General features: G+C 33.8%; 112 protein-coding genes, 2 tRNA genes and 2 pseudogenes. 48 read left to right on the forward strand and 68 right to left on the reverse strand.

Annotated features, from left to right (window positions below; genetic code table 11):
- Nucleotides 1–808, forward strand: an 808-nt coding sequence (locus ACIQ2J_RS05800; protein WP_396167460.1) for a T9SS type A sorting domain-containing protein, incomplete at its 5' end; no start/stop codon positions are given.
- 172 nt (nucleotides 809–980) lie between these two features.
- Here the strand turns inward: ACIQ2J_RS05800 and tyrS are convergent.
- Nucleotides 981–2,273 carry a tyrosine--tRNA ligase gene (gene tyrS / locus ACIQ2J_RS05805; protein WP_396167461.1) on the reverse strand — a complete coding sequence of 431 codons (1,293 nt, stop codon included), beginning with the start codon at nucleotides 2,271–2,273 and terminating at the stop codon, nucleotides 981–983.
- Between the two features lie 247 nt (nucleotides 2,274–2,520).
- On the opposite strand from tyrS, the gene ACIQ2J_RS05810 reads away from it, so the two are divergent.
- Nucleotides 2,521–3,543 carry an NAD-dependent epimerase/dehydratase family protein gene (locus tag ACIQ2J_RS05810; protein WP_396167463.1) on the forward strand — a complete coding sequence of 341 codons (1,023 nt, stop codon included), beginning with the start codon at nucleotides 2,521–2,523 and terminating at the stop codon, nucleotides 3,541–3,543.
- A 3-nt stretch (nucleotides 3,544–3,546) separates the two neighbouring features.
- Here the strand turns inward: ACIQ2J_RS05810 and truB are convergent, their stop codons facing one another.
- From truB to ACIQ2J_RS05835, 5 genes are all read right to left on the reverse strand, one after another.
- The gene (gene truB / locus ACIQ2J_RS05815; protein ID WP_396167464.1) at nucleotides 3,547–4,236 is read right to left on the reverse strand and encodes a tRNA pseudouridine(55) synthase TruB; all 690 of its coding nucleotides are present in this window, start codon (nucleotides 4,234–4,236) and stop codon (nucleotides 3,547–3,549) included.
- Nucleotides 4,236–5,033: an undecaprenyl-diphosphate phosphatase gene (locus ACIQ2J_RS05820; protein ID WP_396167466.1), complete on the reverse strand. Its 798-nt coding sequence runs from the start codon at nucleotides 5,031–5,033 to the stop codon at nucleotides 4,236–4,238. The genes truB and ACIQ2J_RS05820 overlap by 1 nt, the downstream gene beginning before the upstream one ends.
- A gap of 109 nt (nucleotides 5,034–5,142) precedes the next feature.
- A complete protein-coding gene (locus ACIQ2J_RS05825) occupies nucleotides 5,143–5,379 on the reverse strand; it encodes a DUF3098 domain-containing protein (protein WP_396167649.1) in 237 nt (78 codons plus the stop codon).
- 124 nt (nucleotides 5,380–5,503) lie between these two features.
- Entirely contained in the window at nucleotides 5,504–6,592 is a 1,089-nt protein-coding gene (locus ACIQ2J_RS05830; protein ID WP_396167467.1) for an acyltransferase family protein, read from the reverse strand.
- A gap of 48 nt (nucleotides 6,593–6,640) precedes the next feature.
- Nucleotides 6,641–7,516 (reverse strand): cell division protein FtsX, encoded by an 876-nt coding sequence (locus tag ACIQ2J_RS05835; protein ID WP_396167468.1) that lies wholly within the window; start codon nucleotides 7,514–7,516, stop codon nucleotides 6,641–6,643.
- Nucleotides 7,517–7,714: 198 nt separating this feature from the next.
- On the opposite strand from ACIQ2J_RS05835, the gene leuS reads away from it, so the two are divergent.
- Nucleotides 7,715–11,014, forward strand: a complete 3,300-nt coding sequence (leuS, locus tag ACIQ2J_RS05840; RefSeq protein ID WP_396167469.1) for a leucine--tRNA ligase — start codon at nucleotides 7,715–7,717, stop codon at nucleotides 11,012–11,014.
- 119 nt (nucleotides 11,015–11,133) lie between these two features.
- Here leuS and pth read toward each other — a convergent pair whose 3' ends face one another.
- The 7 genes from pth to pdxA all read right to left on the reverse strand — a co-directional run bounded on the left by pth (nucleotide 11,134) and on the right by pdxA (nucleotide 17,014).
- Nucleotides 11,134–11,754, reverse strand: coding sequence for an aminoacyl-tRNA hydrolase (pth, locus tag ACIQ2J_RS05845; protein ID WP_396167470.1), 621 nt, complete (start codon nucleotides 11,752–11,754; stop codon nucleotides 11,134–11,136).
- Nucleotides 11,755–12,009: 255 nt separating this feature from the next.
- Entirely contained in the window at nucleotides 12,010–13,359 is a 1,350-nt protein-coding gene (accC, locus tag ACIQ2J_RS05850; RefSeq protein ID WP_396167471.1) for an acetyl-CoA carboxylase biotin carboxylase subunit, read from the reverse strand.
- A gap of 120 nt (nucleotides 13,360–13,479) precedes the next feature.
- On the reverse strand, nucleotides 13,480–13,965 hold the full coding sequence (accB, locus tag ACIQ2J_RS05855) for an acetyl-CoA carboxylase biotin carboxyl carrier protein (RefSeq protein WP_396167473.1): 486 nt from the start codon (nucleotides 13,963–13,965) through the stop codon (nucleotides 13,480–13,482).
- A gap of 23 nt (nucleotides 13,966–13,988) precedes the next feature.
- Nucleotides 13,989–14,987, reverse strand: coding sequence for a beta-ketoacyl-ACP synthase III (locus ACIQ2J_RS05860; RefSeq protein WP_396167474.1), 999 nt, complete (start codon nucleotides 14,985–14,987; stop codon nucleotides 13,989–13,991).
- Nucleotides 14,988–15,125: 138 nt separating this feature from the next.
- Nucleotides 15,126–15,320 (reverse strand): 50S ribosomal protein L32, encoded by a 195-nt coding sequence (gene rpmF / locus ACIQ2J_RS05865; protein ID WP_395061135.1) that lies wholly within the window; start codon nucleotides 15,318–15,320, stop codon nucleotides 15,126–15,128.
- A gap of 9 nt (nucleotides 15,321–15,329) precedes the next feature.
- Nucleotides 15,330–15,872: a YceD family protein gene (locus ACIQ2J_RS05870; protein ID WP_396167652.1), complete on the reverse strand. Its 543-nt coding sequence runs from the start codon at nucleotides 15,870–15,872 to the stop codon at nucleotides 15,330–15,332.
- Nucleotides 15,873–15,967: 95 nt separating this feature from the next.
- Nucleotides 15,968–17,014: a 4-hydroxythreonine-4-phosphate dehydrogenase PdxA gene (pdxA, locus tag ACIQ2J_RS05875; protein ID WP_396167475.1), complete on the reverse strand. Its 1,047-nt coding sequence runs from the start codon at nucleotides 17,012–17,014 to the stop codon at nucleotides 15,968–15,970.
- 60 nt (nucleotides 17,015–17,074) lie between these two features.
- On the opposite strand from pdxA, the gene ACIQ2J_RS05880 reads away from it, so the two are divergent.
- On the forward strand, nucleotides 17,075–17,662 hold the full coding sequence (locus tag ACIQ2J_RS05880) for a riboflavin synthase (protein ID WP_396167477.1): 588 nt from the start codon (nucleotides 17,075–17,077) through the stop codon (nucleotides 17,660–17,662).
- Nucleotides 17,663–17,675: 13 nt separating this feature from the next.
- Here ACIQ2J_RS05880 and ACIQ2J_RS05885 read toward each other — a convergent pair whose 3' ends face one another.
- Nucleotides 17,676–19,067 (reverse strand): DUF4403 family protein, encoded by a 1,392-nt coding sequence (locus ACIQ2J_RS05885; protein WP_396167478.1) that lies wholly within the window; start codon nucleotides 19,065–19,067, stop codon nucleotides 17,676–17,678.
- Between the two features lie 137 nt (nucleotides 19,068–19,204).
- Here ACIQ2J_RS05885 and ACIQ2J_RS05890 point away from each other — a divergent pair, with 137 nt between their 5' ends.
- From ACIQ2J_RS05890 to tsaB, 3 genes are read left to right on the forward strand one after another with little or no spacing between them, the layout of a single operon-like run.
- Complete coding sequence (locus ACIQ2J_RS05890) at nucleotides 19,205–20,581, forward strand: TolC family protein (RefSeq protein ID WP_396167479.1); 1,377 nt, start codon at nucleotides 19,205–19,207, stop codon at nucleotides 20,579–20,581.
- A 4-nt stretch (nucleotides 20,582–20,585) separates the two neighbouring features.
- Nucleotides 20,586–21,887, forward strand: a complete 1,302-nt coding sequence (locus ACIQ2J_RS05895) for an efflux RND transporter periplasmic adaptor subunit (protein WP_396167480.1) — start codon at nucleotides 20,586–20,588, stop codon at nucleotides 21,885–21,887.
- 21 nt (nucleotides 21,888–21,908) lie between these two features.
- The gene (tsaB, locus tag ACIQ2J_RS05900) at nucleotides 21,909–22,568 is read left to right on the forward strand and encodes a tRNA (adenosine(37)-N6)-threonylcarbamoyltransferase complex dimerization subunit type 1 TsaB (protein ID WP_396167481.1); all 660 of its coding nucleotides are present in this window, start codon (nucleotides 21,909–21,911) and stop codon (nucleotides 22,566–22,568) included.
- A 2-nt stretch (nucleotides 22,569–22,570) separates the two neighbouring features.
- On the opposite strand, the gene ACIQ2J_RS05905 is transcribed toward tsaB, so the two are convergent.
- From ACIQ2J_RS05905 to ACIQ2J_RS05965, 13 genes are all read right to left on the reverse strand, one after another.
- Complete coding sequence (locus ACIQ2J_RS05905) at nucleotides 22,571–23,395, reverse strand: mechanosensitive ion channel family protein (RefSeq protein ID WP_396167482.1); 825 nt, start codon at nucleotides 23,393–23,395, stop codon at nucleotides 22,571–22,573.
- A 59-nt stretch (nucleotides 23,396–23,454) separates the two neighbouring features.
- Entirely contained in the window at nucleotides 23,455–23,847 is a 393-nt protein-coding gene (locus ACIQ2J_RS05910; protein WP_396167483.1) for a YtxH domain-containing protein, read from the reverse strand.
- Between the two features lie 24 nt (nucleotides 23,848–23,871).
- Nucleotides 23,872–24,072, reverse strand: coding sequence for a dodecin family protein (locus tag ACIQ2J_RS05915; RefSeq protein WP_396167484.1), 201 nt, complete (start codon nucleotides 24,070–24,072; stop codon nucleotides 23,872–23,874).
- A 73-nt stretch (nucleotides 24,073–24,145) separates the two neighbouring features.
- Nucleotides 24,146–24,508 (reverse strand): nuclear transport factor 2 family protein, encoded by a 363-nt coding sequence (locus ACIQ2J_RS05920; protein ID WP_396167485.1) that lies wholly within the window; start codon nucleotides 24,506–24,508, stop codon nucleotides 24,146–24,148.
- 29 nt (nucleotides 24,509–24,537) lie between these two features.
- On the reverse strand, nucleotides 24,538–25,401 hold the full coding sequence (locus tag ACIQ2J_RS05925; protein WP_396167486.1) for a pseudouridine synthase: 864 nt from the start codon (nucleotides 25,399–25,401) through the stop codon (nucleotides 24,538–24,540).
- Between the two features lie 68 nt (nucleotides 25,402–25,469).
- A complete protein-coding gene (gene murI / locus ACIQ2J_RS05930; protein ID WP_396167487.1) occupies nucleotides 25,470–26,249 on the reverse strand; it encodes a glutamate racemase in 780 nt (259 codons plus the stop codon).
- 68 nt (nucleotides 26,250–26,317) lie between these two features.
- Nucleotides 26,318–26,821, reverse strand: coding sequence for an OmpH family outer membrane protein (locus ACIQ2J_RS05935; RefSeq protein ID WP_396167488.1), 504 nt, complete (start codon nucleotides 26,819–26,821; stop codon nucleotides 26,318–26,320).
- 35 nt (nucleotides 26,822–26,856) lie between these two features.
- Nucleotides 26,857–27,873, reverse strand: coding sequence for an OmpH family outer membrane protein (locus ACIQ2J_RS05940; RefSeq protein WP_396167489.1), 1,017 nt, complete (start codon nucleotides 27,871–27,873; stop codon nucleotides 26,857–26,859).
- Between the two features lie 33 nt (nucleotides 27,874–27,906).
- The gene (bamA, locus tag ACIQ2J_RS05945; RefSeq protein WP_396167490.1) at nucleotides 27,907–30,669 is read right to left on the reverse strand and encodes an outer membrane protein assembly factor BamA; all 2,763 of its coding nucleotides are present in this window, start codon (nucleotides 30,667–30,669) and stop codon (nucleotides 27,907–27,909) included.
- Nucleotides 30,596–31,342, reverse strand: coding sequence for an isoprenyl transferase (locus tag ACIQ2J_RS05950; RefSeq protein WP_396167491.1), 747 nt, complete (start codon nucleotides 31,340–31,342; stop codon nucleotides 30,596–30,598). The genes bamA and ACIQ2J_RS05950 overlap by 74 nt, the downstream gene beginning before the upstream one ends.
- A gap of 3 nt (nucleotides 31,343–31,345) precedes the next feature.
- Nucleotides 31,346–32,026, reverse strand: coding sequence for a DUF6089 family protein (locus ACIQ2J_RS05955; RefSeq protein ID WP_396167492.1), 681 nt, complete (start codon nucleotides 32,024–32,026; stop codon nucleotides 31,346–31,348).
- Nucleotides 32,027–32,192: 166 nt separating this feature from the next.
- The gene (locus ACIQ2J_RS05960; RefSeq protein WP_396167493.1) at nucleotides 32,193–33,077 is read right to left on the reverse strand and encodes an NAD kinase; all 885 of its coding nucleotides are present in this window, start codon (nucleotides 33,075–33,077) and stop codon (nucleotides 32,193–32,195) included.
- Between the two features lie 20 nt (nucleotides 33,078–33,097).
- Nucleotides 33,098–33,757 (reverse strand): acetoin utilization protein acuB, encoded by a 660-nt coding sequence (locus ACIQ2J_RS05965; protein WP_396167495.1) that lies wholly within the window; start codon nucleotides 33,755–33,757, stop codon nucleotides 33,098–33,100.
- A 162-nt stretch (nucleotides 33,758–33,919) separates the two neighbouring features.
- Between ACIQ2J_RS05965 and ACIQ2J_RS05970 the strand changes: the two genes are divergently transcribed.
- The 9 genes and pseudogenes from ACIQ2J_RS05970 to ACIQ2J_RS06010 form a co-directional block, all read left to right on the forward strand.
- Nucleotides 33,920–34,636 carry a pyridoxine 5'-phosphate synthase gene (locus tag ACIQ2J_RS05970; RefSeq protein ID WP_396167496.1) on the forward strand — a complete coding sequence of 239 codons (717 nt, stop codon included), beginning with the start codon at nucleotides 33,920–33,922 and terminating at the stop codon, nucleotides 34,634–34,636.
- 126 nt (nucleotides 34,637–34,762) lie between these two features.
- On the forward strand, nucleotides 34,763–35,524 hold the full coding sequence (locus ACIQ2J_RS05975) for an alpha/beta fold hydrolase (protein ID WP_396167497.1): 762 nt from the start codon (nucleotides 34,763–34,765) through the stop codon (nucleotides 35,522–35,524).
- 27 nt (nucleotides 35,525–35,551) lie between these two features.
- Complete coding sequence (locus ACIQ2J_RS05980) at nucleotides 35,552–35,899, forward strand: phage holin family protein (RefSeq protein WP_396167498.1); 348 nt, start codon at nucleotides 35,552–35,554, stop codon at nucleotides 35,897–35,899.
- 83 nt (nucleotides 35,900–35,982) lie between these two features.
- A complete protein-coding gene (locus ACIQ2J_RS05985) occupies nucleotides 35,983–37,308 on the forward strand; it encodes a trigger factor (protein WP_396167500.1) in 1,326 nt (441 codons plus the stop codon).
- A 253-nt stretch (nucleotides 37,309–37,561) separates the two neighbouring features.
- The gene (locus ACIQ2J_RS05990; protein ID WP_396167501.1) at nucleotides 37,562–38,284 is read left to right on the forward strand and encodes a Fic family protein; all 723 of its coding nucleotides are present in this window, start codon (nucleotides 37,562–37,564) and stop codon (nucleotides 38,282–38,284) included.
- Nucleotides 38,285–38,600: 316 nt separating this feature from the next.
- Nucleotides 38,601–39,302, forward strand: a complete 702-nt coding sequence (gene clpP, locus ACIQ2J_RS05995; RefSeq protein WP_396167502.1) for an ATP-dependent Clp endopeptidase proteolytic subunit ClpP — start codon at nucleotides 38,601–38,603, stop codon at nucleotides 39,300–39,302.
- A 78-nt stretch (nucleotides 39,303–39,380) separates the two neighbouring features.
- The gene (clpX, locus tag ACIQ2J_RS06000) at nucleotides 39,381–40,613 is read left to right on the forward strand and encodes an ATP-dependent Clp protease ATP-binding subunit ClpX (protein WP_396167503.1); all 1,233 of its coding nucleotides are present in this window, start codon (nucleotides 39,381–39,383) and stop codon (nucleotides 40,611–40,613) included.
- 52 nt (nucleotides 40,614–40,665) lie between these two features.
- The gene (locus ACIQ2J_RS06005; protein WP_396167504.1) at nucleotides 40,666–40,902 is read left to right on the forward strand and encodes a DUF2683 family protein; all 237 of its coding nucleotides are present in this window, start codon (nucleotides 40,666–40,668) and stop codon (nucleotides 40,900–40,902) included.
- A gap of 116 nt (nucleotides 40,903–41,018) precedes the next feature.
- Nucleotides 41,019–41,096 (forward strand): annotated as a pseudogene (locus tag ACIQ2J_RS06010) (type II toxin-antitoxin system YoeB family toxin); the annotation flags it as partial.
- Between the two features lie 160 nt (nucleotides 41,097–41,256).
- On the opposite strand, the gene ACIQ2J_RS06015 reads toward ACIQ2J_RS06010, so the two are convergent.
- The 9 genes from ACIQ2J_RS06015 to ACIQ2J_RS06055 form a co-directional block, all read right to left on the reverse strand.
- Nucleotides 41,257–42,081, reverse strand: coding sequence for a KilA-N domain-containing protein (locus ACIQ2J_RS06015; RefSeq protein ID WP_396167505.1), 825 nt, complete (start codon nucleotides 42,079–42,081; stop codon nucleotides 41,257–41,259).
- A gap of 331 nt (nucleotides 42,082–42,412) precedes the next feature.
- Nucleotides 42,413–42,973 carry an RNA polymerase sigma factor gene (locus ACIQ2J_RS06020; RefSeq protein WP_396167506.1) on the reverse strand — a complete coding sequence of 187 codons (561 nt, stop codon included), beginning with the start codon at nucleotides 42,971–42,973 and terminating at the stop codon, nucleotides 42,413–42,415.
- 176 nt (nucleotides 42,974–43,149) lie between these two features.
- Entirely contained in the window at nucleotides 43,150–44,775 is a 1,626-nt protein-coding gene (locus tag ACIQ2J_RS06025) for a T9SS type A sorting domain-containing protein (RefSeq protein WP_396167507.1), read from the reverse strand.
- Entirely contained in the window at nucleotides 44,775–45,377 is a 603-nt protein-coding gene (locus tag ACIQ2J_RS06030; RefSeq protein WP_396167508.1) for a hypothetical protein, read from the reverse strand. The genes ACIQ2J_RS06025 and ACIQ2J_RS06030 overlap by 1 nt, the downstream gene beginning before the upstream one ends.
- Complete coding sequence (locus tag ACIQ2J_RS06035; RefSeq protein WP_396167509.1) at nucleotides 45,370–45,846, reverse strand: hypothetical protein; 477 nt, start codon at nucleotides 45,844–45,846, stop codon at nucleotides 45,370–45,372. The genes ACIQ2J_RS06030 and ACIQ2J_RS06035 overlap by 8 nt, the downstream gene beginning before the upstream one ends.
- A gap of 23 nt (nucleotides 45,847–45,869) precedes the next feature.
- Complete coding sequence (locus tag ACIQ2J_RS06040) at nucleotides 45,870–46,835, reverse strand: FISUMP domain-containing protein (protein WP_396167510.1); 966 nt, start codon at nucleotides 46,833–46,835, stop codon at nucleotides 45,870–45,872.
- A 183-nt stretch (nucleotides 46,836–47,018) separates the two neighbouring features.
- Nucleotides 47,019–48,377, reverse strand: coding sequence for a hypothetical protein (locus tag ACIQ2J_RS06045; RefSeq protein WP_396167511.1), 1,359 nt, complete (start codon nucleotides 48,375–48,377; stop codon nucleotides 47,019–47,021).
- A gap of 197 nt (nucleotides 48,378–48,574) precedes the next feature.
- Nucleotides 48,575–48,766 (reverse strand): hypothetical protein, encoded by a 192-nt coding sequence (locus ACIQ2J_RS06050; RefSeq protein ID WP_396167512.1) that lies wholly within the window; start codon nucleotides 48,764–48,766, stop codon nucleotides 48,575–48,577.
- A 245-nt stretch (nucleotides 48,767–49,011) separates the two neighbouring features.
- Nucleotides 49,012–50,520, reverse strand: coding sequence for a GH3 auxin-responsive promoter family protein (locus ACIQ2J_RS06055; protein ID WP_396167513.1), 1,509 nt, complete (start codon nucleotides 50,518–50,520; stop codon nucleotides 49,012–49,014).
- Between the two features lie 221 nt (nucleotides 50,521–50,741).
- Between ACIQ2J_RS06055 and ACIQ2J_RS06060 the strand changes: the two genes are divergently transcribed.
- Both ACIQ2J_RS06060 and ACIQ2J_RS06065 read left to right on the forward strand, forming a co-directional pair.
- Entirely contained in the window at nucleotides 50,742–51,557 is an 816-nt protein-coding gene (locus ACIQ2J_RS06060; protein ID WP_396167514.1) for a DUF2797 domain-containing protein, read from the forward strand.
- 3 nt (nucleotides 51,558–51,560) lie between these two features.
- Nucleotides 51,561–51,866 carry a GIY-YIG nuclease family protein gene (locus ACIQ2J_RS06065; RefSeq protein WP_396167516.1) on the forward strand — a complete coding sequence of 102 codons (306 nt, stop codon included), beginning with the start codon at nucleotides 51,561–51,563 and terminating at the stop codon, nucleotides 51,864–51,866.
- A 37-nt stretch (nucleotides 51,867–51,903) separates the two neighbouring features.
- Here the strand turns inward: ACIQ2J_RS06065 and ACIQ2J_RS06070 are convergent, their stop codons facing one another.
- Both ACIQ2J_RS06070 and sppA read right to left on the reverse strand, forming a co-directional pair.
- Nucleotides 51,904–54,471, reverse strand: a complete 2,568-nt coding sequence (locus ACIQ2J_RS06070; RefSeq protein WP_396167517.1) for an AsmA-like C-terminal region-containing protein — start codon at nucleotides 54,469–54,471, stop codon at nucleotides 51,904–51,906.
- A gap of 179 nt (nucleotides 54,472–54,650) precedes the next feature.
- Nucleotides 54,651–56,408 carry a signal peptide peptidase SppA gene (gene sppA / locus ACIQ2J_RS06075; protein ID WP_396167519.1) on the reverse strand — a complete coding sequence of 586 codons (1,758 nt, stop codon included), beginning with the start codon at nucleotides 56,406–56,408 and terminating at the stop codon, nucleotides 54,651–54,653.
- 137 nt (nucleotides 56,409–56,545) lie between these two features.
- Between sppA and folK the strand changes: the two genes are divergently transcribed.
- Nucleotides 56,546–57,679, forward strand: a complete 1,134-nt coding sequence (folK, locus tag ACIQ2J_RS06080; protein ID WP_396167520.1) for a 2-amino-4-hydroxy-6-hydroxymethyldihydropteridine diphosphokinase — start codon at nucleotides 56,546–56,548, stop codon at nucleotides 57,677–57,679.
- Here the strand turns inward: folK and ACIQ2J_RS06085 are convergent.
- The 3 genes from ACIQ2J_RS06085 to ACIQ2J_RS06095 form a co-directional block, all read right to left on the reverse strand.
- Nucleotides 57,676–59,697: a T9SS type B sorting domain-containing protein gene (locus tag ACIQ2J_RS06085; RefSeq protein ID WP_396167521.1), complete on the reverse strand. Its 2,022-nt coding sequence runs from the start codon at nucleotides 59,695–59,697 to the stop codon at nucleotides 57,676–57,678. The genes folK and ACIQ2J_RS06085 overlap by 4 nt on opposite strands.
- Nucleotides 59,698–59,824: 127 nt before the next feature.
- Entirely contained in the window at nucleotides 59,825–60,361 is a 537-nt protein-coding gene (locus ACIQ2J_RS06090) for an RNA methyltransferase (RefSeq protein WP_396167522.1), read from the reverse strand.
- 64 nt (nucleotides 60,362–60,425) lie between these two features.
- A complete protein-coding gene (locus ACIQ2J_RS06095) occupies nucleotides 60,426–60,902 on the reverse strand; it encodes a DUF1573 domain-containing protein (protein WP_396167524.1) in 477 nt (158 codons plus the stop codon).
- A 152-nt stretch (nucleotides 60,903–61,054) separates the two neighbouring features.
- On the opposite strand from ACIQ2J_RS06095, the gene mutS reads away from it, so the two are divergent.
- The 4 genes from mutS (at nucleotide 61,055) to ACIQ2J_RS06115 (ending at nucleotide 64,420) form a co-directional block, all read left to right on the forward strand.
- Entirely contained in the window at nucleotides 61,055–63,661 is a 2,607-nt protein-coding gene (gene mutS / locus ACIQ2J_RS06100) for a DNA mismatch repair protein MutS (protein WP_396167525.1), read from the forward strand.
- 134 nt (nucleotides 63,662–63,795) lie between these two features.
- Nucleotides 63,796–63,868: transfer RNA gene (locus ACIQ2J_RS06105), tRNA-Gly, on the forward strand.
- Between the two features lie 37 nt (nucleotides 63,869–63,905).
- Nucleotides 63,906–63,990, forward strand: a tRNA-Leu gene (locus ACIQ2J_RS06110).
- A gap of 64 nt (nucleotides 63,991–64,054) precedes the next feature.
- On the forward strand, nucleotides 64,055–64,420 hold the full coding sequence (locus ACIQ2J_RS06115; protein WP_396167526.1) for a DUF1508 domain-containing protein: 366 nt from the start codon (nucleotides 64,055–64,057) through the stop codon (nucleotides 64,418–64,420).
- Nucleotides 64,421–64,602: 182 nt separating this feature from the next.
- On the opposite strand, the gene ACIQ2J_RS06120 is transcribed toward ACIQ2J_RS06115, so the two are convergent.
- The 8 genes from ACIQ2J_RS06120 to ACIQ2J_RS06155 form a co-directional block, all read right to left on the reverse strand.
- Nucleotides 64,603–64,824: a hypothetical protein gene (locus tag ACIQ2J_RS06120; RefSeq protein ID WP_396167527.1), complete on the reverse strand. Its 222-nt coding sequence runs from the start codon at nucleotides 64,822–64,824 to the stop codon at nucleotides 64,603–64,605.
- Nucleotides 64,825–64,980: 156 nt separating this feature from the next.
- Complete coding sequence (locus tag ACIQ2J_RS06125) at nucleotides 64,981–67,128, reverse strand: S46 family peptidase (protein WP_396167528.1); 2,148 nt, start codon at nucleotides 67,126–67,128, stop codon at nucleotides 64,981–64,983.
- Between the two features lie 36 nt (nucleotides 67,129–67,164).
- Nucleotides 67,165–67,512, reverse strand: coding sequence for a DUF5615 family PIN-like protein (locus tag ACIQ2J_RS06130; RefSeq protein ID WP_396167530.1), 348 nt, complete (start codon nucleotides 67,510–67,512; stop codon nucleotides 67,165–67,167).
- A complete protein-coding gene (locus ACIQ2J_RS06135; RefSeq protein WP_396167532.1) occupies nucleotides 67,512–67,742 on the reverse strand; it encodes a DUF433 domain-containing protein in 231 nt (76 codons plus the stop codon). Before ACIQ2J_RS06135 ends, ACIQ2J_RS06130 begins: the two co-directional genes overlap by 1 nt.
- A gap of 36 nt (nucleotides 67,743–67,778) precedes the next feature.
- Complete coding sequence (locus ACIQ2J_RS06140) at nucleotides 67,779–68,237, reverse strand: GNAT family N-acetyltransferase (protein WP_396167534.1); 459 nt, start codon at nucleotides 68,235–68,237, stop codon at nucleotides 67,779–67,781.
- A 21-nt stretch (nucleotides 68,238–68,258) separates the two neighbouring features.
- Nucleotides 68,259–69,566: a 3-deoxy-D-manno-octulosonic acid transferase gene (locus tag ACIQ2J_RS06145; RefSeq protein ID WP_396167535.1), complete on the reverse strand. Its 1,308-nt coding sequence runs from the start codon at nucleotides 69,564–69,566 to the stop codon at nucleotides 68,259–68,261.
- Nucleotides 69,567–69,833, reverse strand: coding sequence for a type II toxin-antitoxin system RelE/ParE family toxin (locus ACIQ2J_RS06150; RefSeq protein ID WP_396167537.1), 267 nt, complete (start codon nucleotides 69,831–69,833; stop codon nucleotides 69,567–69,569).
- On the reverse strand, nucleotides 69,824–70,063 hold the full coding sequence (locus ACIQ2J_RS06155) for a hypothetical protein (protein ID WP_396167538.1): 240 nt from the start codon (nucleotides 70,061–70,063) through the stop codon (nucleotides 69,824–69,826). Before ACIQ2J_RS06155 ends, ACIQ2J_RS06150 begins: the two co-directional genes overlap by 10 nt.
- 334 nt (nucleotides 70,064–70,397) lie before the next feature.
- Here ACIQ2J_RS06155 and ACIQ2J_RS06160 point away from each other — a divergent pair, with 334 nt between their 5' ends.
- The 4 genes from ACIQ2J_RS06160 to ACIQ2J_RS06175 all read left to right on the forward strand — a co-directional run bounded on the left by ACIQ2J_RS06160 (nucleotide 70,398) and on the right by ACIQ2J_RS06175 (nucleotide 73,220).
- Nucleotides 70,398–71,528 (forward strand): DegT/DnrJ/EryC1/StrS family aminotransferase, encoded by a 1,131-nt coding sequence (locus ACIQ2J_RS06160; protein ID WP_396167539.1) that lies wholly within the window; start codon nucleotides 70,398–70,400, stop codon nucleotides 71,526–71,528.
- A gap of 65 nt (nucleotides 71,529–71,593) precedes the next feature.
- Entirely contained in the window at nucleotides 71,594–72,607 is a 1,014-nt protein-coding gene (galE, locus tag ACIQ2J_RS06165) for a UDP-glucose 4-epimerase GalE (RefSeq protein WP_396167540.1), read from the forward strand.
- Between the two features lie 110 nt (nucleotides 72,608–72,717).
- A complete protein-coding gene (locus ACIQ2J_RS06170) occupies nucleotides 72,718–72,915 on the forward strand; it encodes a hypothetical protein (protein ID WP_396167541.1) in 198 nt (65 codons plus the stop codon).
- Nucleotides 72,903–73,220: a hypothetical protein gene (locus tag ACIQ2J_RS06175; RefSeq protein WP_396167543.1), complete on the forward strand. Its 318-nt coding sequence runs from the start codon at nucleotides 72,903–72,905 to the stop codon at nucleotides 73,218–73,220. The genes ACIQ2J_RS06170 and ACIQ2J_RS06175 overlap by 13 nt, the downstream gene beginning before the upstream one ends.
- Before the next feature lie 355 nt (nucleotides 73,221–73,575).
- On the opposite strand, the gene ACIQ2J_RS06180 is transcribed toward ACIQ2J_RS06175, so the two are convergent.
- The 6 genes from ACIQ2J_RS06180 to ACIQ2J_RS06205 form a co-directional block, all read right to left on the reverse strand.
- Nucleotides 73,576–73,827, reverse strand: a complete 252-nt coding sequence (locus ACIQ2J_RS06180; protein WP_396167544.1) for a hypothetical protein — start codon at nucleotides 73,825–73,827, stop codon at nucleotides 73,576–73,578.
- Nucleotides 73,828–73,902: 75 nt separating this feature from the next.
- Nucleotides 73,903–74,151: a hypothetical protein gene (locus ACIQ2J_RS06185; protein WP_396167545.1), complete on the reverse strand. Its 249-nt coding sequence runs from the start codon at nucleotides 74,149–74,151 to the stop codon at nucleotides 73,903–73,905.
- A gap of 54 nt (nucleotides 74,152–74,205) precedes the next feature.
- Nucleotides 74,206–75,078 (reverse strand): ACP S-malonyltransferase, encoded by an 873-nt coding sequence (gene fabD, locus ACIQ2J_RS06190; RefSeq protein ID WP_396167546.1) that lies wholly within the window; start codon nucleotides 75,076–75,078, stop codon nucleotides 74,206–74,208.
- A 243-nt stretch (nucleotides 75,079–75,321) separates the two neighbouring features.
- On the reverse strand, nucleotides 75,322–75,849 hold the full coding sequence (locus ACIQ2J_RS06195) for an NADPH-dependent FMN reductase (protein WP_396167547.1): 528 nt from the start codon (nucleotides 75,847–75,849) through the stop codon (nucleotides 75,322–75,324).
- The gene (locus tag ACIQ2J_RS06200; protein ID WP_396167548.1) at nucleotides 75,849–76,256 is read right to left on the reverse strand and encodes an AtaL-like protein; all 408 of its coding nucleotides are present in this window, start codon (nucleotides 76,254–76,256) and stop codon (nucleotides 75,849–75,851) included. The genes ACIQ2J_RS06195 and ACIQ2J_RS06200 overlap by 1 nt, the downstream gene beginning before the upstream one ends.
- Nucleotides 76,257–76,368: 112 nt before the next feature.
- Nucleotides 76,369–77,085 (reverse strand): pirin family protein, encoded by a 717-nt coding sequence (locus ACIQ2J_RS06205; RefSeq protein ID WP_396167549.1) that lies wholly within the window; start codon nucleotides 77,083–77,085, stop codon nucleotides 76,369–76,371.
- A gap of 129 nt (nucleotides 77,086–77,214) precedes the next feature.
- On the opposite strand from ACIQ2J_RS06205, the gene ACIQ2J_RS06210 reads away from it, so the two are divergent.
- A complete protein-coding gene (locus ACIQ2J_RS06210; protein ID WP_396167550.1) occupies nucleotides 77,215–77,772 on the forward strand; it encodes a sugar O-acetyltransferase in 558 nt (185 codons plus the stop codon).
- Nucleotides 77,773–77,875: 103 nt separating this feature from the next.
- A complete protein-coding gene (locus tag ACIQ2J_RS06215) occupies nucleotides 77,876–79,012 on the forward strand; it encodes an ATP-binding protein (protein ID WP_396167551.1) in 1,137 nt (378 codons plus the stop codon).
- Between the two features lie 69 nt (nucleotides 79,013–79,081).
- Here ACIQ2J_RS06215 and ACIQ2J_RS06220 read toward each other — a convergent pair whose 3' ends face one another.
- Together ACIQ2J_RS06220 and ACIQ2J_RS06225 are read right to left on the reverse strand one after the other, a co-directional pair.
- Nucleotides 79,082–80,269 (reverse strand): pyridoxal phosphate-dependent aminotransferase, encoded by a 1,188-nt coding sequence (locus tag ACIQ2J_RS06220; protein WP_396167552.1) that lies wholly within the window; start codon nucleotides 80,267–80,269, stop codon nucleotides 79,082–79,084.
- Between the two features lie 78 nt (nucleotides 80,270–80,347).
- On the reverse strand, nucleotides 80,348–81,442 hold the full coding sequence (locus ACIQ2J_RS06225; RefSeq protein ID WP_396167554.1) for a fatty acid desaturase family protein: 1,095 nt from the start codon (nucleotides 81,440–81,442) through the stop codon (nucleotides 80,348–80,350).
- A 109-nt stretch (nucleotides 81,443–81,551) separates the two neighbouring features.
- Here ACIQ2J_RS06225 and rsmG point away from each other — a divergent pair, with 109 nt between their 5' ends.
- Entirely contained in the window at nucleotides 81,552–82,172 is a 621-nt protein-coding gene (gene rsmG / locus ACIQ2J_RS06230) for a 16S rRNA (guanine(527)-N(7))-methyltransferase RsmG (protein WP_396167556.1), read from the forward strand.
- 50 nt (nucleotides 82,173–82,222) lie between these two features.
- On the opposite strand, the gene ACIQ2J_RS06235 is transcribed toward rsmG, so the two are convergent.
- From ACIQ2J_RS06235 to ACIQ2J_RS06250, 4 genes are all read right to left on the reverse strand, one after another.
- On the reverse strand, nucleotides 82,223–84,538 hold the full coding sequence (locus ACIQ2J_RS06235; protein ID WP_396167558.1) for a T9SS type A sorting domain-containing protein: 2,316 nt from the start codon (nucleotides 84,536–84,538) through the stop codon (nucleotides 82,223–82,225).
- 161 nt (nucleotides 84,539–84,699) lie between these two features.
- A complete protein-coding gene (pruA, locus tag ACIQ2J_RS06240) occupies nucleotides 84,700–86,328 on the reverse strand; it encodes an L-glutamate gamma-semialdehyde dehydrogenase (RefSeq protein ID WP_396167561.1) in 1,629 nt (542 codons plus the stop codon).
- Between the two features lie 325 nt (nucleotides 86,329–86,653).
- The gene (gene apaG / locus ACIQ2J_RS06245; protein ID WP_396167563.1) at nucleotides 86,654–87,040 is read right to left on the reverse strand and encodes a Co2+/Mg2+ efflux protein ApaG; all 387 of its coding nucleotides are present in this window, start codon (nucleotides 87,038–87,040) and stop codon (nucleotides 86,654–86,656) included.
- Between the two features lie 65 nt (nucleotides 87,041–87,105).
- Entirely contained in the window at nucleotides 87,106–88,356 is a 1,251-nt protein-coding gene (locus tag ACIQ2J_RS06250) for a DUF5103 domain-containing protein (RefSeq protein WP_396167565.1), read from the reverse strand.
- A gap of 173 nt (nucleotides 88,357–88,529) precedes the next feature.
- Here ACIQ2J_RS06250 and ACIQ2J_RS06255 point away from each other — a divergent pair, with 173 nt between their 5' ends.
- Complete coding sequence (locus tag ACIQ2J_RS06255; RefSeq protein WP_396167567.1) at nucleotides 88,530–91,340, forward strand: M16 family metallopeptidase; 2,811 nt, start codon at nucleotides 88,530–88,532, stop codon at nucleotides 91,338–91,340.
- A 73-nt stretch (nucleotides 91,341–91,413) separates the two neighbouring features.
- Here the strand turns inward: ACIQ2J_RS06255 and ACIQ2J_RS06260 are convergent, their stop codons facing one another.
- The 3 genes from ACIQ2J_RS06260 to map form a co-directional block, all read right to left on the reverse strand.
- Nucleotides 91,414–92,184, reverse strand: coding sequence for a class I SAM-dependent methyltransferase (locus ACIQ2J_RS06260; protein ID WP_396167569.1), 771 nt, complete (start codon nucleotides 92,182–92,184; stop codon nucleotides 91,414–91,416).
- 85 nt (nucleotides 92,185–92,269) lie between these two features.
- Entirely contained in the window at nucleotides 92,270–92,518 is a 249-nt protein-coding gene (locus ACIQ2J_RS06265; protein ID WP_396167656.1) for a GxxExxY protein, read from the reverse strand.
- A gap of 246 nt (nucleotides 92,519–92,764) precedes the next feature.
- Entirely contained in the window at nucleotides 92,765–93,580 is an 816-nt protein-coding gene (gene map / locus ACIQ2J_RS06270) for a type I methionyl aminopeptidase (RefSeq protein ID WP_396167572.1), read from the reverse strand.
- A gap of 201 nt (nucleotides 93,581–93,781) precedes the next feature.
- Here map and ACIQ2J_RS06275 point away from each other — a divergent pair, with 201 nt between their 5' ends.
- The 6 genes from ACIQ2J_RS06275 (at nucleotide 93,782) to dnaG (ending at nucleotide 100,562) form a co-directional block, all read left to right on the forward strand.
- A complete protein-coding gene (locus ACIQ2J_RS06275) occupies nucleotides 93,782–95,056 on the forward strand; it encodes an acetyl-CoA hydrolase/transferase family protein (RefSeq protein ID WP_396167574.1) in 1,275 nt (424 codons plus the stop codon).
- A 335-nt stretch (nucleotides 95,057–95,391) separates the two neighbouring features.
- Nucleotides 95,392–95,952: an RNA polymerase sigma factor gene (locus ACIQ2J_RS06280; protein ID WP_396167576.1), complete on the forward strand. Its 561-nt coding sequence runs from the start codon at nucleotides 95,392–95,394 to the stop codon at nucleotides 95,950–95,952.
- Entirely contained in the window at nucleotides 95,939–96,664 is a 726-nt protein-coding gene (locus ACIQ2J_RS06285) for a hypothetical protein (protein ID WP_396167578.1), read from the forward strand. The genes ACIQ2J_RS06280 and ACIQ2J_RS06285 overlap by 14 nt, the downstream gene beginning before the upstream one ends.
- A 54-nt stretch (nucleotides 96,665–96,718) precedes the next feature.
- The gene (locus ACIQ2J_RS06290) at nucleotides 96,719–97,831 is read left to right on the forward strand and encodes a hypothetical protein (RefSeq protein ID WP_396167582.1); all 1,113 of its coding nucleotides are present in this window, start codon (nucleotides 96,719–96,721) and stop codon (nucleotides 97,829–97,831) included.
- A 104-nt stretch (nucleotides 97,832–97,935) separates the two neighbouring features.
- Nucleotides 97,936–98,523, forward strand: coding sequence for a Uma2 family endonuclease (locus ACIQ2J_RS06295; RefSeq protein ID WP_396167659.1), 588 nt, complete (start codon nucleotides 97,936–97,938; stop codon nucleotides 98,521–98,523).
- Nucleotides 98,524–98,585: 62 nt separating this feature from the next.
- Nucleotides 98,586–100,562, forward strand: a complete 1,977-nt coding sequence (gene dnaG, locus ACIQ2J_RS06300) for a DNA primase (RefSeq protein ID WP_396167584.1) — start codon at nucleotides 98,586–98,588, stop codon at nucleotides 100,560–100,562.
- A 49-nt stretch (nucleotides 100,563–100,611) separates the two neighbouring features.
- Here the strand turns inward: dnaG and ACIQ2J_RS06305 are convergent, their stop codons facing one another.
- Entirely contained in the window at nucleotides 100,612–101,241 is a 630-nt protein-coding gene (locus tag ACIQ2J_RS06305; RefSeq protein WP_396167586.1) for a LuxR C-terminal-related transcriptional regulator, read from the reverse strand.
- 86 nt (nucleotides 101,242–101,327) lie between these two features.
- Nucleotides 101,328–102,140, reverse strand: coding sequence for an NAD(+) synthase (nadE, locus tag ACIQ2J_RS06310; RefSeq protein ID WP_396167589.1), 813 nt, complete (start codon nucleotides 102,138–102,140; stop codon nucleotides 101,328–101,330).
- 58 nt (nucleotides 102,141–102,198) lie between these two features.
- Here nadE and gldB point away from each other — a divergent pair, with 58 nt between their 5' ends.
- Nucleotides 102,199–103,158 carry a gliding motility lipoprotein GldB gene (gene gldB / locus ACIQ2J_RS06315; protein ID WP_396167591.1) on the forward strand — a complete coding sequence of 320 codons (960 nt, stop codon included), beginning with the start codon at nucleotides 102,199–102,201 and terminating at the stop codon, nucleotides 103,156–103,158.
- Nucleotides 103,158–103,493 carry a gliding motility protein GldC gene (gldC, locus tag ACIQ2J_RS06320; protein WP_396167593.1) on the forward strand — a complete coding sequence of 112 codons (336 nt, stop codon included), beginning with the start codon at nucleotides 103,158–103,160 and terminating at the stop codon, nucleotides 103,491–103,493. The genes gldB and gldC overlap by 1 nt, the downstream gene beginning before the upstream one ends.
- A gap of 69 nt (nucleotides 103,494–103,562) precedes the next feature.
- On the opposite strand, the gene yihA is transcribed toward gldC, so the two are convergent.
- Nucleotides 103,563–104,183 carry a ribosome biogenesis GTP-binding protein YihA/YsxC gene (gene yihA, locus ACIQ2J_RS06325; protein ID WP_396167595.1) on the reverse strand — a complete coding sequence of 207 codons (621 nt, stop codon included), beginning with the start codon at nucleotides 104,181–104,183 and terminating at the stop codon, nucleotides 103,563–103,565.
- 119 nt (nucleotides 104,184–104,302) lie between these two features.
- Nucleotides 104,303–105,085, reverse strand: coding sequence for an alpha/beta fold hydrolase (locus tag ACIQ2J_RS06330; RefSeq protein WP_396167598.1), 783 nt, complete (start codon nucleotides 105,083–105,085; stop codon nucleotides 104,303–104,305).
- A gap of 401 nt (nucleotides 105,086–105,486) precedes the next feature.
- Here ACIQ2J_RS06330 and mraZ point away from each other — a divergent pair, with 401 nt between their 5' ends.
- The 9 genes and pseudogenes from mraZ to ACIQ2J_RS06375 all read left to right on the forward strand — a co-directional run bounded on the left by mraZ (nucleotide 105,487) and on the right by ACIQ2J_RS06375 (nucleotide 115,252).
- Nucleotides 105,487–105,960 (forward strand): division/cell wall cluster transcriptional repressor MraZ, encoded by a 474-nt coding sequence (gene mraZ / locus ACIQ2J_RS06335; protein ID WP_396167601.1) that lies wholly within the window; start codon nucleotides 105,487–105,489, stop codon nucleotides 105,958–105,960.
- Complete coding sequence (rsmH, locus tag ACIQ2J_RS06340) at nucleotides 105,935–106,846, forward strand: 16S rRNA (cytosine(1402)-N(4))-methyltransferase RsmH (RefSeq protein WP_396167603.1); 912 nt, start codon at nucleotides 105,935–105,937, stop codon at nucleotides 106,844–106,846. Before mraZ ends, rsmH begins: the two co-directional genes overlap by 26 nt.
- A gap of 92 nt (nucleotides 106,847–106,938) precedes the next feature.
- Entirely contained in the window at nucleotides 106,939–107,286 is a 348-nt protein-coding gene (locus ACIQ2J_RS06345) for an FtsL-like putative cell division protein (protein ID WP_396167607.1), read from the forward strand.
- The gene (locus tag ACIQ2J_RS06350; RefSeq protein ID WP_396167609.1) at nucleotides 107,277–109,283 is read left to right on the forward strand and encodes a penicillin-binding protein; all 2,007 of its coding nucleotides are present in this window, start codon (nucleotides 107,277–107,279) and stop codon (nucleotides 109,281–109,283) included. The genes ACIQ2J_RS06345 and ACIQ2J_RS06350 overlap by 10 nt, the downstream gene beginning before the upstream one ends.
- A 37-nt stretch (nucleotides 109,284–109,320) precedes the next feature.
- Nucleotides 109,321–110,787, forward strand: a complete 1,467-nt coding sequence (locus ACIQ2J_RS06355; RefSeq protein ID WP_396167611.1) for a UDP-N-acetylmuramoyl-L-alanyl-D-glutamate--2,6-diaminopimelate ligase — start codon at nucleotides 109,321–109,323, stop codon at nucleotides 110,785–110,787.
- 102 nt (nucleotides 110,788–110,889) lie between these two features.
- Nucleotides 110,890–112,116 carry a phospho-N-acetylmuramoyl-pentapeptide-transferase gene (gene mraY, locus ACIQ2J_RS06360; RefSeq protein WP_396167613.1) on the forward strand — a complete coding sequence of 409 codons (1,227 nt, stop codon included), beginning with the start codon at nucleotides 110,890–110,892 and terminating at the stop codon, nucleotides 112,114–112,116.
- Entirely contained in the window at nucleotides 112,116–113,450 is a 1,335-nt protein-coding gene (gene murD, locus ACIQ2J_RS06365) for a UDP-N-acetylmuramoyl-L-alanine--D-glutamate ligase (RefSeq protein WP_396167616.1), read from the forward strand. The genes mraY and murD overlap by 1 nt, the downstream gene beginning before the upstream one ends.
- 29 nt (nucleotides 113,451–113,479) lie before the next feature.
- Nucleotides 113,480–113,845 (forward strand): annotated as a pseudogene (locus ACIQ2J_RS06370) (four helix bundle protein).
- A gap of 54 nt (nucleotides 113,846–113,899) precedes the next feature.
- Nucleotides 113,900–115,252: an FtsW/RodA/SpoVE family cell cycle protein gene (locus ACIQ2J_RS06375; RefSeq protein WP_396167619.1), complete on the forward strand. Its 1,353-nt coding sequence runs from the start codon at nucleotides 113,900–113,902 to the stop codon at nucleotides 115,250–115,252.
- The last annotated feature ends 91 nt before the right edge of the window (nucleotides 115,253–115,343 follow it).

A 115,343-nucleotide genomic window follows, 5' to 3' on the forward strand; every position in this document is an offset into this window, starting at 1 on the left:
GACACTTAGTTTAACTAGTGCTACCGGAACTATTGCTTGGCAAAAAGCTACAGTTACTAGTGGAGTAACAGGAACATTTGCTGCAGTTGCAGGAAATGTAACTACAACATTAGCTACCGGAAATCTAGCGGCTACTACTGCTTATAGAGTGGTTGTGTCAAGTGGACTTTGTTCTACTTCTATTTCCAATCCAATAACAATAACCGTTAGTCCTGCAGCAAAATCTGCAGCAGTTACTGGTCATACAGGAGCTACTACTTTAGCTACAGCAGTTTGTAGTGGAGCAAGAACATTAACGTTAGCTTCAACTTCTATAGGTTCTATCCAATGGCAATACTATAATGCTGGAACTAGTACTACAGCTGTTACTAATACAACTGTAGCAACTTGGACAAATATTGTTGGAGCTACTTCCGCTACCTATAGCGCAGCTAGTTTATCTACTGGTAATGTTTGGTTCCGAGTTAAGTTAACAAGCGGTCCATGTGCTACATTAGCCTATAGTACTCCAGTAAACGTTTGGATTAAAGCTTGTACTTCAGTTAGAGAAGAAGCTTCTATAGAGTTTAAAGCTTCAGCGTATCCAAACCCATTTGCAGAGAACTTCAAGCTAGATGTTAAAACTAGTAGTGAAGAAGCTATACAAATTAATGTTTACGATATGTTAGGTAAATTAGTTGAAAGCAGAATCCTAGAAGCTACAGAAGTAGAAGGATTTGAAGTAGGTGCTAACTTTACATCTGGAGTTTACAACGTAATTGTAAGCCAAGGGAATACTGTTAAATCACTACGTGTGATTAAACGATAGTCTTTAAGACAAAAATTAAAATAGAAGAAGCCGTCTCGTAAATGAGACGGCTTTTTTTTATGTCTTTTAAAAACCAATAGTATGTTTCTTTTGCAAAATAACTAGAACTATGTTGTAACAATAGAACGTAAACTTATCTCGTTTAGTGATGTAAAGAAACTAAGGAATCAATTTATACTACCTGAATCAAATAATAATTTTTCTTACCTTTTTGTAACACCAAGAACTTATCTTTTATCAAATCCTTCTCGGTAATTATATAGTCTTCGGCAACTTTAGCTTTATTCAACGAAACCGCATTTTGTTTCAATTCCCTTCTAGCATCACTATTAGAGGGTAAAAAATTAGTTTTTGCCGAAAGCGCTGCAATCATATCCATCCCATTTGCAAGATCCTCTTTAGAAATTTGTGCATTCGGAACCCCATCAAAAACTTCTACAAAAGTAGCATCATCTAGTTTTGCTAAATCCTCCATAGTCGGACTAAAAAAAGCATTCGACGCAAAAATAGCGCGTTCCAATTCCTCTTGTCCATGAACAAAAGTGGTTACTTCTTCTGCCAAACGCTTCTGTAAAACTCTTAAATGCGGTGCTTCCTGATGTTCTGCAATTAATGCATCCACCGTATTTTTATCTAAAAAAGTAAAAATCTTAATGTATTTTTCCGCATCTACATCGGTAGTATTCACCCAAAATTGGTAAAATTTATAAACCGAAGTTTTATCGGCAGTAAGCCAAACATTGCCACCTTCACTTTTCCCAAATTTAGAACCATCGGCTTTCGTGATTAACGGACAAGTCATAGCATAAGCTTTAGCGCCTTCCCCATTCATTCTGCGCACTAATTCCGTTCCGGTAGTAATATTTCCCCATTGGTCCGAACCACCCATTTGCAACAAGCAATGGTGCGTTTTATACAAATGATGAAAATCGTATCCTTGGATCAATTGGTAAGTAAATTCGGTAAAACTCATTCCGTCACCTTCAGCGCTCAATCGTTTCTTAACCGAATCCTTCGCCATCATATAATTCACCGTGATACGTTTACCCACATCACGAGCAAAATTAATGAACGAAAAATCTTTCATCCAATCGTAGTTATTTACCAACAAAGGAGCATTAGCAGCAGTAGAATTAAAATCTAAAAACCGAGATAAAACCGCTTTAATTCCTGCAACATTTTTATCCAATGTAGCCTCGTCCAGCAAATTTCTCTCGTCCGATTTTCCAGAAGGATCCCCAATCATACCCGTTGCGCCACCCACCAAAGCGATAGGTTTATGGCCAAATTGTTCCAAATGAACCAACAAAATAATCGGCACCAAACTACCAATATGCAGCGAATCGCTCGTTGGGTCAAACCCAATATACGTCGTCGTCATTTCTTTAGTAAGTTGTTCCTCAGTCCCGGGCATAATGTCGTGAACCAGTCCGCGCCATTGCAATTCTTCCACTAAATTCTTCATCGTAATAACTATAATTTGCGCAAAGATAACAATTGTCAAGGTCAATGGCAACAATCCTATTTTGGATTATTAGAAGCGAATGGCTCGGGCTTTATCGGTAAAGCCAATTCCTGCTTTCGCCTTTAGTCTCGTTTCGTGCCTCAACGAGAGCTATCGGCTCAATCAGGGCTATAAAACAAACATTTGGCCTACTTTTTTCCGAAGTTAAAAAAGCTATAAATCCACTAAACTAATTATCTTTGTCCCCATGATATTAGTTACAGGAGGAACAGGTTTAGTAGGAGCGCATTTACTACTTCATTTATTAGAAAATGGAGCAGAAACAGTTCGTGCTATACATCGAAATCCAAAAAATACAATTAAAACAAAATTGCTTTTCGAACTTTACGAAAAAAGAGAACTGTTTACCAAAATCGAATGGATTTCTGCCGATATTCTAGACGTACCCTCTCTAGAAATTGCGTTCCATAATGTAGATTACGTGTACCATTGTGCCGCTTTCATCTCCTTCAATCCCGACGATGAAGACGAATTACGAAAAGTAAATATCGAAGGAACCGCCAATATTGTAAACTTCTGTATTGATAAAAAGGTTAAAAAATTATGTCATGTAAGTTCTATTTCAGCACTTGGAGATTTAGTTCCTAATGAAGCCAATCGGGTAAACAATACCATCACCGAAGAAACCGAATGGAACCCAGAATTTTCCCATAGCGATTATGCCATTTCTAAATATGGCGCCGAGATGGAAGTATGGCGCGGTTTTCAAGAAGGATTATCTGTAGTTATAGTGAATCCCGGGGTGATTTTTGGTCCCGGTTTTTGGAATCAAGGAAGCGGAGTAATTTTTAGTTCCGTAAAAAAAGGGTTTCCATTTTACACCAATGGCACCTCTGCATATGTTTCTGTATTGGATGTTGTATCTATAATGCACCAATTACTGCATTCCGATTGTAGTGGAGAACGTTTTATTGTGATTTCCGAAAACTACATTTACAAAAATATTCTTTCTGCCATTGCTAAAAAAATAGGAGCAAAAACGCCAACAATAAAAGCCAAACCTTGGCTCTTAAACCTTGCTTGGCGTTTCGATTGGTTTTCCTCCAAATTGTTTAGAACCAAAAGAAAATTATCCAAACACAGCATTCTTTCTTTGCAAAGTACAGAACTTTTTTCTAACGAAAAAATTAAAAATCAATTGGATTATTCTTTTAGAGATATAGACAATTATTTAAACGAGTTGGTTGTTTATTACAATAAAATCGAATAGTTTTTATTCTAAAGATTTTTCAAATGCCTCCGGACTAACCCCATCATTAACCGAATACTCCCCAATTTTAGTTCGTCGTAACGCCGATAAGTAGCCGCCAGATTGTAAGGCTTTCCCAAAATCAAACGCTAACGACCGAATATAAGTTCCTTTACTACAAGTAACTCTAAAGTCTATTTCAGGCAAAGTAATTCTAGTAATTTCAAATTCGTAAATGGTAGTTTTTCTAAAAGCAATTTCTACTTCTTCACCAGCACGAGCGTGTTCGTAAAGTCGTTTTCCATCTTTTTTTATTGCTGAAAAAACGGGTGGTTTTTGGTCAATCTCTCCAAGGAATTGTTTGGTGGTTTCTAAAATTAACGCCTCGGTAACATGTTCTGTAGGAAAAGTAGCATCTACTTCCGTCTCTAAATCATACGATGGGGTAGTGGCACCAACAGTTATTGTGCCGGTATATTCTTTGGCTTGCGCCTGAATTTCAGTAATTTTTTTGGTGAATTTTCCGGTGCAAATAATTAAAAGACCAGTTGCCAAAGGATCTAAAGTTCCGGCATGACCAATTTTAAACTTCTTCGGAAGATCGTATTTTCGTTTTAAAATATATTTCAATTTATTCACTGCCTGAAACGAACTCCAAGTAAGTGGCTTGTCAATTAAAATAACTTTACCTTCTAAATAGTCTTCGGCAGTCATTATATTACGTCCAGTTTTTGAATACAGAAATGAATTACTAAAAGTGCAATTCCAACTACAATTCGGTAATATCCAAAAAGTTTAAAGCCGTTTTTACTTAAAAATCCGATGAAACTTTTAATAGCTATAAGCGCTACAATAAAGCCAACTACATTTCCAATAATTAAATAATTAATTTGGTCGTGGGTTAAAACGAATCCATCTTTATAATAATCGTAACATTTTTTTGCAGTTGCACCAAGCATCGTTGGCACAGCAAGAAAAAAGGAGAATTCAGCAGCAGTAGTTCTAGATAATTTTTGGGTCATTCCACCCACAATGCTAGCACCACTTCTGGAAACCCCAGGAACCATTGCCAAACATTGAAACATTCCTATTTTAAAAGCCGTCAAATAACTTATGTCTTGACTTGTTGCAACTTCCGTTTCTTTAGAAAACCAATCGTCTACTTTTAGTAAAACAATTCCGCCAACTAATAAAGAAACCGCAACCGTAACCGGATTTTCCAATAAAGCGTCAATTTTTTTACTGAAAAGCAATCCAAAAACTACTGCAGGAATAAACGCCACTAATAATTTAAAGTAAAAATCAAAGCTCTGAAAAAATCGTTTAAAATACAAAACAACAACTGAAAGTATGGTTCCGAGTTGGATTACAATAGTAAAAAGTTTGGTAAATTCATCGTGGCTGATGCCAAAAAAAGAACTGGCAATAATCATGTGGCCAGTGGAAGAAACAGGAAGAAATTCAGTAATTCCTTCTATAATTGCAAGGACAATTGCTTGTAAATAATCCATTATTTAGATTTGTTAGAAAGTTAGATTAGTAGACTTATTAGAAAATTAAATTTGTTAGCAAATAGGATTGTAAATCTAATTTGCTAAAAATCTATGAAGTCTAAATTATCTATTTAGATTTTTTAAAAATAGAATAAATAGTAATTCCAAAACCAATTAAAACGGTAGTTGGTGCTAATTTAATTCTTCTAAAACTAAACACATCCTCATTAAAAACCTTCGGGTCATCGCTACCTCCACCGGCCATCAAAATAAAGCCAACAGCAATAACTGCAATTCCAAATAGTAAAAATTTGTAATTCACTTTGTCAAAAAGGAAATCCGTGGTTTGTTCGTTATTTTTCATCATGTCTATTTATATTTAATTATTATTGGTTTTCGGCTTGGCGACTTAACGGGTTTTCTAGATTTTTTTTTAATAGGAAACCTAATGTTTCAAACAAGCTCTTTTTAGTCATTTTATCCAGCTGTTAGTGGTTAGGCATTATTCTCTTTTGTCTTATTTTTTCAATTTTTTTAGCTACGAATTCATTTAAAATAACAGAGAAGACTATAGTCGATAATGTTAAAGTTAAACCAACTCCTCCAATTATAGGGATTTTCAAAGCTTGTATAACAGTCAATACTAAAATATGCGAGATATAAATTGGATAAGATAATTCACCAATATACGAATCAATTTTCCATGTTTTTGTTAAAATAAAAACAAAAGGTAAGGAGATGAAAAATGTGATTAAGTAAAGATAGCTTTTGAAAGGAATTGGTAAAAAGCTATATACTAATGTGAAGACTAAAATTGCAATCCAAATTAATCTCATTAAACTGTTTTTTAGTTCTATTATTTGCAATTTTTTGTATATGTGATACGAAATAATTCCTAAGAGGAAAAAAACTAATTCGGTTGGGAAAAAGCGATAAGTCCATGGGTCATTCTTTAAGTCAAAATGGAAATATAATACGGCTCTTAATATTAAAGATAGTAGAATTATAGGAATTATAATTTTGATTTTTCTTTTTACAAGAAATGGGGCAATTAAATAAAAAGCTATTTCAACGCCAATAGTCCATGCCTGCGGTATTAATAAAAATGAGAAAAGGTGAGGGGTAGTTTCTCTGAAATTTGATGTAAAAAACAAATTCCCAGTTGTAGTATTTAATCCTAAAAACATAACTATGTCTTGAAGAAAGAGAAACAAATTTGTAAACACCAAAAAAACAAAACTCCCAAAATTCATATTCTCAAAATTGACAGAATAAACATTTAAGCTTCCAAAATAATTTCCTTTTGTATATATTAGTACAGCGATAGAGTATAAAATAGTTAATAATAGAACTGTCCAATAGATTGGATATAATCGTAAAAATCTATTGGTTATAAATAGTTTGTATGAATTATTTACGCCTATATATTTTTCGTTTAAAATTAATGTCATATAAAATCCAGAAATTATATAAAAAGCTTGGACCGCAATCTCTGCATTTACAAAACTAAACCCGAAAATCGAACCTGAATGAGCAATTAGAACCGATAAAGCTAAAAGAATTCTTAATATGCCCATGTCTATTATTTTTTTTGCTTATCGCAAACTATCTGTCTATTCTGGTCGTTAATATAAATCGTCCGTTCTTAAATTCAAAAACCGTTGTGTTGCGAAGTGGGTTCCAATCCAGGTGATTAAAACTCCTAATACTAAAACACCAAGCAATACCAAAACGGTAAGCAATTGGTCTTTAAAAATATCCAAAGCAGGGTAATTTGTAGAAACATAAATCAGAACTCCAGTTAATGCTAGTATTGCCAAAACCGATCCAATAACTCCCAAAATAATGCTTCGAGTTACAAACGGTTTTCTAATAAAAGCCTTCGTAGCTCCAACCATTTGCATCGTTTTAATAATAAATCGATTTGCATAAATCGATAGTCGCAACGAACTATTAATTAACAAAATAGATATAAATGCAAAAATTCCGCTGATGATTAACACCCACATGCTTATTCTCTTTACATTGTCGTTGACCAAAGTAATCAACTGTTTGTCATAAACCACATCGGCAACCATTGGGTTTTTTCGAATTTCACTTTCCATTCTAGAAAAACCAATATTCGTTACATAGTCTGCTTTCAAGTGAATATCATAGGAATTGTATAACGGATTAGCCCCTAAAAATTCAGTGAAATTTTCTCCAAGAGTTTTTTCATGCTCTTTAGCAGCTTTTTCTTTCGAAACAAAAGTAAAATCTTTAGCAAATTTACCCGATTTCATTTCCGTTTCAAATGCCTTAAAAATAGTATCGTTAGCTTCGTTTTTAAAGAAAACAGTCATTACAATATCTTCCTTAAAATTATCCGAAAGCCTTTTAGAATTGATAATAAAAAGACCTAATAAACCTAGTAAAAATAATACTAAGAACACGCTTAAAACTACTGAAAAATAAGAAGAAATCAATCTGCGTTTCTGAAACTTATCAAATGAGGATGCCATATCAAACTAAATTTAGCCGTAAAAATAATAAACAATTTCTTTATTCATACTTTATAACGTTTAAAGTTTTGACTTTAGTACAATAAATGTAAATTTGTAGCTTAAATTTTTAGTTTATTGTTTGGGGTTTGTTGTTTATAGTTTATCAGCAATCTCTTTAAAATATAAACCAAAAACTATAAACCACAAACATTTAGAATGAAATATTTCCACGAACAAATAGAAGCCAAATGGCGCAATTATTGGGCAGAAAACCAAACTTTTGCAGCAACCAACCATTCCGATAAACCAAAATATTATGTTTTGGACATGTTTCCTTATCCATCTGGAGCAGGTTTGCACGTTGGTCATCCGCTTGGATACATTGCCTCCGATATTGTAGCCCGATTCAAACGCCATAAAGGATTCAACGTTTTGCATCCACAAGGATACGATTCTTTCGGATTGCCGGCAGAGCAATATGCCATCCAAACCGGACAACATCCCGATACTACTACCAAAGAAAACATAGCACGCTACCGCGAGCAATTAGATAAAATAGGTTTTTCATTCGATTGGAGTCGCGAAGTGCGTACTTCCAATGCCGATTATTACAAGCATACTCAATGGATTTTCATCCAATTATTTAATTCTTGGTACAATAAAAATTCTGATATAGCGGAAGACATAATTACCCTAATCGCTACTTTCGAAAAAGAAGGGAATACTGCAGTTAATGCCGTTTGCGATGACAACATCGCTCCATTTACCGCTGCGCAATGGAATAGTTTTTCTTCTGAAGAACAACAAAAAATACTATTACAATACCGATTAACTTATTTGGCTGAAACCGAAGTCAACTGGTGTCCCGGACTTGGAACCGTTTTGGCAAACGACGAAATAATAAATGGCGTTTCCGAGCGTGGTGGTCATCCAGTAATGCGAAAAAAAATGACCCAATGGTCCATGCGAATTTCTGCTTACGCCGAAAGATTATTACAAGGTTTAAACGATATTGATTGGAGTGAATCCATCAAAGAATCCCAAAGAAATTGGATTGGGAAAAGTGTGGGAGCAATGGTTAAATTTAATGTCCTCCCCCCAGCCCCCTCCAAAGGAGGGGGAGCCGAAACAGAAATAAAATCGGATCCAAAATATCTAACAGGTGAGCCTGCTATTGCTAAAAATTTATTGCTTCATGCTAAAGAAATGCGCAAAGAACCTACTTTATCGGAAGCAATTCTTTGGGATAATTTACGCCGTGAAAAATTAGATGTTCGTTTTAGAAGACAACATTTAATAGGTAAATATATAGTAGATTTTGTGTGTTTAGAAAAAAGTTTAATTGTAGAGGTGGATGGCGATTACCACAATACTAAAGAACAATCTGAACTAGATGAAGAGAGGACTTTAGAATTAGAACAAAAGCATAATTTTAAAGTAATTCTTTTTTCAAATGAAGAAGTCAATAAATCTATAAGTACAGTTTTAAATAAAATTCAAGGAGAATTAAATTCAAGAGCATCTTTTCAGACTTCGTCTCCCTCCCCTTTGGGGAGGGTTGGGGAGGGGACTTTCATAGAAGTCTTCACCACGCGTCCCGACACGATTTTCGGAGTTACCTTCATGACCTTGGCGCCAGAACATGAATTAGTATCCCAAATCACAACCCCAGAACAAAAATCTGCGGTAAATGCCTATGTTGAAGCAACAGCAAAGCGTTCGGAACGAGAAAGAATGGCCGATGTAAAAACCATTTCTGGTGTTTTCACTGGTGCTTATGCGGAACATCCATTTACTAAAGAGCCAATTCCAGTTTGGATTGGTGATTACGTTTTGGCAGGTTACGGAACAGGTGCTGTAATGGCGGTTCCTTGTGGCGATGAAAGAGATTTTGCATTTACAAATTTCTTTAAAGGTCAAAACGGAATGCCAGCAATAAAAAATATTTTCAATAAAGATATTTCAGAAGCTGCTTACGGCGAAAAAAATGGTTTTGAATTAGTTAATTCCGATTTCTTAAACGGATTGGGTTACAAAGAAGGAACTAAAAAAAGCATCGAAGCATTAGAAGAGATTGAACAAGGAACAGGTAAAACTAATTACCGTTTGCGTGATGCTGTTTTCTCTCGTCAACGTTATTGGGGCGAACCATTTCCAGTTTACTATGTAAATGGATTGCCTCAAATGATTGACAAAAAACATTTGCCAATTGTACTTCCAGAAGTGGAGAAATACTTGCCAACTGAAGACGGGCAACCACCTTTAGGAAATGCCACGACTTGGGCTTGGAACAGTGTTCAGTGTTCGGTAGTCAGTAATCAGTTGATTGACAATGTGACTATTTTTCCTTTAGAATTGAATACCATGCCAGGCTGGGCAGGAAGTTCGTGGTATTGGATGCGTTATATGGATGCGCATAATGAAAATGAATTTGCTTCAGCAGAGGCTTTGAACTATTGGCAAAATGTAGATTTATACATTGGAGGAAGTGAACACGCAACTGGGCATTTATTGTATTCTCGTTTTTGGAATAAATTTTTAAAAGACAGGGGTTACGCACCAACCGAAGAACCATTCAAAAAATTAATCAATCAAGGAATGATTTTGGGGATGAGCGCTTTTGTATATAGAAGTGAAGATTCTAAAAAGTTATATTCCAAAGGCTTGATTTCGGGTGTAAATGTGCAGCCTATCCATGTGGATTTAGCAGTTATTAATGACATCACTAATGAATTAGACATTGAAGCATTTAAGAAACATCCATTATATACCGATTATGCGGCTGCCGAATTCCTATTAGAAAACGGAAAATATATTGTTGGACGTGAAGTAGAAAAAATGTCCAAATCCAAATACAATGTGGTAAATCCAGATGACATTTGTAACGATTATGGCGCCGATACCTTGCGTTTATATGAAATGTTCTTAGGGCCATTGGAACAATCAAAACCATGGAATACAGCAGGAATTACAGGTGTTTATGGTTTCTTAAAAAAAATATGGCGTTTGTATTTTGATGATAATGGTTCTATTGTAATTAATGATGAGCCAAGTCCAGAAATGTACAAATCCTTGCATAAAACCATCAAAAAAGTAACCGAAGACATTGAGAATTTTTCTTTCAATACGTCGGTTTCACAGTTTATGATTTGTGTAAACGAATTAGCAACTTTAAAATGCAACCACAGAAAAATTCTAGAACCATTGGCAATTTTAATGTCTCCTTATGCACCTCATATTGCCGAAGAATTATGGAGTCAGTTGGGTCATAAAGAATCGGTTTCTACGGCAGAATTTCCTATATGTGAAGAAAAATATTTAGTAGAATCGGAAAAAGAATATCCAGTTTCGTTTAACGGAAAAATGCGTTTCACTATTAAATTACCTTTAGATTTAACTATTCCACAAATTCAAGAAATTGTAATGGCCGACGAAAGAACAATAAAACAATTGGAAGGAAGAACTCCAAATAAGGTAATCATCGTTCCGGGAAAAGTGATAAACTTGGTAGGATAATCGCATTGTTAAAGTTTTTTGCCAGGCCTTCTTCCTTAGAATTTGGAATAAAGGTAAACAAATTATGCAATTTAATTTGGATATGAATTTGCCTTAATTACAGGCAAATGCAATTCCGTTTATTTACCGTTGAAGAGATTCATGGTTTCACTAAGCCCAGCAAGTACAAAAGAAGTAATTATTTGTGAGCCAATTTCAAGCCTTTCGGGTAATTTTATTTTTTCTTCTTCATTCCAATCGCCAAGGACATAATCTATTTGTCGGCCTTTTTTAAAGGCATCACTAATCCCGAATCGGAAGCGTGGATAATCCGTCGTGTTTAGTAGTAATTGTATATTTTTAAGTCCATTGTGACCGCCATCACTTCCTTTAGTTTTTATCCTGATGGATCCAAAGGATAGGTTTAAATCGTCCGTAATTATTAAGATATTTTCTTTAGCAATATTTTCTTTTTCCATCCAATATTTTACTGCTTTACCGCTGAGGTTCATGTAAGTATTTGGTTTAAGCAAAATAAGGGTTCTTCCTTTTGTTTTGAATTCCGCCACTTCTCCAAACTTTGTAGTTTGAAAAGAAATACCTTCTTTTCTAGCAGAATAATCTAAAATTTTAAAACCAATATTATGACGTGTGTTTACATATTCTGCGCCAATATTGCCAAGGCCAACAATAAGGAATTTCTTCATTGTGTCTGTAATTTCTTTTTCTTTAGGAATAAATAATTTTAAAAACCAATTCATATGGTAAAAGTAAGATATTCTTTTGGGAACTGAAAATTTGATCAAGTAGAATCCAAGTTAACTCAGGTTAAACTGATATTTCTAGCGTTTTTTTGAAAAATATAAGTGCTATTATAAATTTATTTTCTTTTAATACGGTCTCTTAAATCAAACTATATTGAAATTTAATTCAATAAAAAAAACAGCACCAAAATGTATTTGATGCTGTTCAATTTAATTATTTAATCGAAATAATTCGGCAACTATTTTTTAAAACTAGTCATTTGCCTCTTTCATTTTGAAGGTATCCATAAATGCAGTGGTGTAATTTCCGGCGACATATTCTGGTTCTTCCATTAACTGACGATGGAATGGTATGGTAGTTTTTATTCCTTCAATATAAAACTCATCTAAAGCACGTTTCATTTTGCTGATGGCCTCTTCTCTTGTTTGCGCCGTGGTAATTAACTTAGCAATCATTGAGTCGTAATTTGGCGGAATAGTATATCCTGCATAAACGTGTGTATCTAATCGTACTCCGTGTCCTCCTGGAGCATGTAAAACCGTTATCTTTCCTGGGGAAGGACGAAAGTCGTTGTACGGATCTTCGGCGTTAATACGGCATTCTATAGCATGTAAATTTGGGAAGTAGTTTTTCCCTGAAATTGGCACTCCAGCAGCAACAAGAATTTGTTCGCGAATTAAATCGTAATCTACAACTTGCTCGGTAATTGGATGCTCTACCTGGATACGAGTATTCATTTCCATGAAGTAGAAATTTCGGTGTTTATCTACCAAAAATTCTACCGTACCAGCACCTTCGTATTTAATATATTCGGCAGCTTTAACAGCAGCTTCTCCCATTTTTTTACGCAACTCATCGGTCATGAATGGCGATGGTGTTTCTTCGGTAAGTTTTTGGTGACGACGTTGTACCGAACAATCTCTTTCGGATAAGTGACAGGCTTTTCCATAAGAATCTCCTACTACTTGAATTTCAATATGTCGTGGTTCTTCAATTAATTTTTCAAGATACATTCCGTCGTTTCCAAAAGCGGCTGCCGACTCTTGACGAGCGCCTTCCCAAGCTTTTAGCAAGTCTTCTTGTTTCCAAACGGCACGCATTCCTTTTCCTCCACCTCCAGCGGTTGCTTTTAGCATTACTGGATAACCAAATTCATTGGCTAATTGTTCTGCTTGTTCGTACGATTCTAAAATCCCAACAGAACCGGGAACACAAGGAACTCCTGCTTCAATCATGGTAGCTTTAGCCGAAGCTTTATCTCCCATTCTATCGATCATTTCTGGGGATGCCCCGATGAATTTAATTCCGTGTTCTTGACAAATTTTTGAAAATTTAGAATTTTCCGACAAGAAACCGTATCCTGGGTGAATTGCGTCTGCATTAGTTATTTCGGCAGCAGCAATAATATTCGACATCTTTAAGTAGGATAAATTACTTGGTGGTGGTCCAATACAAACTGCTTCGTCTGCAAATTTTACGTGTAAACTCTCTGCATCTGCAGTAGAATAAACCGCAACGGTTTTAATGCCCATTTCTTTGCAAGTTCTAATTACTCTTAAAGCAATTTCCCCTCTATTGGCTATTAATATTTTTTTAAACATCTTTTAAAAGTTAGAAGTTAGAAGTTAGAAGTTAGAAGTCAAGAAAGCAATTTATTTGAATCAAAATGTTAATCAAGATTCTAATCTGCAATCTAAAATCTGCAATCTTAAATCTTAAAATTATGATGGATCAACTAAGAATAATGGTTGGTCAAATTCTACTGGAGACATATCGTCCACAAGAATTTTTACAATTTTACCTGAAATTTCTGCTTCAATTTCATTGAATAATTTCATAGCCTCTACAACGCAAAGTACATCTCCTTTTCCGATAGTAGAACCAACTTCAATAAAAGAAGGCTTGTCTGGGGATGGTTTTCTGTAAAAAGTCCCAATCATAGGAGATTTAATAGTAACATACTTCGAACTCTCATCCGCAACTACAGGAGCAGCTTCCACGGGAGCAACTGGCGTTGTTGCTGCTACTGGTAATGCCTGTGGAATTGCTTGTTGAAGAGGCGCTTGTTGAACATAAGTAATGTCTGGAGCATTTCCTTCTAAAGTAGTTCGGATAGTGATTTTGATATCTCCTGTTTCTAATTTTACCTCTGCAACTCCAGAATTGGATACAAATTTGATTAGGTTTTGAATTTCTTTTAAATCCATAATTAATATTTTTTAGTTATAGTTTATTTTTTGTTATAAGCCCATTTAAGGTATATGGATCCCCATGTAAATCCACCACCAAAAGCAGCGAAAATGAGATTGTCTCCTTTTTTAAATTTATTTTCAAAATCACTTAACAACAACGGTAAAGTTGCTGAAGTGGTGTTGCCATATTTTTCAATATTAACCAATACTTTGTCTTCTTCAAGGTTCATTCTTGAAGCAGTTGCATCGATAATTCGTTTATTAGCTTGGTGTGCAATTAACCAATTTACATCGTCATTAGTAAGATTGTTGCGTTGCATGATTTTTTCACTCACATCGGCCATACCAGAAACGGCATATTTGTAAACCGTTTTTCCATCTTGAAAAACAAAATGTTGGCTGTTTTCTACTGTTTCTTTAGATGCTGGCAAAATAGATCCACCGGCATCAATTTTTAGATATTCTCTTCCTATTCCGTCGGAACGAAGGTATTCGTCTTGCAATCCTAATCCTTCATAATTTGGTTCAAATAAAGCTGCTCCTGCTCCGTCACCAAAGATGATGCAGGTTGCTCTATCGGTATAATCAATAATAGAAGACATTTTATCGGCACCTATTACTAAAACTTTTTTATATCTACCCGATTGAATATAAGCAGCTGCTGCAGACATTCCGTAAAGGAAACTGGAACAAGCAGCAGATAAATCGTAAGCAAAAGCATTAACGGCACCTATTTGAGTAGCTACATAAACTCCAGTGGTTGCCACGGGCATGTCTGGAGTGGCTGTTGCCATGATTACTAAATCAATTTCTTTTGGGTCAATATTTCCTCTTTCAAGTAAATCTTGTGCCGCTTTTATTGCTAAAAAAGAGGTTCCTTTTCCGGATTCTTTTAACAAACGTCTTTCTTTTATACCAGTTCTAGAAGTAATCCATTCATCATTTGTTTCCACAAGTGTTTCTAACACTTCATTAGATAAAACAAAATCCGGAACATAACCACCAACAGCGGTAATTGCGGCTGTAATTGAATTCATATTGCGATTTTAGGGGCCTCTTTAAAAATCATTTTAAAAGAGGTGGAATTTACAAAAAAATATTTAGTTATAATTAAAATTCACAAAAAACAAAAAACTCTCACAGAGTGAGAGTTTAAATGTAAATTTAAATATAAATTAAGCAGCTGCTACTGATTTATCAATAACTACTTGACCTCTGTAATACATTTTTCCTTCGTGCCAGTAAGCTCTGTGGTATAAATGTGCTTCTCCAGTTATTGGACAAGTTGCAATAGTTGCTACTGTTGCTTTGTAATGTGTTCTTCTCTTATCTCTTCTTGTTTTGGAGATTTTTCTCTTAGGATGTGCCATTTTACTATATTATTTATCCGTTAATAGTTGTTTTAATTTGTCCCATCGTGGGTCAATATTTTCTTCTTTTTTAATTTCTTTTTTTTGTTCTTTAATTGTTAGTTCCGAAAGTTTTTGCAAAGCTTCTGTTTGCAGAGTTCCATCTTTTATTCCTGGATGTACTCTTTTTAAAGGAACTGAGAGCACAATCATCTCATATATATATTGTGCAATATCAATTTGATGTTCCCCATGGGGCACAACTAACAATTCTTCATTGTCGTCATTATATTCTTCACCAAAAGTAACTACTAATTTTATTTTACCTTTTACTGGTAAAGGAAAAACTTCGTTAGTTACATCACATGGAACTGTTACAGTTCCTTTGTGCTGGAAAGAAAGCTCCAACAGGGTGCTTTTTTTTTCTAAAACTACATTTACTTTGATATCACAGTCTTCATATTCGTGATATTCAAAACTATCAAAGAACGCTTTACTTATTTGAAATTCAAATGGATGTTTGCCTAACTTTAATCCTATAAACGGAATTAAAAATTCATTTGTAACTTTCATCATTTCATCAATTTGTCCAATCCGAAGAATCGGGTTTGGGAGTGCAAAGATATAAATTAATTGTAAAACAAAAAGCCTTATCTCTATTTTTTTGTTTACAACTGTTTTTCTTTTGTTTTTAATGGGTTTTTTACCAATACTTCATACTCATTTCTAGAGTTATAGATATCAATTGCAAGATAAACTGCTTCTTTAAAAGAATTAAAATCGGCAATCCCTTTTCCTGCAATTTCATAAGCAGTTCCATGATCGGGAGAGGTTCTTATCTTGTTTAAACCCGCAGTATAGTTTACTCCGGCGCCAAAAGACAAGGTTTTAAACGGAATCAATCCTTGGTCGTGGTAGGAAGCAATTACAGCATCGTATTTTTCGTACTGTCCACTTCCAAAAAATCCATCGGCTGAATAAGGTCCGAAAGCGAAAATTCCTTTATCGAATAATTTTTTTATGGTTGGTCTAATTATTTTTTCTTCTTCATTGCCAATTACACCATTATCGCCTGCATGCGGATTTAATCCTAACACTGCAATTTTAGGTTTAGTAATATTAAAATCTTGTTTTAAAGATTTATTTATGGTTTCGATTTTTTGAATAATCAATTTTTCTGTCAAATGTTTTGCCACATCAGTAACCGGAATATGATCGGTTAACAATCCAACTCTTAAATTATCTTGAATCATAAACATCAAGGCGTTTCCTTCTAATTCTTGATCTAAATAATCAGTATGCCCTGGAAATTTAAAGTCTTCGGATTGGATATTGTATTTATTTATTGGAGCGGTAACTAGAACATCTACCAAACCTTCTTTCAAGGCAGCTGTTGCAGCAACGAAAGATTTGATTGCATATTTACCAACTACATCGTCATTTTGACCAAAATTAATATCTACTCCTTCTTTCCAAACGTTTAAAACATTTATCTTTCCTTTAACTAATTGGTCTATACGATCAATTCCGTGCAAAGCTGCTTCCGAATTTAAGTTCTTCTTAATAAAGGAGAGGATTTTGACATTAGCAAAAATAACTGGCGTACAAAACTCCAACATTCGAGTGTCCTCAAAAGTTTTTAAGATTACTTCGCTTCCAATACCGTTTAAATCTCCTATTGAAATTCCAACAATTATATTTTCTGCTTTTTTCATAGGGGTTATTTATTATTTATTGCTAATTTTGAAGTGCAAATTTAGTAAAATAAAACGACAATGTTTACAGGAATAATTGAAACCCTCGGAATTATAAAAGACCTTCAAAAACAAGATGGAAACCTACATATTACCGTGAGTTCTTCTTTAATAAACGAATTAAAAATAGACCAAAGTGTAGCGCACAATGGGGTATGCCTTACGGTTGTTGGGATGGAAAACGACACTTACACAGTTACTGCAATACAAGAAACTATTGATAAAACGAATGTTGGCGATTGGAAAATAAACGATGTTGTAAATTTAGAACGTGCCATGAAACTTGGCGATCGACTTGACGGACACTTAGTTCAAGGCCATGTAGATCAAACGGGTATTTGTAAATCGGTAGAAGAAACTAATGGAAGTTGGGCTTTTACTTTTGAATACGATGCTTCTTTGCACAATATCACTATCGAAAAAGGATCTATAACCGTTAATGGCGTTAGTTTGACTGTAGTAAATTCTAAAACCAACGAATTTAGCGTAGCGATAATTCCTTACACCTATGTACACACTAATTTTAATTCTTTTAAAGTTGGAACTAAAGTAAATCTTGAATTTGATGTTATTGGAAAATACGTTTCTAAACTACATTCTATTAGATAATAAACTTTAATTATTACTCCATCCCATCAATTTTCACATTCATTTTTCCGGTGGTGGTTATGAATGCTATAATGGCATCGTTCGTTAGTTCTACTTTTTCAAATTCAAAATCATTTAAGATGCCATTTACAAATACCCCTTTCATAGGCGAGAAATTGTTTAAATAGGGTGCTAACCTTTTCTTTCCTTCTTCCAGGTTTTCTTTAATAGAATACCTGCAATTCTCTTGGATTTTCTTTAAAATTACGCCTTGCAAAAGCCAGTTGGCGGTTTTGGTTAAGATGCCTTTGGTATTCAAAACGTAATCCATTTGCTCAAAATAAATTTCTTTGGTAATGGTGTTGTAATTTGGAATTCCGCTTAAATAAATCGTCCCGTTAAGGCTTCCGGTCATGTCTAACGCAATAATCATTCGGCCGTCTTTTGCCCATAAATCTACTTTTTGCACTACAATTTTTCGGCTACCCGATGCGAATTCTTTGCCTTGAAAATTCTTAGTAATAATTCGTGAAGCACTTTCATAAGTAGATATTGCAGCAATAGAAGCGGTTGTTTTTTCGGGGACTTTGGTAACGGGCTTAAACGACACTGCATCTTTATTGAAACTAGTGCTAGGCTGTTGTCCTACCATAGTTTGCATGCTACATTTTAAACCTAAATCCATTGAAATTTTACTTTTTTGCACTGCTGCATCCGTTACATAAACTTCTATCGGATTTAACTTAAACCACGTTTCATATTCCACACTAGTTTGAAAAGGCGTGCTCATTGTTTGTAAAACATTCAAAACATAAGGTTTGAAATCGCACGATTTTTCAATGGCATCATCTATTTTTTTAGCCATTTTCGATTTGAAAATAGATAACGTAGGATTGATAATATAAGTAATTGGCACTTTTCTTCCAGCAACCAATATTGTTGGACTCTCACTCCAATCAAAACTTTCAATGACAGAAGTGGTGTTCATTTTCCAATTGGATAATTTAACGTCACTTAATAAAGTAATGGTTCCGTTTAATTCAATTTCTCGGGTATCGTTAAGCCCCATGAAATCGGTGCCGTATTTAAATTTCGCCCAAATTTTTAAAGGCAAAACCGATTCTATTTTCCCGTCTTTTTCTATTAGTTTTATTGGAGCCGTTTTCCAAATTTTCATTTCTGTTTTGTCGTCTTCCAATACAGCATCTTCATAAATCAAGCCATTGAGCGATTTGTTCAGTTGGCTTTCTATTTCTTTTAACGAAATTTCCAAGGGCATACTCACAAAGGAGGTGGTTGTATTATAAGCCATAGCAACATTTTTAGAAGGTTCTGGTTTTAAAACCGCTATCCTACTAGTAGAAGAACAGCTGGACACTATTGAAAATAAAAAAATAGAGACTAAAGTGGTAAAAAGCTTTTTCATTTTGGTAATCGAAATTATTTTTGCTGCGAATGTAACAAAATTACCTAATTTACGTCAGATAGAGAAGTGTTTATTTGGTGGTTTTAATTATAAAACGATTAAATTTGCAAAAGTTTTTCACTTTTGAAAATAGGACTATGAAAAAAATAATGTTTAAACTGATTTTGGTGTCTTTGTTGTTTGTGGGAATTTCCGCTTCGGCACAGAACAAAAAATGGACATTGAAAGAGTGTGTGGATTATGCCGTAAAAAATAATATTTCCATTCAACAATCGGGATTGGATTTAGAAACTACAACTATTGGCAAAAAAGATGCGATAGGAAGTTTCTTGCCAAACATCAATGCTAATGCTTCCCATTCTTGGAATATTGGTTTGAATCAAAATATCACTACAGGTTTGTTACAAAACCAAACCACCCAATTTACATCTGCGGGATTGAATTCTAATATTACCATTTATAATGGTTTACAAAATCAAAACAAGTTGCGCAAAGCCAATTTGTCTATTATAGCCGCGCAATATCAGGTTTCTAAAATGAAAGACGATATTTCGCTAAATGTTGCTAATGCTTTTTTACAAATTTTATTTAACAAAGAGAATTTGAAAGTGCAAAAAGAGCAATTAATTTATGATGAAAAACAACAAAAAAGAAGCGAAGAATTAGTGGAATCAGGAGTTGTTGCTCGAGGGGATTTACTAGATGTAAAAGCTACCGTAGCTGCCGATAAACAGAAGGTAATTGCTGCCGAAAATAATTTGTTTTTATCTAATTTAAGTTTGGCACAATTGCTTCAAATAGAAGATTTTCAGACTTTTGATATTGCCGATGTAGATTATCAGGCTTCTTCTAGCGCAACCATGCTTGAAAAACCAGAATCTATTGTAGAAAAAGCGAAACAAGATAGAGTGGAACTTAAAATTGCAAAAGCCAATTTGGAAGTTGCGCAAAAAGATGTGCTAATTGCTAAAGGTGCCTTCCAGCCAAGTGTAACCGGATTTTATAGCTTTAGTTCCAGGTTGAGTTATTCGGATCGAATTCTTGGAGTGGATGGAAATGGAGCTCCTATATATTCTGGTCCACTTCCGTTTTTTGATCAGTTTAGTAATAATAAAGGGCATAATTTTGGGGTGCAATTAAACATTCCAATATTGAATGGGTTTTCTGCAAAAAACAATGTTGATCGTTTTAAAATTGCTTTAGACCGTTCTAAAATTAGTGAAAAACAAGCAGTTCTCGATTTAGAAAGAAATGTGTATACCGCCATAACCAATGCCAAAGGTGCTATGAATGCTTATGAAGCTGCCGTTGCCGCTTTGGATGCTAGAAGTGAAGCATTTAATTATGCTAAAGAAAAATACGCTGTTGGAATGATGAATAGTTTTGATTTTGCACAATCACAAACCTTATTCACCACTGCCCAATCGGAAGTTTTAAGAACTAAATACGATTACATCTTTAAAGTTAAAATAGTAGAATTTTATTTCGGAATCCCTATCACAGAAAAATTATAACACCATGTCAAAAAAGAAAGTTTATATTATTATTGGAATTATTGTAGCATTAATTATTGTTTTAATTGCGCTGTCTAAAGCGGGAGTTTTAGGTGATAATGACAAATCTATTGAAGTTGAAACAGCTAAAGCCAACGAAATTACTATTGTAGAAACGGTTTCTGCTACAGGTAAAATTCAACCAGAAATTGAAGTGAAAATATCCTCTCAGGTTTCAGGTGAAATTATTGAATTACCTGTAAAAGAAGGGCAAGTAGTTAAGAAAGGCGATTTGTTGGTTAAAATAAATCCCGATTTATATACTTCTGGATTGAACCGTTCGGTTTCTAATTATTCTGGAACTAAGTCAGGTTTGAACCAAGCCGATGCTTCATTTAAAGAAGCACAAGCTAGTTACCAAAGAAACAAAACCTTATTTGATAAAGGAATTATCTCTAAATCCGATTGGGATAAAGCAATTGCTGCTTTTGAAGTTGCTAAAGCCAATAAACAAACTGCTTATTATAATGTACAAAGTGCTTCGGCATCCGTAAAAGAAGCTAAAGACAACTTAGGTAGAACTACTATTTATTCTCCAAATGACGGAACTATTTCTAAATTAAGTGTAGAATTAGGAGAGAGAATTTTAGGTACCCAACAAATGGCGGGTACTGAATTGTTGCGTGTTGCGAATCTAAACAACATGGAAGTTGAAGTGGATGTAAATGAAAACGACATCGTTAAAATTAACATAGGCGACGAAACTAAAATTCAGGTGGATGCTTATTTGAAAAAAGAATTTAAAGGAATTGTAACTAGTATTTCCAACTCCGCTAGTTCTACAACCACTGCCGATCAGGTGACTAATTTTAAAGTTAAAGTTCGAATCCTTAAAGAATCGTATATGGATTTAATTGAAGGAAAGCCGGCTACTTATTCTCCGTTTCGACCAGGAATGACGGCAACGGTGGACATTATTACCACTAGAAAAGAAAATGTAATAGGAATTCCTATCAGTTCGGTGGTTATTAAATCAGACACTACTGCAACTACCAAATTAGAAGTGGTAGACGAAAAAGAAGGAGACAAAGTTAAAACCAAAAGTGATAAAAAACTAGAATGTGTTTTTGTAAAAGTTGGCGATAAAGCTAAAATTAGAATTGTAAAAACAGGAATTCAAGACGATACCAATATTGAAATTTTATCTGGGTTGAAAAAAGGAGATGAAGTTATTACAGGTCCTTATGTTACGGTTTCTAAAGACTTAAATTCTGGTGATAAAGTAAAAATTACTTCTCTAAAGGATAAAGAAAAAGTAAAAAAATAATTGCCTTTTCCATATTAAATTATGACTTATATTCTGAATTTAGAAACAGCTACCAAAAATTGTTCGGTATCTTTAGCCGCTGATGGGAAAACTATTAGCTGTAAAGAAATTGCCGAACTAGGCTATTCGCATGCTGAGAAATTGCATCTTTTTATTGAAGAAGTAATTAGTGAAGCAGGTATTTCTTTATCCGATTTAAAAGCCATAGCTGTTAGTCAAGGCCCAGGATCTTATACCGGATTGCGAATAGGAGTTTCGGCAGCCAAAGGGTTGAGTTATGCACTTCAAATTCCGTTACTAGCGGTAGATACTTTGGCGTCTTTAGCACAGCAAGTAGTTGCTGAGGATGGTTTAATCGTTCCAATGATTGATGCTCGTAGAATGGAAGTCTACAGCGCTATTTTTAATTCTAATAAAGAAAAGATTCGCGAAGTGCAGGCGCAAATTATTACGGAAGAAAGTTTTGCTGATATTTCGGAAACAGTTTATTTTATTGGTGATAGCAATGAAAAAGTGAAATCGGTTGTAACGAAATCCAACTTTGTTTTTCTAGACAACCATATCTATCCATCGGCTAACGAAATGAGTGGCATTTCATATAAAAAATTTCAAGAAAAGGATTTTGTTGATGTGGCTTATTTTGAGCCTTATTATTTAAAGGATTTCATGTTCGCCAAATAGATTTACTTAGAAATACCTCTTACAGAAGGCTGTATTGAAATTCCTTTTTCTTCAAAAGCAGCTTTGCAATTTTCTAAAATATCCGAAGAAACAGTTCCGAAATCTTCATTTTTTGTCCAAGGTCTTATAGATAAATGAATTGCGGTATCTGTTAAATCTTTTACCATTACCAGTGGCTCAGGATTTGTAAGAATTTTAGAATGGTTTTGCATTACTCCTAAAACAATTTCTTTTGCCAACTTAATGTCTGTTTCATAGGAAAGCGAAAATACCAAATCAACTCTTCGCATTCCTGCAACTGAAAAGTTTGTAATTATCCCGTTAGATAATATCCCGTTTGGAATGAAGATGGTTTGATTATTTGCAGAAAGTAATTTGGTTACAAATATTTGAATTTCGGAAACAGTTCCAATTACGCCTTGTGATTCAATGGTATCTCCAACTCGAAATGGTTTGAATAAGATGATTAACATTCCGCCAGCAAAATTGGAAAGCGAACCTTGTAAAGATAATCCTACAGCCAAGCCTGCAGCTCCAAGTATGGCAACGAAAGAAGAAGTTTCAATTCCTAATTTGGAAATAAAAGTTACAAAAAGTAAAACGCGTAAAACCCAAATTAATATATCGGCTAAGAATTTGGATAAAGTAGGGTCCAGATTTCGTTTCACCATTATTTTTTTCACCATTCTATTGATGAAACGAATAGCATATATTCCTACAATTAAAATTACAAAAGCAGAAATTAATTTAGGCGAATAATCCAAAAGAACTTTTACAAATCCTTCCGAATACTCTTTGATAGCATTGATGTATAGTAGTTTTCCCATAATAAAAAATCACACCTTAAGTGTGATTATTTTTTTACAAAGATAGTTGTTTTCTGATATTAATCAGCATCTTCTTCTACTCTGTTTGTTGGTGTAGGCGAAGAGGTTGTTGGAGCTTCTGCATTAGCATCTTCAGTAAAAGAACTTACTTTTTCTTTTAATGTTTCTATTGCATTTCCGGCTATTTCTCCTGCCTTTTCAGCATATTCCCCACCTTTTTCTTTAACGGTTTCCACAATATTTTCAATTGCGTCACTTGCAGCTGGAATGTATTCTGCTACCTTTTCTTTAGCAACATCTACATATTCTTCTGCTTTTTCCATTAAAGGTGCAGCTGCTTCTTTTGCTTTTTCAATAGCATTCTCAGCTAAATCTTCCGCCTTATCAGCTAAAGAACCTACATTTTCTTTGGCTGAACCAAACAAATTTTTAAAAAAACTTCCTAATCCCATAATTCTCTTTTTAATTAGTTGTTATTACTCAATTTCAAAACTCAATTTCAAATTTACTCGATATTCCACAATCTTTCCATCTTTAACAATAGCACTTTGCTCTTGTACGTATACAGAACGAATGTGTTTTAAGGATTTTGCAGCTTGATCTACTGCTTTTTGTGTTGCGTCTTCCCAGTTTTTATCTGAGCTTGCAAGTACTTCAATAACTTTTAATACTGCCATTTTTTTATTAATTTATACTAAAGTTACAAATTTTTTTTATTACAACAAAAAGTAAAACAGAGTTTTTTTTCAATTAACTATGGTAAACACGAGAAGCAACAATAACACCTTCTTTAATTTCTAATACTTCTGCAACCATCATGGATTCTTCATTGTCAACTAATCGAAGATATTCCATAAAGACACGATCGGAATTAGCGGTTAAAGAGGTTACTTTATATTTTAGGGATGGTAATCGGTTAAAGGATTCGCTCCACCATTCGCGCAAAGCATTTTTGCCAGTTACTAATCCGTTAGTTTCGGGATGTCTTAGTTTTAATTTCGGACTAAAATGTTCGGCTTCTTCATCGTAAAGTGATAATAGTTTTTCTAGATTGTGCGAATTAAATGCTTCAAACCAAGCATGTGCAATGGACAGATTTTTTTGTGTAACCATATTGGATAAAAAACCACGCGGGTGCGTGGTTATATGTTTTTGATATTAATAATTTCTTGCTCAGTTAGTGGCCTCCAATTCCCTCTTGGAAGGTTTTTCTTGGTTAATCCTGCAAAAGAAACGCGATCTACTTTAATAACGGTGTATTTGAAATTTTCAAAAATTGCTCGAACTACTTTTACATTTGGAGTTCTTAATTTAATACCAATTTCATTTTTTGGTTCGTTTTCAATGTAGCTGATATCGTCTACAAATAAACGATGTCCGTCCAAAGTGACACCAGTATTTATTTTTTCTAAATCTTCAAATTTTAGATTTTTATCTAAAGTAACTTGATAAATTTTAGGAGATTTTTGATTTGGCAAACCAAATTTTCTAATAATATCGGTATCATTAGTAAACATCAATAGGCCTGTTGTGTTTTTATCCATTCTTCCCACAGGAAATAAATTAGAAGTGGAAGCCCCTTTTATAAGCTCCAACACATTTCTATGTTCTAATTCTTCTAACGAAGTGGTGAAGTTTTTAGGTTTGTTTAATACAAAATATTCTTTTCTTTCGGGCATTAAGGTAGCGCCATCAAAGTTTACAACATCTCCAGGTTTAATTTTGTAACCCATTTCGGTAACTGGAATGCCATTTACTTTTACATTCCCCGATTGTATATAAATATCGGCATCACGACGCGAACAAGCACCTGAATTTGCAATGTATTTATTCAATCGAATTTCATCCGATTTTATTGGTTTTGGAGTATTTGGCGATTCTTTTTTAACGACAGGCTTTCTGTTTTGAGAACGTTTATCCATAGCTGGTTTAGATGCAGAAGTAGATTTTTTTCTATCTGCAGAAGGTTTGCTTGGTCCCGGTCGTTTTTTATTGGAATTATTCATGCTTTTTAATTTTTGCAAAGATACTCTTTTTGGGCGTAACTATGGTTAATATTATGAAGCACGGGTTTTTAGAAATCTTTGGCAATAATTGGATACTTGTTTTCAAGAATTCCCGATAGTACATCGGAATTTGAGTTGGTATAAAAAAGGCATTTACTCGGATTTGTGTTTTCTTTTAATCCAACGGATTCTTCAAGGATTTTTTTGGTTTGTTTTGCTACTGCTTCACCCGAATCAATAATAGAAATGTTTTCAGGCAGTATTTTTTTTATTTGAGGAATTAAATAGGGGTAATGACTACACCCAAGAACCAGATAATCAATATTGGACTGAATCATTGGCGTAAGATATTTATGCAATAATTGATTCATTTCTATCGAATTAATTTGCCCATTTTCAATCAATTCTACTAAGCCGTAGCCAATTTGTTCTATTATTTGAATGTCTTGATATTGTTCTACATTTTTGTAAAACAATTCACTATTTAGGGTTCCTTTTGTAGCAAGAATTCCTATTTTTTGGGTTTTAGAATGCAATGCAGCAGGTTTTATGGCAGGTTCAATGCCAATAAATGGAATTTTGTATTTAGTTCGCAATTCTTTAATGGCATTGGTTGTTGCCGTATTACAAGCAACTACAATTAGTTTGCAGTTCTGTTCCAATAAAAATTCGGTGTTCTTACAACTAAGATAAATAATCTCCTCTTTTGATTTTTGACCATAAGGAGCATTTTTACTATCTGCTAAATAAATTGTATCTTCATTTGGTAGCAATTGGTGAATTTCTTTCCAAATAGAAGTGCCCCCAATGCCTGAATCAAAAAGCCCGATAGGATTATTGTTTGTCATAAAACAAATGTAAAAAAAAACTGCTCAAATAAATGGAGCAGTTTAAGTTTTTTTGATTTTGAATTAGATTAAAATCCTAAATCTTTTTTAACGTCAGCAGTTAAGTCTGGACCATCAGCAAGCAAAAGGTCAGCAGCATTAATTACATATTGGTATCCTTTAGCTTTACCAACTTTTTGAATAGATGTTTTTACTTTATCTGTAATAGGTTTCATCAAGTCAGACTCTTTCTTTTGTAAATCTTTTTGAGCTGTTTCTTGATAATCGCCTATTCTTTTTTGCATGTCTTGAACTTCTTGTTGACGAGTTTGGTTCACGGCATCAGTTACTGTGCTAGCTTCAGCATCGTATTTTTTTAATTTTCCTTGGTATTCGTCTACCATTGTTTTGTATTCTACAGTATAGGTATCACTTAATTTTTTCAATTGCGCTTGGGCATCTATAACAGCAGGCATTTTCATCATTATTTCATTAACATCTACATGAGCAGTTTTAGCAGGTACCTGAGCGTTAATAGTTTGAAATCCAAGTAAAGCTATAGCAGCTATTAAAAAGGTTTTAATTTGTTTCATCTTCTTAGTTTTAATTTAATTATTGTTTTAATTTATTAGGGTTTATTGTTTTTAGCGTCTTCTTTTGCCTTTTTAGCAGCTTCTCTGTCGGTAATGGTTTTTAATCTTTTTTCTTCTGCTGCTTTTTTCCTATCTTCAATTACTTTTTGTCGTTCCTCTAAAGATATCCTTCTAGCTTCTGCTGCCGCAGCTTTCTTTTCCTCTGCAACAGTATTGGATGTAGTAGTGTTTTCTTTTGGAGTATCAGTACTAGTCTTGTTGGAGTCTGGAGTATTCTTATCAGAAACTTTTCCATTTCTTTTCGCCAAGTTATCTTCTAGTATTTGTTTACGCTTAGCTTCTGCTTCTGCTCTTTTTTCTTCTGCAGCAAGTTTTTTATCTTCCACCATTTTTAGTCGGGCTGCTTTTCTTTCTTCCGCAATTTTCATTTTTTCAGACATTTCTGGATTGTCATCTAACATGTCTTGTTTCTTTTCTCTTTCTTCTTCAAGCTTTTGTTGTTTTTTAGACATTTGCTCTCTTTTTTCAGAACGGGTAAGCACTAGAATAACACGCTCACTTAAATCGTGTTTTTTAGCTGCAAAAAGCATTGTTAAATCAGAAGATTTATCTAAAATAAAATCGTATTTTTTTGCCTCAGCAATATCTTGAACAGCATTAAAAACTTGATCTTGAATAGGTTTTACTAAAACCGCTTTCTGAACAATTAATTCACCATTTGGACCAAACTTTTTCTGTTGGTATTCGGTTAATTCATTTTCCTGAAAACTAATTTCAGATTCTCTTTCTTCAATTAGTTCTTTGGTTAATAATACTTTTTCGGTTTTTAAAGCTTCTTTCAGTTTAGAAATATCACTTTTTTTAACCTCCATTTCTTGTTTCCATTTTTCGGCTTTTTGTTCCAATTGGTTTTTTGCTTCCGCATAGTTTGGAACTTTTTCCAAAATATACTCCATATCAATATACCCAATTTTTATTCCGCGTGCTTGTCCTTTAACATTATTAGTAATTAATAATGTAGACACCAAAACTAATAAAATATATTTTTTCATAATGTAATATTTTATAAATGTTAAGCAAATATACTAAAATTGTTGACCAATAATAAAATGTGTTTGCCATCCACTTTTAACAGTTGATCCTGGAACTGGGTCAAAGCCGTGGGCAAAGTCAATTCCTAATAATCCGAAGGCAGGCATAAATATTCGAATACCAAATCCAGCAGACCTTTGTAATAAGAACGGATTATATTCCTGAAAATTGTTGTAGGCAGCTCCAGCTTCAACAAAAGTTAATCCATATATTGATGCAGCAGCTTTCAAGGTTAGTGGGTATCTTAGTTCTAAAGAGAATTTATTGTAGATAGTTCCTCCTGAAGTAGACGACAAAGATTGGTTAGGATATCCTCTTAATTGAATTACTTCTCTACCATCTAAAGCATAATTAGCTAAGCCATCTCCACCAAGGAAATATCTTTCAAATGGAACAACCCCTCTAGCAGAATTGTAAGCGCCAAGATATCCAAATTCTCCTAAAGTACGCAATACTAGTGCATGTTGATCACTACCAAATAATTTGCTATACCAATCTATTTTAAGTTTAACCTTATAATATTCTAGCCAGTTGAATCTTTTTTGATCCACTTTAGCTATGTTAACATCGGCTTCTGAAGGAATATCTGTTCTAACAATTCCGGTTACAGTTTGTCCTTGAGGGTTCACTACTGTTGCAGTTTTTATATAATCTCCTTCATGTATAAAAACACCATCAGCACCAAAGTTTTGATCGACAATTGAGGAAGATTCATAGGTTTTTTTGTACTCGTCTTGGTATTGTAAATTGCCATAATCTACTTTATTTAAAGAAGAATAAGGAAGTGTAAATTTAGTAGAAATACTAAATTCAGAACCTTTTGTAGGGAATACTGGGTTTATTCCTTTACTATTTCTAGTTAAACCAATGTTGAAAGCAAAGTTTTTAGAAGAACCATTTCCGAAAGTAAATAATCCGGTATTGTAATTGTGAAGATCATAATGTTGAAAACTTAGTGCTGTAGACAAAACAAAATAATCATCTGGCACCGTTAGTCTTTTTGCTATTCCAATAGAAAAGGAAGTAATATTAAAACTTTTGCTTTTGTCAATACTATTATAGGATCCAGAATATAAATATTGCTTACTTTGGGATATAGAAGTTGAGAAACTTACAGGTTTTTTTCCTCCAAACCACGGCTCAGAAAAGGATAAACTATAGGTTCTAAAAAAGGTACTTGCTTGTAATCTTAAAGAAACTTTTTGTCCGTCTCCCATAGGAAGTGGGTGATAAGATTCTTTTTTGAAGATGTTTTTCATCGAGAAATTATTGAAAGACAGACCTAAAGTTCCAATAAAACCACCGCCTCCATAACCTCCTTGAAGTTCTATTTGGCTAGATCCTTTTTCAACCAAATTGTATTCAATATCTACTGTTCCCGCAGTTGGATCCACATTTTTAAATTTCGGATCGATAGCTTCTGGATCAAAAAATCCTAATTGTCCAATTTCACGAATAGTTCTTACTAAATCTTCTTTGCTGTATTTTTCACCTGGTTTGGTTCTTAATTCTCTGTAAATAACTTTATCATTGGTCTTGTCGTTACCGACTACCGTAATTTTGTTAAAGTAAGCTATTGGACCTTCGTTTACACGAATTTCAAAATCAATTGAATCGTTAATAGTTTTAACTTCTACTGCATTGATAGTTGAAAATAAGTATCCATTATTTTGATATAAATTTGTAATGTCTTCACCATCCGGCTTCGATTTGTCAGCAATTCTTTTTTCTAACATAACCCCATTATAAACATCCCCTTTTTTGATACCAAGAATGTTGTTTAATAATTGATCAGAGTAAATTGAATTTCCTAAAAATTTGATATTCCCAAAATAGTATTTATGTCCTTCTTCTACTTTAATAGTAATATCAAGTTTATTTTTTTTGGGGTCTAACCATACGGAATCCGATACTATTCTTGCATCTCTATATCCTTTTTCTTTGTAGGAATCCGCTATTTTTACTAAATCTTCATCGTATTTCTTTTGGATGAATTTGGATGCTTTTAGTATTCGAATAGGGTTGATTTGCTTAGTGTTTTTCATCGCTTTTCGAAGTTTTTTATCTGAAAACTGTTCGTTTCCTTCAAAAGCTATTTGATGTATTTTTATTTTATCTCCCTTGTCAATGTTAACAAGCATATTAACTCCATTGTTAGTAGAATCGGCAATAGTTCTTATATTAACTTTGGTATTGAAATATCCGTCTTTTTTGTATTTATTTTCTAAGTATATTTTGGTAGTGGTAAGTAAATTTTCATTTACAATTTTTCCTTTGGTTAAAGAGTTTTCTTTTATTAATTCTTCAACTTTATTTTTCTTAACACCTGTAAATTTCACCTCTTTTAATTTAGGTAACTCTGTTATTTCTAAGTCTAAATAAATGCTATCTCCTTTAGTTTCATTTACGTAAAAGTCGATATCACTGAAAAGTCCAAGCTTTCCTAATTTTTTTATTGCATTACTAACTTCTTCTCCTGGAACTGTAATGTTTTGTCCTTTTTCTAAACCAGCAAAGGTCACTACAGTTTGTTGATTATAGCTTATTTTTCCAATAACATTAACGTTAGCCAAAATATACTTCTTTCCTTGGTCAAAAGGTACCTTGTCTTGTGCAAAAGAGGAAAAAACAACTCCTAAAAATAAAAGTGTTATAAATGTATTAGTATAATTTTTTAGCACTTTATGTTTGTTTAATTTGTTCACTTGTTTTTCCAAATCTTCGTTCTCTTTTTTGATAGCTAATAATGGCTTCATATAAATGTTCTTCTGTAAAATCAGGCCACAATACATCGGTAAAAAATAATTCTGCATAGGCTATTTGCCAAAGCAAAAAATTACTTATTCGGTGTTCGCCACTTGTTCTAATTAATAAATCTACATCCGGCAGATTGTGTGTGTAAAGATGCTGATTAATAATTGATTCATCAATAGTGTCTATCGAAATTATATTATTTTTAACTTTATCGCTAATGTTTTTAACAACATTTAATAATTCTTCACGAGAACCATAGCTTAAAGCTAATGTTAAGGTCATTCGGGTGTTGTTTTTTGTTTTTTCAATAACATCTTGAAGTTCCTTAAGTATGGCATTTGGTAATTTTGATAGATTTCCAATGGAATTTAATCGGATATTATTTTCTTGAAGTGTTATTAGTTCTTTCTTTAGAGAATTTACCAAAATTTTCATCAGGGTATCTACTTCTAATTTAGGTCTGTTCCAGTTTTCACTAGAAAAAGCATAAAGTGTTAAATTCTCTATTCCAAGTTTAGCACAAGTTTTGACTATTTTATTTACAGTTTTTGTACCTTTATTATGACCTAGTGTTCTTAATAAACCCTGTTTTTTTGCCCATCGACCATTCCCATCCATTATTATTGCTAGATGTTTAGGTAAGTTGTCGGTATTTATTGATTCTAGTAAGCTCATAATTTATTGTGCGCAATAGCAGGGTTTTTGTCCGAATGTATAGGTTAGGGTAAATCCACTAAAAACATACCAATCCTTGCTAGTAATATTCCCAAACTTTAAGGGCTCTAAATTTTTATTTTTTGGTAGACTTCCGTCTAAATTATCCGTCATCGTATATCTACTTCCCACCTCAAACCCTAAAATTAGAGATGGAGTGATGTTCGATTTTACTCCAACTATCATTGGTATTGCAAAGGTACCATGATTTATATCTTTTTTGGTCATTCCATTCAATACATATAATTCATCGTAATTTGTATAACACAATCCTGTAAATAGGTACGGTGTTACTTTTAGTCCGAATTCGTGCAAATTAAAGTCAAAATAATTAAACTCTAATCCTGCGGATATTTCTTTAATATTATTTTCAAAATTATAACCTCTTTTATACCGTCCAGGAACATCCGAATTTAAATCATTTGCTGTGATTTTAGATTGTGTATAGGAAATCCTCCAAGCATGTCTAGGGCTTTTATTCCATTTGTAAAGTATTCCAAAGGCAGCTTCGTTAGGCGCAACATAATTTGTTTTGCCTACATCACCAATATAATTGCTGCCACCAAGAAAAATTCCAACCTCATGAATTTGAGCTGTTAACTTTGATAAACCCAAAATAAAAACAATTAAAAAAAATCTTTTCATCAATCAAAAAAATAGCGTGCAAATATAACAATTATAGCAACTAATATTACATGATATTGGTATTTATAACAAATTAAATTTTACAGGATTAAACTTTTCTATACAATTCATTTATATAGGAATAGTTATTTAACGAAAAATTGAAAGGTGTAGTATAAAAAAGAACTTAATTTCTTTTGTCTTCCCCCCAAAGGAGTTTATTTCGCAATGTTTTCAAGAAAGTTTCCTCTGGAATTTCAACCATATTGATTTGAAACGGCGTTTTGGTAATCGTTAAAACTGAATTATTATCTAAAGTTGCAATTCTAGAATCCAACGATACTAAATATTGGTCTTCTCTCCCAGAAACCTGAAGTGTTATTTTAGTTTCATCCGAAATCACTAAGGGTCTAGCATTTAAATTATGGGGCGCTATTGGCGTAATAACAAGTACTTTTACTTCGGGTGTTAAGACAGGGCCACCACAACTCAAGGAATATCCAGTAGAACCTGTAGGTGTTGAAATAATTAATCCATCTGCCCAATAGGAATTCAAATGTTCGTCGTTTAGCGCTGTATCAATAGTAATCATTGAAGTGGTGTCTTTTCTGCTAACGCTTATTTCGTTCATCGCAAAATTGAGTTCTTCTATTTGTTCGTTTTTAGGGAAACACTCCAAACTTAAAAGTGTTCTTTTAGAAATAGTATATTTTTTTTCTAAAACCAATTGCAAGAAAGGTTCAATGTTTTCCTTTTGTACTTTCGCTAAAAAACCCAATCTCCCAGCATTTATTCCGATAATAGGAACTCCCGAATCTCTAACGTAAGTTGCTGCTCTCAATATAGTTCCGTCTCCCCCAATACTAACCATTATGTCAAAACTACTGTTTATACAATCGTGACTATTGAATGTTTTATACTCTCTTTTTAGAATTTCTTCTTTGTATAAAATATTTAAAAAGTTCTCTTCAATAACCAATTCCACATCATTTGCATTAAAAAAAACAAAGATGTCCCTAATAATAGGTCGGGTGTCGTTTTGATAGTATTGACCAAAGATGGCTATTTTCATTTTCTGAGGTTTTATGCTTCTTAAATATTCAAATATTTTTCTAAATATTCCGATCGTTCTCTTAAGTTGTTGATGTAATTATCTTCGTTGTGTTCTGAGACTATTTCGTAATTGTAGCGTCTAAAGGTTTGAATAATTTCATTCGTAGAACCCATTGCAATTTTAATAGTTACTTCTATTTTTTCTGCGGAAGCATCTGAAATAAATAATCCAAGTAGTTTACCATTATTACTTTCTACAATTTGCGTGATTTGCCCCATTGAATAATCAACGGCATTTTTCTCCACCACAATTACGGCTCCTTGTTCTTTTAAAAATGGCGTTTCATGAAAAAATTTCACGATATCTTCCAATTCATAATAGCCCAAATACGCATTATCCTCCCCTAAAACGGGAACAATATTCGAATGGTTTTTGGCAAAAACTTCTAAAACATCCAGCCAAATCATATTTTTTCTTGCAAAAAAACCTTCTAGAGTGTATTTATAATCGTCTACTTTTTTATCATCATCAAACGTTTCCACATCATCCGAAGCAATGCATCCTATATAAATACCTTCGTTTAAAACTGAAAAATGGGAGAAGGTAACTTCTTCAAAAAAATTCTGAACCTCGGCAATAGTTTCCTGACTATCAATAGCTTTGTAGTCGTTGGTGATATAATCGGAAATTTCAGTCATAACAAATATTCTATATTCGTTGCAAAATAATCAAATTTTTGAACATAAAACCTTATTTTAACTTTGTATTTTTGTAGAAAATTATTAATAGCCACAGATTCACAGATTTTTATAAGTCTTTTAAAATTTCAATCTGTGAATCGGAGGCTAAAAAACAAAAAAATGAGTACTACATTAAGCGTAAATATAAATAAAATAGCCACTTTGCGAAATGCTCGTGGCGGTAATGTTCCCGATTTATTGCAAGTAGCCAAAGACATCCAAAAATTTGGTGCACAAGGAATTACCATCCATCCGCGTCCTGATGAACGACATGTGCGTTACCAAGATGCTAGAGATTTAAAGTCTATTGTGTACACCGAATTTAATATTGAAGGAAATCCACAGCATAATTTCATCGATTTGGTTTTAGAATGTAAGCCAACGCAAGTGACATTAGTTCCTGATGCAATTGGTGCAATTACCTCTTCTGCAGGTTGGGATACCATTAAACATCAATCTTATTTAACCGAAGTTATTCAAGAATTTCAAAGAAACGGTATCCGAACTTCCATATTTGTGGATCCAATTTTAGAAATGATTGAAGGTGCAAAAGCCACCGGAGCCGATAGAATTGAATTGTATACTGAAGAATTTGCACACCAATACGGATTAGGAAATCTTAAAGGAATTGAACCTTACACCAAAGCGGCCATTTTAGCAAATGATTTGAATTTAGGAATCAACGCTGGGCACGATTTGAGTTTGGATAATATTAAATTTTTCAAAGAAAACATCCCAAGTTTATTAGAAGTTTCTATTGGACACGCATTAATTTCCGAGGCATTGTATCTTGGTTTAGATAATGTGGTGAATATGTATTTGCAAAAACTCAAATAAAAATAGACACGAATTTCACGAATTTGCACATATTCTAAGAAAAGGATATTTTCACAAATTAGTGAAATTTACCCACCAATTAGATTAGTGAAAATCAGTGAAATTCGTGTAAAAAAATTAATTATAATGTTACACTCCAGAATAGAAGGCCAAGGCAAACCTCTTTTAATACTTCACGGATTTTTAGGAATGTCCGACAACTGGAAAACTTTCGGAGCCCTTTATGCTGCAGAGGGTTTCCAAGTGCATATGCTCGATTTAAGAAACCACGGAAAAAGTTTCCATTCGGAGGATTTTTCCTATGACATCATGGCGCAAGATATTTTAGACTATTGTCAAGCAAATAACTTAGAAAAAGTTTCTATTATTGGACATTCCATGGGAGGGAAGATAGCCATGGTATTTGCAACCAACCATCCCGAAATGGTAGATAAATTAATTGTTGCCGATATTGGTCCTAAATATTATGCGCCGCACCACCAAGATATTTTGGCTGGATTGAATGCGGTAGATTTCTCTGCAAAACCAGATCGAACTTCTGTAGAAGAAACCTTATATCCTTATATTCCAGATTTTGGCACCCGCCAATTTTTAATGAAAAGTTTGTTTTGGAAAGAGCCTGGGCAACTCGCATTCCGATTTAATTTACCCGTTTTTAATGCTAAAATCGAAATTATCGGAATCGCTTTGCCCGAAGGAGCCGTGTTTGAAAAACCAACCTTATTCCTTCGGGGAGGAAATTCCAATTATATTTTAGACAGTGATGTGTCAGAAATTAAAAAACATTTTCCTAACTTTGAATTAGCAACAATTCCAAATGTAGGACATTGGCTACATGCCGAAAACCCAAAATTATTTTTTGAGGAAACGGCACGTTTTTTGAAATAAACATTCCATTTTTAATCTCAATTCATTATGAATTTACTTTTTAGAATACTAGTTACCTCAATATTGGTAATGGTGATTTCCTATTTTTTTCCGAGCATAGCGCATGTTGACGGCTTAAATTCAGCTATTATTGTTGCAATCGTTTTAGGATTATTAAATGTTTTTGTAAAACCCATATTTGTCTTATTTACCTTTCCTTTAACCGTTTTTACTTTAGGATTATTTCTTTTAGTAATCAATGCTGCAATTATAGCTTTATGCGCAAAACTTGTAGATGGGTTTAAAGTAGATGGTTTTTTCGGTGCGCTGTTCTTCAGTATTATCCTATCCTTATCCCAATCATTGGTATATAAACTTTCGGGCGAAAGCAAATAAAAATCAGCACAATAAAAACTTGGTTGGGTTGCAAAAATGTTATAATTTTGCAACCCAATTTTATTATGTAAATTATTACCAAGATGGATATTAAAAGAGTTGCATTAAATGCAGTAAATGAAGTAATTGTACTTACCGTTCCACACATGGATTACAAAGGGCAAGTAGCAAAAAGAATCAACGAAAAAATGCCATTGGCAACCGTAAAAGGATTCCGTAAAGGAGCAGTGCCTAAAGCATTAGTAGAAAAACAATACGGAGCAGCTATAAAAGTAGAAGAAGTAAATAAAGTAGTTACTTTAGCTTTGGAACGTTACTTACAATCTGAAAGATTGAACCTTCTTGGAACGCCACTTCCTAAAGAAAACGAAAACTTTTCTTGGGCAGACGAAGACTTAGTTTTCGAATACGAAATTGGTCTTGCTCCCGAATTTGAAATCGATTTAGATGCTAAAAGCAATGTAGTAAAATACCAAATTGTTGCTGATGACGCTATGTTAGACGCACAAATTGCAAGAATCCAAAAACAATACGGAAAAATCATTTCGCAACTAGAAGTAGCGAAAGGGAATGACGTTTCTGGAACTTTTGTAAACGAAGAAGCAGGAATTAACAACAGAACTACAATAGAACTAGAAGAATTGGCCGATCCTAAATTGGCTAAATCCTTCATCGGTAAAAAAGTTGGGGATATAGTGACTATGAATACCAAAGGTTTGTTTCACGACACTCATAAATTAATGGATTATTTAAACGTTTCTCATGACGATGTACATGATTTAGACGTTGAAGTAACATTCACTATTGACGAAGTTGTGGCTCATGAATTAGCAGAATTGAACCAAGAATTATTTGACAAACTTTTTGGAGCCGGAGTAGTAACTTCTGTGGAAGACCTTAAAGCAAAAATCAAAGAAGACGCTGAAAAACATTTTGGTACACAATCCGAGCAAAAATTAATGGCAGACGTTCAAGATTTCTTAATTGAAACCCATAAATTTGATTTGCCAAAAGAATTTCTTGTTAAATGGTTACAAACTGTTGGTGAGAAAAAACTTACTCCAGAAGAAGCCGAAGTTGAATACAATCGTTCTGAAAAAGGATTGCGTTTTCAATTAATCGAAGGAAAAGCATTGGCTCAAAGCAACATCCAAATCAATTTCGAAGATTTGAAACAATTTACATCTGCAACTATTCGTCAGCAAATGGCGCAATACGGTCAAGCTAACCCAACCGATGCCGAAGTAGAAAGCATCGTTGCTCGTGTACTTTCCAATCAAGACGAGGTTAAAAAACTTTCGGAGCAAGTTGTGGCTGAAAAAATGCTACAATTATTCAAAGAAAAAGCCAACCCAACGACTAAAGAGGTTACTTATGAGCAATTTGTTGCAGCAATGTACAACGAATAAATAGTATTTTCAAAATATAAATTTGCCCAAAAAACCAAAACTGTTTTTTGGGCTTTTTTTTTGGCACTTTTAAATTATAATTAATACCAAAAGTAATTATAAAATAATCCAATCTTTCTCCCTCTCCTTTGGAGAGGGTTGGGGTGAGGATAAAACAACTAAACTATTTTATAATTTGATTTGGTATAAAAAAACAATTATCTTTGGTTTTTTGCAAGTTTGCAAAGTGTTTTCAATCACAGAAATTTTATCAATGAAAGATTTATTATTATTTTTAAAGGATGAAAAGAGCACCAAGCGAAAGGGAGGTTTATATCATAAAACGCAAATTAATCTAGCATACAATTCCAACAGAATAGAAGGAAGCCGACTTACCGAAGAACAGACCCGATATATTTTTGAAACTCGAACTATTGGATTTAAAGAAGAAGAAGCGATATCAGTTGATGATATTATAGAAACATCCAATCACTTTATAGCATTTGATTATATTATAGATGTCGTTGAAGAACAATTATCGAATACCATAATAAAAAAAATCCATCAAATTCTTAAAACAGGCACGTCTGATGCTACTAAAGAATGGTTTCATGTTGGTGACTGGAAGAAACTACCTAATGAAGTTGGCGGAACCAGTACAACGCTTCCGCAAAATGTTGAATTGGAAATGAATAAACTCAACCAATGGTACAATGCAATTCCTCAAATACAATTTGAAAATATTGTAGAATACCATTATCGTTTTGAAAAAATCCATCCTTTTCAAGACGGAAATGGTAGAGTAGGAAGATTACTACTATTTCGAGAATGTTTAAGAAATAATTGTATTCCTTTTATTATCGATAACGAGCATAAACAATTTTATTATCGTGGATTACAAGAATTTGAAAAAACAAAAGAATATTTGATAGATACTTGTCTGTCGGCACAAGATACCTACCAAATTTGGGTAGATTACTTTTATGGAACTATATAGTTAGAAATTCAGTATCTTTATAAGCCAATCCAGCTATCCGTTACAAGTTTTTTTGTTTCAAACCATTTTTGTAAGTCGCAAAAAGAGCTTCCTGCGGTCGCTTTTTTGCAACAACAAAAATTGGTTTTCAACTGCAAAAAGCTTTCCACTTCTATCTGGGCTAAGGCTGTAGGCAATAATTGAAAGTTAGTAACAAAATAATAAATTTCATCAAGACAGTTTGTCACATAAAAATAAAAGGTACGACCTTTGCATTACAAATAAAAACACAATAGAAGCTAAACTTCTACACTTATAAACTCATAAACTTTTTAAAATGAACTACGGAAAAGACCCAAGAGCTATGCTCGAACAGGCGAAGCAATTTAAAAAATTTGCGACCAAACACCAAGGAGTAAACGCAATGTATTATGACAAAATTGTTGGCGCAATGACCCCAACAAACATGACTCCTTACATCATCGAAGAACGCCAATTGAATATTTCACAACTTGACGTTTTCTCTCGTTTAATGATGGACAGAATCATCTTTCTAGGAACCGGAATTGACGATCAAATTGCAAATATCGTGCAAGCACAATTATTGTTTTTAGAAAGTGCCGATGCTTCTAAAGACATTCAAATTTACCTAAACTCACCAGGCGGTAGCGTCTATGCAGGATTAGGAATTTACGACACCATGCAATACATCAAGCCAGACGTAGCAACTATTTGTACTGGAATGGCAGCCTCTATGGGTGCTGTTTTGTTATGTGCTGGAGCTCCAGGAAAACGTTCGGCTTTGCCACATTCTCGTGTAATGATTCACCAACCATCTGGTGGCGCACAAGGAGTTGCAACCGATATGGAAATCAACCTACGTGAAATGCTAAAACTAAAAGACGAATTATATAAAATAATCTCCCATCATTCTGGTCAAACATTCGATAAAGTCCACACCGACTCCGAACGTGATTATTGGATGATTGCCGACGAAGCAAAAGAATACGGAATGATTGATGAGGTATTGAGAAGATAATTAAGTTGGAAGTTGGAAGTTAGAAGCAGGGGAGTTCTCCTCTTCTAACTTCCAACTCCCATCTTCCAACTAAAAATAATGGCAAAAGAAAAATTAGAATGTTCCTTCTGTGGAAGAAAAAAACCAGAAACCAATTTATTGATTGCTGGTATTGACGCTCATATATGTGATAAATGTATTGAGCAAGCGCATGGCATTATTCTGGAAGAATTGAAAACCAATTCGAATGTAAAAATCCCGTCGGATTTAATTTTGCGTAAGCCAAAAGAAATCCGAGCATTTTTAGACCAGTATGTTATTGGGCAAGACCAAACCAAAAAAGTAATGTCGGTGGCGGTTTACAACCACTACAAACGATTAATGCAACAGCAACACCACGAAGAGGTAGAGATTGAAAAATCCAACATCATTATGGTAGGACAAACCGGAACCGGAAAAACTTTGGTTGCTAAAACTATTGCTCGAATGCTAGACGTTCCGTTGGCAATTGTAGATGCTACTGTTTTAACCGAAGCAGGATATGTAGGAGAAGATGTAGAAAGTATTTTAACCCGTTTACTTCAAGCCGCCGATTATGATGTGGCTAAAGCCGAACGCGGTATTGTATTTATTGACGAAATAGATAAAATTGCTCGTAAAAGCGACAATCCTTCTATAACTCGTGATGTTTCTGGCGAAGGAGTGCAACAAGCCTTGTTGAAATTACTGGAAGGAACCGTGGTGAATGTGCCGCCTAAAGGAGGTAGAAAACACCCCGACCAAAAATTTGTTGAGGTAAATACACAAAATATCCTTTTCATTGCAGGTGGCGCTTTTGACGGAATTGAAAGAATCATTTCCAAACGATTGAATAGAACCGCTGTTGGATATGCAACTTCTAGAAATGTAGATAATATTGATAAAGACAATTTGTTGCAATACATCATCCCAAAAGACATCAAAGATTTTGGATTGATTCCAGAAATTATAGGTCGTTTGCCCGTATTAACCCACATGGATCCGTTAGATAGAGAAACGTTACGTTCTATTTTAACCGAGCCTAAAAATGCGTTAATCAAGCAATACGAAAAGTTGTTTTTGATGGACGATGTAACGTTTACCATCACCAACGGTGCTTTGGATTATATCGTGGACAAAGCTTTAGAATATAAACTAGGCGCTCGTGGATTGCGTTCGTTATGCGAGGCCATCCTAACAGATGCTATGTATGAACTTCCAAGTTCCGACGAAACAACGCTAGAAATTGATAAAGACTATGCCGAGCATACGTTAAATAAAAATTTATTGAAACGATTGGAATTGGCTTCGTAGGTGTAATTTTTGGAATTGTTTTTGTGCAGTTGTAATTTAAAAAAATAGGAATATGGTAACTTTAAAAGTAAAAGAAAATAGCAAGCAAGCCAAAGCATTTTTGGAATTGGTTAAGACGTTTTCATTTGTAGAAGTTGTATCGGAAACTAAAATTAAAAAGGCAACAATTACAAAAAATAAAAGTCCCTACAATCCAGAATTTGTTTCTATGGTTAAAGAAGCAGAAGCAAGAGGAGATTATAAAACTATAGACCCAAGTAATTTATGGGAAAGTTTAGGATTAAAATAGAAAAATTGGCCGAATTACATATTGCCAAACATTTTAAATCGGGCAATAAATCTACTATAGTTAAGATTGAAAAAATTCTAGCGGAATTAGCCGAAACACCTTAAAGCGGAACAGGAAATCCTGAAGCGTTGAAAAGGGAGCTTTCTGGATATTGGTCTAGACGAATTAACCAAAAAGACCGATTGATTTATTAAGTAGAAGAAGATGTTGTAACGGTATTTGTAATTTCTGCTACGGGTCATTATGAATAATTACATATTTCAAACTCATTAAAAAACCAAATAAAGCTCAAAAACGCGTGTTTTTGAGCTTTTTTTTTTAAATATTTTATTCTAATTAAAACAACTTTTTTGGTTATTTCAGTCTTTTCATAGCACTGTTTTCAATCAAAGATTTCATTTGAGATATAGCCACTTTATTTAATTGCAACAATCGATCCGATTGAGATAATTTTTGCTGAATTAATAAAGCATTGATACTTTCAATATTGCTTAAAATCACCAATTGTTCTAAACTAGCGTCGTCTCGTATAGTTCCATTTTTATCTGGATTTGCTTCTCTCCATTCTTTGGCTGTTTTTCCAAATAATGCTACATTTAATAAATCGGCTTCATTGGCATAAATCCAACTTGCTTGTTGTTTGGTAATTTCTTTTGGAATCAAAGTCTCTTTGATGGCATCCGTATGAATTTGATAATTGATTTTTGAAATGGTTCGTTGCAAGTTCCATTCTAATTGAAGCCGACTGTTTTCTTCGGTTTTTAATCGTTGAAACTCTTTTATAATATATAATTTGAACTCAATTGAAATCCAAGAGGCAAACTCGAAAGCAATGTCTTTATGTGCAAATGTCCCGCCATACCTACCAGATTTAGAAACAATACCAATAGCATTTGTAGTTTCTATCCACTTTTTTGGAGTTAATACAAAACTATTTAGTCCAGCTTGCTTTCTAAACCCGTCGAATTCGACGGGTTTAAAATTAGGATTGTACATCATCTCCCAATAGCCAAGTAATTCGACCGTATTTCTATTCCTTAACCAGTTTTTGATTATGTCATCTGTATTGTTTGCATCTTTATAGCGTGCAATATCTGTAAGTGAAAGGAAATCTTCTTCATTGGTTTTATAAACTACGACCTCAATCCCTTGAACGTTTATTTTCTTGTTTATTGCCATGAGTTACAAATACTATTTGGTTTTAATTTTAACAACTTATAATAAAGTTACAAAAAAAAGCACCAATTTTAAATTTTTTGGGATGAAAAAAATTAAAAAATAGACAATTAAAAATTTATTGAAACGATTGGAATTGGCTTCGTAAATAATTCCATGAGCTCAAATATTTTTGAAGTTGCCATTTTAGGTTCCTTTTCAATTTTGTATTAAACACATAACTCGAGTTTGTAAATTCCTGCAAGGTCTTTTTTAGACCTTGTAGGTATAAAATAACATATCTACAAGGTCTAAAAAATACCTTGCAGGAAATATTGTTGATTTAAAAACAGTATTACACCATAAATTTCACCCAAGATAGTTTCACTTTTTTTCGGGCATTAGTAAGTAAGTTGGAAATCGTTTTTTCGGAAAGCCCCATTTGAATAGCTATTTCTTCTTTAGTAAAGCCCTCCATAACCGAGGTTAATACTATTTTTTCTTTCTTCGAAAGGCAATGGAGTAAACTATTAAAATTATCTTTAGAAAGAGTTTTTTTAGAATCGTTGGTTGCTACTTTTGGCAAATTAATTTTAATTCCCTCAAGAATTCGTAATCGGTTCTTTTTTAATTTTAGCACATCCAAACTTTGGTTTCTCACCATAATGAAAAGCAAGGCTTTTAGATTGATTTTATTGTCAATAAATTTTTGCCTTCTTATTTCGTTGGGCATTTTTAGCAACTTTTCAAAACAATCTGCTACAACATCTTCTGCTTCTGCCTCCGATTTTACATAGCGGTAGGCCACAAGAAATAATTCTGGCACCAATACGTTATAGAAATTTGCCAACACTTGGTTTTCTCCTTTGCAAAAAGGATTTAAAGAAGTAGTTGTTAAGGTTCGTGGATTATGCAAAATACTGCTATTAATAGGTTTGTTTTTTCTAGAGTTGGGACTCTTTTTTAAGATTATTTATCAAAAGTAAGTAACTTATTCGTACTAGTTTATCCCGATTAGTTAACGTTGGGTTTTGGCATTTAAACGTTAAAGCCACAAACGAATCTGTGGCTTTAAAGGAATGCTAACTAAAACTATTGCAATAGTATTTTCTTAGTATTTACTAAAGTGCCTTGGGCATCGTAGATTTTCACAAAATAAATGCCTTGACCCGTCCAGGTGTTTAGAGGAACAACATATTGTTGGGTATTCATAGGTTGATTAAATACCTCCTGACCAAGAATATTGGTGATTTTAAGGTTCCAACCACTTACATTAGCAAGCGTGCCACAATCTATAGTAATATGGTCGTTGGCGGGGTTTGGGTAAATTGAAATTTTATCTTGATTACTAAATATGTTATTAGATAAATTATCTTGGCTAAGTTTAATAATATAGATATCAAGGGGGGTTTGATATAGACTATGATAACCTATTATATCTCCGTCAGTTGAATTCGTACTTCCAGTTAATGCATAACCTCCGTCAATTGTTTGTATTATTGAGTTTGGGTCGTCAGTTCCAGTACCTCCAATTGTTTTCTGCCATATTATCATACCTGTTTGGTCTATTTTAACAAGCCAGGAATCTGATTTATTATTTCCATGATTGAATAGAACATCTCCATTATTAGACTTTGTACTTGAAGAAAAAACATAATTACCATCATTTGATTGAAATATGTCACTTATAGAATCATCATTAGTTCCCCCATAAGTTTTTTGCCATAGTATATCTCCAATTGAATTTATTTTTACTATCCAAATATCCATCCCACCATGATTATTACTTACATCTAAATTATTTGAATCTGTAGTTCCAGTTATTAAATATCCACCATCCAAAGTTTTTAACAATTTTCCTGGCCATTCAGTTCCTGAACCGCCATAGTTTTTTGACCAAATATAGTTTCCTAGTGAATCAACTTTTACAACCCAAATATCTTGTCCTCCTTTTGGAGTAAATACATAGTTTAAATAACCCCCATATTCAGGGTGAACATTAAATCCGCTTATTAAATATCCTCCATCAGGACATTGAATTACATCACTTGCTGTATCATATTGATAACTCCCTAAATTGTTGTTAAACCATACATTATTTCCATTTGAATCAAGTTTTATTAAAAAATATTGTCCATTATCAACGGTTCCATGTGAAGCCCGACCAGTTATAATATATCCTCCATCACTAGTATTTTTTATAGAACTGGCATTAAGTTCACAACCATTATATTCTACAGTACACATTTTTTTCCATATAATATTTCCATTTGAACTAATTTTTGCCAATGCAATTGCTGACCAATAACTACCCAATCCCCAGCCATTTGCATCGGAAGTCCCCATTACAATATAAGATCCATCATTAGTTGCTACCATAGATGTTAAAACACTTGTGGCAGGGCTACCATTGTGTGTGCCGTTTACATAGGTTTGCCATACTATATTCCCTGTAGCCCCTAATCTAAAAATACGAAAACCATTGCCGTTTTCTCCTGTAATATCCCCGTTTTCCCCATTAACAGGAGGGATAGATTGAGGTGAATAATAACCAGTTGTGCATGCAACAACGTAGCCTCCATCATTTGTTTGTAATATGCTAGTCCCAATATCATTACCTTGCGGAGAGCCTAGACATTTAGAAAGTTGAATAGATGGAGTTTGGCCATTCATTATTAATGGCAAATAAAAAACTAAAAGGAATATTTTTTTTTTCATTATTGATTATTTTTTGTTACTTGGTTTACTTTATTAATAATATCTATATGATTGGGATTTTTTTCATCTAATTCAATTATTTGAAAACGTTTGTTTTTTGGATTAATTGGAACTATATTCTCTAACCATTTTACCTCATTTATTTTAAATTTTACATTAAAAATAAACCGACAAGGCCCTAGATCAAAGTATTTTTCATTGTTTTGGCATTCTGTTCTCATTCTTGCAATTTTGTCTTTAAAAGCAGTATTAATTATAAATGCCTCTTCGCTACTTAATTTTATTAGATTGTTGATTTTAGCAATTAGAAAAGATGAACCAACTTTTGGATTTATTACACAATTTCTGGTATATAAATATACTTCTTGGTAAATTTTTTCTTCACCAAAATTCATTTTATTAAAACATTCTAAAAATCCATATTGATAATCATTTTTGCAATTCTCTTTATTGAACAACCATTCTTCCCAACCAAAACCTGCTTCATATTCATATAGCGGATACTTATTTGTGCCACAACATTTTCCATTAATCCCTGATGGCTTTTCCCAATTATTTTCATTTGGGGTTATCCTTGTTATGTATTTCCCTTTTTTATTCATCTTTTAAGAATATTTCTAATGATCTGTGTTGTTTCAGTTCGTTAATTGGAATCTTGTAATCTTTCAAATCATCCCAAAAAATCCTATCGGCATCACTGTGTTTTCTAATGTTTGAAAATACATGGGCCCAAGGGGCATTATAAAACTCCTGCAGTTCATAGTTTTTGTTAAAAACGATTATTACAACATGATCTATTTCTTTGGTTTCTATTTTCTTGATATTAGACCAACGAGCTGATGTTTTATCTCCTTTGGCGTGAGTTTTTACTTGTATTTTTCCTAAAGAACAACCTACATCCCAATATTTTTGAATGCCGTTTTCTGCTCTTTTACCTTGGTATATTTCTTCTACAATCCATTCTCCTAGTTGTGAGGTAAAATCTTTAGAGTTAGGTAAAACTCCTAAATTTCGTAGTTCTTGTAGTGCTATTAAATAATTGGCAAGAGCGTTGTTGATTTTATCTTTCATTTGTTTTTTTATTAAAAAAAATATTAATCTTTGATGCAGCGTACTGATAAACCACCCGTCTTATAGTAATTTACCCTTATAGCATTACTATTATTATAACTTAAGTAACGTTTCCAAGCGTCTAACCCAACATTCTGAGATGAACTCCACCAATAACCAATTACACCAAGGTTGCTGAAGGAGCCGCTATAAATATAGCGATAACCTCCTGGGAGCCCAGTAAAACCACTACTGTTTGTAGCGCCTGTGTTAGGGTTTTGCCAATGCGAAGATCCAGTTTCTTTCATCTTATCCCCAGCATTTACCCCGCCTAAACAATCCACTATTAATGTAGCCCATTCTGTATCAGTTGGTATATGAAAGCCAATTGGTGCTAATCCTCTAATATCATTAACTGCATACCAATTATAAAGTTTACCATAAACATTCCCATTGGCAGTGTCATTATTATAATAACACCAAGCACCAGTAGTTAGGTTAGCCCATTGTGTTGCGTCAGTAACTTGTGGAATTATATCACCATTTCTATAATGGGAAACATTTAAATTTGATTTCATCCAAGTTTGATTACAAATAGTTACTAATTGATAAATGTTCCCGTCAATATCTGTTGTACTTGTAATCAAAGTAACTTCATTAGAATACGTTGGTGAGTTTCCTGCGGCATTATATGAATAGATTCTATAAGTATAAGTGGTATTTGGCGTTAACCCTAAATCATTATAGGTTAATACGTCTGCATTAACAGTGCCTACTACTGCATAAGTACCTGATCCAGTTTTTCGCTCAATTTTAAATCCTGTTTCGTTGGTAGAATTGTCTGTCCAAGAAAGATTGATTTGAGTTGTGGAAATCACTGTGCCTGCTAAATTTGTTGGAGACACAGGAACTACTGTTGTGGTAGAATTTCCATTAGAATCATTACTTGTTGAGCATCCATAAAGCACTAGGAATGATAATAAATAAAGTAGTAATTTTTTGGTTTGCATTTTTTAAAGTTTTTAGTTACTATTTCAAAGTAACAAACTAACTTGTTTCTATTCCCGAAAAATCATTCCTAGAAATATATTCTAGTATTTCATTAAAATTTACGCATTGATTTTCAAGTATTTAATAAAAACAAAAAATGCCTCAAAAGAGGCATTTAAAAGTAAACTATGTTTGGTTTTTAATTATTTCAAAGTAAAATACATCGGATTTAACTTGATTTCTTTGATTCGTTTGTCCGATTCATTTTTTTGCATCAAGACTAATGATTTTTCTTCTTGGTTTAGTATGGCATTTAGTTTTACTACTAAGGAAGAAAATACCAAATCTCTTTTTTTAATTACATTGGTAAAATTATCAGGGCTTTCTTTTTCAAAGAAAAAATTCAGTTGGTTGAGTTGAATGTAATTTTTTTTATTTTGAAACAAATAGGCCAATATTTTTTCTTCCATAGGATCTAAGTTGGAAATAATTTTGGTTTTATAATAAAATTTATTTTTGCTTTGGTGGAATACAAAACATTTTCCTTTTTGGGATACTATCCATTTATAAACTCCAATAAAAAGGAGAAGCATCATAACGATTGATACTAAAGGGAGTGCATATTCTTGCCAAGAGGAATAATAGAGTTTTTCAGTTTTAACAGGGTTTTTTAATAAATCGGATAAAGAAATTGTTTCTAATTTTAATTTGCTAGATCCAGTTAATGATTGTAAATATACTAAGGAGTTGGAATTACTATCAAAATATGGTTTTGAATATGTAAATATATTATTATTTTCAAAGGAGCGAATCTTATTGTTTTTGAAATCAATTTCTATTAAAAAATTAACATTTTGTAGATATAATTTTTTATTTGTTTGAAACGTATTATAAATACTTGAAGATTTAGAAATTATTTTAAGAAGACTTTGGTTATAGTTGCCTAAACGGTTCCATTGCAAAGTATTGAAATTAAAATACCAAATACTTGAGTCCTTTTCGAAAGTTGAAGTTGAATATATCCAACCACCAAAAAGATAAAATCCATCCTTATCGTAATAATTTAGATTGTCAGTTCTTGCACTTGGAACATCTTCTCCTTTAGTTTCTAATAGAAACCATTCCTTAGGTTTAAAATCAAATCCGGTAATAATATTTTTATCCGTAAACAAACCATAGCCACCAAATAAACAAATTTGGTTGTTGTAAATAAAAGGAGATGCGCCATATTGGTTTTGTTGTAAAAAAGAATTGTCAATCCGTACAATCGAGTCGTTTCGGTATTCCAATACAGGTCCGCAACCTAAATGAACTAAATAAGTGTGTTTTTTAATGTTAAAATGATATAGGTAACCATTTAATGTGCTAGGATAATCGGTATGTTTTAAAATGCTAGGGTTTTTCAGTTCTCCTTTATAAACCAAAGAATCATTAACTATGGTAATGGGTTTCCCCGTTTTAGCATCTTGAAAAAAACAAATGTTTTCAGTTTTAGGTATGGTTTGCGCAAAAATAAAAGTTGCGGTTAGTAAGGTAAGAATGCAGAAAAAAAATCGAGACATGAGTAGTGTTTTACACAAATGTACTATTTTTCTTATTTTATTGTGAAATAAATTATTAGAATATACATATGGGTATATTTTATTGTGCGTTTTTGTAATAAATTGTTATTGCATTTTTTTAATAATTTAAATAATCCCGGTGGTGGATAGTCTTGAAGTCCTTCAATTATACTAAATCCAAAAAAATGGAATATTTATTATTTGTGAAATTCAAATAGATTACTTTGTAGTGTTTTTAGGTAATTTTGATTTTGAAGTAGTTGTTTTTTTATCATTAGTGTTACTTTTTTCTGATTAAAATAAACACTTAATGCTTTTTCTTCCTCAACAGTAAGAGAGCCTTGTCCTCCTAAAAAGTCAAAATCAATTAATTTTTCTTTACTTTTCATTATTTTAGTTTTTAAAGTATTTATTCTATAGATGTTTAAAAAACTTCAATTATTTTACCACATAGAAGCATAGCAAAAAGAGTTGGATAGGTTAATTCTTGCTTTGCTTCACTAGTTCGACCTTCGGTCTCGGGTCAAATAGCTATGCATTCCTTTAATAAAGTGAAACGTCTTTTACTATTTATTTAATCTATATTCCTATGTGGTTAAATAATAAATTATAACAATAAGCAGGTATAATAAACTTACATATTCTTCAACTGCTCCAAATAATCCCGTTGGTTGGATAATCTCGGGATTTTATGTTGTCCTCCCAATTTATCGTTTGCCGCCAACCAATCGTAAAATAAATTTTCGCGCGCTACATTTAGTTTGAGTTGGTTTAAAGTCATGCTGTTGTACCGTTTGGCTTCATAGTCGGAGTTGACGGTTTGCAGTGTTTCGTCCAGTACTTTTTCAAACAAGGCAAAATCTTCGGGCGGTTTTTTAAATTCCACCATCCATTCGTGGGATCCTTTTTCCTTATTTTTCATAAAAATAGGTGCCACGGTATAATCTTTTACTTCGCAGTGCAATGCCGAGCAGGTTTTGGCAATGGCTTGATCGGTATTTTCTACCATCAATTCTTCGCCAAAAACATTAATGTGGTGTTTGGTTCTTCCGGTTACTCGAATTCGAAACGGATTTAAAGAGGTAAACCGAACAGTATCCCCAATTAAATAACGCCACAAGCCCGAATTTGTGGTAATTACAATGGCATAATTTTTAAACAATTCTACTTCCGATAACGGAATTACTTTCTGGTTTGGCGTTCCAAAAGTATCCATCGGAATGAATTCATAAAAAATGCCATAATCCAACATCAACAATAAATCATTGGAATAATTCAAATCCTGAATAGCGAAAAATCCTTCGGAAGCATTGTAGATTTCGTAGTATTTGAAATTGGTGTTTGGCAGAATTTTTTGGTATTGTTCTCGGTAAGGTTCAAAATTCACCCCACCATGAAAATAGACTTCAAGGTTGGGCCAAAGTTCCATAAGATTGGAGTGGTTGCTTTCGGATAAAATCCGGTTAAGGAGCACTAACATCCAAGACGGAACGCCTGCAAAACTGGTAACATTTTCGGTTTTGGTTTCGTTAATAATGGCGGTTAGTTTGCTTTCCCATTCGCTCATTAACGAAACTTTATTGCTTGGTGTGCTACTAAATTCGGCCCACATGGGCATGTTTTCAATCAATATTGCCGATAAATCGCCAAACGACGAATTGTTGTTTTCATAAATTTGAGAACTTCCGCCCAGGCGTAAACTTTTGCCCAAAAACATTTCGGAGTTTTCGTTGTTATTCAAATACATGCATAACAAATCCTTGCTGCCTTTGTAATGGCAATCTTCCAGAGCACTTTCGCTAACCGGAATAAATTTGCTTTTGGCATTGGTAGTCCCGCTGGATTTGGCAAACCATTTTATGGGCTCGTGCCAAAAAACATTTTGTTCGCCTTTTCGGGTTCGCTCTATAAGAGGTTCCAATTCTTCATAAGTAGAAACCGGAACGCGTTCGGTAAAGGTTTGGTAATTTTTTATGGATTCAAAATCGTATTGCTTTCCAATAATGGTGTCTTCGGATAAACGAACGAGATTTAATAACAATTCGTCTTGTACTTCGTTAGGGTATTTCAAAAACAACTCAATCTGGTGGATGCGTTGTTTTAAAAACCAAGAAGCGATAGAATTGATTATTGGAAAAGGCATAACAAGGTACGATTTACGAAGTTTGAAATACGAAGTTTAGTTTTAGAATATTAACTTTACCAAAAATAACAAATTTTGTGGAACTTTAAACTTTAAACCTGAAACTTTACAAGGTACGATTTACGAAGTTTGAAATACGAAGTTTAGATTTAGAATATTAACTTTACCAAAAATAACAAATTTTGTGGAACTTTAAACTTTAAACCTGAAACTTTAAACAAATGATTTACGAAGGGGTACTAACCAAAATGCAAACCGAATATTCCAATCCAATTCAATATTATTTGGTTTTTGAAAATAGTTTTTTGAATTTGAATCAATTGCTAGATAAAACCCTAGAAATTAATTTTGTAGGATACCAATGTTTGCATTGCGGTAAACAGAAGAAAATTTTCCGTCAAGGATTTTGTTACGATTGCTTTATGAGCAGCCCATCGGCAGGTGATTGGATTATGAAACCCGAATTGAGCACCGCGCATTTAGATTTGGAAGACCGAGATTTAGATTATGAAAAGAAAGTACAACTTCAGCCGCATATTGTGTATTTGGCTTTAACAAGTGAGGTAAAAGTTGGAGTAACCCGAAAAACACAAGTGCCAACACGATGGATAGATCAAGGAGCGGTACAAGCCATTCCTATAGTGGAAGTACCTAATAGATATTTAGCCGGAATTACCGAAGTAGCGCTGAAAAGTCATTTTGCAGATAAAACCAATTGGCAAAAAATGCTCAAAAATGATTTTCCTGAAACCGATTTAATTAAAGAACGTGCTAGTTTGCATTACGTAATTCCGAAAGAAGTGCAAGAATATTTTCATCCCGAAAAGGAAGATTTATACGATTTACATTTCCCAGTTTTAGAATATCCAAAGAAAGTTACTAGTTTGAGTTTAGAAAAATCTCCTAATTTTACCGGAAAATTGATGGGAATTAAAGGACAATATTTAATCTTTCAAGACGGAACGGTTTTTAATGTTCGAACGTTTGAAGGGTATGTGGTGAAGATTGTCATTGCGAGGCACGAAGCAATCTCATAAAGCATGAAAACTGGATTTGTTTATATAGTTACCAATAAGTATAATAACACCTATTATGTTGGTGTTACTTCAAATTTGCCAAAAAGAATATTGGAGCACAAAGAAAAGAGATATGAAAATTCATTTTCTGCAAGATATAATCTCAATAAATTAGTTTATTACGAGCAATTTCAAATGATAGGTGATGCAATTGCTCGTGAAAAACAATTAAAAGCAGGTTCAAGAGCCCAAAAAATCAATTTGATTCAAGGCTTAAATCCAAATTGGAATGATTTATATGATGAAATAATAGACATAATGTCGATTTAGATTATGAGATTGCTTCGTGCCTCGCAATGACTGGATACTAAGGCGTTTTCTTTTTAAACAACCCATTCAACAAATCTTTGGCTTGGTTTACTACTTTTTTAGTTTTAGTAGTATCGCCAGATTTTGTGTTTTTATTGATTAAATCTTCTAAGGCGCTAGCGCCTTTAGTTACTAATTTTTGTTTTTGTTGTTTGGCTAGGCTAGTTGCTAAACTAGTAGTTGCCGATTTAATATCGGTACTTACTTTTGGTTTAGAGAAACTTCCGGTAACGTTTGCATTTACGGGGATATTATCCAATTTTGCAACATCGCTTGGCGATAATTTTGCCAATAAAGAGTTGGCTTCACTTCCTAAATATTTAGCGGGAACATCAAATTTCAAATTGTAATTCATTACTTGGTCAAAGCCATGTGTTCCGGCAACATTAACTTTCATGTCTTGGTATTTTATATCAAATGGTTTTACATTTACTTTACCGTCGTTAAAAGTCAAAGCCACTTTCACATCATTCAAATTCAATTTTTTCAAATCGATGAATTTTACGTTTTGGCTGATGGCAGAAAGTAAGGTAGAAGCGCTAGGATTGATAGAGGTGCCAACCATTTGACCCAATAAATCTCCTGAAAGAGTTTTTAAATTAGGGGTCATTTCTTTATCGTTTAAGTTTCCAGAAAGATTAATAGTAGAATTTAATTTTCCAGTTACTACTCCAGCAATTGGTGCAATTTTTTTGAACATTTCCAATTGGGTGAAGGTTTGCGTGATGTCCACTTTATCAAAACCTAAGTGCATGTTGTATTTAGGCGTTTTTTCTTTGGTAGAAACGGTTCCGTTCATTCCAATTTGACCTCCAAAAATATTGGTTTTTACATTTTCTAAAGTAACGGCTTGGTCTTTCACTAGTAATTTTCCCGAACAATCTTTCAAAATTAAATTGTCATAAAGTACGGTATTTGCTTTTGCGGTAAGCGAACAATTTAAAAAGGCAGGAATTTTCATAGCTGTTGCAGTTGCTTTTGCTTCCGTTTTTGCCTCGGTTGGTGCAGTTGTCATAAAATCGGAAACTGCAATTTGATTGGAAACCATATTGAAATTTCCTTTCAATTCTTGTTTTCTAAATAAAAAGCCATAAAAATTGTCTAATACTCCGGTGGCGCTAATGTCGCTTTTACCAGTTGTTGCTTTAAATTCTTGCAGATTTACACGGCTTGGGTTAAATTGTACCATGGCGCTGCTAATGGTCATTGCTTTGCCAGTTTCATCTACATATTTAAAACCAGTTATGCTCATAGATCCGGCATTATCAATTTTTTGATAATCGCTTTTTTCTACCGAGGCCATGTCAAATTTTGTAGTAACATCGGCTTTCAAAATCCCAGTAAGAGGCTTGTCTAATTTTATAGGATAGGCTTTAGAAAGATTTCCAAGGTTGATAGTTCCTTTAAGAGCGGCATCTACTAAAGCATTGGTCGCTACATTTTTCACCGTGGCTTTGGCATTAAAAACATCTTGGTCAATAGAGAAGGATAGTTTTTCTAGATTTACGTAAGTGTCGTTCATCACACCCGTTTCGTTGATTATTTTGGTATCGATAACAATATTTTTAACTGCTTTTGGCAAATTTGGATATTGAAACGAAGCATTATTAGAAGCAATTGCAATATTGAATTTAGGAACGGTGGTATCCGAAAGCAATCCTTTGGCAAAACCAACCACGGTAAAATCTCCCGATGTTTTTACGTTTTCCGTAGCGCTTCTGTAGGAAGCAGGAATTAATCCTAAGAAATTTTTGAAAGAAGAAGTGGGCGTTTTAAATTTCAAATCGTATTGCTGCCCCGTAGTCACCATTTGAAGAAAACCATCAAATTCTAGAGCCAAGTCGTTAATTTTTGCTTTGTTTTCTTTGAAGGTGTATTTGCTTTTGTCCATGTCGATACCCAAAATTGCATCTAGCGAAATGGCTACATTATTCATGTAGTTCATTTTGTCCATGCTCATCGAAATTTTGGCGGTGGTTTTAGTATCTAAATCTAAAATATTATTAGTAAAATCCCCCGAACCAGAATGGTTGATGCTGTCCAAAACCATTTTGATTTTAGTGGCTTCATTGGTAAATTTAAACTTGAAATTTTCTACTTCGTAGTTTTTTATTTTCAAGGCCAGCGGTTTGCTTTTACCGTTGTCTTTTTGCTCTTTATTTTTTAGGGCAATATCAAAATTTCCAACACCATCTTTATTGAAAATAATGTTGATTAATCCGTTTTTAGAAGATAGGCCTTCAATTTTCATTGGGTCGTTTTCACCATTAAAAAGTTCCATGACCGACATTTTTAAATTCAGTTCATCAAATGCCACCAAGGTGTCTCCAGCAAAAGGGGCTTTGTTAATGATCGATAATTTTTCTATAGAAATAGTGGCTTTTGGGAAACCTTTAAACAAACTCAAATCGGCATCTTTAAACGCTACTTTCGCATCAACACTTTCGTTAATTGCTTGGGTAATTTTCGCTTTTATTTGATCTTTAAAGAAATACGGAATTGCAAATGCGGCTACCAAAAGCACCAATAAAACGATTCCACTAATTTTCAAAATTTTCTTAACCATATTTTCTATTTTTTAAAACTTTCACGCAAAAACCTTGCCTTTTTCGGAATGTAAAATTAAATTTTTTAAACTAAATTTTAGTTAAGATTGTGTTATTTACCGGTTTGTAAAATTATTCTTACAATAAAAAATCCGTTTTACTTTTACATAAAACGGATTGGAAATTATTTGTAATGGGGTTATTTTATTTTCAATTCATAAGCCATTCGGGCTTGCACTCCTTTTTGAGAAGTCATTTGTTTTATGTGCTTCAAAATTTCAAAATTTTGTTCGCCAACCGCTTCTTTTATAATGCTTTCTTTACTTTGTGCTAAACCAAATTTGGATAAAATATCGCCAAATTCTTTTTCGTATTCTGGAAAATCTTGGGTGCGAAATTTGTTGGTTTTGCCTAATCGGGCTGCTTCTTGAATTGCTTCGTCCATGCCGCCAATTTTGTCTACTAAACCAATTTTAAGTGCATCTTGACCGCTCCAAACTCTTCCTTGCCCGATTGCATCCACTTGGGTAGTGGTTAATTTTCTTCCGTCGGCAACTCGTTTAACAAATACCCCATAAATTTTTTCTACTCCTTCTTGTGCAAACCCTCTATAGTTTGCATCCATTGGTTGGAACGGACTATATTCAGAAGCATTTGGATTTGTTTTAACTTGTTCTACATTAATTCCGAGTTTTTTAACGGCTTCGGTAAAGTTTGGCAAAATTCCAAATACCCCTATAGAACCCGTAATTGTATTGGCTTCGGCGTAAATTTTATTAGCATTACAAGCAATATAATAACCGCCTGATGCTGCATAATCTCCCATAGAAACTACTACTGGTTTCACTTTTTTAGTCAATTCAATTTCTCTCCAAATTAATTCGGAAGTCAAGGCATTTCCACCCGGACTATTAATTCGTAATACAATTGCTTTTACGTCTTTGTTTTTTCTTGCTTCTTGCAAAGAACGGCGCATCGATCCTTCGCCAATTTCATTTACATCACCTTCACCGCTCCCAATTTCGCCTTGGGCGTAAATTATCGCAATTACATCCTTGGAAGTTAAGTCGATATTGGAAGTAGCAACCTCCTCGGCGTAATCCTTAATATCTACTTTATTATAGTCCTCATCGGCAGTAACTTGTAAGGCTTTTCTAATGTCATTATGGTACACGTCTTCGTAGGCAATTTTATCAACAAGTCCTTCTGCTTTCGCCATTTCTGGAGTTCTAGCCAATAGGCCGTCGGCAATTTGATTCAATCGCACGGGAGTTATTTTTCTGCTTTTGGCAATGTCGGTCACTACCGATTCCCAAATGGAATTCAATAGTTGTGTAGTTTGTTCTTTGTTGGCATCGCTCATTTTATTTTCTAAAAATGGCTCTACGGCACTTTTGTATTTTCCGTGACGGATTACTTCCATTTTTAATCCCGATTTTTCTTCAAAATCTTTAAAGAACATGATTTCGGCAGACAATCCTTTGAAATCCAATTCTCCAATTGGATTGATGTAAATAGTATTTGCAACCGAATTCAAATAATACTCTTTTTGGGAATACACATCCGCATAGGAATACACGAATTTCCCTGATTTTTTAAAGTCTTCCAATTGATCGCGAAGTGCCTTAGTTTGTGCAATTCCCAATTCGGAAACATCGTTTAAAATCGAAATTCCTTTGATTTTATCGTCGGTTTTGGCATATTCAATTGCCTTTAAAACATCGGATAATCCATCGTGGTTTACATCGAAATAATCAAAATCCTTGAAGTTTGTTTTGCCGGCATAATCCTCTTTTATTTCGGATAAATCCAATTCAATTACCGAATTATTTTTTACCGTTACTGTTTCTTCTCCTCCGCCAAACAGGGCTCCAATGAGTATAATTCCGAAGAAAAAAATCATAAAAAACGCAAACAAACCAACAATGGTCGCTAAAACATTACCTAAAAATTTCATAGTTTTAAATTTCTTAATTAGTTGCAATAAAATAGGTTTTGTTACAATATCGCATTTTTTTCTTAAAACAAAATAGTTATTAACAGAACGCACAAATATACTTCAATTCTGAATTTCTTTTAGTTATTTTGCCAAATATGAACCAACAGCATCCCGTTATACTTTCTTTAGGCAGTAATCAAGGCAATCGCCTTGAAAACATAGAGCGTGCCATTGCTCTATTACATCAGGAAGTCGGCACGGTTGTTTCGGTTTCGTCTTTATACGAATCGGATTCTTGGGGTTTTGATAGCGATTCGTTTTACAATTGCATTCTGATTTTACATACCAACCTTAGTGCATTCAAACTTTTAAAAAAAATTCTTAAAGTTGAAAAAAAACTTGGAAGAATAAGAAACGATAGCGCTTTATACCAACCTAGAATTATTGATATTGATATTGTTTCGTTTGGGGATGAAGTTTTAGAAACAACTACACTTCAGGTGCCTCATAAGCATTTGCAAGACCGCCTTTTTGTGTTGTTGCCAATGGTAGAAGTAGTTTCTTATTGGATGCATCCAATATTTAAAAAATCTATCTCAGAATTAATAAAAGAGTGCACCGATGCAGGAGCCTGCAAAAAGATTGCAACTTTAACGGCTCCTTTATCCAAAATCAAATTAGAAAATTTTAATTATATAGCGGTGGAAGGTAACATTGGCGCCGGAAAAACCACTTTAGTTTCTAAAATTGCGGAAGATTTTAATGCCAAAACGGTTTTAGAACGTTTTGCAGATAATCCTTTTTTGCCAAAATTTTACAAAGATCAAAATCGGTTTGCGTTTCCCTTGGAAATGTCTTTCTTGGCGGATAGATACCAACAAATTTCGGATGATTTAGCGCAATTTGATTTGTTTAAAGACTTTATTGTTGCCGATTATCATATCTTCAAATCATTAATTTTTGCAAAAGTTACTCTTGCAGAAGACGAATACCGCTTGTATAAAACGCTTTTTGATATTATTTACAAAGAAATGCCTAAACCCGATTTGTATATTTATTTGTATCAAAACACCGAGCGACTTCTTCAAAACATCAAAAGAAGAGGCAGAAGTTACGAGCAGGAAATTCCTGCGGAGTATTTAGAAAAAATCAACAACGGTTATTTGGATTATATTAAAACACAAAAAGATTTGAACGTTTTAATTATAGATGTATCCGAAAGGGATTTTGTAAAAAACCAAGAGGATTACATTTTTGTATTGAACGAAATTCAGAATAAACTAAATTAACGTTTCATGGAAAAATGCCCTTTAGTTTCTGGTGCATTTTCGTCAATCTTAAATACATACCAATAGTCGTCCGAAGGCAAGGTTTTGCCATTTAAAGTCCCATCCCAAAAATATTTAGTGGAAGTTAATTTTGTAATTACTTTTCCGTAACGATCTACTATTTTTATTTCTGCTTTCGGATAATAGAAGAGTCCATTTATGGTCCAATAATCGTTATACCCATCGCTGTTTGGAGTAAAATACTCCGGAATGGTGATGATGATAAAAGGTCTGTAATCCAATCCGCAATTTTCTTTTTCTCTGACGAAAGCGGTGTAATAACCACCTTCAGTAACCATAAATACATTGGAGATCTGAAAAGTTATTCCGTCAATAGAATATTCAAAATCCCCAGGGTTAGTAACTAAAATTGTTGCGGTGGTATTTTCTATTACTACATTTTGAATATGAGGTTTTAAATGTTCTACTACGGTAATAGTTTTTATACTAGAGCAATTTTGTGGAGGCAAAGTAGTAACTTTTACCGTGTAAATTCCCGGAGAAGTAGTGGTAATTGTTTTGGTAGTTTGCAAAGTGGACCATAAATAAGTCACGTTGGTTAACCCAGCATCTAAAAGCAAAGTTTGATCCTCACAAAGAATTTTATTTTCGTCTATTACTATTGGAGAAGGAATAACTGTAACATTAACAGGAATTCGACTTGCAGATAGGCAGCCATTGTTATTTCCTTCAATATAATAAGTTGTATTTTGATTCAGAATTGGTGTGGTATAAGTTACTCCAGTTGCTATTGGCGTAGTGCTAGTTGAGGTAGAAAACCAATTGATAATTCCGGCACTAGTAGTTGCTGTTAAGGTCGCAGAAGTTCCACTGCAAGCATTTGCTGTGCTCGGAATAGAGATTACAGGAATAGCATTAATGGTAGCTGTAATTGCAGTTCGGGTTGCCGTTGTGCATCCTATAGCCGCTGCAGTAACATAATAAGTCATGGTACCAGTTAAAAAAGGTGTTATAAAACTTGTTCCAGTTGTAATTGGAATACCTCCCACGGGGCTGTCGTACCAATAAATTGTTGGAAGATTTGCAGTTGCTTCAAGGGTTACTATTCCAGGATCACAATTACTTGCTGCAACGGTATCAGTTATACTTGGGATGGTAATAATAGAACTTGTAGAAATTTGAAGAATAGGATCACCCGGCATTCCGCCATATTCCACGATATATCCTTTGGGTTGGTAATCTCCATTGGGCTCTCCAGTATTTGTCATATCGTTCCAAGAGCCAGTAATTCCAACACCAACCGCGGTAATGTGTGCATAGTCTTCATTCCCTCCATAACTATTTGGCTCACCAGTATTCCAAAAGGTAAAAGCCACATTGGTTCCTGCTTCTGGGCCTGTCATCCATTTCCATTGGCTTTCTTGTTGTTCATCGCTACCTCCAATCCAACCAGCTCCAGAGGATTGTCCTCCTGCTAATTGGGCTTCCTCTGCAGAGGTTAAAGTTGCTAAATAACCTTGCAATCCATAATAAGTGTTGGTTTGTGCGGCAATTTTTGAAGCGCTCCAAGTGATTCCAATGTTTGGAATAAATTCATAATAATGTCCGTTGGAAGGTAAATAATTGGCCTGACCAATAGTAATGGAAAATTTTTTTATCCCAGATGGCGAAGCGGAATTACTAGAATATTCAATGTCTTTTATAGCGCTTTCTAATGCAAGATAGGTGGGTTGTCCGGAAATTCCAGTTAGGGTTAATTTTGCACTTGTACTATCCCAATTGCTCGAAATGGTTGGGTGAACTCCTGTTAAAGTTAAGAGGTCTTGACCATAAACATACCCAGTAGAAATTTGAATATAAACTGCATCAATACCAGTGTCATCGGAATCTACGAAAGTCATGTTGGTAACAATTTTCATTGGAGATCCTGGGCAAAAAATCTGATTTCCTGTTGCGGTTAAAATGGGCGCAACATTAAATGCTTTTTTTGGGAATAAGGTGTCTTTTTTTGTTTCCAATAAAAATTTAGAGGCAGAACTATTCCATATATTTTTACCCTCAATATAATTACAGGTAAGTAGTGTAAAAAAAATAAAATAGAAGAGGGGCTTCATATGGTGAAATTAATGATTTAATAAAACTAAATTATTTCTTAGGGTCTAACTTTTGAAATAAATCCCAAACAACAATTCCGGCACTTACCGAAATATTTAAAGAATGTTTGGTTCCCAATTGCGGAATTTCAATACAACCATCGCATATTTTTATAGCTTCTTGCGAAACGCCATAAACTTCATTGCCAAAAACTAAGGCGTATTTGGCATCTTTAGTTGGTTGAAAATTATCCAAAAAAGTTGCGTTTTCTACTTGTTCAATAGCATAAACTTTAGTTTTGTTGCTTTTTAGATTTTCAATAACATCCAATACATTTTTGTTATATTCCCAAGCAACAGTATCAGTAGCGCCAAGAGCTGTCTTATGAATTTCTTTGTTGGGCGGAACGGCAGTAATTCCACATAAATATATTTTTTCTATCAAAAAGGCATCCGAGGTTCTAAATACAGATCCAATGTTGTGCAAACTTCTAATGTCATCCAAAATAATACTTATTGGAGTTTTAGTTGCTAATTTAAAATCGGATACTGATTTGCGTTCCAATTCACTATTTTCTAATTTTCGCATGTAATTAGGTGTAAAAAAAAAGCTTCCGTTTAATAGGAAGCTTTTTTATAGATTTAATAAAATATTAGCTTTTTGTTGGAGCAGCTGGAGTAGCTGGAGTTTCACGAGGTAAAACATTCCCTTTTATTGTTAATACTTTAGTCTCTTGACCTGCAGCGTTAGAGGTTACAGTAATTGTTTTCTGGAATGATTGTCCGGCTCTGTCAGTTGCATATTTTACACCAATAAAACCTTTAGCTCCTGGAGCAATTGGTTCTTTAGGAGTAGTTGGAACTGTACATCCACAAGATCCTTGAGCGTTACTGATTATTAACGGCTTATTTCCATTATTTGTAAATTCAAATTTTCTGTTACCATCAGAATCTGCTGGAATTGTTCCGTAATCAATAGTTTCGTTTTCAAAAACCATTCCTGCTCCTTCTATTCCAGGAGTTTTTTTAGTCTCAACTTTTGCAGCGGTAGCTTTTTTTGCTTTTTTTTGCGCATTTACTGCAGTTACACTAAATATAGCTATAGCAGCTAATAATACAATTTTTTTCATCTTTGTTTTAAATTTGAGAATTAACAAGCAAATCTAATAAAAAAACAAATCTAACGTCTTAAAAATAACTTAATTTTTTAATATTTATTTGCAAGGTGTTTATTTGAATAGAAATAATTAAATTCGTACACTCATTTTTAAATAAAATCAACTTGTCTTCCAAAGAAAAAAATCCAAAAGAAACGCCGTTAATGAAGCAGTACAACGAGATAAAGCGGAAATATCCCGATGCTTGTTTGTTGTTTCGAGTGGGCGATTTTTACGAAACTTTTGGTGAAGATGCCATCCGCGCATCAAAAATACTAGGAATTGTACTTACAAAACGTGGTGCAGGATCCGAAACCGAGACGGCTTTGGCGGGATTTCCACACCATTCCATAAATACCTATTTGCCTAAATTAGTGAAAGCCGGACTTCGGGTGGCAATTTGTGACCAATTAGAAGATCCTAAACTAACCAAAACCATCGTGAAACGTGGGGTTACCGAATTGATTACTCCTGGCGTTTCTATGAACGATGAGGTATTGCAGTCTAAATCTAATAATTTCTTGGCATCGGTTTACTTTGGGAAAAAGATTTTAGGTGTCTCATTTTTAGATGTTTCTACAGGGGAATTCCTTACGGCACAAGGAAATGAGGAGTATATTGACAAGTTACTTCAAAATTTTAGTCCGAGTGAAGTTTTAATTCAAAAGAGCAACCGAAATCAATTTAAGGAAGTTTTCGGAGAAGATTTCAATACATTTTATTTAGAAGATTGGGTATACAATGAAGATTATGCTCTCGAAACTTTAACCAATCATTTCCAAACCAATTCCTTAAAAGGTTTCGGAATTGAAGAATTGCAAGACGGAATTATTTCTGCCGGAGCAATTTTATATTATTTATCCGAAACCCAACACAACAGGGTGCAACATATTACCAGCATCCAACGTATTGCCGAAGATGCTTATGTTTGGATGGATCGGTTTACTATTCGAAATTTAGAATTATACCACAGTTATAATCCCAATGCAGTTACCTTATTAGATGTTATCGATAAAACGCTTTCGCCAATGGGTGGCAGGTTGCTTAAACGTTGGTTGGCGCTTCCGTTAAAGGATGCAATTAAAATAAGAAGTCGTCATGAGGTAGTTACTTATTTGATAGAAAATCCCGAAATTCTGCATAAAATCCAACACCAAATTAAGCAAATATCCGATTTGGAACGGTTGATTTCTAAAATTGCAACGGGTAAAGTTTCTCCAAGAGAAGTTATTTATTTAAAAGATTCTTTGGATGCTATTCTTCCAATAAAAACCTTGGCTTTAGAAAGTAAACAAGAAGCCGTGCGGGTTATTGGCGATAGTTTTCACAGTTGTGATTTGCTACGCGAAAAAATTAAAACTACTCTTAATCCAGATGCGCCTGTGGCTATTGCCAAAGGAAATGCTATTGCAACCGGAGTGCATGCCGAGTTGGATGAATTACGCGCCATTGCTTTTTCGGGGAAAGAATTTCTAGAAGGTATCGAGAAAAGAGAATCCGAATTAACCGGAATTTCCTCCTTAAAGATTTCGTTTAATAATGTTTTTGGCTATTATATTGAAGTTCGAAATACCCATAAAGACAAAGTTCCGCCAGAGTGGATTCGTAAGCAAACCCTTGTGAATGCTGAGCGTTACATTACTGAAGAACTGAAAGAATACGAAACTAAAATTCTTGGTGCCGAAGATAAAATACACCAAATTGAGGGACAATTATTTGAACAATTAGTGCAGTGGATTGCAACCTATATAAAACCAGTACAGCTGAATGCCAATTTGGTTGCGCAATTGGACTGCTTGACCTCTTTCACCCAATTGGCTATAGAAAATAAATACGTTTGTCCTATTATTGATGACACTTTCGAGTTGGAAATCACTAACGGAAGACATCCTGTAATTGAAAAACAATTGCCGGTTGGCGTTCCCTATATTGCCAATGATGTGTATTTAGATAGAGAAACCCAGCAGATGATAATGATTACGGGACCAAACATGTCGGGTAAGTCGGCTATTTTGCGTCAAACTGCTTTGATAGTTCTCTTGGCTCAAATGGGAAGTTTTGTTCCTGCAGAAGCCTTACGAATGGGAGTGGTAGATAAAATTTTCACTAGAGTAGGGGCAAGCGATAATATTTCGATGGGGGAATCTACTTTTATGGTAGAAATGAACGAAACGGCTTCCATTTTAAATAATATTTCCGAAAGAAGTTTGGTGCTTTTAGATGAAATAGGTCGCGGAACTAGTACCTACGACGGAATTTCCATTGCTTGGGCTATTGCCGAATTTTTGCACGAAAACCCAGCGCGACCTAAAACACTTTTTGCTACGCATTACCATGAATTGAATGAGATGAGTGAGCAGTTAACTCGAATTCACAACTACAATGTTTCGGTAAAAGAATTAAAAGACAATGTGCTTTTTATTCGGAAGTTAGTGCGAGGAGGAAGTGCACATAGTTTTGGTATCCATGTGGCTAAAATGGCTGGGATGCCTCAAATAGTAATTCAGAAAGCACAAAAATTACTAAAAAAATTAGAAAAAAATCATTCTAGCGATGCTTTGCATGGAATAAAATCCAATAAAGAAGAATTGCAATTGAGTATTTTTAATCTAGACGATCCCTTATTGGAAGAAATTAAAGAAGAAATTTTGGGATTAGACATTAATACTTTAACTCCTGTGGAAGCATTAATGAAATTAAACGAAATAAAAAGAATGCTTACAAAAAAGTAAAGTTTGGGTTTTCAAGACGTTATGTTTTTTGACTTATTTTTTTATCAAAAACGTTTGTATAATTCAATTTAAGTGTTACATTTGCATCCGCAATACGGTTCAAGTATTGTGAGTGTTCTTAAGAATTTGACAATGCGAAAATAGCTCAGTTGGTAGAGCGCGACCTTGCCAAGGTCGAGGTCGCGGGTTCGAGCCCCGTTTTTCGCTCTTTACCATAGAAATTAATTTTTTTTAATTTCAAATTGCTTGGGTGGTGAAATTGGTAGACACGCTGGACTTAAAATCCAGTGACTGTAATGGTCGTACGGGTTCAAGTCCCGTCCCGAGTACTAAAGGCTTCAAACTTATGTTTGGAGCTTTTTTGTTTTATAAAACTTTGTGTTTGGATTAAATATGGGAACTTTCGTTATTACTAAACGGCTTAATGGGTATTACAAATACGAATTTACTTCTCGAAAGGGGAAGGCTATATTGGTTAGTAATGATTTTGAATTGCGATTTGAATGCGAAGATGCTATTGAGTCGTTAAAAAAATCGGTAGAAGCCATTTTTTTTATGCGATTCAAATCTAAAAACGGTAAGATGTACTTTAAAGTTATTGTTAACGAAAAAGAAATTGCCGTTAGCCGAAAATACACCACCCAATTCTTAATGGAAAAAGGAATTTCTGAAGTAACTAGAACTTTGCACCTCTCCGAAGTATTGGATTTTTCTTTACCCCATGATGTATTTCCTCCCGCCGAAGATATTTTTGGGTAGAAAACTACTAGAAAAGTCTTAATTTTTTATGGGAATCTATATTTTTTTAGAAAAACCACCCCGCCTTTCAGGCACCCCTCCAAGGGAGGGGACTAGCAGCACTTCTTATTTTTTCTGAAAAATAGATGCATAAAAAAAGCTCCGCAATGCGGAGCTTGATTTAAATTAGAAACTAGTTCTAATTATTTTGTTGCAGGTGCAGCTGGTGCAGCAGCAGGAGCTTCAGCAGCAGCAGGAGCAGCAGCAGTTGTGTCAACAGCAGTTGTGTCAGCAGCAGGAGCTTCAGTAGCAGTTGTGTCAACAGCAGTTGTGTCAGCAGCAGGAGCTTCAGCGTTTTCTGATTGTTTACAAGATACTACAGTTAATGCAGCGATAACAGCTAAACTTAAAAATACTTTTTTCATCTTAATTTAATATAAAAGGTTAATTATTAATTCGGAGCAAAGATATAAATTTTTTTAATCGAAAAAACTTTTAGTTAATTTTTTTTTAAAATTTTCTCTTTGGATTCCGATTATATGTTTACAAATTTCGTGCCAAACTAAAATTTTAACAAAAATTTATTTTTTATTGGTAGAAGGTATGATTTTCAACTCGTTAATGATGTTTTGAGCCCCCGCAAATTTATCAATGATAAACAATACATAGCGCGCATCGACCATAATGTTTCTACAAATGTCTGGTGAATAGAAAATATCACTCATAGTTCCTTCCCAAACTCTGTCAAAATTAAGGCCAATTAAGTTTCCGTTAGCATCCAATGCTGGACTTCCGGAATTTCCACCCGTAGTATGGTTGGTTGCTATGAAACAAACAGGCATTTTGTCTTTTACTCCATAGTTTCCATAATCTTTGGTGTTGTATAAATCAATTAACTTTTGTGGCACATCAAATTCATAATCTCCCGGAACGTATTTTTCCATAACTCCATCTAAAGTAGTAAAGGGCTCATAATAAACGCCGTCATTCGGTTTATATCCTTTTACTTTTCCATAGGTTACTCGCAATGTACTGTTCGCATCTGGGAAAATACGAGCCGATTTTGGACTTAATTCTAAAATTGCTTTCATATAAGTTCGCTGTAACGCAATATTTTTCAAATTCAAATCGTCATATTTTGGAGCAACTTTTGTTGTATAGGCATCCGCCATCGATTTAATTAATTGGTATCCTTTATCAGCATTCAATTTTTCAATAACTATTTTAGAATCGCCTTCTAATAATTCTCTAAAACTAGTTAAAGAAATTAATTTGGAATTGGTAAAAATATCCGAAGTTAGTTTTGCAGCGTCTATATTTAGTAACGTTTCCGGCAAGAATTGTTTTGGAGATTTTGTAGTATACAAATTGATTAATTGCTCAAATACATTTTTATCTACTTCTACATTATAATCTTTATAGAAATCATCAATCCCTTTAGAAAGGGTGTTTTTTCTATCGGTAAACGATTGCTCTCCTTTAGTATTTAAAATTTGTTCTAATTGGTATAATTTATAACCAACCGAGAGAATTTCAGTATTTCGTAACGCTACTTCACTAAAATAATCTTTTGCTAAAGCATAATCTTTAATATCGGTATAATTCTTTTCAAAATCGGAAAGTAAGGTTCCGTATTCAGCTTGTTTTCCTGCTTTAATTACTTTTTCTTGAAATTCTTTTTCGAATTTTTGTTTGGCAGCAACAGCATTGGCTTTTTTCAAACCTTTAGTTTCTCCCATCCATTTTTTCCAATAGTTGGCAACTCCTGCATATTTTGAAGCATATTGAATTTTAATAGCTTGATCTTTTCGCATGAAACGATCTTGCACTTTTAAAGCCGCATCGCGCACTTCAATTTTAGCAGGATTTAAGGTTTCCACAATTTGATTTACGGCTACTGAAGGCAAATATTCGGTAGTTCTTCCTGGATAACCCAAAACCATTGTGAAATCATTTTCTTTTACTCCAGCAATTGAAATCGGGAAAAAATGTTTTGGTTTGTAGGGAACATTTTCAACAGAATAAGCTGCTGGACGATTGTTTTTATCGGCATAAATTCGGAACAAAGAAAAATCTCCAGTGTGACGTGGCCAAACCCAATTGTCGGTATCCGATCCAAATTTTCCAATAGAACTTGGAGGAGCCCCCACAAAACGAATGTCTTTAAAAGTTTCGGTTACAAATAAAAGGTACTGATTTCCGTCGTAAAAAGTTTTGATTTTATTTTCTTGCCAAGTTTCTTTAGGCAACGAATTACTTAAAGCAGTGATGTTTTCCTGAATTTTCTTTTGTTTTTCTGCTTCCGATGGTACTGCCGCAACGCCTTCTAAAACTTTGGTGGTAACATCTTCAATTCGCACCACAAACATAACCGTCATGTTAGGATTGGTCAATTCGTCTTCCATTTTATAAGCCCAAAAACCATCGCGTAAATAATCGTGTTCTACCGTTGAATGATCTTGAATTGCTCCAAATCCGCAGTGGTGGTTGGTTAAAATCAACCCTTTATCCGAAATAACTTCGGCAGTACAGCCACCATCAAATTGTGGAACGGCATCTTTTAAACTCGAATGATTTACAGAATAAATTTCTTCTGCAGAAATTTTCATTCCTAAGTTTTTCATTTCGGTTTCGTTCATACCTTTCAATAAGGAAGGAATCCACATTCCGCCTTGTTGTGCTTGGATTTGAAGAACGAATAATAAGAGGGCTAATTTTAAAAATTTCATATTTTGGGAGTTCTATTTGGGGGGATTATAATAAATTTAAGAAATAATTCTAACTTTTGTGTTTGTGACAACTATAAAATTGTTATCGATTTTTTGACTGTAATTATCTAGTAACTTGGATAAAACTTCTATTCTGGTTTGGAAATTATTAGGGGCACATCTAATAAGAATAATTCCTTTATGATGTTGATTTAACCTAAAAACCATTTCGTCAAAATCTTTATCCGAAGTTATTAAAATATAGTTTTCAGAAAAACATTTTTTTAGAAGAAAATCGTCTGTTGCGCCTCTAAAATCATCAAAAATAGAAATAACTTCATGATTATTTTGTTTTAAAAATTCTGCAACATTTGTTCCAGTGCATTCGTTAACAATAAAACGCATTAAGAAGCAATTTTATCTAAATCGAAAATAGTAGTTTTTTCTAAAATAGTTTCAGCATATTTCAAACAAGCCAATATCTCTTCTTTTTTTAATCCTTTATATTCTAATAAAATAGCGTCAATTGACAATCCTTGCCCGAGCATAGAAATAATATTTTCCACAGTTATTCTAGTGCCTTTTATTACTGGTTTTCCAACCATTATTTTCGGATTAATTTCTATATATTCCATAGCATTTGATTTTATTTACAAAAATAATCAAAATTATTATAATTTCAACTTCAGTAATTTGCGATTATGCACTTTAAAATTATTAGCAAGATACAATTTTTGTGCGATTTCATTATGATTTTCTAATTCAAGGTAAATCAATTTAACATTTAAAAGCAAGGCTTGTTCTTTTATAAAATCAAGCGTTTGTTTACCGATTCCTTTGCCACGAGAGGATTCTTTAATGTATAATTCATCTAAAAACGCAATACGACCTTGGTATTCAAAGCTAAAAATATAGGTTAGAATTGCATAACCAACAACTTCTGTGGTTCTTTCTCCGTGAGAATGATAAATTAGGTAGGCTTTTCCAAGTTTTTCATCGGCAATAAATTCTTTAAATAATTTTTTAGAAATTGCAACATCTATTGGATAATTATCAATAGCATAAAAATCTTGCATCATGGAGATGATGGTTTCGATGTTGGAAGAAGTTAAGAGCTGGAATGTTGTCAAATGATTAAAAAATAGTAGATATTAATTTTCAAGTTGTTTCAAAATAACTTCCGTTGCGCCTTTATTCATTTGTACAAATGTGGCGCAAATATGCCCTTTTTCGTGGCGGATGTCTTCGTTTGAAATTAAATTATCTAAGGCTTCGTATAATTCAGTTGAATTGGATACCGAAACGCAACCTTCTTGATGAACCAAAGCAATTGCCTCGGCAAAATTGGAATAATTAGGGCCAATAATAATAGGAACGCCAAAAGTTGCGGGTTCTAAAATATTATGAAGTCCTGCGGTTCCAAAGCCGCCACCAACATAAGCAATATCGGCATAACTGTATATTTTGGTTAAAATCCCGATGGTGTCGATGATGAAAACGTTGTATTCTCGTAGAGACGCGATTAATCGCGTCTCTGTTTTTGAGATTGATTGTTTATTGGCAGACGCGATTAATCGCGTCTCTACCTCCGAAAATAAAATTGTTTTTTTGGTGATGGATTTTTTTAATTCCTGAATTTGTTCCGATTTGATATTGTGTGGTGCAAGGATAAATTTCACATTTTCCGGTGCATTGTTGATGTAATTCACCAATAAATTTTCGTCTTTGGGCCACGAACTTCCAATTACAACCGTAATTGTCTTTCCGAGCTCAGGCGAGGAATCTCTGAATTGTTCTATAAAATCTAAAGAATTGTCTCGTTCTAAAATGGAAACTACTCGATCAAAACGGGTGTCTCCAGAAATTTTCACATTATGAAAACCAATGCTTTGTAATAGATTTTTAGAACTTTCGTTTTGCACAAAAAAGTAATTAAACGTTTTTAGGGCATTTCTATAAAAACCTCCGTATCCTTTAAAAAAGGCTTGATTTTCTCTGAAAATTCCAGAGATTAAATAGGTTTTTATATTTTGGTTTTTTAATTCCTTCAAATAGTTGGGCCAATATTCGTATTTGATAAAGAAAACAAGATCAGGATGTATTGCTTGTAGGAATTTTTTTGCATTTGCTTTGGTGTCTAACGGAAGGTACACCGTAGCATCGGCAACGGTGTTGTTTTTTCGAACTTCGTAACCCGATGGCGAAAAGAAGGAAACTACAATTTTGTGGTTGGGATATTTAATTTTGATTTTTTCAATCACGGGCAAACCTTGTTCGTATTCACCTAAAGAAGCAGCATGGAACCAAATGGTTTTGTCGTTTGCTGCTATTTTATTTTGTAAAATGGTAAAAACTTCTTTTCTGCCGTCCACAAAAAGTTTCATTTTCGGACTGAAAGGCGCAATTATTTTTAATAAAAATCCAGCAGTTTGAACGATAAGATTGTAGATGAAAAGCATTTAGGGGAATTTTTTATAGATATCTTTTCGATGTTGGAATTGAACCAATGTTACTGTTTTGTTTTCAATAACCAAACCAATTCGGTAATTGTCAACTTTTATTCGATAACAATTAGTGTAGCCAGTTAGTTTTTTCATGTTCAATATTGAACTAATTGAATCTGCTTTTTCGAGATTTTCTATAGTATTTTGTAGATTTAAAATTAATTCAGAATCCTTAATTTTTTTAATAGCCTTCAAATAAGAATTCATGTAAATTATTTCCATTTATTCATAACTTTTAAAACTTCTTCTTTAGATGCAATTCCAGATTTCAATCCAATTTCAATCATTTTGCCCAAATTTCTTTCCACCTTCAATTCGTATTCAGGCGAATTTTCATCAATATCCGTTTTTTTAGAAGGTATTTTTTGCACTTCAATTCCAATTTTTTTTGCAAGGCTTACTAATAGATTCATGTCCTTTTTAGAATTGCTTTTAAATACTACTGTTTCCATTTTGTTTTTATTTAATACAAATATAATAAATATGTATCTAAAAAATATTTCTTATTTATTGGTATGGCTAAATAAATTTTTTTACCAAAGATTTTACGAATTTTGTCCGATGATATTTTTGGTGCTTTTTGAAAATATAATTTCACAAAAGACCTTTACTCTCTAGCCCTGGGTGGAGTGGAAATCCTTTTTTCATCTAGCCCATGGTTTAAAACCATGGGCTAGATGAAAAAAGATTGGAACGGAAAACAGGAAACTGGTTTACAAAAAAGCCCGAACCATTCGCTCCAAATAAAAGAAATAGTATACTTTTGTGACTCCAATTTTTTATACCATGAAAAAACTACAAATGGTTGACTTGAAAAGTCAATACGAAAAAATAAAAGACGAAGTTAATGCGTCTATTCAGGAAGTTTTAGACACCAATACGTATATAAACGGACCTTTGGTTCATCAGTTTCAAGCCGATTTAGAAAAATATTTGGGCGTAAAACACGTTATTCCTTGTGCAAATGGAACCGATGCGTTGCAAATTGCGATGATGGGATTGGATTTGAAGCCAGGGGATGAGGTAATTACTGCCGATTTTACGTTTGCTGCAACTGTAGAAGTGATTGCGTTATTGCAATTGACTCCGGTTTTGGTGGATGTAGATTTGAATAATATGAATATTTCGTTAGAGGGAATCCGCAAAGCGATCACTCCAAAAACGAAAGCGATTGTTCCGGTACATTTGTTTGGTCGTGCTGCTAATATGGATGCGATTATGGAAATTGCAGCCGAGCACAATCTATATATTATTGAAGATAATGCCCAAGCAATTGGTGCCGATTATACTTCGAAAGATGGGTCTAAAAAGAAAGTAGGAACTATTGGACATGTTGGTGCAACTTCGTTTTTCCCTTCTAAAAATTTAGGTTGTTATGGCGATGGTGGAGCAATTTTCACCAACGATGATGCCTTGGCGCACAAGTTAAGAGGGATTGTAAATCACGGAATGTACGAGCGTTACCACCACGATGTTGTGGGCGTAAATTCGCGTTTGGATAGTATTCAAGCGGGAGTTTTGAAAGCCAAATTGCCGCATTTAGATACCTATAATAAAGCACGTCAAGATGCTGCTAGAAAATATTCTACTGCATTGAGTGTGAATCCAAATATTTGGGCACCATTTATTTGTGATACTTGTGATTGCCATGTTTTTCACCAATATGTAATCCGAATTACAAATGGTAAACGCGATGGTTTATTGGCACATTTGCAAGAAAAAGGAATTCCGTGTGCGATTTATTACCCAATTCCGTTGCACAGTCAAAAGGCGTATGCCGATGCTAAATACAAAGAAGAAGATTTTCCAGTTACCAATCAATTATGTAAAGAAGTAATTGCTCTGCCAATGCATACGGAACTGGAAGACGATCAAATAAAATTTATTACAGATAGTATATTAGAGTTTTTAAAATAGTTGTGCGTTGTAAGTTATAGGTTCATGACTTACAACTTACAACTCTTAACTTACAACAAATAAAGATGAAAATAGTAGTAACAGGAGGTTTAGGTTTTATAGGATCGCACACCGTTGTGGAATTGCAAAATGAGGGTTTTGAAGTGGTTGCGATTGACAACCTATCTAATTCCTCAGAAAGTGTTTTGGACGGAATATTTAATATTACGGGCAAAAAGCCAATTTTTGAAAAGATGGATTTACGCGATAAAGCATCGGTTCAAAATTTCTTTAAAAAAAACCAAGATGTGGCCGGAGTAATTCATTTTGCTGCTTCTAAAGCCGTTGGCGAAAGTGTGGAAAACCCGTTGTTGTATTATGAAAACAATATTAATGCATTAGTTTATGTATTGCAAGAATTGAAGGAATTGCCAAATGCAAATTTCATTTTTAGTTCTTCTTGTACTGTTTACGGTCAAGCCGAAAAAATGCCGATTACCGAAGACGCTTCTATTCAAACGGCAATGTCTCCTTATGGAAATACCAAGCAAATTGGCGAAGAAATAATTACGGATACTGCTAAAGTAACCAATATCAATTCGATTTTATTGCGTTATTTCAATCCGATTGGATCACATTCTAGTGCTGAAATTGGGGAATTGCCTCTTGGTGTTCCGCAAAATTTAGTCCCTTTTATTACCCAAACGGCTTATGGTTTGCGTGAAAAATTATCTGTTTTTGGAAGCGATTACCCTACTCCAGATGGTACCGCAGTTCGCGATTATATTCACGTAGTAGATTTGGCGAAAGCCCATGTAATTGCTTTGCAACGTTTAATCAACAAACAAAATTTATCCAAAGTAGAAACCTTCAATCTAGGAACCGGAACCGGAAGTTCTGTTTTGGAAGTAATTAATGCTTTTGAAAAAGTTTCTGGACAAAAATTAAATTATCAAATTGTAGGCAGAAGAGAAGGTGATATTACATCGGCTTATGCCAATACCGATAAAGCCAATACTGTTTTAGGTTGGAAATCGCAACTGAGTTTGGAAGAGGCTCTAGCGAGTGCCTGGAAATGGGAGAAGAAGATTAGAAGTTAGAGTTTAGAAAGCAGCTTTTAGAATCCAGAAATTCCAAATTATCCACTAGATAATTTGGGATTTTTTATTTTAAATAAATAGTTGTAAATTTGTTAGACAACCTAAAAGTTATGAATACCAATAAAGAAACTCCGAAAATTCTCAAAGCAGAAGAGCCTTCCGTGGCTTATGAATCCTCTATTCCTAAATTTAAAGGAATTGATAGAGAGACTTTAGATTTTGATGCAGAATTTAAAAAAGGCTTAACTCCAGAAGAATTTAAAGAAGCAATGCACAAACGAATTGATAATTATCCGTGGAAAAAGTAATCTTTGACGGGCAAGTATTAAATTATTTTGGCGAATTGGTTTTCACTCTTTTTAAAAAGGAATATTTTAGTTTTCCTGAAAATGCAAAAGAATATGTTGATAAAATTGTTGGTTTTGTTACTGCTGAAATTTTCACTTTTCCACACAAGAAAACCCCAAAATCTTTACAATATTTAGGCAGTAACTACATTTTTTTCAAGTCCAATTCACGAACTACCTGGTATATTTTCTTTGAAAAAAGGGAAAACAATTTTTTGATTACTGGGGTTATTAATAATCATTGCAATGAAGCAAAGGAGTTATAGAAATTTATTAAAAAATTAGTAGTAAATTTGTTTAACACCTAAAAGTTATGAATACCAATAAAGAAACTCCGAAAATTCTCAAAGTGGAAGAGCCTTCCGTGGCTTATGAATCCTCTATTCCTAAATTTAAAGGAATTGATTGAGAGACTTTTGATTTTGATGCAGAATTTAAAAAAGGATTGACTATTGAAGAAGCCAAAGCAGAATCTATTAGATTAATCATTCAGTGGTGGGGAAAATAGAAATTATTTTTTGATTACGGGTATTTTAAATAACCATTGAAAAGAAGCTATGGAGTTGTAACTATAAAAAAATCCTCATAATTTTTTTAAATTATGAGGATTTCCTTTTTAAATTACTTCTTAGCTGCTTCTTTCAATTTTTCTCCAGCTTCTTTAGTTTTTTCTCCAGCTTTTTCAAGAGCTTCACCAACTTTCGCTTTGGTAGTATCTACAACACCTTCTGCTTTTTCAGCTACAGTATCGATCTTTTGTTCCATTTCTGTGCCAACTGCTTCAGTTGCATCTTCTACTTTGTCTTTTGTTTTGTCTTGGCATGATACCATCGCAACAGCCATAAAGGCAACTGCTAAAATTGTTTTTTTCATTTTTTTTTAAAGATTAGATTAATAACAATTACCCTAATGCAAAACGAGTGCCAAAGTTTTTAAAAACAATAATAATTATTTTTTAGCGGCTTCTTTAACTTTCTTAGCGCCTTCTTCCACCTTTTCAGCACCTTTAACAATAAGTCCTTTTGCTTTTATTTTAGAAGAGTCAATAATTTTTTCAGCTTTCTCTGTAACCGAATCTAAAGATTGTTTTACGTCTGCACCAACGGCATTAGTAGCGTCTTTTACTTTTTCTTTAGTTTCTTCTTTACAAGAAAATAATAGTGTAGTTATTGCGAAGGATAGTAGTATCTTTTTCATAGTGTTAAATTTTAGTTTATATAATTAAGCAAGATTAATGCCAAAAACTATAATTTAAGCATTTATCGTCACCGCTTCTCTATCGATTTTATTAACCAATCCTGCTAATACTTTTCCTGGGCCAACTTCAGTAAAACTAGTCGCACCATCTATAATCATCTGTTGTACCGATTGGGTCCATCTTACAGGAGCAGTCAATTGAATGATTAGGTTTTTCTTAATTTCAGTAGCATCCGAAACAGCACTTGCAGTTACATTTTGATATACTGGACACATAGGAGTAGAGAACGTTGTTGCTTCTATTGCTGCTGCTAGTTCTTCTCTTGCTGGTTCCATCATTGGTGAGTGGAATGCTCCTCCTACTGGCAAAATAAGCGCTCTTTTTGCTCCGGCTTCTTTCATTTTTTCGCAAGCCAATTCTACCGCTTTATATTCTCCCGAAATCACTAATTGCCCCGGGCAGTTGTAATTGGCAGCAACCACAACACCATCTATAGAAGCACAAATATCTTCTACAATTTTATCGTCCAGGTTTAAAACCGCAGCCATTGTGGAGGGCTTAATTTCGCAGGCTTTTTGCATTGCAAGGGCGCGTTGGGAAACTAATTTCAATCCGTCTTCAAAACTTAATGCTCCATTAGCAACCAATGCCGAAAACTCACCAAGTGAATGTCCTGCAACCATTTCTGGATGAAAATTCTCTAGTGTTTTCGCCAAAATAACCGAATGCAAGAAAACTGCAGGTTGTGTAACTTTGGTTTCTTTCAATTCTTCAGGAGTTCCTTCAAACATGATGTCTGTAATTCGGAAACCTAAAATTTCGTTGGCTCTTTCAAATAATGATTTTGCTAATTCCGAATTCTCGTATAAGTCTTTACCCATTCCGGTAAATTGTGCTCCTTGACCAGGAAATATGTATGCTTTCATAATTAAATTTGTTTCAACTGTTTCTATATAGATGCAAAAATAGTAATTTTTTTAGGAGCGTAAACGTTTGGGCAGTATTTGGTTTCCATTTTCCCGCTATCCACTACAATCCGTCATTGCGAGGAACGAAGCAATCCAAATACTACAATTTGTTTATCGCAATGTCGGGATTTCCGTTTCTATCGGGGCTAAAGAGTAAGCAATTCGCTTCCTTGTTAACGTTTCAAAAGAACTTTTCAGTAATTATAACATAATCGAATTTATAAGTTCCATAAACGGTTTTTTAAATTCTTCATTGATAATTCCATTAGAAACATCAAAATTTTCATAAAAACTAGGAAGCGAAAAACTTCCTTTCACGTTGGCTCCTTGAAATGGGAATCTTCCTTTTGCAATTTCCAAAACACTACTTCCACCACGAGGACCCGGAGAAGTTGCTAACAATAGTGTTGGTTTCTCTTGAAAAGTTTTCCCGTTAATTCTTGAAATCCAATCCAATATATTTTTGAATGCTGCAGCATAGGCTCCGTTGTGTTCGGCAAACGAGATTACTATTAAATCGGCAGTTCCTAATTTGTTATAAAAAGCTTGAGCCAACTGTGGGATTCCGGTTTCGGCTTCTTTATCGGTAGAGAAAATAGGCATCTCATAATCATTCAAATCCAATATTTCCACTGAGGCATTTTCAAATTGATGCGCAGCATAAGTTGCCAATTGTTTATTTATGGATGTCTTACTAGAAGACGCTCCAAATGCAATGATTTTTTTCATTAGTTGTTTTCTATAAAAGTTTTAGTTTTTAATACGGCATTTTTCGCCATTTCAAAATTGTTAATTTCAGTTTTAGTCGTTTTATCCATCCAATTAATGGTGAAAGTCATTTCGGTTTCATTTTCTGAAATTGCTCGAATATCATTATCTACAAAGCCTTCTAAACTAGGATGTTCCAATAATAGAAAGCGCACTTTGTAAGGAATAAAAGTAATTTTTTCTTTTAAAATAGTAGTGCTCTCTGCTGTTGTAACGGTCATTTGTCTTGATACAAAATCCGTATTTTTATCAGAAATAACAACATCACTTACTCCAGGAACAAAATTTTCAGGCCTTTCAATTTTATAAAGTAGTTGCTCCCAAACCTTTTCTAAAGGAGCATTTACAATTGTTGTATACTGAACCATTTTTACTTTTTTATTTTTGAGTTTTTAGTCAAACCATTAAGTCTTAATTTCTATTTTCAAATACTGACCACTGACCACTGACCACTGACCACTGACCACTGACCACTATATATTACTGCTCCATCGGAATTTCCATCAATAAAAATTTGGCATCACTAGTTGCAACAAATTCCAATTCATTAAAATTCCAAATTCCAAGACCATCGCGAGTTTCCAAATCTTGTCCGTCAACGGTTATAGTTCCAGAAATCACAAAAACATACACTCCGTTTCCTTCTTTGTTAATCGAGTAAGTTTTTGAAAAGCCTTTGTCAAAATCAGCCAAATAAAACCAAGCATCTTGATAAATCCAAACTCCGGCATCGTCTGCTTTCGGAGAAAGTATTTGTGCAAAATTGTTTTTTTGTTCGGTAACGTCTAGAGTAATTTGTTGGTAACGCGGCGTTACATTTCGATATTTAGGAAACACCCAAATTTGAAATAATTTAGTGCGTTGGTCGGCATTAGGGTTGAACTCACTGTGTTGAATTCCGGTTCCGGCACTCATCACTTGAACATCGCCAGTTTTAATAACTTCGGTATTGCCCATGCTGTCTTTGTGCGCCAAATCACCTTCTAACGGAATGGTAATAATTTCCATATTGTCATGTGGGTGGGTTCCAAAACCCATTCCTGCTGCAACGGTATCGTCGTTTAAAACGCGCAACATTCCGAATTGCACACGATCTGGATTGTACCAACTAGCGAAACTAAAACTGTGGTAGGCGTTTAACCAACCATGGTCGGCATGACCTCTTGTATTGGCTTTATGTAAAACGGTATTTTTCATATATTAAAATTGAAGAACAAATTTACAACTACAAAATGGTTTTCTACTTATACATGTTTTTCTTTTTTATAAATTTTAATTCATTCAAAAATACAAGAAATGGTATATTTGACTCTTGAATATAGGATTATGAAAACCGAAAAAGAAAAAATGCTGGCTGGCGAAGATTATTTTGGAAACGATAAAGAATTAGTGGCTGAAAGAACCAAAGCCAAAAGACTCCTCCATAAATTAAACGTTACCGAATATGTAATGAATGGAACTTCGCGCAATATTTTGCAACAATTATTGCCAAATGCCCATAAACGATTGTACATCGAACCTCCATTTCATTGTGATTATGGGTATAATATTCATTCGGGAGAAAATGTATATTTCAATGTGAATTGTGTGGTTTTGGATACCATGAAAATAACCATTGGCAATAATGTTTTCTTTGGTCCTGGAGTTCATGTATATAGCGCAACCCATCCGCTAGATGCGGTGGAAAGACGTTCCGTTGAGTTTTCAAAACCGGTATCTATTGGTGATGATTGTTGGATAGGTGGGAACGCGGTAATTTGCCCTGGAGTGACTATTGGAAACGGTTGCACTATTGGAGCAGGTTCAGTAGTAACTAAAGACATTCCGGATAATTCGTTGGCAGTTGGAAATCCCGCTAAAGTAATTCGGAAATTAATTCCTTAATCTACTATTTATATATAATTATAAGATTGTAATCGCATATTTATATATAAATAATAGATTGTAATCATAAAATTTATATATTTGCTATGTAAATGAAGAAATTATGATTGATTTAGAAAGAGATTTAAAGATCAATTTACTGGATAAATGGAATTCAGGCAAAGTATTGATCGTTACAGGTCCTAGGCAAGTTGGGAAAACAACTTTAATTCGGTCCCTTTGTGAGAAAGAGGGAAATTTTCTTTTTATTAATGGTGATGATGGCCAAGATAGAATGCTATTAGAAAATGCAGGGGAAGTTACACTTCGATCTATTATAGGGAAATTCACTACTGTTTTTGTGGATGAAGCGCAACGAATTCCTAATATCGGAATCACTTTAAAAATAATTCACGACCAAATTAAAACTGTACGTTTAATAGTTAGTGGTTCGTCTGCTCTTGATATTTCTAATAATATGAATGAATCACTAACGGGCAGAAAGTGGGAATATCAATTGTTTCCATTTTCTTGGAATGAGTTAAAAAATCATTTTGGGTATTTTACTGCGATTAAAAATTTGCCAAATTACTTAATTTACGGATCCTATCCAGAAGTAATTACACATCCAAATGATGCTGAAAATATAGTAAAACAAATTGCGGGGAGTTATTTATATAAAGATTTATTGCAATACCAAGGCATTCGAAAGCCAGAAGTATTAGACAAATTATTGCTTGCCCTAGCCTTACAAATTGGTTCAGAGGTAAATTATAATGAACTTTCAAGAACTGTTGGGATAGATAGAGCAACGGTTGAACAATACATTTCGTTATTGGAAAAAGCATTTATAATTTTCAGAATTAAGCCATTAAGTAGAAATAGCAGAAATGAAATGAACACTTCCAGAAAAATTTATTTTTATGATAATGGCATTCGAAATGCAATTATTGGAAACTTTAATTTATTAGATTTCCGACAAGACGTTGGAGCTTTATGGGAGAATTTTATTATTTCTGAAAGGATTAAGGTAATGAATTACAATAATTTACATGGAAGGTCTTATTTTTGGAGAACCTATCAGCAACAAGAAATTGATTGGATAGAAGAACGAGATGGAGCCTTTTCCGCCTTTGAGTTCAAATGGAATGATAAGAAAAAAAATGTAAAATTTCCGAAAACTTTTCTAGATCTTTATGAAGTTAAAGAAACCCTAGTGGTTACGCCAAATAATATAGATGACTTTTTGAATATTAAATAAAAAAAACCTCAAAGTTGGAATTTTGAGGTTGGATATAAAAAATTGGAATTTATGTTTTTTTTTGGAATTTTACACCAATGCTTCTTTAATTCTTCTTAACGCTTCGGTTAATAATTCTTCGCTAGTAGCATACGAAAAACGAATACAATCCGGATTTCCAAAAGCATCTCCTGTTACTGTTGCAACATTAGCTTCCGATAATAAATACATCGAAAAATCATCCGCATTATTAATTAATTTGCCACGTAAGGTTTTACCAAAATAAGAAGAAACATCAGGAAATACATAAAACGCTCCTTCGGGAACATTTAATTTCAATCCAGGTATAGCATTGATTAATCCAACTACTAAATTTCTTCTGCTTTTAAAGGCAGCAACCATTTCGTTTAATACACTCGGGTCAGCATCTACAGCAGTAATGGTAGCTCTTTGAGCAATTGAATTTGCTCCTGAAGTTACTTGCCCTTGCATTTTAGTACAGGCTTTGGCTATGAATTCGGGTGCGCCAATGTATCCAATTCTCCATCCAGTCATGGCAAATGCTTTGGCAACGCCATTTACCGTTATTGTTCTTTCAAACATTCCTGGGATGGAAGCAATGCTGCAAAAAGTCCCTGAAAAGTTAATGTGTTCGTAGATTTCGTCAGAAACCACGTATATGTTTGGGTATTTTTCTAAAACTCTTGCTAAAGCGGTTAGTTCCTCTCTGTTGTATACCGAACCACTTGGGTTGCATGGTGAACTATACCAAATCATTTTTGTTTTTGGCGTAATAGCCGCTTCTAGTTGTTCTGGAGTGATTTTGAAATCCGTTTCTACAGAAGTAGGAACTTCTACTGGAATTCCTCCCGACATTTTGATGATTTCAAAATAAGAAACCCAATAGGGTGCTGGTAAAATAACCTCATCGCCATCATTCAGCATTACTTGAGCAATGTTGTATAAAGATTGTTTGGCTCCTGTGGAAACTACAACATTGGCTGGTTTGTACTCTAAATTATTGTCGCGTTTAAATTTTCTGCAAATGGCTTCTTTCAATTCCATATAACCATCTACAGGGGAATAAGTACTGTAGTTTTCATCAATTGCTTTTTTAGCGGCTTCTTTAATGAAATCAGGTGTATTAAAATCGGGTTCGCCCAAACTTAAACTGATAATATCTTTTCCTTGGGATTTTAATTCTCTTGCTAATGCTGCCATTGCAAGAGTTTGTGAAGTAGATAATTTATTTATTCTGTCTGAAAGTAGGTTGTTCATTGTTGTGTGTTTATATTTAATCGAAAAAATGAAGTATCTAATAAATCTTAATACTTAATACTTCAATATTAATTCTCTTTACGATAATTGAGGTTGTCTTCCTAAATCTCTTAAATGGGTAAAGTGCGAATAAATTGCAGCCCTTGTAGTTTTGAATTCGTTGTAAGGTAAGTTACATTCTTTGGCAGTTTCTTTTACAAATTCTGCTATTTTGTTATAATGAATGTGACTTATATTAGGGAAAATATGATGTTCAATTTGGTGGTTCAATCCGCCAGTATAGTAGTTCACCAACCAGTTTTTAGGAGCAAAATTAGCAGTAGTATACAATTGGTGTACTGCCCAAGTATTTTCTATTTCCCCATTTTCATCCGGAATTGGATTAGCAGTTTCATTCACCACGTGCGCCAATTGAAATACTACACTTAAGATAACTCCTGCAGTGTAGTGCATTACTAAAAATCCTAAAACTACTTTCCACCAAGTGATTCCCATAACCATCGGAATTACCAACCAAATTGAAAAATAAATCACTTTAGTAATGATTAAGGTAGTCCAACGAACAACAGGTTTTTTAAATTCCCCATAAGATAAATTTCGTTTCAAATAGCGTTTCATTTGGATGAAATCGGTAGTAATTGCCCAATTGAAAGTCAACAATCCGTAAAGGAAAACCGAATAATATTGTTGGAATTTGTGGTGTTTGAACCATTTAGCTTCTTTAGTAAAACGTAAAATTCTACCAGCTTCTAGGTCCTCGTCGTGACCAAGAATATTGGTGTAGGTATGGTGCAAAACATTGTGCTGTACTTGCCAATTGTAAACATTTCCAGCAAGAATATAAATGCTTCCGCCCATAAATTTGTTTACCCAAGATTTGTTGGAATAAGCGCCGTGATTACCATCGTGCATCACGTTCATACCAACGCCAGCCATTCCGATTCCGATTACAACGCTCAATAAAAGATACGTCCAAAAAGGCATTTCCATTGCAACAAGGAAGAAGTAAGGCGTTAAAAATATGGCAAACATTACTGCTGTTTTTAAATGCAGTTTCCAGTTTCCAGTTTTATCTATGTTATTTTCTTTAAAATAGTCGTTAACTCTTTTATTTAGGGTTCTAAAAAATTTTAGATTGTCGTTTTTAGAAAAGACAGGGGATGTGGTATTCATAATTTTGAAATTCAAAAGTTTACACAAAGATAATTATAATAATTTTTTATAGTCCAAAACAAATCATAATTATTAACTAATTATACTATTTTTGCTTAAAATCGATATTATGGAAGAAATTCTTAAACAATTTCCAAACTTAACTGATTTTCAGATACAACAATTTGAAAAACTGCAATCTTTGTACGAAGATTGGAATTCTAAAATAAACGTAATTTCCCGTAAGGATATTGACGAATTATATTCCCGTCACGTATTGCATTCGTTAGGAATTGCTAAAGTAATCGAATTTCAATCCGGTTCTAAAATTATGGATGTTGGCACTGGTGGAGGATTTCCTGCTATTCCTTTGGCAATATTGTTTCCAGAAACTCATTTCTATGCAATTGATATTATTGCAAAAAAAATTAAAGTGGTTACGGAAGTTATAAAAGCTTTAGAATTAAAAAACATAAAAGCCGAACAAATGCGTGCTGAAAATGTTAAGCATGAATTTGATTTTGTTATTAGTAGAGCCGTTACCAACATGCCTGATTTTGTTTCTTGGGTGCGAGGGAAGATTAAATCAAAATCAAAACACGAGTTGCCAAACGGAATTCTATATTTGAAAGGCGGTGATTTATCGGAAGAATTAGCAGATTTTCCAAAAGCAACCGAATATAATTTATCCGATTTTTTTAAAGATGAATTTTTCGAAACCAAAAAAGTGGTGAATGTGCCGTTGAAGTGATAATAAAAAAAGTCCCAATTTGGGACTTTTTTATTGAATATTAATTTTGGTTACCCTTTCACAATTTTCTTAGTAACACTTCCGTTTTCATTTTGGATAGTTATCAAATATACCCCATTAGATAAGGTAATAGGAATTTCTATATTTCCGGTTATGGTTTCGTTTGGAGCTGTAAAAATCGTTTTCCCTAAAATATCAGTGATTGTGATGGTTGCATTTTCAATAGCATACGAAGTGTTTATTTGAACTGAATTTGCCACCGGATTGGTTATCCACAAACTATTTAACGCTGTGTTTTGTTGCGTGGATAATGGTTGTAATATTTCGCTCAAGGCAAATGCTACATTAGTGTCCGTTAAGGTTACGTGGTTTTCGTTTGTTGTTGGAATAGACGATGCAAGAAATGGTGTAACCGAAGCACTGGTAACCGGTGAATACAAATTAGTAGTATTAGAAATAGCCATCGAACTCAAAACTGGAATAAAATCGAAATACATAATGTTTAGATTGTTCATGAACTCGGTTAATATTGCGTTTCCAGTTCCTATTGAGGATAAAGTATTCATATCAAATCTTCCGCCTGGTGCTGAATCCAATCCGTCGGTATAGGTTGGTGCTTTCGATTTTGCAAAACTTTCATATCCGGTAATCCAAAAAAGTATCAATTGCTGCCCTTTAAAGTGGCTAACTTCAATTGCGTTTTGAGCGATAGAAGGAGTGAAATTCAAATTTATAATGGCACGTTGTGAAGTAGTTATATTGAAAGTATGGTTCATTACTACCATTCCTGGGGTCCCTGTCATGGTGCTGTTTCCTGCTCCATTTGCAATAGCAACATTTCTAGTAGTTGCAGGGAATCCCATTGTGTTTAATTCTGTTTGGAAAGCCGTTCTATAATTAGGACATCCTACAGGCAATAATGCAGAAGTAGGGGTTGCTAAAAATTCATAGGTGTTAGATGGAGCACTTAGGGAAGTGTTTAAATGTCCTTCAAACTGATCAATCAACATTTCTCTGGCAGCAGGACTTTTCAACATGCCGTTTACTAAGGCCTGCATAGTAACATCTCCTACAGGACCAAAGCCCATGTAATTGAATAAATGTTGGAATCCTATTGGTACATTGGCTCCAAGATGCGGGGAATCGAATGAAATGTATAATCTTGTTTGGTGCGTTAAACTGTTTTGCTCCATGTAGCGCAAAGCATATCTAGAAATTAAGCCACCCATGCTTGGCCCGATAACAACGTTTTGAGCATTCCCAACTTTTTGTGCGTTAATTAGATTGATTAATTCCACCAAAACCATAGCATTTCTTTGTATGTAATCTACTCCGCCATCAACAACAGTAGTTGTTCCAGTTCTGGTGTAGGTTGGAAAGTTCAAGATCACAACATCATATCCTTGGGCACGAAGAATGTCGCCAAGATTTTGTCCTGTGGTTCCGTAGTTTAAAAGCGAATAAATACCCGGAATATTTCTAGCATCTCCTGGGTCAAAACCGTCTAAAAGGAAAATAGGTTTGTCTAAGATACCATTCACTGTGTCTGGAAAAATTTGATATTCTGCTTGACCTAAAAACCCTTGCGTTTCACCATATCCTTGGTAAGGAATTGTTGCTGTAATGGTGTTTATGACGTTTGGATTTAGGGCTTGTTCGTTTTTTTTTGTATCCGAAATAGTTGGACAATCTACCTCTAAAGCAATGGATTGTTCTATCGTTTCTCCTGTAGAAAGGGTAATTTTAAAATGAATTATTTGATTCCCATTTTTAGTAAAATTCAATTGGAATGCTTCGTCTGTAACTACTGTTTGCAATGTTTTAGAGTCGTTATTACTAACCAAAACGGAAGTAATGGTTTTGCTTGTAGTATTGAAAATCAAATTACTTTTCAGAATAAGATTAACTGAATTGTTTTTAGATTTTGGTAACAAAGCACCAAGAACTGTTATACTATGTTTGTCAAATGGTGCAGCAATTCCGGGTTTCAATTCCATTTGATTATTGGAATTTAAAAACACATTTTTATTTTCTATTTCTGATTTTTTAATGGTTTCAAAATCGGAAATTAAAATAGATAACGGAATTTGATTTTGTGTAAAACCACTATTTCCGGATTCTTTAAGGGTTTCTAGTTTTGGTAATCTTTGTTCAAAATCGGCACGTTGAATTTCGTGGTAAACTTGCAGAAAGTTGTTGGTAGTAACTCCTTCTAGTTTTAAATTGGTTGCATTGGAAACGTTATAAACCCTATCGTAAAGGATATTAGTTTTAGTTTTATTTTTCAATAAATCATACGTTTTGTCTTGGCTAAAGCCTAAAACAGAAAATAACGAAAATACAAGTAAGGTAATTTTTGATTTCATATGGGAACTTTATTTAAAAAACGAATATACAAAAATTTTGTAATTAGCAAAAAAAAAGCTCAAACATTTCTGAATGAGCTTATTGAAATAGTAAAAAACTTCGAACTTAGTACCTCGTATTTAGCACCTCGTACTTTGTAAATTGTACCTCGTACCTTAAATTATTCTCCCAAAAACGGGTATCTATAATCTTCTGGAGTAATAAAGGTTTCTTTTATAGTTCTTGGTGAAACCCAACGCAATAAATTTTGCATTGAACCTGCTTTATCGTTGGTTCCTGAAGCTCTTGCGCCACCAAATGGTTGCATTCCGACAACGGCTCCTGTTGGTTTATCGTTAATGTAGAAATTACCAGCAGCGTTTTGTAATGCATTAGCAGCTTCTACAATTGCATATCTATCTTGACTGAAAACAGCTCCTGTTAAGGCATATTCCGAAGTTTCGTCTACCAATTTTAATGTTTCGTTCCATTTAGAATCTTCATATACGTAAATAGTCATAACAGGTCCGAAAAGTTCGGTTTCCATAGTGGCGTATTTAGGATTGGTGGTAACAATAACGGTAGGTTCAATGAAGTACCCTTTCGATTTATCGTAATTTCCACCAAGGATAATTTCGGCATCGGAATCTTTTTTGGCTTGGTCAATAAAACCTGCTAATTTATTGAATGAACCTTCGTGAATAACAGCTGTTATGAAATTGCCAAAATCTTCTGGCGATCCCATTTTCATAGAATTCACGTCGGTAATTAATTGTGCTTTTACAGCTGGCCATAAACTTTGCGGAATATAGGCTCTTGATGCAGCGGAACATTTTTGTCCTTGAAATTCAAACGCTCCACGAGTAATTCCTGTAACGACTTGTTTTACATTGGCAGAAGGGTGGGCAACGATAAAATCTTTTCCTCCGGTTTCTCCAACAATTTTTGGATAGGTTTTATATGTGTGGATGTTGTTTCCAATTTTTTTCCAAATTTCTTTGAAGACAAATGTAGAACCGGTATAATGCACTCCAGCAAAATCGGGACTTGCTAAAACAGTATCGGTAATCATAACTGGGTCGCCAAAAACTACATTGATAACGCCATCTGGAACTCCTGCTTCTTTGAAAATATCAATAATTATTTTGGCAGAGAAAACTTGGCTGTCGCTTGGTTTCCAAACTACAGTATTCCCCATTAAGGCAGCACTTGCAGGTAAATTGGCAGCAATTGCAGTGAAGTTGAATGGCGTAATGGCGTAAATAAATCCTTCTAAAGGGCGGTATTCTACTTTATTCCAAACATCCGAAATGGATTTTGGTTGGTCGTTATAAATTTGAGTCATGAATTCAACGTTGTAACGTAGGAAGTCAATTAACTCGCAAGAAGCATCTATTTCGGCTTGAAAAATAGTTTTTGATTGGGCAATCATAGTAGCAGCATTAATGCGTGCTCTGTAAGGACCCGCGATTAATTCTGCTGCTTTTAAGAAGATCGCTGCGCGATGTTCCCAAGGCATTTGTGACCAAGTTTTTCTTGCTTCTAATGCTGCTGCTATGGCGCTTTCTATATGTTTTTTTTCAGCTATATGATAGGTTCCAACGATGTGTTGGTGGTCGTGTGGTGCCGACATGGTTTGGGTAGTTCCTGTGCGAACTTGTTCGGAGCCAATGTACATTGGCACATCGATAGTTTCGTTCCACATTTTTTTGTAAGCTGCTAAAACTGCTGCTTTTTCCGGCGAATTAGGAGCGTACGATTTTACGGGTTCGTTGACCGCATTTGGTACGTGATAGAATCCTTTTGACATGGTATAGATTGTTAGTATGTTAGACTTTTAGAATATTAGATTGTTAGAATATTAGATTGTTAGACTCTTTATTATTTATTTTTAGCAAAAAATCAATATGTAACAAAAGTACAAAGGTTTTTTTGAATTTTTGATAACAAATAGTATTAAACTTTGGAGTTGGCCCTTTTGTTTGGGATAGGCTTAGCCCAGATAGAAATGGAAAGCTTTGCGAAGGAAAAAGCTATTTTTTCTTGACTAAAAACAGCGACCCTAGGAGCTCGTTTTTAGGCTTAGAAAAAAAGGTTTTTACTAGCAAACTTGTAATGGATAGCTGGAGTAGCTTCTAATTTAAGGCATAAGGGGCACTCAATCGGAAGACGGGAACGATTACTCTAAAATTTTTGGTGGTGGTGAAATTGATCATGTTGAAGAACCCTTTCATGGCTCCGTGTGGGGAAGAAAGAAGGCAGCCTGAACTATAGGTGTGGGTTTCGCCAGGTTTTAAAACTGGTTTTTTGCCAATGACACCTTCGCCATCGACCATTTCTATTTCGTTTAGAGAGTCGAAAATTTCCCAATGGCGAGAAATTAATTGCACAGAGTCTTTGCTGTAATTTTCGATAGTTATCTCGTAAGAAAAGGCAAAATGTATCTTATAGTTTTTGAAGTAAGTGCCTTCAAAACTAGTGTTAACCGATATTTTTATGCCTCTTGTTATTTGTGTAACCATAAACTAACTTTTTGTAAAGTTACAAAATTATTGAATTGTCAATTATTTTATGTGTTAAAAAAGTATTAATTGATAATGTCTGTTGAGGTTGCAATTCCTTTTCCGATAACTCTATCGTAACGTTGGTTGTTTTCGCGGTAGTAAATGATGGCGTGGTAGTTGTTTTCGGTTTGCCAAAAGTTGCCGTCAATAGCATCTTCATTGTCGATTTTCCCTTTGCTATCTGCAACAGAGTAGGAATAATTGGTAAAGCCTTGTTTGACCATCATTGCTTTTTCGTAAATGCCCTTTTTTTCGTTGTAATCCATTTTGTTTTCATCGGTAAGGGCGTAGTTGTTGAACATACCAGTGATGTAAATGTTTTTGTTTTGATAAAAAGCAGGTGCCGAAAGGGAGAAGTAAATCCAAGCATAATCGGCTTCAATTTCGCTGTTTTCGGCATTTAAATTATTCACTAAAAAATTACCGTTAATGTCTGGCCAATAGGTGTATTGTTGGGATGCTCGTGCGTTATTAGTATAGAGATAGCAACTGTACAAACCACTTCCGGTATCTATACGTGCAATGCTGTTAGTGGCGGCACGGATGTTTTTGTTTTCAAAGAAAAGGTATTCGTTGCCTGCCCAAAATTGGGTTTCGGAATCGTATTTGTAAATTAAATCGTTGCCAATGGTATACATGGGTTTGATGTTGGTAATGGCATTGTCCAATCTTCCGTTTTGCAACAACATCACTTTGATGTTGGTAAGCGGACTTTGAAACGTAATTGCGCCAGATCGTACCGCAAAATCTAAATTGTGTTTGAAGGGCAAATCGGGATTGGTTCTGGCTCTTTTAACTTGTATAGGTACCGAAACCAAATCTTCGTAAACGATGAATTTTCTGGAAAAAATTACTTCTTTACTATCGTTTAGGATGCTAATAATATAGTTTCCGCTAACTTTTAACTGGGTTACTTTATTGGGAAAAGTTAGTTTGTAATGGGAGTAAATTTGAAGAGCATTAAATGAGTTGGAATATTCTTGAATTCTTTGTTCGTTAAAGCCACCTAAATATTCGTTTACCGATAACTGGGATTGCTTCCAATCGTAATCGCAATGGGTGATTTTGTAGTAGTAATTATCCTCCGATCCATGAAGGTCATCAAATTGCAGTTGGAAGGCATCTCCTAATAAAAACAATGGCACGGCATTTTGTCCGTTTTGAACAAACGAAATGGTTTTGATATAAAAAGGAGGGAGCACCTCTTTTTCTTGAGCGAAAGTAGTAGCTGCGGTAAAAACTAAAACTGCAAGCAGTAGATATTTTTTTAACATAAACATTTTATTATCAAATGTAAAGATAGTAAATTTTATTATGGTATGATTTGTATCTTTTTTTTAGATAGATTCAAAATGTTAAATTTAATTTTTTTGTTAAAACTATTATAATAAATAGTAGGTTTTTAGGTTATTATGATATCTTTATTAGAAACAAAAAATATATTTTTATGAAACAATTGCACACCACATTGTTATTGTTATTGGCATTTCCATTGTCAATAATTGCGCAAGATTTGAAAGGAACCGATGCGATTCCTTTAGATTCCAATGTAAAAATTGGGAAGCTATCGAATGGATTAACGTATTACATACGTAAAAATTCTAAACCCGAAAACAAGGTAGATTTACGATTAGTTGTAAATGCAGGTTCCATACTAGAGAGCGACGAACAGCTAGGCTTGGCGCACTTTATGGAACACATGAACTTTAACGGAACCAAGAGTTTTCCGAAGAATAAATTAGTAGATTATCTGCAAAGTATTGGGGTGAAATTTGGGCAGCATTTAAATGCCTATACTAGTTTTGATGAGACGGTTTATTTTTTGCCGATACCTTCGGATAGCCCCACAAAGTTAGAAAATGGTTTTAAGATTATTGAAGACTGGGCTTTTAATGCTAATTTGACTCCGGAGGAAATTGATAAAGAACGAGGGGTAGTTCTAGAAGAATACCGATTAGGACTAGGTGCAGATAAAAGAATGGAAGAAAGGTATCTTCCAAAAATGATGTACAATTCTCATTATGCAGATCGATTACCAATCGGAAAAAAAGAGATTTTAGAAAAATTCACATATGATAAATTAGTTAGTTTTTACAAAGATTGGTACCGCCCAAATTTAATGAGCGTAATTGTTGTTGGAGATATTGATGTGGCTCAAATGGAGCAAAAAATCAAGGACCATTTTGGAAGTTATAAAAATCCTAAAAACGAACGCCCTAGAACAGTTTATGAAGTACCTAATCATAATGAAACTTTTGTTTGTGTCGAGAGCGATAAAGAAGCATCGGATGTTCAGGTTCAATTACTTTATAAAGATGCTGGGATGCCTAAAAAAGCGGTTACCGTTGGAGATTATAGAAATGATCTAATTAAAGGGTTGTTTACAGGAATGTTGAACAATAGACTGGAGGAGTTAACCCATTCTCCAACTCCACCTTTTATATATGGTTTTTCTTATCATGGGGGAACTTGGGCAAGAACTAAAGAAGGATATCAATCTTTTGCAATGACACAAGAAGATAAACAATTAGAGGCTTTAAAAGTTTTAGTTACTGAAAACGAACGAGCAAAAAAATATGGTTTTACACAAAACGAATTGGACAGAGCTAAAGCAGATGTATTAGCTAATTACGAAAAAAGTTTTAATGAAAAAGACAAAACTAATTCGGATAGTTTTGTAGGAGAATACCAAAGAAATTTTTTAGAAAAAGAAGTTATCCCAGGAATTACTTGGGAGTTTGAAACCACCAAAAAAATGTTGCCTTCTATTCAACTTTTGGATGTAAATAGTTTGATAAAAAATTATGTAAAAAACGACAATAGAGTTGTTGTTTTTACCGGTCCAGAAAAGGAAGGCTTGAAAAAAGTTACAGAACAAGAAGTGTTAAAAGTTTTAAACATTACGGATGCAGATATTACTCCTTATAAAGAAGAAGCAACTGCAAAAAGTTTACTTAGAAACGAAGTAAAATCTGGTTCTATAGTAAAAAAAGAAGCCAATGATAAAATTGGAACTACGACTTTGTTTCTTTCTAATGGAGCTAAAGTAACGTACAAAAAAACCGATTTTAAAAATGATGAAATCTTAATGGAAGGCATCAGTTTTGGCGGAAGTAATTTGTATTCTAATGAGAATGCCAAAAAAGTGCAATTTGCCAATGGAGGTCTTACAGAAGCAGGATTTTCTGGATTAAAACAAACGGACATCGACAAATTCATGTCGGGTAAAATAGCAATGTCAAGACCTTATATTTCTAATATAACCGAAGGATTTAGAGGTAATGCAACTCCAAAAGATTTAGAATATTTATTTCAAATGACTTATGCCTATATGACGGATTTGAATTTTGACAAAGATGCTTTTGAAAGTTACAAACAAAAACAATCGGGGTTCTTTAAAAATCTTTCTTCGCAACCAAATGTTTATTTTCAACAAGAGTTTTACGGTTATTTAATGAAAGAAAATCCTAGATTTCTTGGTATTTTTCCAAATGATAAAACGTGGGCAGAAACCGATTATCTGTTAGCATATAATAAATATAAAGAACGATTTGCTAATGCTGGTGATTTTGAGTTTTTCTTTGTTGGAAATGTTGATGATAAAGTAATGGAAGAACTTTCAGCTAAATACCTAGCTTCTTTACCATCAACTACAACAAAAGAAAAAGCGGTAGATTTAGGTTACCGAATGCTTAAAGGAGATTTAAAGAAAACAGTAAATAAAGGATCGGATGCCAAAAGTAACGTAACCATTATGTATTATGGAGATGCCGAATATTCTCCCAAAGAGGCAATTACTATGCAAGCTTTAGGGGAAGTATTAACTATAAAATTAATAGAAGAATTAAGAGAAAACGAAAGTGGGGTTTACGGAATTTCTGCAAGAGGTAGCATGAGTAAAGTACCTAATGGTGGTTATAATTTTTCTATAGGTTTCCCATGTGGACCAGAAAATACCGATAAATTAGTGACATCAGCCTTAAACGAATTACAAAAAATAATTGATAAAGGTCCGGAGGATAAAGATGTAGCAAAATTTAAAGAAGCGGAATTATTAGAATTTAAGAAAAACAGCAAGGAAAATAAATTTTGGATGTCTAATTTCACCAAAGCTTATACCAACGGAATAAGTGCGGATGAGGTATTGAAAACAGAAGAAAACATCAATGCGGTTAGCGCTAAAGATATTCAGAATGTTGCTCAAAAGTATTTAACCAAAGATAAAGTAATCGGAATTTTATTGCCTGAGGCAAAATAGTTAGCAATTACTAAAAATGAAAAGCCCTGTTTGTATCTTACAAACAGGGCTTTATCTTTTATATAAATAATGATTATTTAAAACAAACCGGAATAATTTCTCCTTTTGCCAAACAATATTTTTCTACCAATTCTGGAGTAAGTTTGGCTGTGTAATCTTCTTCAATAACTTTGAAACCGATGCTTCTTAATTTGTCAAAATAGTCTCTTCCGTATACTCTAACATGATCGTATTGCCCGAAGATTTTAGCGCGTTCTTTTTGATCAACAATAGAATCGTCTGAAAAAGTAGTTGCTCGTGATAACTCTTGCGGAATTTGAAATATCCCCATACCACCGGGTTTTAATACCCGATATAATTCTTGCATCGCTTTGGTATCATCTGGAATGTGTTCTAAAACGTGGTTGCAAAAAATAATGTCGTAGGCATTGTCTTCAAAAGGCAAATTACATATGTCTGCTTTTACATCGGCCAAAGGCGAAAGCAAATCGGTTGTTGTATACTCGATATTTGTTTGCTTTTTAAAACGTTTGTAAAATTCTTGTTCGGGAGCAAAATGCAATACCTTTTTCTTTTCTTTTGAAGTAAAAAAATCGGTTTCATTTTGCAAATACAACCATAATAAACGGTGTCTTTCTAGTGAAAGTGTACTTGGTGAAAGCACGTTGTTGCGTTGGTTTCCGTAGCCATAAGGCAAAAACATACTAAAACTTTTCCCGTCAATTGGGTCGGTAAACCGACTTCCTTTTAAAAGAAATGCTAATATTGGTCGCACCACAATGCTCAATCGAATTAGTATTGGCCTCGGAATGGTATTTAAAATAAACTTGAATATTTTTTTCATGATTCTTTTTTACACGAATTTCACGAATTTGCACAAATTTTATTTCTGTATAATTTGCACAAATTTAAAAACTTCGTTTTTTTAATTACAAAATTATTCTTTTGTATTTCACACTATCTTCTCCAAAATTCACTAATAAACCTAATTTGTTTTTTGAAGATGCTAAATAATTTAGAGTCTGTTTAGTATCGCTTATGGTTAATTGCGATATTGCTTTAACTTCAAATATTATTTCTTCAAATACTACAAAATCGGCATTGTATTTTCTAGGAAGAATAATATCTTTATATTGTATTTTATATTCTTTTTCTCTTTCAAACGGAATAGCATTTATTTTGAATTAATACTCTAATGCGTCTTTATAAACAACTTCAGTATGCCCTTTACCAAGAACATTATGAACTTCCAGCATAAACCAATTATTTTATAGACTTCTTCTTTTAAATATAAATCCACCATTTTAAAATATTTTACTTTAACATAGTGAAATTATTAAAGCAAAACAATTCAAAAAATAAAACGAAGTTTTATTAGTGTAATAAACAAGTAAATAATTAGTGAAAATTAGTGAAATTCGTGTCTAACTCAACGGTTGTCTTCTAAACTCATCTTCTTCATTACTCACAATGCCCAAAGCATCATAAACATATTTAAAAGTAGATAAAATTTCTGGTTTTCCATCAATTAATGCTACATCGTGTTCAAAGTGCGCGCTGGGTTTACCATCGGCAGTTAGAATTGTCCAACCATCTTTTAGTTGCTTTACATTTTTAGTTCCCATGTTAATCATCGGTTCAATTGCAACTACCATTCCTTCAATAAACATTTTGCCACGACCACGTTTTCCGTAATTTGGCATTTCGGGATCTTCGTGCATTTTTCTTCCTAATCCGTGGCCCACAAGTTCACGAACAACTCCGTAACCATGGCTTTCACAATATTTTTGGATAGCACTTCCTACATCTTCTACGCGATTTCCAATTCGGAATTCCCGTATGCCCACATAAAGACTTTCTTTAGTAACTTGTAATAATTTTTTTACCTCTGGAGCCACCTCACCAATTTCAAAACTATAGGCATGATCACCATAAAATCCGTTTTTCAAAGCACCACAATCTACAGAAATAACATCGCCTTCTTCTAGCGGTTTGCTATTCGGAATCCCATGAACTACCTGTGTATTCGGACTCACACATAAAGTATTAGGAAAGCCATAAAGACCTAAAAATCCTGGGACAGCCCCGTGATCTCTTATGCATTCTTCGGCTAATTTATCTAAATATAAAGTAGTTACCCCTGGCTTAATAACTTTGGCTATTTCCCCTAAGGTTTTAGAAACAATAAGCGCACTTTCACGCATTAATTCAATTTCTTCTCTTGTTTTTGGAATAATCATTGTCTTGATTTGAGAGCGCAAAAATAGTGAAAAGTGTTCAGTATTTGATCTTCCTTTGTAGAAAATTTATAACTCTAGTTATTGTATTAGAGCAGTGTAATTGGAATTTGGAGTTTTAATTTTTGAAATTTTCTCTAAGTATGAGTTTTGTCATATTTTTTAGTTGCTTTAAATTTTAACTTTGTACAAAATTTATTAGGTATGAGTAAATATGTAACCGCAGCCGATGCTGTAAAAGTCGTAAAATCTGGAGATAGGGTTTATCTTCAGGCTGCCGCAGCAGCACCCACTATATTAGCCAATGCATTAACCGAAAGAGCCTCCGAATTGCGCAATGTGGAAATTTGCCACTTGCATGTAGAAGGAGAAGCACGCTACGCCAACCCCGCTTTGGCCGAAAGTTTCCATGTAAATTCTTTTTTCATTGGAGCCAATGTGCGCCATACTTTAAAAGCAGGAAATGGTTCGTATACTCCGGTTTTCTTAAGTGAATTACCACATTTATTTCGTAAAAATGTATTGCCAATTGATGTTGCTTTTATTCACGTTTCACCTCCCGATCGTCACGGATATTGTTCACTTGGAGTTTCTGTAGAAGCTACCGTTGCCGCTATAGAAAACGCCAAAATTGTAGTGGCACAAGTAAATCCGCAAATGCCAAGAACCTTTGGTGATGGAATTTTACACGTAGATGAAATTGATTATTTGGTGGATGTAAATATGCCAATTTATGGTCACGAACCCGAACCATTTACTTCCGAAGAAGAAAAAATAGGCGCCTACATCGCTTCCTTAATTGATGATAGAAGCACCCTTCAAATGGGGATAGGATCTATTCCAAATGCTGCTTTGAGCAAATTAACCAACCACAAAGATTTAGGCTTACACACTGAAATGTTTTCCGATGGGGTGATTGATTTAATAGAAAAAGATGTCATCAATTGCAATTATAAAGGCACTCTAAGAGGTAGAGTTTTAGCCACTTTTTTAATGGGTTCCAAACGTTTGTATGATTTTGTAAGCGACAATCCGTTTATAGAAATGAAAGAATCTTCAATGGTAAACGACACCGCTCGAATTCGTAAAAATCCTAAAATGATTGCTATAAATTCGGCTATAGAAGTGGATCTTACCGGACAAGTTTGTGCCGATTCTATAGGGCCACAAATGTATTCCGGCGTTGGTGGTCAAATGGATTTTATCCGAGGTGCATCACTAAGTCCAGGCGGAAAAGCCATTATTGCATTGCCATCCACTACCAAAAAAGGCGTTAGCCGTATCGTTCCTTTCTTGAAACAAGGAGCCGGAGTTGTTACTACAAGAGCCCATATTCATTACGTTATTACCGAGTACGGAATTGCCGATTTATACGGAAAAACCCTACGCCAACGTGCAGCCGAGTTGGTTCGGATTTCCCATCCCAACCATCGAGAAAGCATCGAAAAAGAATACTACGAATTATTTAATAAAATGTAGATTTTAAATAGATTATTTTTCATTTTTTTATATCCTAATAGGTTTTTTTAACCTGTTAGGTATTTTTTTTATCAGAAGTGAATGGTTTACCTATTTTAGGAAAAGGCAATTCCCGCTTTCATAGTATATTTTTTATTTTGAGTATCATTGTAAGCCCATATTTAAATTATATATTTAGAGAGTTGTCAAAAGGTAGGAATATAATTATATAATCAAGAAATAATTATTTTAACCCATTCATGCAACCATTTTACATCGACTCTCGTCTATGCTAATAGAAGTCTGTTTCTAAAGCGAATTACGGAACACTAATCGCTGAACAACGAACACTAATTATGAAAGTAATCCACTTACATACCGAAGAAAAAGAACTGATCGAACAGGCTGTCGAGAGTAACCGGCATGCACAACACCAGATTTATTCTAAATTTTCGCCTAAAATGTTAGGAGTTTGTAGGCAATACATTAAAGATTTGCATTTGGCAGAAGACGTAATGATTACCGCTTTCATGAAAGTCTTTACTAGTTTGAAAAACTTTAAACACGAAGGCAGTTTTGAAGGTTGGATACGACGAATAATGGTTAACGAATGTATCTCTTTTCTTAGGGTTCAAAAGAAAGTAAAATTTTTAGAAGACGAGAATTTCCGGGAAGAGAGTTCTAATAACATTGAAAGCCAGTTTTCTGTTGACGATATTCAATTTTTAATAGATAGTTTGCCCGATGGTTATAAAATGGTATTCAACCTTTATGCAATAGAAGGATATAAACATCAGGAAATTGCAGAAATATTGCAAATAAAAGAAGGAACTTCCAAATCACAATTATCGCATGCCAGAAAAATATTGCAAAATAATATTAGCAAATTAAAAAATTACACCAATGGAACCGAATAAATTAGAAACCCAAATAAAAGAGCAACTCAATGCTCGCGAAATCCAACCTAGCCCAATGGCTTGGGACCGATTGGACGCAATGTTGACGTTAGCCGAAGATAAAAAAACTAAACGTTTCGCTTTTCTATCCTATAAAGATATAGGTATAGCAGCAAGTATTTTACTTTTTATTTCACTTGGATTGTTTTACTTTTCTCCGAAAGAAAACGCCATTAAACCAGAAAATAACGTTGTTATTGGAAATGATAATGTCAATAGTAATAGCAATAACAATAGTAATAACAATACATCAGTAAGTAGCAAACAAGAAGAACAAGTTGTTGAAGCAACTAACAACAAACCAACAATAAACCAGGAACTACAACCTACAACCCACAACCCTCAACCTATAGTAAATCCATTAATTATTCAGGATAAAGAAATTGAGTTTCAAAGCAACGAAGTTATCGCGCAAAATCAACTTCCAAGAATAGAATTTTCTAAAGAAATTAGGGTTTCCAATTCTATAAAAGTAAATGCTATAGATTTGTTAGCAGCAGTAGATACACCAACAAAATCAAATACAAGTCCAAAAATTACAGTAAACGCCAACAGTCTTTTATCTCAAGTCGACGGAGAATTAGATGAAACTTTTAAAGAAAAAGCTTTAAAAAGAATAACCAAAAATTACAAGGAAATTAAAGTTGCTTTACAAACTAGAAACCAAGAATAAAAGCAATTACAATTTCAAAAATCAATTTCAATCCCAATTTTTAAAACCAAAAAAATGAGAAATTTTATAATTTACTTAACGTTATCCCTATGTCTTTTAGCAAGCAAATTAGTTGCCCAAGAAACTTTTGAAAGCAAAGCAAAAGCCATTGCCGAAAAAATAACTAGTATTACTAATGAAGAAAAAGCCAAATTAAGAACAGAAGTAGAAGGAGTAAACCTACAGCTTGAAAAAGGCAATATCACCAAAGAACAAGCCGATGATAAAAAGAAAAAATTAGCCGAAGCAAGAGCAGCAATTATTGAAAATAGAATTGCTTTTGTTCAACTTGAATTAAAAGATTTGGTGCAAAAACAAGTGGATGGGAAAATCAAAAGTTTTGATAATAAAGCAAATGTATACGATAGTGTTGTATATTACGGAAAAAAACATAAAATCAAATACACAGTAACTGATAGTACTTATATAGATGTAAAGGGTATTAGTAGAAGGTTGTTTGTCAATAAAAATATTGATTATGAAAAGAGAACTACCTCACAGATGGTCTTAGCAACTGGATTTAATAATCTTGTAACTAATGGAGCCGTGGCCAATTCCGATTTCAAATATAATAGATCTGTTTTCTTTGAATTGGGAATATCTTTCAATACACGAATTTTTAAAACCAACAATATTTTTCACTTTAAATATGGCTTAACAGGGGTTTATAATGGGTTGACAGCATCGGAAAATCGATATTTTGTAGATACTAACGGGCAAACAACTTTAGCAACTTATCCAACAGAGTTAAGACAAAGAGATACTTATTTTAAAAATGTTTTTGTAACTATTCCATTGTTTTTGGAGTTTGATTTTTCGAAAAAGAAGTTTGATAAAAATAATAATAGAATTTTCAAAATTGAAGAAGGATTTCGATTTGGTATTGGAGGTTTTGTTGGATATAACACGAATTCCAAACAATTCCTTTCTTACGAAGAAAATGGTTACAGAGTAAATGAAAGACAGAAGGGAAATTGGAATGTGCCAGATTGGAATTATGGTTTAAGTACCTATGTTGGATATAAACAAACTAGTTTATATTTAAAATACGATTTGAATCCAATGTTTAAAAATAATATTGTGAAGCAAAACAACATTTCTTTAGGAATTCGTTTCGATTGGAATTAATAATGATTTGTTAGATTAGTTATGCTTTTAAAATCCTTTCTAAGTTATTTAGGAAGGATTTTTTTGTTTTATAAAAATTAGTAACTTTGAAAAAAAATAATGCAATGATTACCAATATCAATCAGTTAGATTTAGATAAGATCTATTCGTATGCCGATTATCTTACTTGGAAATTTCAAGATAGGTTGGAACTCATTAAAGGAAAAATTTCTAAAATGAGCCCCGCTCCAAGTACATTCCATCAAAAAATATCCAGTAATTTAGTAGGTATTTTGTGGAATGAATTTAAAAATCATCCTTGCAAATTATTTTCTGCCCCTTTTGATGTTCGATTATTAGATAAAAAAAAATCAACACTAGACAAGGATGTTTTTACCGTAGTGCAACCCGATTTATGTGTCATTTGCGATGAAGATAAGTTGGATGCTCGTGGTGCTTTTGGTGCTCCCGATTTGGTAATTGAAATTCTTTCGCCAGGAAATTCCAATAAAGAAATGAAATATAAATTTGATTTATATCAAGAAGCAGGCGTTTTAGAATATTGGATTGTTAATCCACAAGATAAAACTCTTTTTATTTATATTTTAAAAGAAGATCAATTTATAGGCTTACATCCTTTAATTGAAGAAGATGTAATTGCTAGTCCACTGTTTCCAGAACTCAATTTTGTTTTAGAAGAAATTTTCCAATAGGTTTTATTGTTTAAAAACGTGTAACTTTGAAACCTTAGAACCTATAATCTTAGAACCTAAAATTGATTACCAAAGAAACCATAGATAAAGTTTATGATGCTGCTCGAGTGGAGGAGGTTATCGGCGATTTTGTACAATTAAAACGCGCCGGTAGTAACTACAAAGGGTTAAGTCCGTTTTCAGATGAGCGATCTCCTTCGTTCATGGTTTCTCCTGTGAAACAAATTTGGAAAGATTTTAGTTCTGGTAAAGGAGGAAATTCTGTGGCTTTCATCATGGAGCACGAACATTTTACCTATCCGGAAGCCATTCGCTATTTGGCAAAAAAATACAACATCGAAATTGAAGAAACCGAACTTTCTAACGAAGAAAAAGAAGTTGCCAACGAGAAAGAGAGTTTGTATTTGGTTTCTGAATTTGCAAGCAAATATTTTCAAGACGTTTTGCTTAATACCGAAGAAGGAAAAGCAATTGCCTATTCCTATTTCAAGGAAAGAGGATTTACCAACGATACCATCAAAAAATTTAATTTAGGATATTCTCCAGCCACTTGGGATGCTTTTACTAAAGAAGCACTCGGTAAGGGATATAATTTAGAATTTCTTGAAAAAACAGGTCTTACCATTGTTGGCGAAGGCAAACAGTTTGACCGATTTAAAGGTCGGGTGATGTTCCCTATTCAATCCATGTCGGGACGAGTTTTAGGTTTTGGAGGAAGAATTTTAACCAACGAAAAAAAAGCGGCTAAATATTTAAACTCCCCCGAAAGTGATTTGTACCATAAAAGTAAGGTTTTATATGGGATTTTTCATGCCAAACAAGCCATTGCCAAATTAGATAATTGTTTTTTGGTTGAAGGGTATACCGATGTTATTCAGATGCACCAAGCCGGAATTGAAAATGTAGTTGCCTCTTCTGGGACTGCTTTAACTCCAGATCAAATTCGGTTAATTAATAGACTTACCAAAAACATCACAGTTCTTTTTGATGGGGATGCTGCCGGATTAAGAGCTTCCATTCGAGGAATCGATTTGATTCTAGAAGAAGGTATGAATGTAAAAGTATGTACTTTTCCAGATGGTGATGATCCCGATAGTTTTGCAAAGAAAACACCGCTGCAGGACTTGACGAAGTACCTCGAAGACAATGCAATGGACTTTATTCAGTTCAAAGCTTCTCTTTTGATGAAGGATGCTAAGAACGATCCTATTAAAAAAGCCGATTTAATTCGGGATATGGTTGCTAGTATTTCTAAAATTCCAGATAGAATAAAACGGGAAGTTTATATTCAAGAAGTATCCCGAATTATGGATATTTCCGAGGAAGTGCTTTTTAATACCTTGGCACAACTGGTTAAAAAAGACATCAACGAATTAGGAAAAAAACAAAAAGAGGAGCAAAAATCATTTGAAGTTGTAAAAAATGAAAATGTTATTGCTGCTGTAAATGTGGATATCCAATTTGAATTGGAACATAAGATTATTGAGATACTTTTAATCTATGGCAATGTAGAAGATGAATTTGAAGAAGTGCTACTTAAAACCAACGCAAACGGCGATCTGGAAGAGGTTAAAGAAATGAATCGGTACAAAGTACACCAACGCATTTTTTTAAGTCTTCAAGAGGACGAAATAGAACTTGCTAATCCTTTGTTTAAAAGTATCTATAACGATTTGATTCATTATTTTAATCAAAATGAATCGTTCGAATTAGACCAATATTTTTCCCAACTACCTAGCGAATTGTCGCAAGAAGTTACCACTATCTTAATGAACGACGAGCGCGAAACCTTGCATAATTGGGAAGCTAAAAACATTTTCGTTAAAGGAAAAGATAAAACTATTAGCCAATACGTATCCGAAACGATAGTAACACTTCGTTGGTTTTTGGTTAACAAAATAATAGATGAATTAAAATCCTCTATCACTAAAGATTCAGAAATAGATAATACCGAAACACTTTCTATGGTGATGGATTATTTAGGGTTGACCAATATATTTTCTAAAAAACTAGGGAGAGTAATCTCAAGGCACAATTAATAAAAAAATTTAATCTCAATTGGTTTTGGGGCTTCCCAATTGAAATTTCTTAAACTATCTCTAAATTTTTGGCTTTATTTACCAAATCAACCAAATTAGATACGTTTAGCTTTTGTAATAGACGAAGCTTGTAGGTACTTATCGTCTTTTCGTTTAGTCCTAAAATTTTGGATATTTCATTATTCTTTTTACCATCGCTTAAATAGCGCAATACTTCAACTTCTCTGTTGGATAGCTTTCGGTAAATTTGTTCGGTTTTATTTTGCTTTGCAATAAGAACCAAATTTTTCCTTACTGTATCATTCATGATTACAATCCCTTGTGCAACTCTAAGTATTGTTTTTCCTAGAGTTTCCAGTTTGGAAGATTTATGGATAAATCCTGATGCGCCTGCTTTTATAGCATTAGAAGCATATATTTTTTCGTTTAAGTTGGTGAAAACTAAAACTTTCGTATTAGGAAAGCTCCTTATTATAGCTTTCAACTCATAAATGCTTTTCAACCCGTTCAATTCGAGATCGATTACCAAAACATTTATCATTTTATTTTTTAAAGCCTCGGGAATCATTAAGAAACTTCCTACATTAGAAGTGATATTAATTTCCGGATGGTCTTTAAAATAAGATTTTACGCCGTAATGAACCACAGGTAAATTATCAGCCAGACAAACACTTATCATAACTTTATATTTAATAGATAAAAAAATTCACATATTTATATAGTAAAGCTACAAAATAAAATTAAAAAAAGAAAGAAATTTTATTATTATTGTTGCAATTCAATTGGAATTTCACAAATTGGAATAGGTAACATCTTGTGTTTGTTGATTTTATTAAGTCTATTGTATATGGTAACAACTTCTTTTTCTCTTTCGGAATAATTAGCAGAATTTCTCCTTTTTTTCTCTTCTTCTAGCATAGCCCATTCTAACTCGTCGTAGCTTGCACCCAATTGATCTTCATCTGTTCGGTTGTCACCAAACAGTCCATCGGTGGGTTGAGCATTCTGAATCGAATCGGGGATTTGTAAATATTTACCAAGAGCAAAAACATCACTTTTCATTAAATCGGCTATCGGACTAACATCTACACCTCCATCACCGTATTTTGTGTAAAAACCTACACCAAAATCTTCCACTTTATTTCCAGTTCCAGCTACTAAAAAACCATGAATTCCAGCAAAATAATACAAGGTAGTCATTCGTAATCGGGCACGGGTATTCGCTAGTGCTAAGTGGTATTTTGTTTCATCCGTACTTTCAGGCATTTCTGTTTTAAAAGCTTCGTAAATAGGGGTTAAATTAGCTTCGGCGGCACTCACGTTTGAAAACCTTTTTTGCAGTTGACTGATGTGTTCTTTCCCTCGGCTCACTTGGTTAGCCGCTTGATGAATTGGCATTTCTATGCATAAAGTAGGTAAGCCAGTTTGAGCACAGAGGGTTGAGGTAACTGCAGAATCTACTCCGCCTGAAATTCCAACCACAAATCCGTTTACTTTTGCGTTAACAGCGTAGGTTTTTAACCAATTAACAATATGGTCATTAACCTTTTCCACTGCAATTGTACTTTTTTTACCCATAGTTTAAGAATGAATTAAGATTTGGTAATGTATATTTGCAAAAATATTAAAATTAAGTATGCAAAAATATATTTATCTCATCGCATTTGGACTATTATTTTTTTCTTGTGATAAGCAAAGCAAAATTGAAAGTGCCGTAGAAAAAATCCCAGTAACTATTAAGCTACATCGTTTTGAACAAGCATTTTTTGATGCTAAACCAAAAGATTTACCCAAAGTTAAAATGGCTTTTCCTGATTTTTTTCCTATTGAAACTCCAGATAACGTTTGGATTGAAAAAATGCAAAATCCGCAATGGAGAGAATTGTATGCGGAAGTAGAAAAGAAATATAAAAATTTTGGTACCGAACAAACCGAGATTGAAGATTTATTCAAACATATTAAATACTATTTTCCAACGGTAATTACTCCACAGATTTACACTGCTATTGGTGAAATGGATTATCTTAATAAAGCTATTTATGCTAATGATAAATTGGTTATTGCATTGGAATTATATTTAGGAAAAGACCATAAATTCTACTCGGAATTCCCCGCTTATTTAAGACAAAATTTTGAGCAAAGACAAATGCTTCCGGATATTGTTTCTAGTTTTTCCTATGGTATTTTACCTGCTCCAAAAGACAAAGAATTACTATCCCTAATGATAAGTTCAGGTAAGGAATTGTATTTAAAAGATATATTATTGCCTGATTATAGCGATGCAGAACGTATAGGATATACCGAGGATCAAATAAAATGGTGTGCCGAAAACGAAGATTATATGTGGCAATTTTTTGTGAGTAATAAATTGCTTTTCAGCACCGATTCAAGATTGCCTAACCGGTTTGTTAATTTAGCACCATTCTCTAAATTTTATTTAGAAATTGATAACGAAACTCCTGGTAGAGTAGGGCAATGGGTAGGTTGGCAAATAGTGCGCTCCTACATGCAAAACAATGAAGTTACGGTTACCCAATTACTTAAAATGGATGCCAAAGAAATATTTGAAAAATCAAAATACAAACCAAAAAAATAATGAGTAAAAGCGAAACCTCCGAAATAAAATTCACTATTGAATTAGACGAAAATAAAGTCCCAGAAAACTTAACATGGTCGGCACAAGATGGTGGAATTCAAGATGAAGCAGCCAAAGCAATTATGTTGTCTATTTGGAATAGCGAAAAGAAAGAATCCTTGCGAATTGATTTATGGACTAAGGATATGCCTGTAGATGAGATGAAAATCTTTATTTACCAATCGCTTTTAGCCATGGCAGATACTTATGAACGTGCAACTAACGATGAAAAAATGACGGAAACGATGCGTGATTTCACGGATTATTTTGCAGAGAAATTAGAGTTGAAAAAATAACATTTCAATTTTTAGATATAAAAAAAAGGAAAAAGCTGTTATGTTTTTTCCTTTTTTTTATTGTTGAATTTAAAACGAATTCATATCCTTAAAAACAGTTTCGTTGATGCTTTCAATGTAATCTAAAACAGCATCTTTACCGGTTCCTTCCGTTGCTGAGGTTACAAAGTAAGGCGGAATCTCCTCCCAATTGTTGGCGTGAAGTTGCTTTTTGTATGCGGCAATATGTGAATCAATTTTGGTTTTACTAATTTTATCTGCTTTCGTAAAAATAATACTAAACGGAATTTCAGTTTCGCCAAGGTATTCTATAAATTCTAAATCTATTTTTTGGGCTTCCAATCGAATGTCAATTAAAACGAAAGCACAAACTAATTGTTCTCTGCTTTCAAAATAATCGGTAATGAATTCCTGAAATACTTGCTTTGTTTTTTTAGAAACACGAGCATATCCATAGCCAGGTAAATCTACTAAAAACCAATTAGCATTAATTTTGAAGTGATTAATTAATTGGGTTTTTCCAGGTTTACCAGAAGTTTTCGCCAAGTTTTTATGATTGGTAAGCATGTTTATTAGTGACGATTTTCCAACATTGGATCGTCCAATAAAAGCATATTCTGGCAAGCGTTCTAAAGGACATTTAGTAACGTCAGAGTTGCTAATTATAAATTCGGCGGTGTTAATTTTCATTTTATTGTCATTGCGAGGCACGAAGCAATCTCTTTATTTTATAGTGGTTTTCATTAATAGGAATTCAGATAATTTATAGTAACTGAATTTTTGTTTCGTTAATACTTTCGATAAAAATATTATTTAGTTTCTTTTAAAGTTTCACTTTTTTCGTGCAACCACACTTCTAGTAATCTGTTAAATTCTTCTGGTTGTTCCATCATGGCTGCATGCCCACATTTATCTATCCAATAAAGGGTAGAATTGGGCAGTAATTTCTCAAATTCTAAAGCAACTTCTGGAGGCGTAACGGTATCATTTCTTCCCCAAATGATGCATGTAGGAATGTGCATTTTTGGCAAATCCTTAGCCATATTGTGGCGTATAGCACTTTTGGCAATGGTAAGTGTTTTTATAAGTTTTATGCGGTCGTTTGCCATAGCATAAACTTCATCCACTATTTCTTTTGTAGCAATTTTTGGGTCATAAAAAACCGCTTCGGCTTTTTTCTGAATATAGTCGTAATCTCCTCTTCTAGGGTAACTATCTCCCATAGCACTTTCATATAGTCCAGAACTTCCAGTAATTACAAGTCCTAGCATCTTTTCAGGATACATTTTGGCATGGTACAATGCTATGTGTCCACCAAGTGAATTGCCTAATAAAATTACTCTTTCATATCCTTTAAAAGTGATAAAGTCTTTAACGTATTTTGCAAATGCTTTTACGTTGGTTTTTAAGATGTTTTGGGTGTAAATAGGTAGTTCCGGAATAACAATTTTGTATCCTTTTTGCGAAAAATAATCTGCTACACCATCAAAATTGCTAAGCCCTCCCATTAAGCCATGAAGAATCACTATCGGAGTTCCTTCCCCAATTTCTAAATAGCTGTACCGTCCTTCTTTTTTAATGATTTTATCCATTTTAAAAACCCTTTTTTTCAATTGTTACAAATATAGACTTTTATCTCAACAATCATAGAATTCACTTAAATATTTAAGTAAAACCAGTAGTTTATAAACGTTTGTTAATATTAAAAACACCTTTTCTTAACCTGCAATATTTCAAGTAGTTATTAAGATTTTTTTATATTTTGTGTTTCAAATTTTATTGAATAATATTCAAAAATAAGATCTTTTTTTGTTATATTAATTTGAATTATTCAGTGATTATAAAATTTTGATAAGTTATTTCTAAAATAATAGAATATTAGAAAATTCTTCAAAAAGGTAAAGTGGTAAAACTTATTAACAAAGTGGTAGAATGTGGTAAAAGGTGGTAAAATATTTTATATTTTTGCTCAAATCATTTAATAATTACGTTTTTGAATTCAATAATTGGAACATACGAGTGTAAGGTAGATGCTAAAGGAAGGTTGCTCTTGCCAGCGCCTTTTAAAAAGCAATTGGCTGCTTCTCTTCAAGACGGGTTTGTCATGAAGCGCTCTGTTTTTCAGCCTTGTTTGGAGTTGTATCCAATGAAGGAATGGGAGGTTATGATGCAGAAAATTAATAAGTTAAATCGATTTGTAAAAAAGAACAACGATTTTATTCGTCGTTTTACGGCAGGAGTAAAAGTGGTAGATATTGATACTTTAGGACGTTTATTGGTTCCTAAAGATTTAACCAGTTTTGCGCAAATAAATAAAGATGTGGTGCTGTCATCGGCAGTAAATATTATAGAAATCTGGGATAAAGATTTATACGAGAAAGCAATAGACGATTCGGTAGTAGATTTTGCCGATTTAGCAGAAGAGGTAATGGGAAATGTAAATGACGATGACAATGGAATATCATAATCCTGTTTTATTGCAAGAAACCGTAAATGGTTTAAATATAGACCCCAATGGCATTTATGTAGATGTCACTTTTGGGGGTGGGGGACATTCGAAAGAAATTTTGAGTCGACTTGGGTCTAACGGAAAATTGTTTGGTTTTGATCAAGACGAAGATGCTTGGGTAAATGCTTTACCAGATGAACGTTTTACTTTAATTCAGGAAAATTTTAGATATATCAAACGTTTTTTAAGGTTTCACGGCGTAAAACAAGTAGATGGAATTCTTGCCGATTTAGGCGTTTCTTCCCATCAATTTGATGTTCCCGAAAGAGGTTTTTCTACCCGTTTTGATGCCGATTTGGACATGCGAATGAGTAAAAGAAACGAATTGGATGCTAGTAAAGTGATTAACGAATACGATGAAGCCAACTTAAAACGTGTCTTTTTGGATTATGGCGAATTGAAAGCGGCACCTGCATTAGCAAAGACCATTTTTGAGGCAAGAGAAATAAAACCAATTCATACCACTGACGAATTGAAATTGGTATTAGGTCGTTTTTTACCAGAACAATTTAAAAATAAAGTGCTTGCGCAAATCTACCAAGCAGTTCGAATTGAAGTCAACCAAGAAATGGAAGTTTTGAAAGAATTTTTAGAGCAATCTTTAGAAATTCTTAAGCCAGAAGGACGATTAAGTGTTATATCCTATCACTCTCTTGAAGACCGATTAGTGAAACGATTTATGAAAAACGGCTTATTTGAAGGAGAACCAGAACGCGATTTCTTCGGAAATTTCTCGGTTCCGTTTAAAAGCATAGGAAAACTAATTGTTCCAAACGAAGCAGAAATAAAACTTAATAATAGAGCACGAAGCGCTAAGTTACGAATAGCAGAAAAGAAACAGTAAACAGTATTCACTGTTCAGTTTTCAGTTTTTTCTAACTGAATACTGAGCACCGAACACTGAGCACTGAATACTGACCACTGACCACTAATAAAATGAAAGGCGGAATAATCAACATATTAAAAGCGAGATTTCTAGTAAATGAAGATGCTACCAAAACTTGGAGATTCATTCTTTTTATTGTAGTTCTAGCTATAATTATGATTGCAAATTCGCACCAATACGATCAAAAAATATTTCAAATTGCCGATTTGACTAATGAGGTAAAAGAATTGCGATCGGAATTTGTAGACAGACGTTCGGAGTTAATGAAATTACGAATGGAGTCTACAGTTTCCGAAAAAATGAAAGAAAGAGGAATACTTCCATCGCAAGTGCCTCCACAAAAAATAAAAGTTAAAAAAACAGAAGAAAAAAGTTTCTTTAAAAGATTATGGCAGTAGAAGATAAATATATCTCTTACCGAATTTATTTGGTTGCATTCGTTGTCTTTTTGATGGCGATTGCAATTACTATTAAATTAACTAATATCCAATGGGTTCATGGGGATAAATATAGAAAATTAGCAAAAGATCTTACCGTAAAAACATTTGTGATTCATGCTAATAAAGGAAATATTTATTCCTCGGATGGTAGTCTTTTAGCAACTTCTATTCCTAATTACACCATTCGTTTTGATGCTGTGGTTCCTAAAGAAGAAGTTTTTGAAAAAAATGTAAAACCACTTTCGGATGATTTAGCAAGATTATTGGGAAAGCCAAGTTCTTATTTTCAAGCACTATTGCGAAAAGCAAGAAACAGTAAAAGTCGTTACACTTTAATTGCTGATAAATTAAGTTATACCGAATATGCTAAAATAAAAACCTTTCCATTATTTGAAAAAGGAGCTAACAAGGGAGGGATAATTGTAGAACAAAAAACAGTTCGAGTGCATCCAATTGGTCAAATTGCTGAAAGAACTATTGGATACGATAAATTAAACGAAGAAGGAATTCAAAAACAAGTTGGAATTGAAGGTGCCTTCGGAAAATATTTAAACGGGAAAGATGGCAAAATTTTAAAACAAAAAATTGCCAAAGGTCAATGGAAACCAATTAGAGATGTTAACGAAGTGGATCCCCAAGATGGTTATGATGTCATTTCTAGTATTGATGTTTTCATTCAAGATATTGCGCACCATGCCTTACTAAAACAATTACAAGATTACAAAGCAGAACACGGTTGTGTGGTAGTCATGGAAACTAAAACAGGGCAAATAAAAGCCATTTCCAATTTAGGAAAAGATGCTATTAGTGGCAACTATTACGAAACCGAAAACTATGCTATAAAGGAATCGCACGAACCAGGCTCCACGTTCAAACTGGTAGACATGATAGCATTGCTAGACGATCAAAAAGTAGATACTAGCAAAGTATACGATAGAAAAGGGGGATTGATTACTTATTATGGGAAAAAGGTTGAAGATTCTCATAGAGGCGGGGAACAAAAAATTTCATTAGCGCGCGGTTTTGAAATTTCTTCTAATACGGTAATGGTGCAAGCTGTATATGAAAATTACAGAAAGAACCCTAAACAATTCTTAGATCGAATAGACCGTATGGGCATGAATAAACCCCTCGGATTACCAATTCAAGGAGAGGGGAAGCCTATTATCCCTCATCCTTCGGATAAAAGATGGAGCGCTTTGGCTTTACCTTGGATGGCCTTTGGGTATGGTGTTGCGGTTACTCCTTTGCAAACTTTGACTTTGTATAATGCTGTTGCAAATAATGGAGAAATGGTTAAACCACAATTTGTTTCAGAAATAAAAGAATGGAATAAAACAATAAAAAAATACAATAAAGAAGTTATTAATCCGAAAATATGTTCGGATGAAACCATAAAAAAATTAAAAGAGGTTTTGCATAATGTAGTAAAGAAAGGAACCGGAAAAACGTTGTATTCTAAAGATTTTTCAATGGCCGGAAAAACTGGAACTGCACAAGCGAATTACGGTAAGAATGGGGGTAATGAAAAACATTATATTTCTTCTTTTGTTGGTTATTTCCCAGCAGAAAAACCCAAATATTCTTGCATTGTAGTGGTTCATAAGCCAGATGCTTCTAAAAATAATTACTACGGTGCCGATGTTGCAGGACCTGTATTTAAAAGAATTGCACAAAAAATATTTACAGATGCACCTTCAACAAATGAAATTAGAAACTTAGAAAAGAAGATTGCAATCCAAGAAAACAATTATAAAGAACACGATCCTAAAGCGCGAGAGGTTAAAAATACCATTCCAAATTTAAAAGGAATGTCGGGTATGGATGCGGTAGCTATATTAGGAAATCTTGGAATTAAAGTAAAAGTGAAAGGTATCGGAAAAGTAAAAAATCAATCCGTTCCTGCTGGAGGACCAATAAATAAAAACACCACTATAGTTTTAGAATTATCGTAGCATTTACCCTTAACTGGAAAAAGCAAAAAGAGAAAAAATGAAGTTATTGTTAAAAGACATATTGTACAAAGTGGGTATCGAAGCGGTAAAAGGTTCGACAGATATTTCTGTGAACAAAATCGAATTCGATTCTAGAAAAGTGCATGACAACGATATTTTTGTAGCAATAAGAGGCACGGTTTCCAACGGACATGATTTCATCGAAAAAGCAATAAGTCTAGGTGCAGTTGTGGTAGTTTGCGATACTTTTCCGGAGACTATTTCACAAGGAATTACTTACATTCAAGTGAAAGACACCAATTCGGCTTTGGCTTTTATGGCTTCTAATTATTTCGACAATCCTTCTGCTAAACTACGATTAGTAGGGGTTACGGGAACTAACGGCAAAACTACAATAGCTTCGTTATTGTACCAATTATATAAAAAAGCGGGCTATAAAGTAGGCTTGCTTTCAACTGTTAAAATACTAGTGGATGAGTTGGAATATCCTGCAACCCATACCACGCCCGATTCATTGACTATCAATTATTATTTAAATGAGATGATTGAAGTGGGTTGCGAGTATTGTTTTATGGAAGTGAGTTCTCATGGAATACACCAAAAACGTACCGAAGGATTGCATTTTGAAGGTGGCGTTTTCACTAATTTATCCCACGATCATTTAGATTACCACCCAACATTTGCAGAATATAGAGACGTTAAAAAATCCTTTTTTGATCATTTGCCAAATACCGCTTTTGCATTAACCAATGTAGATGATAAAAATGGTTCTGTAATGTTGCAAAATACGGCTGCCAGAAAACTAACCTATGCTTTAAAATCGTATGCCGATTACAAAGCACAGATTTTAGAAAATCAATTATCGGGCTTGTTATTGAAGATCAATGATAATGAAGTTTGGGTAAAATTAATAGGAACTTTCAATGCGTATAATTTACTAGCAATCTACGGAACTGCAGTTGAATTAGGTATGGATAGTTTGGAAGCCTTGCGATTATTATCCGAATTAGAAAGTGTTTCTGGACGTTTCCAGTTTATAGTTTCTAAAGATAAAATCACCGCAATTGTAGATTATGCGCACACGCCAGATGCTTTAGAAAACGTATTGAAAACCATCAATGACATTCGCACCAATAACGAACAATTAATTGCCGTTGTAGGTTGTGGTGGCGATAGAGATAAAGCCAAAAGACCTATCATGGCAAACATCGCTTCGCAAAGGAGTGACAAAGTGATTTTTACTTCCGATAATCCTAGAACCGAAAATCCGGCTACGATTATTACCGAAATGGAAGCAGGAGTAGAGCCTCAAAATTATAAAAAAACGCTTTCTATTGAAGATAGAAAACAAGCAATAAAAACCGCCTGTCAATTGGCAAATGCAAATGATATTATACTAATTGCAGGAAAAGGACATGAAACGTATCAGGAGGTTAATGGCGTAAAACACCATTTTGATGACATGGAAACCGTAAAAGAACTATTAGAACAATTAAACAAATAGTAAAAACACGAATAAATAATATCCCAATTAGTTGGAAAGAAACTTAAGGTAACTCAAGTTTGGAATTTGGAATTTTTCAATTGGAATTTAAAAAATTAAAATATGCTATACTACTTATTTGAATATTTAGACAAAACTTTAGACGTTCCAGGAACTGGGGTGTTTCAGTACATCACCTTCCGTTCAGCGTTGGCATTGATGCTATCGTTGTTGATTTCAACAGTTTATGGAAAAAAAATCATTACGATTTTAAAAAACAAACAAGTAGGAGAAACCGTTCGCGAACTTGGTTTAACTGGTCAAAACCAAAAAGCAGGAACGCCAACCATGGGGGGATTGATTATTATTATTGCTACCCTAATTCCGGTTTTGTTATTAACAAAATTAAATAATATTTATATCATTTTATTGATTATCACTACCATTTGGATGGGAACTATTGGGTTTATTGATGATTACATTAAAATTTTCAAAAAAGATAAAGAAGGTTTAAAAGGCATCTTCAAAGTTATTGGTCAAGTAGGATTAGGACTTATTGTAGGCTCGGTATTATATTTTCACCCGGGAGTTTTGGTTAGAGAAAAATCTTTAAAACCAGTAACCTTTAACCAAACAGAGAGTTCCATTAGTTCTCCTGCGAAAGAGATGAAATCAACCATAACTACCATTCCGTTCATGAAAAACAACGAATTGGATTATGCTAAAATATTAGAACCATTTACAGAGGATTATCAAAAATGGGCTTGGTTAATATTCATTCCAATTGTGATTTTTATCATCACAGCGGTATCCAACGGAGCCAATCTTACCGATGGTATTGATGGATTAGCAGCAGGAACTTCGGCAATATCAGTGCTCGCTTTGGGGATATTTACCTTCATCTCTGGAAATATTATTTTGTCGAGTTACCTCAATGTGATGTACATTCCTAATTCGGGAGAAATGACCGTTTTTGTTTCGGCATTTGCAGGAGCATTGGTTGGATTTCTTTGGTATAATTCGTATCCAGCATCTGTTTTTATGGGAGATACTGGTAGTTTAACCATTGGCGGAATCATTGCAGTATTAGCAATTTCCGTAAGAAAAGAAATGCTATTGCCTATTTTATGTGCGATTTTCTTTGCCGAAAGTGCTTCGGTAATTATTCAAGTATTCTATTTTAAATATACAAAAAAACGATTTGGCGAAGGAAGAAGAATTTTCTTAATGGCGCCTTTGCACCATCATTATCAGAAAAAAGGCTACCACGAAAGCAAAATTGTAACCCGCTTTTGGATTGTAACCATTTTACTAGCAATTGTTGCTATTGTAACTTTAAAATTGAGATAATGCCAAGGTTAGTAATTCTGGGGGGAGGAGAAAGTGGCGTTGGAACAGCCATCTTAGGAAAGAAAAAAGGATACGATGTTTTTGTGTCCGATTTCGGAAAAATAAAAGAAAATTATAAAGAAGTTCTTACAAATTACAGTATTAAATGGGAAGACGAACAGCATACAGAAGCATTAATTCTGAATGCCGATGTGGTTATGAAAAGTCCCGGAATTCCGGATAAAGCGCCAATCGTGAAAAAATTGGTAGAAAAAGGAATTGCAGTGATTTCCGAAATTGAATTTGCAGCACCATTCACCACTGCAACCACAATCGGAATTACCGGAAGCAACGGAAAAACTACCACCACCATGCTTACCTATCATTTGCTAAAAGAAGCAGGATTGAATGTTGGGCTAGGAGGTAACATCGGAAAGAGTTTTGCTTGGCAAGTTGCCGAAGCCAATTTTGATTACTATGTTTTAGAATTAAGTAGTTTTCAGTTGGATGGCATTATCAATTACAAGCCACACATAGCAATAATTACCAACATAAGCCCAGATCATTTAGACCGTTACGATTACAAATATGAAAATTATATAGAATCCAAATTTAGAATAACCAAAAACCAAACCAATGAAGATTACCTCATTTATGACGCAGACGACGAGGCAATCAACAACTGGTTTCAAAGCAATAAAGTAAACGCCCAATTAGTCCCATTTTCAATCACCAAAAACCTTGAAAAAGGTGCATTTTTAAAAAACAATACTATGGAAATCAACATCAACGAAGAAGAGTTCGCAATGGAAACCACTCAAATCGCTTTGGAAGGAAAACATAATTTAAAAAATGCAATGGCAGCAACATCGGTTGCTAATATTTTGCGTATCCGAAAACAAACCATTCGCGAAAGCTTATCTAATTTTCAAGGCGTAGAACATAGATTGGAAAAAGTGCTTAAAATTCAAAATGTACAATACATTAATGATAGTAAAGCGACTAATGTAAACGCAACTTTCTTTGCTTTAGACAGCATGACTTCGCCAACTGTTTGGATTGTTGGTGGTGTAGATAAAGGAAACGATTACAGTGAATTGATGGCGTTAGTGCATGAAAAAGTAAAAGCTATTATTTGCCTTGGAGTAGATAATAAAAAAATAATTGATGCCTTTGGTAATGTAGTGGATCTTATGGTGGAAGTAGATAATATGCACGATGCAGTAAATACCGCCCGTCATATTGCCGAAAAAGGAGATGCTGTTTTGCTTTCGCCAGCCTGCGCTAGTTTTGACTTGTTTGAAAACTACGAAGACCGTGGTAATCAATTTAAAATAGAAGTAAGAAATTTATAATATTAAATTTTAGATTTTAAATATTAAATATGACTAATGACGAATTAAAATATCGCACCAAACAATTTTCTTTAGCAATTCTAAAGTTGATTGAAAAAATGCCAAATTCTTTGTCAACTAGAGTGGTTATAAATCAAATTGTAAAAAGTGGCACCTCTGTTGGAGCCAATTATTGAGCAGTATGCAGAGCGAGAAGTGATAAGGAGTTTGTTGCAAAATTAAATATAGTTTTAGAAGAAGCAGACGAGTCACAGTTTTGGCTAGAGGTTATAAGTGAAATGAATTGGCTTAGCGCTTCTGAATTAGAATTTCTTTTAAAAGAATCAAGTGAATTAGTAGCAATATTTGTTTCAACATTAAAAACAGTGAATAATCGATTAAACGGTAATAAATAAATTTTAGGATTTTTAAAATATCTAATATTTAAAATTTGACATCTAATATTTAAAATGAAAGAACTAATAAACAGTTTAAAAGGAGATAAAGTCATCTGGGCATTCGTGGCTCTATTGGCATTATTTTCGTTTATGCCTGTTTTTAGTGCGAGTAGTAACTTGGCCTACATGCGCCATGGATCGGGAAATGCAATAACCTATTTGCTAAAACACGCGGTTCATATTTTTATTGGATTTATCATTATTTACCAAATACATAAAGTCCCGTACCATTATTTTAGGGGAATTTCGCGTATAGCTTTGCCTATTATTTGGGGACTCTTATTTTACACCTTAGTAAGGGGAACCGTTATTGATGGCGCTAACGCAAGTCGTTGGATGGTGATTCCGTTAATAGGAATCTCCTTTCAAACTTCTACACTTGCGGCCATTGTTTTGTATGTGTATGTAGCTCGATATTTATCTAAAACAAGAGAAGAAAAAGTAAGTTTTCAATCGTCATTGATAGAGTTGTGGCTTCCGGTTTTTATTACGTTAGCATTTATATTACCCGCCAATTTTTCTACCGCAGCATTAATTTTTGCAATGATAATTATGTTGGCGTTTATTGGACGATATCCAATAAAATACATTGCCATAATTATTGGAACTGGTTTTGCGGCATTAGCACTATTTATTTTAGTGGTTATTGCATTTCCAGATGCTTTTAAAAACAGAGTAGATACCTGGAAAAACCGAATCGAAAATTTCACTAGCGATAAACCGGGTGAGGATGATTATCAAATAGAAAAAGCAAAAATTGCAATTGCAACAGGAGGAGTTTATGGTCTAGGACCTGGGAAAAGCGTTCAGAAAAATTTCCTTCCGCAATCTTCTTCCGATTTTATATTTGCAATTATTGTGGAAGAATATGGTCTTCTTGGAGCATTATCTATATTAGGATTGTACTTATTGTTGTTGTTCCGATTTGTCATAGCGGCACACAAGGCCAATTCCCTTTTCGGAAAATTAGTCGTCGTCGGACTCGGATTTCCAATAGTCTTTCAGGCAATAATTAACATGGCGGTTGCAGTAGAATTATTGCCAGTAACAGGGCAAACGTTACCGCTAATTAGTTCCGGAGGAAGTTCTATCTGGATGACTTGTATTGCAATCGGAATTATTCTTAGTGTAACCAAGAAAGAGGAAGAAATAGCACAAGAATTGGAAGACAAACAAAAACGTGATGATGCACTACAAAAAGTCATTGACAAACAATTGCAAGAAGACGAAGACGAAGAAGTAGATGAAAATCAAGACAAAGTAAATCAGATGAAGGCCTCTATTAAAAATAAAATTATGGAAGAAGATCAAGACGATTATTCAATTACTGAAAATCCGATGAAAGCAGTTTTACGCAAGAAATAATAGAAACTAAAGAAAACGAAGTTTTCAAATTCGTGAAATAATTGGCAGCATTGAATTAGTGTAAATTAGTGCAATTCGTGTTTGAAATTAA

This window comes from Flavobacterium sp. (genome assembly GCF_044357305.1).
Taxonomy (GTDB): Bacteria; Bacteroidota; Bacteroidia; order Flavobacteriales; family Flavobacteriaceae; genus Flavobacterium.

Bases quoted from the DNA above. Each gene is read 5' to 3' on its own strand.
- tyrS (WP_396167461.1), bottom strand. From the start codon at position 2,273: ATGAAGAATTTAGTGGAAGAATTGCAATGGCGCGGACTGGTTCACGAC.
- ACIQ2J_RS05810 (WP_396167463.1), top strand. From the start codon at position 2,521: ATGATATTAGTTACAGGAGGAACAGGTTTAGTAGGAGCGCATTTACTA.
- truB (WP_396167464.1), bottom strand. From the start codon at position 4,236: ATGACTGCCGAAGACTATTTAGAAGGTAAAGTTATTTTAATTGACAAG.
- ACIQ2J_RS05820 (WP_396167466.1), bottom strand. From the start codon at position 5,033: ATGGATTATTTACAAGCAATTGTCCTTGCAATTATAGAAGGAATTACT.
- ACIQ2J_RS05825 (WP_396167649.1), bottom strand. From the start codon at position 5,379: ATGAAAAATAACGAACAAACCACGGATTTCCTTTTTGACAAAGTGAAT.
- ACIQ2J_RS05830 (WP_396167467.1), bottom strand. From the start codon at position 6,592: ATGGGCATATTAAGAATTCTTTTAGCTTTATCGGTTCTAATTGCTCAT.
- ACIQ2J_RS05835 (WP_396167468.1), bottom strand. From the start codon at position 7,516: ATGGCATCCTCATTTGATAAGTTTCAGAAACGCAGATTGATTTCTTCT.
- leuS (WP_396167469.1), top strand. From the start codon at position 7,715: ATGAAATATTTCCACGAACAAATAGAAGCCAAATGGCGCAATTATTGG.
- pth (WP_396167470.1), bottom strand. From the start codon at position 11,754: ATGAATTGGTTTTTAAAATTATTTATTCCTAAAGAAAAAGAAATTACA.
- accC (WP_396167471.1), bottom strand. From the start codon at position 13,359: ATGTTTAAAAAAATATTAATAGCCAATAGAGGGGAAATTGCTTTAAGA.
- accB (WP_396167473.1), bottom strand. From the start codon at position 13,965: ATGGATTTAAAAGAAATTCAAAACCTAATCAAATTTGTATCCAATTCT.
- ACIQ2J_RS05860 (WP_396167474.1), bottom strand. From the start codon at position 14,987: ATGAATTCAATTACAGCCGCAATTACCGCTGTTGGTGGTTATGTTCCG.
- rpmF (WP_395061135.1), bottom strand. From the start codon at position 15,320: ATGGCACATCCTAAGAGAAAAATCTCCAAAACAAGAAGAGATAAGAGA.
- ACIQ2J_RS05870 (WP_396167652.1), bottom strand. From the start codon at position 15,872: ATGAAAGTTACAAATGAATTTTTAATTCCGTTTATAGGATTAAAGTTA.
- pdxA (WP_396167475.1), bottom strand. From the start codon at position 17,014: ATGAAAAAAGCAGAAAATATAATTGTTGGAATTTCAATAGGAGATTTA.
- ACIQ2J_RS05880 (WP_396167477.1), top strand. From the start codon at position 17,075: ATGTTTACAGGAATAATTGAAACCCTCGGAATTATAAAAGACCTTCAA.
- ACIQ2J_RS05885 (WP_396167478.1), bottom strand. From the start codon at position 19,067: ATGAAAAAGCTTTTTACCACTTTAGTCTCTATTTTTTTATTTTCAATA.
- ACIQ2J_RS05890 (WP_396167479.1), top strand. From the start codon at position 19,205: ATGAAAAAAATAATGTTTAAACTGATTTTGGTGTCTTTGTTGTTTGTG.
- ACIQ2J_RS05895 (WP_396167480.1), top strand. From the start codon at position 20,586: ATGTCAAAAAAGAAAGTTTATATTATTATTGGAATTATTGTAGCATTA.
- tsaB (WP_396167481.1), top strand. From the start codon at position 21,909: ATGACTTATATTCTGAATTTAGAAACAGCTACCAAAAATTGTTCGGTA.
- ACIQ2J_RS05905 (WP_396167482.1), bottom strand. From the start codon at position 23,395: ATGGGAAAACTACTATACATCAATGCTATCAAAGAGTATTCGGAAGGA.
- ACIQ2J_RS05910 (WP_396167483.1), bottom strand. From the start codon at position 23,847: ATGGGATTAGGAAGTTTTTTTAAAAATTTGTTTGGTTCAGCCAAAGAA.
- ACIQ2J_RS05915 (WP_396167484.1), bottom strand. From the start codon at position 24,072: ATGGCAGTATTAAAAGTTATTGAAGTACTTGCAAGCTCAGATAAAAAC.
- ACIQ2J_RS05920 (WP_396167485.1), bottom strand. From the start codon at position 24,508: ATGGTTACACAAAAAAATCTGTCCATTGCACATGCTTGGTTTGAAGCA.
- ACIQ2J_RS05925 (WP_396167486.1), bottom strand. From the start codon at position 25,401: ATGAATAATTCCAATAAAAAACGACCGGGACCAAGCAAACCTTCTGCA.
- murI (WP_396167487.1), bottom strand. From the start codon at position 26,249: ATGACAAACAATAATCCTATCGGGCTTTTTGATTCAGGCATTGGGGGC.
- ACIQ2J_RS05935 (WP_396167488.1), bottom strand. From the start codon at position 26,821: ATGAAACAAATTAAAACCTTTTTAATAGCTGCTATAGCTTTACTTGGA.
- ACIQ2J_RS05940 (WP_396167489.1), bottom strand. From the start codon at position 27,873: ATGAAAAAATATATTTTATTAGTTTTGGTGTCTACATTATTAATTACT.
- bamA (WP_396167490.1), bottom strand. From the start codon at position 30,669: ATGAAGCCATTATTAGCTATCAAAAAAGAGAACGAAGATTTGGAAAAA.
- ACIQ2J_RS05950 (WP_396167491.1), bottom strand. From the start codon at position 31,342: ATGAGCTTACTAGAATCAATAAATACCGACAACTTACCTAAACATCTA.
- ACIQ2J_RS05955 (WP_396167492.1), bottom strand. From the start codon at position 32,026: ATGAAAAGATTTTTTTTAATTGTTTTTATTTTGGGTTTATCAAAGTTA.
- ACIQ2J_RS05960 (WP_396167493.1), bottom strand. From the start codon at position 33,077: ATGAAAATAGCCATCTTTGGTCAATACTATCAAAACGACACCCGACCT.
- ACIQ2J_RS05965 (WP_396167495.1), bottom strand. From the start codon at position 33,757: ATGACTGAAATTTCCGATTATATCACCAACGACTACAAAGCTATTGAT.
- ACIQ2J_RS05970 (WP_396167496.1), top strand. From the start codon at position 33,920: ATGAGTACTACATTAAGCGTAAATATAAATAAAATAGCCACTTTGCGA.
- ACIQ2J_RS05975 (WP_396167497.1), top strand. From the start codon at position 34,763: ATGTTACACTCCAGAATAGAAGGCCAAGGCAAACCTCTTTTAATACTT.
- ACIQ2J_RS05980 (WP_396167498.1), top strand. From the start codon at position 35,552: ATGAATTTACTTTTTAGAATACTAGTTACCTCAATATTGGTAATGGTG.
- ACIQ2J_RS05985 (WP_396167500.1), top strand. From the start codon at position 35,983: ATGGATATTAAAAGAGTTGCATTAAATGCAGTAAATGAAGTAATTGTA.
- ACIQ2J_RS05990 (WP_396167501.1), top strand. From the start codon at position 37,562: ATGAAAGATTTATTATTATTTTTAAAGGATGAAAAGAGCACCAAGCGA.
- clpP (WP_396167502.1), top strand. From the start codon at position 38,601: ATGAACTACGGAAAAGACCCAAGAGCTATGCTCGAACAGGCGAAGCAA.
- clpX (WP_396167503.1), top strand. From the start codon at position 39,381: ATGGCAAAAGAAAAATTAGAATGTTCCTTCTGTGGAAGAAAAAAACCA.
- ACIQ2J_RS06005 (WP_396167504.1), top strand. From the start codon at position 40,666: ATGGTAACTTTAAAAGTAAAAGAAAATAGCAAGCAAGCCAAAGCATTT.
- ACIQ2J_RS06015 (WP_396167505.1), bottom strand. From the start codon at position 42,081: ATGGCAATAAACAAGAAAATAAACGTTCAAGGGATTGAGGTCGTAGTT.
- ACIQ2J_RS06025 (WP_396167507.1), bottom strand. From the start codon at position 44,775: ATGAAAAAAAAAATATTCCTTTTAGTTTTTTATTTGCCATTAATAATG.
- ACIQ2J_RS06030 (WP_396167508.1), bottom strand. From the start codon at position 45,377: ATGAATAAAAAAGGGAAATACATAACAAGGATAACCCCAAATGAAAAT.
- ACIQ2J_RS06035 (WP_396167509.1), bottom strand. From the start codon at position 45,846: ATGAAAGATAAAATCAACAACGCTCTTGCCAATTATTTAATAGCACTA.
- ACIQ2J_RS06040 (WP_396167510.1), bottom strand. From the start codon at position 46,835: ATGCAAACCAAAAAATTACTACTTTATTTATTATCATTCCTAGTGCTT.
- ACIQ2J_RS06045 (WP_396167511.1), bottom strand. From the start codon at position 48,377: ATGTCTCGATTTTTTTTCTGCATTCTTACCTTACTAACCGCAACTTTT.
- ACIQ2J_RS06050 (WP_396167512.1), bottom strand. From the start codon at position 48,766: ATGAAAAGTAAAGAAAAATTAATTGATTTTGACTTTTTAGGAGGACAA.
- ACIQ2J_RS06055 (WP_396167513.1), bottom strand. From the start codon at position 50,520: ATGCCTTTTCCAATAATCAATTCTATCGCTTCTTGGTTTTTAAAACAA.
- ACIQ2J_RS06060 (WP_396167514.1), top strand. From the start codon at position 50,742: ATGATTTACGAAGGGGTACTAACCAAAATGCAAACCGAATATTCCAAT.
- ACIQ2J_RS06065 (WP_396167516.1), top strand. From the start codon at position 51,561: ATGAAAACTGGATTTGTTTATATAGTTACCAATAAGTATAATAACACC.
- ACIQ2J_RS06070 (WP_396167517.1), bottom strand. From the start codon at position 54,471: ATGGTTAAGAAAATTTTGAAAATTAGTGGAATCGTTTTATTGGTGCTT.
- sppA (WP_396167519.1), bottom strand. From the start codon at position 56,408: ATGAAATTTTTAGGTAATGTTTTAGCGACCATTGTTGGTTTGTTTGCG.
- folK (WP_396167520.1), top strand. From the start codon at position 56,546: ATGAACCAACAGCATCCCGTTATACTTTCTTTAGGCAGTAATCAAGGC.
- ACIQ2J_RS06090 (WP_396167522.1), bottom strand. From the start codon at position 60,361: ATGCGAAAATTAGAAAATAGTGAATTGGAACGCAAATCAGTATCCGAT.
- ACIQ2J_RS06095 (WP_396167524.1), bottom strand. From the start codon at position 60,902: ATGAAAAAAATTGTATTATTAGCTGCTATAGCTATATTTAGTGTAACT.
- ACIQ2J_RS06115 (WP_396167526.1), top strand. From the start codon at position 64,055: ATGGGAACTTTCGTTATTACTAAACGGCTTAATGGGTATTACAAATAC.
- ACIQ2J_RS06120 (WP_396167527.1), bottom strand. From the start codon at position 64,824: ATGAAAAAAGTATTTTTAAGTTTAGCTGTTATCGCTGCATTAACTGTA.
- ACIQ2J_RS06125 (WP_396167528.1), bottom strand. From the start codon at position 67,128: ATGAAATTTTTAAAATTAGCCCTCTTATTATTCGTTCTTCAAATCCAA.
- ACIQ2J_RS06130 (WP_396167530.1), bottom strand. From the start codon at position 67,512: ATGCGTTTTATTGTTAACGAATGCACTGGAACAAATGTTGCAGAATTT.
- ACIQ2J_RS06135 (WP_396167532.1), bottom strand. From the start codon at position 67,742: ATGGAATATATAGAAATTAATCCGAAAATAATGGTTGGAAAACCAGTA.
- ACIQ2J_RS06145 (WP_396167535.1), bottom strand. From the start codon at position 69,566: ATGCTTTTCATCTACAATCTTATCGTTCAAACTGCTGGATTTTTATTA.
- ACIQ2J_RS06150 (WP_396167537.1), bottom strand. From the start codon at position 69,833: ATGGAAATAATTTACATGAATTCTTATTTGAAGGCTATTAAAAAAATT.
- ACIQ2J_RS06155 (WP_396167538.1), bottom strand. From the start codon at position 70,063: ATGGAAACAGTAGTATTTAAAAGCAATTCTAAAAAGGACATGAATCTA.
- ACIQ2J_RS06160 (WP_396167539.1), top strand. From the start codon at position 70,398: ATGAAAAAACTACAAATGGTTGACTTGAAAAGTCAATACGAAAAAATA.
- galE (WP_396167540.1), top strand. From the start codon at position 71,594: ATGAAAATAGTAGTAACAGGAGGTTTAGGTTTTATAGGATCGCACACC.
- ACIQ2J_RS06170 (WP_396167541.1), top strand. From the start codon at position 72,718: ATGAATACCAATAAAGAAACTCCGAAAATTCTCAAAGCAGAAGAGCCT.
- ACIQ2J_RS06180 (WP_396167544.1), bottom strand. From the start codon at position 73,827: ATGAAAAAAACAATTTTAGCAGTTGCCTTTATGGCTGTTGCGATGGTA.
- ACIQ2J_RS06185 (WP_396167545.1), bottom strand. From the start codon at position 74,151: ATGAAAAAGATACTACTATCCTTCGCAATAACTACACTATTATTTTCT.
- fabD (WP_396167546.1), bottom strand. From the start codon at position 75,078: ATGAAAGCATACATATTTCCTGGTCAAGGAGCACAATTTACCGGAATG.
- ACIQ2J_RS06195 (WP_396167547.1), bottom strand. From the start codon at position 75,849: ATGAAAAAAATCATTGCATTTGGAGCGTCTTCTAGTAAGACATCCATA.
- ACIQ2J_RS06200 (WP_396167548.1), bottom strand. From the start codon at position 76,256: ATGGTTCAGTATACAACAATTGTAAATGCTCCTTTAGAAAAGGTTTGG.
- ACIQ2J_RS06205 (WP_396167549.1), bottom strand. From the start codon at position 77,085: ATGAAAAATACCGTTTTACATAAAGCCAATACAAGAGGTCATGCCGAC.
- ACIQ2J_RS06210 (WP_396167550.1), top strand. From the start codon at position 77,215: ATGAAAACCGAAAAAGAAAAAATGCTGGCTGGCGAAGATTATTTTGGA.
- ACIQ2J_RS06215 (WP_396167551.1), top strand. From the start codon at position 77,876: ATGATTGATTTAGAAAGAGATTTAAAGATCAATTTACTGGATAAATGG.
- ACIQ2J_RS06220 (WP_396167552.1), bottom strand. From the start codon at position 80,269: ATGAACAACCTACTTTCAGACAGAATAAATAAATTATCTACTTCACAA.
- ACIQ2J_RS06225 (WP_396167554.1), bottom strand. From the start codon at position 81,442: ATGAATACCACATCCCCTGTCTTTTCTAAAAACGACAATCTAAAATTT.
- rsmG (WP_396167556.1), top strand. From the start codon at position 81,552: ATGGAAGAAATTCTTAAACAATTTCCAAACTTAACTGATTTTCAGATA.
- ACIQ2J_RS06235 (WP_396167558.1), bottom strand. From the start codon at position 84,538: ATGAAATCAAAAATTACCTTACTTGTATTTTCGTTATTTTCTGTTTTA.
- pruA (WP_396167561.1), bottom strand. From the start codon at position 86,328: ATGTCAAAAGGATTCTATCACGTACCAAATGCGGTCAACGAACCCGTA.
- apaG (WP_396167563.1), bottom strand. From the start codon at position 87,040: ATGGTTACACAAATAACAAGAGGCATAAAAATATCGGTTAACACTAGT.
- ACIQ2J_RS06250 (WP_396167565.1), bottom strand. From the start codon at position 88,356: ATGTTAAAAAAATATCTACTGCTTGCAGTTTTAGTTTTTACCGCAGCT.
- ACIQ2J_RS06255 (WP_396167567.1), top strand. From the start codon at position 88,530: ATGAAACAATTGCACACCACATTGTTATTGTTATTGGCATTTCCATTG.
- ACIQ2J_RS06260 (WP_396167569.1), bottom strand. From the start codon at position 92,184: ATGAAAAAAATATTCAAGTTTATTTTAAATACCATTCCGAGGCCAATA.
- map (WP_396167572.1), bottom strand. From the start codon at position 93,580: ATGATTATTCCAAAAACAAGAGAAGAAATTGAATTAATGCGTGAAAGT.
- ACIQ2J_RS06275 (WP_396167574.1), top strand. From the start codon at position 93,782: ATGAGTAAATATGTAACCGCAGCCGATGCTGTAAAAGTCGTAAAATCT.
- ACIQ2J_RS06280 (WP_396167576.1), top strand. From the start codon at position 95,392: ATGAAAGTAATCCACTTACATACCGAAGAAAAAGAACTGATCGAACAG.
- ACIQ2J_RS06285 (WP_396167578.1), top strand. From the start codon at position 95,939: ATGGAACCGAATAAATTAGAAACCCAAATAAAAGAGCAACTCAATGCT.
- ACIQ2J_RS06290 (WP_396167582.1), top strand. From the start codon at position 96,719: ATGAGAAATTTTATAATTTACTTAACGTTATCCCTATGTCTTTTAGCA.
- ACIQ2J_RS06295 (WP_396167659.1), top strand. From the start codon at position 97,936: ATGATTACCAATATCAATCAGTTAGATTTAGATAAGATCTATTCGTAT.
- ACIQ2J_RS06305 (WP_396167586.1), bottom strand. From the start codon at position 101,241: ATGATAAGTGTTTGTCTGGCTGATAATTTACCTGTGGTTCATTACGGC.
- nadE (WP_396167589.1), bottom strand. From the start codon at position 102,140: ATGGGTAAAAAAAGTACAATTGCAGTGGAAAAGGTTAATGACCATATT.
- gldB (WP_396167591.1), top strand. From the start codon at position 102,199: ATGCAAAAATATATTTATCTCATCGCATTTGGACTATTATTTTTTTCT.
- gldC (WP_396167593.1), top strand. From the start codon at position 103,158: ATGAGTAAAAGCGAAACCTCCGAAATAAAATTCACTATTGAATTAGAC.
- yihA (WP_396167595.1), bottom strand. From the start codon at position 104,183: ATGAAAATTAACACCGCCGAATTTATAATTAGCAACTCTGACGTTACT.
- ACIQ2J_RS06330 (WP_396167598.1), bottom strand. From the start codon at position 105,085: ATGGATAAAATCATTAAAAAAGAAGGACGGTACAGCTATTTAGAAATT.
- rsmH (WP_396167603.1), top strand. From the start codon at position 105,935: ATGACGATGACAATGGAATATCATAATCCTGTTTTATTGCAAGAAACC.
- ACIQ2J_RS06345 (WP_396167607.1), top strand. From the start codon at position 106,939: ATGAAAGGCGGAATAATCAACATATTAAAAGCGAGATTTCTAGTAAAT.
- ACIQ2J_RS06350 (WP_396167609.1), top strand. From the start codon at position 107,277: ATGGCAGTAGAAGATAAATATATCTCTTACCGAATTTATTTGGTTGCA.
- ACIQ2J_RS06355 (WP_396167611.1), top strand. From the start codon at position 109,321: ATGAAGTTATTGTTAAAAGACATATTGTACAAAGTGGGTATCGAAGCG.
- mraY (WP_396167613.1), top strand. From the start codon at position 110,890: ATGCTATACTACTTATTTGAATATTTAGACAAAACTTTAGACGTTCCA.
- murD (WP_396167616.1), top strand. From the start codon at position 112,116: ATGCCAAGGTTAGTAATTCTGGGGGGAGGAGAAAGTGGCGTTGGAACA.
- ACIQ2J_RS06375 (WP_396167619.1), top strand. From the start codon at position 113,900: ATGAAAGAACTAATAAACAGTTTAAAAGGAGATAAAGTCATCTGGGCA.